The sequence below is a fragment of the Amycolatopsis pigmentata genome, assembly GCF_042684065.1.
GTDB classification, from domain to species: Bacteria; Actinomycetota; Actinomycetes; order Mycobacteriales; family Pseudonocardiaceae; genus Amycolatopsis_E; species Amycolatopsis_E pigmentata.
Window position 1 is genome coordinate 341,298 of record NZ_JBHUKR010000007.1, and the last position, 112,732, is coordinate 454,029.

A 112,732-nucleotide genomic window follows, 5' to 3' on the forward strand; every position below is an offset into this window, starting at 1 on the left:
CGCGCGCCGAGACCGCGTCCACATTGGTGGAAGTGCCGAAGTCGACCACCACACACGCGGTGCGGTGCAGATGGTGCGCGGCGAGCGTGTTCACCAGCCGGTCGCCGCCGACCTCCTTGGGGTTGTCCACCAGCAGGGGGACGCCGGTGCGCAGGCCAGGCTCCACCACGACCTTCGGCACGCGCGGGTAGTACCGGTTCAGCATCACGCGCAATTCCCGCAGCAACGCGGGCACGGTGGACAGCGCGCTGATCCCGGTCACCGCACCGGCCAGCTCCCCGAGGAGGCCACGCATGGTCAGCGCGAGTTCGTCGGCGGTCATCTGCGCGTCGGTGCGCATCCGCCAGTCCCCGGCCAGTTCGCTGCCGGAGTACATGCCGAGCACGATGTTCGTGTTCCCGACGTCGATGGTGAGCAGCAAGGGCGTTCGTTCCTCCGGCTCAGTTCTCCGTGTGGAGAAGCGCGTCGAGCCGGGCCGCGTCGACGGTTTCCGCGACCGGGTAAGCGTTTTCCGGATTGTCCGCCGCGGCCGTGGCCACCGCGCCCGGACCGCTGAAACCGCTGACCAGGCCCGAGCCTTCCGGCGCTGTCGCCGGATCGGTGCCGGTGTGCGCGATCCGGTTGTCGCCGTCCACGAACACGATCCGGGGCTCGTAGGTGGCGGCCTCGGCGGAGTCCATCTGCCCGTAGGCGATCAGGATCACCAGGTCGCCGGGGTGCACCAGGTGCGCGGCGGCGCCGTTGATGCCGAGCACCCCGCTGTCCCGCTCGCCCCTGATGACGTAGGTCTCCAGCCGGGCCCCGTTCGTGACGTCCACAATGGACACCATTTCGCCGGGCAGCAGATCGGCCGCTTCCATCAGCGTCTCGTCCACCGTGACCGAGCCGACATAGTGCAGGTTCGCCTGGGTCACGGTCGCGCGATGGATCTTCGACTTCAGCATCGTGCGTAACATGTTCTCCCTCTCAGCGCCGGTTCTGTGCGCTCTGGTGCCCGCTGCCCGCGAGCACCACGGCGGCGTTGTCGATCAACCGGGTACGGCCCACCCTGGCGGCGACCAGCAGCCGCGCCTGGCCGTCGGCGGGTGCCGGACCGAGATCCGGTCCGCGTAGTTCGAGATAGTCGACGGCGACCCGTTCCCGGGTGGACAGGGTTTCCCGGGCGGCGGCGAGCACCGCTTGGGCGCCTCGCGGTCCGGCGTGCGCGCCTGCCGTCAGTGCCGCGGAAAGCACGACGGCGTCGGCCCTGTCGGTTTCCGACAGATAGGCATTGCGCGACGACAAGGCCAGGCCGTCCGGCTCACGAACCGTCGGCACCCCGATCACGCGGGTCGGGATATTCAGATCCCGCGCCATCCGCCGGAGCAGGACGAGCTGCTGGTAATCCTTTTCTCCGAAGAAAGCGTGATCCGGGCGCACGATATTGAACAGCTTCGACACGACCGTGAGGACTCCGGTGAAATGGCCGGGCCTGCTCGCGCCCTCCAGTTCGTCTCCCAGCGGTCCGGGATTCACCGTGACGGTGTGGCCTTCGGCATAAAGGTCGTCGGTCTTGGGCACGAACGCGAGTTCCACGCCGGCTTCGGCGAGCGCGGCCAGATCCCGTTCGAGAGGCCGGGGATAGGCCTCGAAATCCTCGCCTTGGCCGAATTGCAGCGGATTGACGAAGATCGAGACGGCGACGACGGTGTTCGGCAGCCGCTTGGCGCGCCGGATGAGTTCGCGATGCCCGGCGTGCAACGCGCCCATGGTGGGCACCAGCGCGAGCTTGCGCCCGGCGAGCCGGAGCGCGCTGGTGACCCGGCTGACGTCGTCCGGGGTCTGGAAGGTGTTCAGCTGCCCACGGCTGAATTTCGGTGTCGTCACTGGTCTTCCTCGAGGAGTTCGGTTATTTCGGCCGCCGCGTCGCCGGCGAGCAGACCCGCGGCCACGGCACGGGCAACGGTGCGCTCCGCCAGTGCCGAATAGCACTTCGCGACCTCCGGAGCCCCTTCGCGCAACACGCTCAGATGAGCGCGGACCGTTCCGGCGTCACCACGCGCGACCGGCCCGGTGAGCGCCCGGTCGCCGTGCCGGAGTGCATTGTCCAGCGCGGCCGACAGCAGGGGTCCGAGCATTCGCTCCGGGTTCGCGACTCCGGAGTCGCGAAGGAGATCCGCGCAGTCGTTGACCAACGTGACGAGGTGGTTCGCGCCATGCGCCAGCGCGGCGTGATAGCGCGGCCGGGCCTGCTCCGGTACGCGCACCGGTTCGGCACCCATCTCCATGGTAAGTGCCTCGCCCACGTTCCAGGCGACCTCGTCGCCGGCCTCGGCGGTGACCCCGACGCTGCTGGAGACCATCCGTTGCAGGTCCTCCTCGCGGCCGGTGAAGGTCATCACCGGATGCAGCGCCAACGGCAACGCGCCGACCTCGGCGGCATGCCGAAGGACGCCGATACCGTGCGCGCCGGAGGTGTGGATCACGATCTGGCCGGTGCGCCAGGAACCGGTGGCGGCGAGCCCGCGGACCAGTCCCGGCAGCGTGTCATCGGGTACCGCGAGCAGGACGAGGTCGGCGGCGGCGACCACCTGGTCGGGTGGGAGCAACGGAACGCCGGGGAGCAGCCGCTCCGCGCGATCGTGCGAATCCCGGGAGATGCCGGAGGCCGCGACCACGGTGTGGCCGGCGCGGGCCAGCGCCGCGCCCAGCACACTGCCCGCCCGGCCCGCGGAGATCACCCCGACGGCAAGCCTCGCGGGGCGGGTCATCTCGCGTCCCTCCGGCCGGTCGAGCCTGCCGGTCCCGGGGGACGTGTCGCGCACCTGTGCACCACTGCGTAACTCCTCGGTTCGTTCCAGTCCCGCTCTTCGGCCGCGGGTACCGGACGACGGCGCGAGAGTAGCCCGGAGCGCGGCGGAGCGCGGCGCCGAGGTGACCAGCTTCACCGCCCCGGGTCATGTGTCTGGCTGTCTTCGTCCGCCAGTTTGACCGCTTCCGCCCGCGCGGCACGCAGCGTCGCGAGCAGTTCCCGCTCGCGCGCGGCATTCCCCGCGCTTCCGTTGCGGCGCTTGAGGAAGGCGAGTTCGGTCACGCTGGCCTGGTAGGCGGCCACCGCCTTGGCGGCCTGGGGACCGGACTCCTTCCGTGCCTGCCGCCGCCACTTACGGCGCCCCTGAAGGCTGGTCAGCAGGTCCACCTCGGAGGCGGCGATCCAGCGTGCCCGCACCATCGCCGGCAGCGCCGCCGCGATGATGCGCTGCTCCCGGCGGCGCTGCAGACCCACCAGCAACGCCACCGCGAGGAACATCGGGACCATGATCAGGAAGTAGACGTCGAGAAAGGCTTGCGCGCCGCCGAGTGTCGCCGCACCGTTCCACAGCGCGTGCAACGCGACGGCGGCGAGATAGCCGCCGAGCGGCGCGAGGATCCGCTGCGCGCGGTTCGTCGCTCGCGCGGCGATCCCGACGCCGACGCCGGTGAGCGCGGCGAACAGCGGATGGGTGAACGGGGAAAGCACGCCACGCAACACGAACGCGGCCACCACGCCGTTGCTCGTGGCGTCGCCGAAACCATGCTCGGCGAAGGCGCGGCCGAAGTAGTAGATGTTCTCGGTGAAGGCGAAGCCCGCGGCGGTGATCCCGGCGTAGACGATTCCGTCGACGACGCCGTCGAACTCGTCCCGGCGCCGCAAAAGAACACCGAGGACGAATGCGCCCTTCGCGGCCTCTTCGACCAGTGGCGCGGACAACAGGGCGCTGATCTTGCCGCCGTTGCCCCGCCCGAGCAGCAGGTCACCGACCGTCGCCGCGGTGTTGTTGAGGAGCAGCGCGATGATCGCCGCGATGCACGCGCCCCAGACGAAGGCCGACAGCAACAACTTCGCCGGTTCGGGTTCCCAGCGGTCGATCCACAGGAACACCGCCACGACCACGACGACCGGGATCAGCGCGCCTGCCGTGCCGATGGCCGCCGCGAGCGGGCCGACCCGCACGGTCACGAGCGCGAGCAGCGTCAGCCCGGAGACCGCGACCACGATGAGGCCGAGTACGGGCAGCAGTACGGTGATCCTGCGAGGTGCCGTCACGCTTCGGAACTCTACGGTGACCATTCACCGAGGGATGTGTCGTATGGCGCACTCGGACAGACGCCCCTGTTGACGAAGGTCAAAACTGCTAGTCCTCGGCGCGGCGGCGCCGGCGCGGCGGGCCCGAGGGCGACCCGCCATTCGCCGCGAGGAGTTCGCTCACCGAACGTCCCGCGGAGTGCGAACCGGTGTCCTCCGGCTCGGCGCGCCGCGCGGGTTCCATCTCCGGCCGTGAACGTCCCGCGCGCGTGCGGCCGCTTTCGCCGGCGGGCTGCATCCACGACGACGTCTGGCCTTCCGCGCGCCGCCTGCGTCCACCCGCGGGCTCGGCCGGTGGCGGAGTGTCCTCCTCCGGGCGGCGACGACGCCCGCCCGGCCGTCCCTGCGCGGCGAGACGTCGTGCCTCTTCCGGCAGCGTGGGGTTGTTCACCGCCGAGGTCTTGCGGGGCGGTTTGGTCAGTTTCTCCAGTTCACGCCCGGCCGCGGGGGACCGTTCGGCGGAGGATCTGAAGGACCGCACCTCGGCCGGGGGGCTGGACCGCTCCACCGGAGCCAGGCCGCCCCGGGTGTCCACACGCCTTTCCCGCTCCACCGGAGCCAAGCCGCCCCGGGTGTCCACACGCCTTTCCCGCTCCACCGGAGCCAAGCCGCCCCGGGTGTCCACACGCCTTTCCCGCTGAAGCGGGCGCCTTTCCGGCGGCGGCGCGGGTTTCTGACGATCTTCGCGGAGCCCCCGGGCTGGAGCCGGTTCGGCGGCACCGCGCCGGAGGCCGCCCGCCGCGGGAGCCTGGCGGACGGGGGGAAGGCCGGTCGCCGTCTTGTTCTCCCACGGCGGAGTCGCGTCCTCGTCGAGCGCCGGGGACTCCTGCGTCGGCTGCTCGACGGCCGGGATCGAGGGGCGGCTGCGTTCCGCCCGGCCGAAGGCCGGGCGGGTCATTTCCGTCGGTGGCTGCTTCCTCGAAGGCGGGGGTGGGGTGGCCCGCGTCTGGAAGCGCGTCCTCTCCCCACGGTCCTCGGCTCTGGCCGCGCCACCCGGGTTCTGCCGCGGCGGCGGTGCGGGTTCGCTTTTGGCCACCCGGCGGGGTGGCAGATCCATCGACCGTTCCGGCCGCCGCGGTTCCGGCGCGGCGGGACGAGCCATGGCGGGCCTGCCCACCGGTTTGTCCCTGACCCGGTCCATCATCTCGGTCGGGCGGTCGACTCCTTCGGGCTTCTTCACCGGGGGAAGCGCGGGCCTGCTGGCGGGCCCCTGCCGGGAGGAGTCGACCAGTTTCTGTTCCTCCCGCAGCGCCCGCATCCGGGTCGCCTGGGCCGTCAGGGAAAGCCGCTCGAGCAGCACTTCGCCGCCGAAGAGGGATTGGAGGCTGTCGCGGAGCGCGCCGATTTCGGCTCGCAGGTCTTCCAGTTCCTTCCGGGCATCTTCGTCGCGCCGCTCGCGCACCTCGGACTCGAGTTCCAACTCGAACTCACGGCGGGCGGCGATCTCGCGCTCCAGCTCCAGCTCGTAGATCTCCTGGGCCTGCGCGACCGCGTCTTCGGTGCTCGTCGCCTGCTTGCGGTAGCGGACGGCCAGAAATCCGCCGACCAGCGCCGCCCACAGCGCCGCGACGATGCCGAGCCTGAGGTAACGAGTGTCGTCGGCCATTACGAGCGCGATCGTCGCCCCGCCGGCGAGGGTCACGCCGACTACGAACCACGGCCCGCCCACGGCGCGGCCGCGCGAGTCGTCACCCACGCCAGTCATGCCCAATACCGTACCCGCTAGTTATCCCGTTGAGACCAATTTGGTACTTCGAGCGGTCACTTCATAGCGTTAACCGGTACGGTCGTTTTGGCGATCCTGATCACCTTGATCCGGCGTCCGGCAGCAGTGCTCCAGCCACAGGGCGGCCGCGACGAGGGCCGCCGCGCTGATGATCCCTACGATCGCGCTGCGCACGTCGCCCGTCGCCGCGGTGATCTGTCCGAGCTTCGGCACCAGCGCCACGAGCACACCGAGCCACGCGCCGGCCATGAGCGCGCCGAGCAAGGACGACGCCTTCGCCAGCGCCACCGCCCTGGCGACACCGATCGCCCCGGCGAGCCGGCCCTCACGGATGCGCGCGCGAAGAGAAAAAGCGAGCACACCTTCGATCACGGCCAACACGAGCAGGGTCACTCCGGCGGGGGTCGGCAACCGCGGCATCGAGCCGTACGCGAATTCGAAGGCGAGGTAGGCGAGTACCAAGCCGATCAGTCCGGGCACCACGAGCTCGCGAGGCCTGGTGAAGTGCATACGGCCACGGTAACCAATCCGGCCGGACGTTCGTGCGACGCTTGACTCTCCAGTGACTGGAGGGTCGAGCATGGCTTTCGTGGGCAGGACGTTCAGCATCGGGGAACTGGCGCGCCGCACCGGACTGCCGGTGAAGACCATCCGGTTCTACTCCGACGAGGGACTGCTTCCGCCCACCGACCGCACGCCTTCGGGCTACCGGCGCTACGACGTCCGGTGCCTGGCCCGGCTCGAGCTGATCAAGACGCTGCGCGAGCTCGGCCTGGGACTGACCGAAGTGTCCCGGATCCTGGCCAGGGAGGCGACCGTGCCGCAACTCGCGGCACGGCACGTCGAGGCTCTCGACGAGCAGATCCGCCGGTTGCGGTTACGCCGGGCGGTCCTGCGAGCGGTCGTGAAACGGGAATCCGAACCGGAGGAAGTGAAACTGATGAACAAGCTGGCTTCGATGTCGGACGAGGAACGCGCCCGGCTGCTGGACGAGTTCTGGGCGGAGATGACCGCGGGCCTGACCGTGGATTCGGAGTTCTACGGGCGGATGACCTCGGCGAAACCGGTACTACCCGATGATCCGACGCCCGAGCAACTGGAGGCGTGGGTCGAGTTCGCCGAACTGATCTCCGATCCCGGTTTCCGGCAGGTCGTCCGCGGCATGAGCGAACGGCACGCGGCCTCCCTCGAAGCGGGAGAGAACCCTTCGCCCGTTCCGCCGGAACAGTGGCCGGACTGGATGGCCCGGGCACGCGAATGCCTCGACGCCGGTCTCGCCCCCGACACCGCGGAGGCACGGGCACTGGCCGGCGAGCTGGCCCGGGCCTGCGCTCCAGCCGGACGCGACGGCGACGATCCGGCCTTCCGTCTCGAACTCGCGGACCGCATCGACTCCGGTGGCGACGCCAGGGCGGAACGGTACTGGCAACTGCTGGCGATCATGAACGGATGGCCGCCCATCCCCACTCAACAGCCCACCGTCTCCTGGCTCGTCTCCGCCCTCCGCGCCTGAAGTCTGAGGGCGTTCGCGCGGATCAGAGCGACAGGTCGGGGCGGCGGCGGACGGCGGCCCGGTCGGCGGCGGGCAGGGCCGCGAGAAGGTCGCGGACGAGCCCGTGACCGGGTAGTTCGGCCTCGGGGTCGATCTCCAGCCACGGGATCAGGACGGTCGCACGGGTGGGCGTGCCGGGGTGCGGAAGCAGCAATTCGGGATCGTCGGAGCGGACACCGTCGACCGTGACGACGTCGACGTCCAGGGTGCGCGGGCCCCATCGGCGCTCGCGCACCCGGCCCGCCGCCCGTTCCAGTTCCTGGCCGGCGTGCAGCCAGGCCCAGTGATCCCGTGCCGGATCGTCCACTGTGCACACCGCGTTGAGGAAGTCCGGTTGGTCCTCGACTCCCCACGGTTCGGTTTCGTAGACGCTGGAGACGGCGACGACCGCGGGACCGAGCCCGTCGAGCACCGATTTCAGGAAACCCAGCCGGTCGCCGAGATTGGATCCCAGCGAAAGGACCGCCCGGCTCATCGTTCCCGCCGGACGGTGACCGCCACGTCGTCGAAGGTGAGCGGAATCGGTGCCGACGGCTTGTGCACGGTCACTTCGACCGCGCGCACTCTTTTGTCGAGCAACACGTCTCCGGCGATCTTCCCGGCCACCGCTTCGATCAGGTCGTACGGCTCGCCGGCCACGACAGCCGCGGCGCGCTCGGCGAGTCCGCCGTAATCCAGGGTGTGCGCCAGGTCGTCGGTGGCGGCGGCTTCGGCCAGGTCCAGCCACACCGTGAGATCGACGCGGAACTCCTGTCCATCCCGCTTTTCGTGTTCGAAAACACCGTGCCGCCCGAACACCCGCAGGCCGGTGAGCGTGATCCGGTCGCGGTCAGACATGCCCACGGCGCCAAGCCGCGACCACGGCGACGGCATCGAGCGAAGCCTCGACCGAGTGCACCCGCACGCCCCAGGCACCGGCCGCCGCGGCCAAGGTGGTGATCGCCGCGGTCGCGTCCTCGCGGCCCGACGGCGGCCGGGGCTCACCGTCCACATCGGCCAGCAGGCGACCGAGAAAACGTTTTCTGGAAGCGCCCACCAGCACCGGGAATCCCAGCGACAGCAACGAATCCAGCCGATGCAACAAGGCCCAGTCGTGTTCGGCCCGCTTGGCGAACCCCAGGCCCGGGTCGAGCACGATGTTTTCCGGGGCCACGCCCGCGGCGAGTGCCGCTTCCGTCCTCGCGGTCAGTTCGTCGCGCACTTCACCGACCACGTCCCGGTAGGTCGCCAGCGCGTTCATGTCCTTGCTGTGGCCACGCCAGTGCATCAGGATCCAGGGCACTTCGGCGCCCGCCGCGACCTTCGCCATGGCGGGATCGGCCAGCCCACCCGACACGTCGTTGATGATCCGCGCTCCCGCGTCGAGCGCCGCCTCCGCGACCGCCGCGCGGGTGGTGTCCACGGACAGCCGGAGTCCGTCCGCGGCCAGCGTCCGGATCACCGGCAACACCCGCGCTATCTCGGTTTCGGGGTCCACTCTGGACGCGCCCGGCCGCGTCGATTCACCGCCGACATCGATGATGTCCGCGCCACGCGCCCACATTTCCCGCGCGTGCGCGAGCGCGGCGTCCACATCCAGATAGCGGCCGCCGTCGGAGAACGAATCGGGCGTGACGTTGAGGACGCCCATCACCACACATCGCCCCGGCGACGGCAGCGGGATCATCGTCGGCCCTTGATCAGGTCCAGTGCTTCCGCCCGGGAGGACGCCGAAGTCTTCAGCAACCCCCGCACCGCCGAGGTGGTGGTGCGGGCACCGGGTTTGCGGATTCCCCGCATCGCCATGCAGAGGTGTTCCGCCTCCACGACCACGATCACGCCACGCGGCTCCAGCCTGCGGTTCATGGCATCCGCGATCTGGGAGGTCAGCCGTTCCTGTACCTGCGGACGCTTGGCGTAAAGATCGACGAGCCGCGCCAGCTTGGACAGCCCGGTGACCCTGCCCTGCGCGTTCGGGATGTAGCCGACGTGCGCCACACCGTGGAAGGGGACCAGGTGATGCTCGCAGGTCGAGTACATCGGAATGTCGGTGACCAGCACCAGTTCCTCGTGCGCCTCTTCGAAGGTGCGGTCGAGGACCGAGTCCGGATCGCTGTAAAGGCCGGCGAACATTTCCTGGTAGGCGCGGGCCACCCGGGCCGGGGTCTCCTGGAGACCTTCCCGGTCCGGGTCCTCGCCACAGGCCAGCAACAGTTCACGAACGGCCTTCTCCGCCCGTGCCTGGTCGAAAACCGGCCCGTGGGGCGGAAAAAGCTCACTCGGGTCGATCTTGACCATCCTGCTCGTCGGAGTCCCGCTTGCGGCTGCCGCCTTCACCGGGTGCCTGCCGCCACTCGTCGGACGGCCGCCAGCCCTGCTGGCCACCGGGCTGAGTCGCGGGCTTCCACCCCGGAGGCGCTCCGTAGTTCGGCGGTCCGGACTGCTGGCCGCCGTGGTACGGCTGCGAATACTGCCCCGTTCCGTTCGGGCCGTAGGGGCGCCCGCCGTTGGGCGGAGCGTACGGATTCGATGACGGTTCGGACGGGCCGTGGCCGTAGGCGGGCCGTTCGGACCCACCCGACGTGCTGCCCACCGGAGCCGGTTCCGGCTGAGGAGCCTTCTCCTCTTCCGGCGGGGGCCACGGTTCGCCGCGTTCCATCGCCAGTTCGCCCGGCGTCTTGATCGGCGGCTTGTCCGACGGCGTGCGCTCACCGAACTCGTTGAACACGGTGATGTGCGGCCGCTTCTCCACCGTGGCGAAGATCCGCTCGAGATCCTTGCGCTGCAGGGTTTCCTTCTCCAGCAGTTCGAAGACCAGATCGTCGAGCACGTCGCGGTAGGTGTTGAGCACCTCCCACGCCTCGGTGTGCGCGGTCTCGATCAGCTTGCGGACCTCTTCGTCGATCTCGTGCGCGACTTCCAGCGAGTAGTCCGGCTGGCGGCCCGCCGAGCGGCCCAGGAACGGGTCACCCTGGTCCTGGCCGTACTTCACCGCACCGAGCCGGGCGCTCATGCCGTACTCGGTGACCATCGCCTTGGCGATCTTGGTGGCCTGTTCGATGTCGGACGACGCCCCCGTGGTGGGCTCGTGGAAGACGAGTTCCTCCGCGGTCCGTCCGCCCAGCGCGAACACCAGGCGCGCGATCATCTCCGAACGGGTCATCAGCTGCTTGTCGTCCTCGGGGACGACCAGGGCGTGCCCGCCGGTGCGCCCACGCGGGAGGATGGTCAGCTTGTAGACCGGCTCGAGATCGGGCATCGCCCAGGCGGCCAGCGCGTGCCCGCCCTCGTGGTAGGCGGTGATCTTCTTCTCCTTCTCGGAGATGATCCGGCTCTTGCGTGCCGGACCGCCGATCACCCGGTCCACCGACTCTTCGAGCGCCGCGTCGGCGATCACGTGGCCGCCCTGGCGAGCGGTCAGCAGCGCCGCCTCGTTGATCACGTTGGCCAGGTCGGCACCGGACATGCCCACGGTGCGCTTGGCCAGCGCCTCCAGGTCGACGTTCTGCGCCAGGGGCTTGCCCTTGGAGTGCACCTGCAGAATCGCGCGGCGACCACGCAGATCCGGCGCGGAAACCGGGATCTGCCGGTCGAACCGGCCGGGACGCAGCAACGCCGGGTCGAGGATGTCGGGCCGGTTGGTCGCGGCGATCAGGATGATCCCGCCCCGCGAGTCGAAACCGTCCATCTCGACCAGCAACTGGTTCAGCGTCTGCTCGCGCTCGTCGTGCCCACCACCGAGGCCGGCGCCACGCTGGCGGCCGACCGCGTCGATCTCGTCGACGAAGATGATGCACGGCGCGTTCTGCTTGGCCTGCTCGAACAGATCACGCACCCGCGAGGCACCGACACCGACGAACATCTCCACGAAGTCGGAACCGGAAATCGTGTAGAAGGGGACTCCGGCCTCGCCGGCCACGGCACGGGCCAGCAGCGTCTTACCGGTACCGGGCGGTCCGTAGAGCAGCACGCCCTTCGGGATCTTCGCGCCGAGCGCCTGATAGCGCGCCGGGTTCTGCAGGAAGTCCTTGATCTCGTACAGCTCTTCGACGGCCTCGTCCGCCCCCGCGACATCGCCGAAGGTGGTCTTGGGCATGTCCTTGTTCAGCTGTTTCGCCTTGGACTTGCCGAAGTTGAGCACCCGGTTCCCGCCGCCCTGGGCGTTGTTCATCATCCACATCAACAGCAGGAGCAACAGGCCCAGCGGGATCATGTAGATCAACAGCGACTGGAACCACGACTGCTGCGTGACCGTGGTACTGAACTTGATGTTCTTGCTGATCAGATCGTCGTAGATCGGCCGAGTGGCATCCGATGGATAGGACGAGATGACCTGGTCGACCTGCTGGCCGTCCATATCGATCTTGTTGTTGAGCGACAGCTTGAGCTGCTGCTCCTTGTCCTGGATGCTCGCCTCCTTCACATTGCCCGCGTTGATCTGCGCGATGGCCTGTGAAGTGGGGATCTGGGTGTAGCCGCGGTTGCTGTCGAAGATGGTGCTGAACGCGAAATAGAGCAGCAGAACCGCGACGATCCACAGCAGTGGGTTCTTGAGCAGGCGCTTCCGGTCCATATCCTCGGCCGTGCTGGCCTTGACCCTCCCTGGTTAGGCGGTAGATGTGACCATCCGCCGTCACGGTGTAGACAACAACTAACGGGGGTGCGAGGGACACCCGTCTAACCAGGGTACAGTCCGCATGCGCTGGACACCTGCACGAGTCTCCTGCTGGTCAACGGCCGATCATGCCGAGTGGTTCCCCGGCGCTCTCCACCGCCGGAAGAGCCATGCCGGACCAGCACGGACGAGCGCGTTCGCCGTCCGCGGTCAGTGCCTGTCGGTGAGCGCGACGACCATATCGGTGAGCCTGCCTCGCAGCGTCTTGGCGTCGGCGGGCGCCACGGTCATCCATTCCCGGCCGTCCGCTCCGGGCCTGGCCAGGCTCAGGTAGCGGCCGGTCGCGGTATCGAACCAGGCCAGCACCGGGGAACGCTGCCGACCACCCAGCTCGCCACGGACGTTCACGGCGAGCTGGCCGCCGCGCAAACGCGGCTGTCCGGTCAACCGCGCGTAGGTCTCGCGGGGATCGGTGACCTGCTCCGCCAGCGAACCCCGGCGCCGCCGGGACCGGCTCTCGGTGGAGTCCCCCGTCGGCACGGCCGTCCGGTTCGGCGGGATGCGCAGCGCCTCCTCGACGGGAAGTGTGACCGATGCCTCAGTACCGCGAGTCCCGTGCGGGAGCAGACCGACCACCTCGGAGACGAGGCCTTCGGCGAACGTGGGCCGGAGCCAGAAGCCGTCGGTGTCCTGGATCGCGATCACACCCTGTTCACCGTCCGAGGCCGCGAGGATGCCGACCGGAGGCTTCTGGAAATCGGGAATGTGCAGCGCGTCGATGCTGAGTGACCCTCTGGCCAGAGTCGCGCACCAGTCTTCGAGCCGCGGGTCGAGCCGTCCGGACTGATCACGCAGGCCGCGCGCCTGGAGTTCGACGTTCGCGCGGCGGCGCAACATGGCACGCTCGTCCTCGGTGGCCCCGTGCGACCGCGCTCGGAGCGGGTAGGGCATCTCGCCGAGATCGGCCGCCTCCCAGAGGAAGTCGAAGGCCAGTGGCGTGAAGAACTCCTGACCGTTCACCAAGCTCCCCCTGGAGCCAGGTTCGGGCTCGCGGCGCCGGAGAGCATCTCGCCCAGACGATGCCGCAGGGTGGCCGCGTCCGCCGGTGCGATGGTGATCCAGTCGCGCCCGTCGTGGCCGCGGGTCGCCTGGGTGAAGTACCGTCCGGCATCGGTGTCGAACCAGCTCAGCACCGGCGCACGGGACTTGCTCCCCAGGTGACCACGGATGTTGGCGCCGATCTGACCGCCCCGCAGCCTGGGCTGGGCCTGCAGCCGGGCCAATGCCTTGCGGTCGTCGCCGCCGCTCGTCCGTCCGGTCCCGGCACCGTCAGGACCGGGCACGTCCGCCCGGCCGCCACGGCGCTGCAGGAAGTCGGCTCCGGTCTCGGTGACCAGTTGGTCGAGCGGAACGGTGATCGACTTCTCCGACCCGCGCGGGACGGCGGGCAGGAGCGACACGATCGCGCTCGCCAGGGCGTCCGGCGGCAACGGCTGGAAGTGGAAACCACGGTCGTCCTGCACCGTGAGCAGGCCCTGCCCGCCCAGTGCCGCCGCGACGGCGAGCAACGGCCGCGCGCCGGGCGCGAGGATGTGCACCGAGTCCAGACTGACCTCGGATCCGGCCAGCACCTCGAAGAGGTCCAGGACCTCCGGCACGGGCCTGCCCCGGCCGTCGGCGATTCCTCGCTGGGCAAGGCCGGCGAGGATCTGTCCACGGAGATGGGCTCGCTCGTCGAGGGTCGCCCCGTGGGAACGCATCTCCAGCGGGTAGGGCAGCTCCCCCTCGCCGAAAGACTCCCAGAGAAAGTCCAGTTCCGGCGGGGTGAGCAGCACCGCTCGGGTCATCTGGTCGCTCCTTCGCTCGCGGCTCGCGCACCCGGAAAGCACGCACAGCTACCGCGCTGTTCGTTACCAGTCCGACGTCGGTCACCGGGAAACCGGGTGACTACAAGTAGATCGGTTGCGGACCGTCCCCGCCTACTTTTGGTCGGATTGGTAACAGGCTGCGCGAGGCGAGTCACCGCTGTGTTGTTCTCCCGCCGTGCTCGCCGTGGCGCGCGGACACACCGTGCCGCGCGCCACGGTCAGTCTTACCAGCCCTAGTCGTCCTCGTCCTCGTCCCACGCACCGATCACCGGCTGAGCGGTCGCGACGTTCGCGCCGAACGCCTCGTCGGGGTCGGCCTCGACGAGGAACGAGGCACGGTTGTGCTCCTGGTCCTCCTCGGGCTGCGCGCCGCCACCACCCATGGTGGGCGGCGGTGCGGCCTGTGACCCACCGATGGTGCCACCACTGTTGATCAGCCCCTGGTTCTGCGGGCCGACGTGCCCCTGCTGCTGTTCGGCGTTGTCGGTGCTCGCGGTCGCGGTCGCGTCGGACTGCTTCGCGCCGGACTTGTTGCCCTTGCCGAGCACCGCTCTGCCTGCCGCGGCGCCGAGACCGGTGGCGGCGAGGCCGATGCCGGCCCCCAGGGCCGCCGCTCCTCCGCTGGAGGAGGTCGGGACGCCGGAAGAAGCGCCGGGACCCGCACCCGAGGTCTCCCCACCGGGGAGCCCACCGCCGAGACCGCCCACGGGACCTCCCGGCCCGCCGGCGGCTCCCTGCCCGCCCCGCACGCCGAACCCGGACCCGCCACGGCCTCCTTCGGAGAAGCCCGCGGCGACCGCGCCGACCGACCCGACCGACACACCGCCGGCGATCCCGGACGCGCCGCCCACGGACGAAGCGTGCGTCGCGCCGATGTTGCCGTCGGGCGGAAGCCCGAGCGACGCGGGGCCGAAACTCGGCGTCCGATGGTCCACTTCGGACAACGACTGGGTGTAGGCGTTGAAGTACCGGACCTGCTGCGCGTGGACCGCCTTCGCCTCGTCGGACTGCTTCTTCATGTCCGCGCACATCGCGGCGGGCCCGCCCGCCAGCATGGCCGCGGTGTGCTGGGCGGGATCGAAGGTCTTGGGTGCCGGCATCTTCTTGACCTCGGCCGCGGCCGCCGCCTGCTGTGCCAGCCGCGCGGCCATGGTGTGCGCGGCGTCACCCGCCTGCTGGCTGGAGTTCGCGATGCCGACCAGCGCGCCCTGCGCGGACGACGCGCCCTTGCCGATCCAGACGTTGCCCAGCTCGCTGATCGCGTTGTAGAGGTCGTTGGCGGCCTGGTGCAGCTCTTCGCCGTGGTTGCGCCAGGCCTGACCGGTCGCCTCGGCGGTGGCCGGGTCGTTGTTCTGGGTCGCCCCCCGGTAGAGCTGCTCGCTCTCCTGCGAGGCCCAGTTCGGCGGACTGCCGATCGCGCGGTCGGAACCGTAGTCGAAGCCACCGGCGGAGTTGCGCGCCTGCTGGACCATGGCCGCGCTCTCGTCGTTGTCGCCCAGCTGGACCGGGGCCCCTTCGCTCGGATAAGTCATCGTGGATCAGACCTCCTGGCTTCCGGAGAGGGTGTCGGAGGCCTCCTGCTCGATCCGGTGGTACTGCTGCATCGCCGCGAGGACGCCCTTCTCCGCCTGGTCGTACTGGTTGTAGAGGTTCTGCAGGGCGTCGGCGTAGGAGTCGCCGCCACCGTCCGCGCGCTTCGAGAACTTCTCCGCGATCGCCCGGCCGACCGGGTTCGCGCCGAGCTTCGGGGGCTCGGCCAGCGAACTGGCTTCGCGCAGCAGGTTCTCCACGGAATCCTTCCCGGTGCGGATCTTCTTCAGCACAGCCTGCGCCGCATCCGGGTCCACCCCCAGCTGACCGTTCACCGCGGCGGCCCGGAAGGCCGCGCAGTCCGCGTTGCTGTTCCCCATCAGTTCACTCCTACCCCAAGTCGGCGCCGGTACACGGCCCGTGCAGCTAGGTTAGCCCAACCGAACTCGGGATATGACGGATTCCGGAAGCTTCGGGTTCCGATTTTTATCCGTTATAGACAGCCGGATCGAGCGTCGCGATGTAGGGAAGATCGCGATAGCGCTCGGCGTAGTCCAGGCCGTACCCCACGACGAATTCGTTGGGGATGTCGAAGCCCACGTACTTGACCGGCACGTCGACCTTGACCGCTTCGGGCTTGCGCAGCAGCGAACAGACATCGAGCGACGCCGGATTGCGGCTGGCCAGGTTCTTGAGCAGCCAGGACAGCGTGAGGCCGGAGTCGACGATGTCCTCGACGATCAGGACGTGCCGCCCGGCGATGTCACGGTCGAGATCCTTGAGGATGCGGACCACACCGGAGGAGGAGGTGGACGAACCGTAGGAGGAGACGGCCATGAACTCCAGTTGAGCGGGCATCGGGAGGGCACGGGCGAAGTCGGTCATGAACATGACCGCTCCCTTCAGCACGCCGACGAGCAGGAGGTCGCCGGTCACACCGTCGTGGAGGTAATCATTCGCGATCTGCTTGGCGAGTTCGGTGATCTTGTCCTGGATCTGCTGCTCGGTGACGAGCACGGAGGCGATCTCGCCTTCGTACACGGGTCATTCCCCTTTTGTTTCGCGACTATTCAGTGCAAGCCTGCCATGGGCCCGCCCGGCCACCAAGCCGCCGGGCAGCCAGACCCCGCCCTGACCCCGCCAATCGCCGGCAAGCGCGTCCACCGAGCGCAAATGCCCCTCTGTGAGATCGCGCACGCCGGCTTCGAGCAGCCACGTGCGCAGCGCTCGGCGGCGCAGAGCAGGCGGCGCCGCGGCCAGGACGGCGGCGTCGAGCCCGGCGCCATCACGGGCCTCGGCGAGCAGTTCGTCCGCGAGCGCGTCGAGGGCTTCGAGGTCCTCGCGCACCTGAGCGGCGGTGCGGGCGAGCGCCGCGGACACACCGCCGTTGAGAACGTCTTCCAGCAGCGGCAGGACCTCGTTCCGCAGCCGCACCCGGGTGAATCGCGGGTCGGCGTTGTGCGGGTCCTCCCACGGCTTCGCACCGAGTTCCGCGCACGCCTGCCGGGTCAGCGAACGCGGTACGTCCAGCAGCGGTCTGCCCCATGGCCGATCCAGCCGCCGCATCCCGGCGACCGACCGGGGACCGGACCCGCGGCCGAGCCCGAGCAGCACCGTCTCGGCCTGGTCGTCGCGAGTGTGGCCCAGCAGGACGAGCGCGTCGTCACGGGACAGCGCTCCACGCAGCGCGGCGTAGCGGGCCCGGCGCGCGGCGGCCTCGGGGCCCCCGCTGCCGGTGACCGCCACCGTCAGCACTTCGGCGCTGTCCGCCCCCAGCTTCCGTGCGAGCGCGGCGGCGTCCGAGGCGACCTGGGCGGACCCTTCCTGAAGTCCGTGGTCCACGACGAGGGCACGCACCGCCAGGCCCAGACGGTGACCGGCGTGCGCGGTGGCTTCGGTGAGCGCCAGCGAATCGGCACCGCCGGAAACCGCCACGGCCAGTTCGCCGCACTCCAGCGGAGTCAGGAACTCCCGGACGACCCGCCGCAGTGCGACGACCGCCCGGTCAGCCATGAACGCGCCGGACCCAGGCGGCCGGATCGGCGATCTCCGCGCGGGTGGGCAGGGTGTTCGGCGAGGTCCACACCGCGTTGAAGCCCTCCATTCCCACCCGGTCGACGACCTGACGGGTGAACGCGGCACCCTGCGCGTACTGACGGATCTTCGCGTCGACGCCGAGCAGGCTGCGCAGGACGCGGTCCAGGATCCCGCCGCCGCGGCGACGGACGGTGAAGCGCGCCCGGATGGTTTCCACCGAGGGGACCACCCCCGGTCCCACCGCGTCCATCACGTAGTCGGCGTGCCCTTCGAGCAGCGTCGACAGCGCGAGCAGCCGGTCGAACACGGCCCGCTGTTCCGGCGACCGCAGGAGCTGCCCGAGCGCGAGCACCCCGTCCGCCTTGGTGCGCCGCGCTTCCCGCACGGCGTCCGGGATCCGCCCCAGAAGATCGGGAAGGCTTTCCCCGTTGTTGCCGGTCAACCCGCCGACCAGCCGCTCCACCTCGTCCGCGAAGTAGTCCTTGAGCCAGCCGACCGCGGTGAACTGCAACCGGTGCGTGCTCTCGTGCAGGCACACCCACATCCGGAAGTCGCGGCCCGGCACGTCCAGCGCCTGCTGCGCGGTCACCACGTTCGGTGCGACCAGCAGCAACCGGCCGGAGGAGTCCGAGCCGCCGAACGGGTCGTACTGCCCCAGCACGCGGGAGGCGAGAAAGGCCAGCACGACGCCGGTCTGCACGCCGGCGCTGCCGGCCAGGATCGGGCCGAGGGGATTGGCGGGCAGGGATTTCAGTGCCCGGCTCGTCAACGCGTCGAGCCCCGCGGCGGCCGACCGCACCCAGCCCGGCCTGTCCACCACCTCGCCGGGACGCAGCGGCAGCCCGCTCCCCAGTCCGGTCAAGCCGCGGACGTGGTTTTCCGCCGGCTGAGTGAGCTCACGCAACTCGCTCACGGCGAGCCGCGCCTCTTCCGGCGACACCGAAGGGCCGCCACGTACCAGGAAGGCGCCCGTAGACGCGGCGAGCGACCAGTCCACCACCGGCCGCGCCCTGTCCTCGCTCACCGTGCTCACCTGTCCGACGCTACCTGGCCTTTTCGGTCGTGTCTTCCCGCTCGCGCCGCGTCACCGGCAGCCGCAGCCGCGCAGCGCGGCCGCCACGACGTCGAGCGCGGCGCGGCCCGCGTTCTGGTCAGAGCCGTTCGACATCAGCGTGAAGGAGAGCACCCTGCCGTCCGCGTCCAGCACATAGCCCGCGAGCGTGTTGACGTTGGAGAGGGTGCCCGTCTTGGCACGCACCCACCCCTTGCCCGGCGACGACGCGGGGTCGCCGTAACGACCGGCCAGCGTGCCGCTGCCGCCGGCCACCGGCAGACCGTCGAGCAGCGCGCGCAGCTTCGGGGTACGCGGGTCCTTGCCGTCCGGTGCCGCCGCCACCGCCAGCAACTGGGCCAGCAGCTTCGCGGGAGCCCTGTTCTGCGTGGACAGGCCACTGGCGTCGCTGAGCTGCACGCCCGAAAGATCGAAACCGTTCTGGGACAGCACACGCTTGGTGGTGTCGGCTACTCCGGCGAACGTGGCCGGCGCGCCGGTGGCGATGGCGGTCTGCCGCCCGATCATCTCGGCCAGGGTGTTGTCGGAGAGCTGGAGCAATCTGCTGATGGTCTCGGTGATCGGCGCGGAGTGAACCTCACCGAGCACCTTCCCGCTCTTCGGTGCCGTCGTCGTCCCGCCGGCCGAGGCGCCGAGCCTGCGCGCGAACTCCTGGAGCAGCGCGGCGGAGGGGTCGTTGACGTGATGGGATCCCTCGTTGGTGGCATCGACCAGCCCGCCGTCGAGCATGCCCGAAACGATGGGGGCCGCGTACGTCGGCACGTCTCCCGCTTCCCAGCCAGGGGCGCTGGTGTCCCCGCTGAAGAGGGAGGTGTCGATTTCCACCCGCCTGACCGAACCGCCCACGGACCGCTTGACCTGGGCCACGAGATCGTCGAGGTGCGCGGCGCCCGGGTAGACCGATTTCTGGCCAGGAGCGAGGCCGGACAGCGTCGGATCGCCGCCCGGGACAAGGATCACCGTGTCCGGGGTCGGGCCGGCCACCACCTTCGTGCTCAGTTGCATACCGTGGTCGAGCGTCAACAATGCGGCCGACATGGTGAGCAGCTTGGTCGCCGACGCCGGGGTGAGCGGCGAGGTCGAACTGTGGTCCCACAGGGTCGAACCGGTGGCCGGGTCGATCACGATGCCGGTCAACTGGGCCAGCGCCGGGTTCCCGGCGGGGCCGGACAGCTGGCCGGCAACCCCGGAGTTCGTCGGCGCGGAGGCCGACGGGTTCGGTGCCTTGAGCGCCAGGTTCACCGTGGCGGGTGACGGTTCGTCACCCTTGGGCAGGTTCGGCGCCCACGGCAGGCCCAGCCGGTTCGACACGTAGGGCACCGCGCTCGCTCCGCCCAGTGCGAGCACCAGGAGCAGGACGACGCCGCCCACGAGGAGACCGCGCCGCCGCTTGCGACGGGGAGGTTCTTCGGGCGGTGGAGGCTGTTCCTGGGAACCCGGCGCGGCCACATGAATCTCACCGGTCGGTTCGATGCGCATCGGTCGCGCGTTGGCCATCGACGCCGGAGGCACGGGTCTTTCCGGCGGCGGCTGCCGGGGCGGTCCCAAGGGCGGCGAAGGTGCCTGCTGGCGATGCGGAACCTGCCGCAACTGCTGGACCTGCGGAGGCGGTGGCCCCGGCCGCTGCTGGAACCACGGCTGAGTCGGCTGACCGGACTGCGCCTGCGAACTCTGTTGCGGCTGCGAACCCGGCTGCGGCTGGCGGCTCTGCTGAGCTTGCGAGGGGCTCTGCTGCGGCTGGCGGCTCTGCTGAGGCTGCTGCGAGCTCCACGGTGGCTGCGGAGGGCTCTGCTGCGGCGGCGAACCCTGTTTGGGCTGCGAAGCGCCCTGCTGAGGCTGACGCCCCCGCTCGGACTGCGGCGAACTCCGCTGCGGCGGCGAACCCGGCTGCGGCTGGCGGCCCTGCTCGGACTGCGGTGAGCTCCGCTGGGGCTGCGAACCCTGCTTCGGCTGCGGAGAATCCTGCTGAGATTGCGAAGCGCTCTGCTGCGACTGGCGACCCTGCTCCGACTGCGAACTCCGCTGCGGCGGCGAACCCTGCTTCGGCTGCGAAGAACCCTGCTGAGATTGCGAAGCACTCTGCTGCGGCTGCGAGTCCTGCTTCGGTTGCGAAGAGCCCTGCTGCGGCTGGCGGGCACGCTCCGGCTGCTGGTCGGACTGCGGCTGCGAACTCTTCTGGGACTGCGAAGACTGGCGCCCCTGCTGAGACGGCGAGGGAGTCCGCGGAGACTGCGGTGAGCTCTGCTGAGACTGGCCACCTTGCTCGGACTGCGGCGAGTTCCGCTGCGCCTGCTCGCCCGCCTTCGGCCGCGAATCCGCCTGGGACTGCGAATCCGCTTGACCCTGCCGGAACGCCTCTGGTTGCGCCCGCGACGGACGCGAGGGCTGCTGTGGCTGGGCCTTCGCCCAGACGGTCGGGGCCTCGGGCGTGGCCGGGCTCGCCGGCAACTCGGAGGTCTCCTGTCCTTCCTGCGCCGGGCGACTTTGCTCCTTTTCCTCTTCCCCCTTGCCACCGGACACGTCCGAGTCGTCCGAAGGCCACTGTGGATCTTGCTCGTCCGGCGGCACGCACCCTCCTACCTGGTGTCAAGCGCATTGGCCGGGATCACAGGTTGTCAAGCCGACATCCGTGCGACCTCGCGGCTGCGCGTGGTCCACACTAGTGAAGTCAAGTCAGTGAAACCGTAGCCGCGTGTGCGGCGAGAAAAAGACGAGGTCAGCGAGGCCGTGGAGTTCGACGCCACCATCGAAATCCCCAAAGGGGAGCGCAACAAGTACGAATTGGATCACAAGACCGGACGGATCAAGCTGGACCGGACCCTGTTCACCGCCACGCAGTATCCCGCCGACTACGGCTTCATCGACGACACGCTGGGCCAGGACGGCGACCCCCTCGACGTGCTGGTCCTGGTCCAGGAGCCGACCTTCCCGGGTTGCCTCGTGCGCTGCCGCGCCATCGGCATGTTCCGCATGACCGACGAAAAGGGCCCGGACGACAAGGTGATCGCGGTGCCCTCGGCGGACCCGCGTTTGGAGCACCTGCGTGACATCCACCACCTCAACGAATTCCACAAGCTGGAAATCCAGCATTTCTTCGAGGTGTACAAGGATCTGGAACCCGGCAAGAGCGTCGAGGGCTCGACCTGGGCGGGGCGGATGGAGGCCGAAGCCGAAATCAAACGCTCCTACGAGCGTCAGGCGAGCCAGTCGGCCGACTCCCACTGACGGGTCCGGCGGCCGAGGTCACCGATAACGAGGAAGGTGGCTTTACTACGGATAGTCCGTAGTAAAGCCACCTTCCTTCGTTTCGCGGGCCCACACCGTGGGTCCGCGGTCGTCTTTACGCGCGGTAGCCGGGAATGGGGTAGGCACCCAGCAGGTCCCGCACCTCGCCCGCGATCTTGTCCAGGGCGGGCTCGTCCTCGGCGATGGCCGCGGCGATGGTCCGGTCGATCCATTCGGCGATCCGAGGCTGGTGCTCCGGCGTCAGGCCACGGGTGGTGATGGCTCCGGTGCCGAGCCGGATGCCGGACGGGTCGAACGGCTTGCGCGGATCGAAGGGCACCGTGTTGTAGTTCAGTTCGATCCCCGCGCGGTCCAGCGCCTGCGCCGCCGGTTTCCCACCGATGTGCTTGTTCGTGAGGTCGACCAGCAGCAGGTGGTTGTCGGTGCCGCCGGAAACCAGGTCGAAGCCGCGCTCGAGCAGCGCCTCGGCGAGCGCCTTCGCGTTCGCGACGATGGCATGCGCGTAGTCGCGGAACTCCGGCTGCGCGGCCTCACCGAGCGCGACGGCGATGGCGGCCGTGGTGTGGTTGTGCGGCCCGCCCTGCAACCCGGGGAACACCGCCTTGTCCACCGCCTTGGCGTGTTCGGCGTCGCTGAGGATCATCGCGCCACGCGGCCCGCGCAGCGTCTTGTGGGTGGTGGTGGTGATCACCGGCGCGTGCCCGACGGGCGAAGGATGCGCGCCGCCCGCGACCAGGCCCGCGATGTGGGCGATGTCCGCGACCAGGACCGCGCCGACCTCGCGGGCGATCTCGGCGAAGGCCGGGAAGTCGATCGTGCGCGGGATCGCCGTGCCGCCCGCGAAGATCAGCTTCGGGCGGTGCTCCAGCGCCAGTTCCCGGACCTGGTCGAGGTCGACCCGGCCGGTCTCCTTCCGCACGCCGTAGCGCACCGCGTTGAACCACTTGCCGGTCGCCGACACGGTCCAGCCGTGGGTGAGATGGCCGCCGTCCGGCAACGCCATGCCGAGGATCGTGTCGCCGGGTTCGGCGAAGGCGAGATAGGTGGCGAGGTTGGCCGGGGAACCGGAATAGGGCTGCACGTTGGCGTGGTCGACGCCGAACACGGACTTCGCCCGCTCGATGGCGATCCGTTCGATCTGGTCGACGTACTGCTGGCCCTCGTAGTACCGCTTGCCGGCGTAGCCCTCCGAATACTTGTTCGTCAGCACGGTGCCGGTGGCTTCCAGCACCGCCTGCGAGACGTAGTTCTCGGAGGCGATCAGGCGGATCTTCTCCGCCTGGCGGCGGGCCTCGTCCTCGACCAGCCCGGCGATCTGGGGGTCGGCGTCGGCGAGTGTCGGAATGGGTGGCTGATGCGTCATCTTCCTACTCCTGACACGGCCGCACCCAGGCGCGCGGTGCCGGCCTCGTCGGTCGCTTCCCGGTGGTGCTCCACCTCAAGGCGCCAGTCGCTGCTGCAACCTCGATGTTATCCCACCCGTCGCCCACCACCGCCCTCAACGGAGCTCCGCGCGTGCCACACCCAGCGTCGCCCACCACCGCCCTCAACGGAGCTCCGCGCGTGCCACACCCAGTGCGCCAGAGCGCCCGCCGGCCGCGGCGCGACCGGCGGGAACGTGGTCAGGACTGCTCGACGGGCGCGATGCCGTCCCGATGACGCTGGGCGAGTTCCTGGTAGATCCCGGCGTTGTGGTCGACCCAGGCGCGCGCGGAGTCGGACAACGGCACGAACTTCTTCGCCGGACTACCGAGCGCGATCGTCTCGGGCGGCACGACGGTGCCGGGGGTGACCGTGGCACCGGCCGCGACCAGCGCGCGCTCGCCGATCTCGGCCTTGTCCAGCACGGTCGAGCCGTTGCCGATCAGTGCCTGCTCACCCACGGTGCAGTCGTGCACGAGGCACATGTGCCCGACGGTGACGTTCCGGCCCACCTCGCACAGACCGACGTTGACGTGGATCACGGAGTTGTCCTGGATGTTGGCGCCTTCACGGATGATGATCCGGCCGAGGTCGGCACGGATCACGACGCCGTACCAGACGGAGACACCCTTTTCGATCACCACGTCGCCGATGAGGGTGGCGGTGGGGGCGATCCAGGCGTCGGGGTGGACGGTGGGGCTGACGCCCTCGAACGAGAACAGAGGCATGCCCGACACCCTAAGCGAGGAGTGGGCGAAGTCTTTCGTTTTCAAGCACTGTGTGACGACCAGAACGCGCAGTGGTGGTCGTCGGTGAAGTTCACCTCGCCGATTTGGTCCAGACCAATCGAGAGCACGGTCCCCGCGTTGTAGCGTGGCCAGCCCGGGTCTCCGGTGCGCGCGAACCGCGTCCAGTAACTGACCATCTTCTCCGACAGCGGGTTCGCGGGATTCGCCGGACCGAACAGGTAGGGCAGATCGCCGGAATGCGCGGCGCCGAGGTCGAAGTGCGCGATGCGGCTGCCGTCGTTGTGCGCGAACTCGTAGGCGTAGACGACGGTCGTCTTGTTGAGCACGTCATCGGCGTAGAGCGCCGGGCACGAACCGACCTTCCGGCCCCAGTCGGTGAGCAGGGTGGCCAGCGCGATACCGGGCGTCGGATACCGCGTGACCGGATATTCGGCGAGCACGGCGGGCGCGTCCGGCCCGAAGACCTGGGCGATCGCGGCGGGGTACTGCTCGGCTGTCAGCGGGGTGCCGCGGCGGTCGTACTCGTTGGCGACGAACGACCGCATCTCGTCGCGGGTCGTGCCCTGGACGACCGGGATTCCCTTCGCCGTGCCCTGGGCCAGCGCGTCCAGGGGCTGCGCCGGGAGAATCGCCGTACCGGCGACCGGTTCCCACGGCATGTCCCGCATCCGGCCGAACGGCGTGGACACGGCCTCGTCGTCGATCTCGGCCACGTCGCGCGCCGGCTTTCCGCGGAGACACGCCACATCCGCACACCCCAGGCCCCCGGCCCACCGCGTGGCCCGCTCGCGGGCGACGTCCGCGGTGACGAAGGAATCCGCGCACGGTCCACTTTGGATGATCGCCTTCTGGAACAGTCCGCGTGCCTGGGGTGAGGCGAGTTGGGCACACACGCTGAACGCGCCGGCGGACTGACCGAACAGGGTCACGTTCCCCGGATCCCCGCCGAAGGCGCCGATGTTGTCACGCACCCAACGCAAAGCCGCCTGCTGATCGGCGAGCCCGTAGTTCCCGGCGGCGGGATCGTCACCTCCGGCGAGAAACCCCAGCGCTCCCAACCGGTAGTTCAACGTCACCACGACCACGCCCTGCTGGACGAGCCGCGTCGCGTCGTAGTCACCTCCGGAACCGGAAACGAAACCACCGCCATGCGCCCACACCATGACCGGTCTGCGCCCGGTGGCGTCGGTCGGAGCGTGCACGTTGAGGTAAAGGCAATCCTCGCTGCCCAGGAACCTGCTGTTCCCGTCGAACTGCGCGCAGGCCGGGCCGGGCCGGGTCGCGTCCCGGATACCGTCCCACGACGCCGGCGGCCGCGGCGACCGCCAGCGCAGGTCGCCCACGGGTGGCGCGGCGAACGGGATTCCGGAAAACGACCGGTGATCACCGTCGACCACCCCGCGAAGCTGTCCCTGCCCGATACGCACGACATCGCTTCCGGATTCGGCCGCCGCTCCGGCGTCGCAGGCACCCAGCAGGACGAGCAACATGACCATGACGACGGATCGCACCGTCGTCGCCCCGGACCGATTTCGCATGGTGCAGCCATGATGACATCACCACCGGGTCGGCCCGCCGCCAGGACACCGCCGAATTTCCTCAGCGATGCCCTACGGGCACTGCCAGTGACACCGCACCTGATGAGCCGGGTCACGACCGTCGAAGGCCGGCGCCGTAGCGCAATCCGTCGACCAGGAGCGCGACCATGCGCTGGCTGTAGGCGAGTCCGTCGTCCGCCCCGGGCCGGCACAGCTGGGCGACGGCATGAAGCAACTCCTCGGCCCTGATGTCGCCGCGGATCTCGCCGGCCGCGGTCGCGGCTTCGATCAGTGCCCCGAGCGTGGGCGCGAGTCGCTGCTGGAAGTAGCCGGGCAGGGCGTCGAAGGCCGGATCACCGGAGTGCAGGGCACTGGCGAGCCCTCGCTTGGTCGCGAGGAATTCGGTGTAGCGATGAAGCCACTTCGCGAGAGCCACCCCTGGTTCGTGAGCGGCGCTCAATGCCGGGCCCGCGTCGGCGCAGGCGTCGATCCCGCTCCGCACCACCGCCTGGACCAGGTCCGACCGCTTCGGGAAGTGCCGGTACAGCGTTCCGACCCCGACTCCGGCCAGGTCCGCGATCTCTTTCGCGGGGGCGTCCACGCCGGACGTGCCGAAGACGGTCTTCGCCGCGTCGAGCAGGGAGCCGATGTTGCGCGCCGCGTCGGCACGCAGCCGGCGCGGCGCGCGTTCACCCGGGTCCGACCCCACGGAACCGGTCGAGTCGCCCCTGGTCGGCACCGCCTTCTCCGTCACGGCACTCCTTCACTTGCTATCCGGAACAACATTCCGTATAGTTCCGGACAGGCTTTCCACTTCGATCCAGAGTACGGCACCGACGGAGGGCCCACCACACTTCGACCCAACCTCGGGAGATACCCGCATGCGTTACCGCACCCTTGGCCGGACCGGCATCAAGGTCAGCCCCTACGCGCTCGGCGCGATGATGTTCGGCGCGTCGATCGGCAACCCCGACCACGACGACTCGGTCCGCATCATCCACAAAGCGCTCGACGCCGGGATCAACTTCGTCGACACCGCCGACCGGTACTCGCAAGGCGAGTCGGAGGAGGTTGTCGGCAAGGCACTCAAGGGACGCCGCGACAACGTCGTTCTGGCCACGAAGTTCTTCGGTCCCATGGGCGACGACCCCAATCAGCGGGGCGGCTCACGACGCTGGATCATGACCGCGGTCGAGAACTCCCTGCGCCGGCTGGGGACCGACTACATCGACCTCTACCAAATCCACCGGCCCGACCCCGAAACCGATATCGAGGAAACGCTTTCGGCGCTCTCGGACCTGATCCACAGCGGCAAGGTCCGGGTGATCGGATCGTCCAGCATGCCCGCTTCCGACATCGTCGAAGCCCAATGGGTGGCGGAGCGACGCGGCTTCGAGCGATTCCGCACCGAGCAACCGACCTACTCGATCCTCAGTCGTGGTATCGAAGCCGAGGTCCTGCCGGTCGCCCAGCGCTACGGGATGGGCACCCTGGTCTGGAGTCCGCTTGCGAAGGGGATGCTCACCGGACGCGTCCGCAAAGGCCAGTCGACCGACCTTCACCGCGTTGACATGTTCACGAGTCTCAGCGATGAGCGACGGCTCGATGTGGTCGAACAACTCATCCCGTTGGCCGAAGAGGCGGGATTGCCGATGACGCACCTCGCGATCGGGTTCGTGCTCGCCCATCCCGGCGTGACCAGCGCGATCATCGGGCCGCGCACGATGGAGCACCTCGACGACCTGCTCGCCGGCGTCGACGTCAGGCTCAGCGACGAGATCCTCGACCGGATCGACGAGATCGTCCCGCCCGGCACCGACATCGGCGCGCCCGACCAGTCCGCGTACCTGCCGCCCGCTCTCCAGCGCCCGGCCCTGCGCCGCCGGCCCGCCGACGAGCGAAGCGCCGCCTGAGCACGAACAAGACCAGGGCCTCTCCGGAGTTCCGGAAAGGCCCTGGTCAAGGGTGGAGCCGCGTAGGGGAATCGAACCCCTGACCTGCTCATTACGAGTGAGCCGCTCTGGCCGACTGAGCTAACGCGGCGAACGGTTCATAGTGTAGCGGCCCCGTCGACGTCACTCCGGCCCCCCACCGTCGTTAGGAATGATGACCTGGATCACGTTCAGCACGGGGAGGACGTCCGCATGCCGAGCCGCCTGTCCCGTGCGCTGGTACCGCCGGTGGCCGCCGCGTTGCTGGTGCTCATGGCGAGCCCCGCCATGGCGGACAGCACGATTCCCACGACCCCGATCCCCGTGCCCGCTTCACCAGGCCAGCCGCCGTTTTCCGCTCCCGAGGGGCCCCAGCCGCTCGGCCACGCGGTCGCCGACGCGGCCGCGTCGCTCGGGGTGCTGCGACTCCTGCCGAACGCGGTGCCGACCAGCGCGATCCTGCCGGGGTACGGCGAGCAACTGCCCAAGCAGGCGGCCTTCGAGGCCGGGATGGGGCTGTCGAGCGCCCAGGCGAACTCCGAGGCCTTCTTCAGCTGGGAACGCGCCGTCGCCCAGTCCTCGCCCGCCGGCGTGGCGGTGGGCGGAAACGCGCCACAGCCGCCCGGCGGACTGGTTCAGACCGCGCTCCCGGACAACCCGAAGGCGATCACCGGCGGGCTGAGCGCACCGCCGAACCCTCTCGGCACGGCCGGGCTGATCACCGGCAGCGTGCATGCCCGCTGGAGCCCGACGCTCGGACCGTGTGTGGACACCATCGCGGACGCGAGTACCTCGGTGGCCGGCCTGTCTCTGCTCGGTTCGGTACCGACCCTGCCCGACCTCCCCTTCGGGCAGTTGCCCAACCTGCCCAAGCTCGCCAGTGGTTTCGACCCGTCGAAGGGACTGCAGACCTTCGGCGGCTTGCTCGCCGGAGGCGGACAGCCCAGCGCCGACGGCACTGGTGCCCTGCTCAGCCTGCCGGGCACGCTGTCCACGCATTCGGTGACCAAGCTGGTCGACCTCCCGAATTCGCCGCACAAGGCGATCCAGTCGGTGTCCACGATGAACGTCGCCGAGATCGACCTTCTCAAGGGCACGCCACTGGCGCTGACCCTGAAGGTGACCAGTGAGCCGACCCTCCGGATCACCTCGACCGGCGACAAGGCGACCTCGAAGGTCGAATACAGCGCCCCGGTCGTCACCATCGAACGCCAGGGTCAGGTGCTCTACACCCTCGACGCCGCGCACCCCACCGAGGACATCCCGATCGGGCTGCCGTTGAAAGCGCTTTCCGACCAGCTCGGAACGGGCGTGCAGAGCCTGCCCGTGGTCGGTGGCCTGGTGGCCACGGCCACCAAGGGTCCGCGGCAGCTGTCGGTCACGAACGGTTTGGTGCTCGACATCGGGGTGCTGCGGCTGAGCATCGCGGGGCTGAACCAGAAGGAGCAGCAGCTGACGACGCCGTTCGACGGCTACCAACTCGGCGCGTCGGCGAGGCTTCTCGATCTCCAGGTACTGCCTACGGCCGCGCTGAAGGCGGCACTCCCGAACGGCGCCGCGGACTCGCTTCCGTCCTCACTCGCGCAGGTGTCGCTCGGGGAGCAGATCGGCCGCGCCTACGCGCCCCCGGGCGGTGTGGTGTGCGGGAGCACCTCGCCTGCCGCTACGTCGCCGGCCGAGTCCGAGGGCGCGCCCAGGCAACTCGCCTACACCGCCGGCGCGTACTCGGCGGTGCCGATGTTCTGGACCGGAAGTGCCATGCTCCTGCTCGGCGTGGTTCTCGTCGCCGCGTTCCCGTCCCGCCGCAGGACCCGCGCGACGGCCGAACCCTCGCCGCGCCGACGCTCACGCCCGTGAGCGTTCAGCCGTGGCGCAGCGCCGTGACCATCGCTTCCACCGCGATGCGCGGCTTGACGTTCCACAGGATCGCTTCCCGGCACGCGAGCACGGCCTCGAGCCGGCGGAGCGTCGATTCCGGGCTCCACTGCCGGGCCGCGGTCATGATCTGGGACGAGTGGTCGGGATGGGTCAGCGTGGCGCCGGCTCCGCTTCCGGTGACCAGCACATCGCGGTAGAAGCCCGCCAAGTCGACCAGGGCGAGATCGAGCGTGTCCCGCTGAGTTCGCGTGGCGCGGGACTTCTGCTTCTTCTCCAGCGCCTTGACCGCCGCTTCGGCCGCCCGTTTGGCTCCGGCCACACCCTTACCGGTCCCGTCACCGCCGAGGGCCGTCCGCAGCTCCGACTTCTCGGCCTCGTCACGCGCCTTGCTTTCCTCGGTGGCGTCGCCCTCCGCCGCGCTGATCAGTTCGTCCGCGCACGCGAACACGTCCGCCGGGCGGCTCAGTCCGAGCGGGATCCGCAGCACCGCCTCGCGCCGCTTGCGCGTGCTGTCGTCCGTGGCCAGCCGGCGTGCCCGGCCTACATGGCCGCCGCACACCGACGCCGCCCAGTGCGCCACCTCGGGCGCCACGCCGTCCCTTTCGATGAGCACACGCGCGATCGCGTCGGCGGGCGGGGTGCGCAGGTTCACCAGACGGCACCGGGACCGGATGGTCACCGAAACGTCCTCGGGGTGGTCCGACGGAGCACAGAGCAGGAACACGGTCCGGTCGGGCGGCTCCTCGACCGCCTTGAGGAGGGCGTTCGAAGCGCCCTCGGTCAACCGGTCGGCGTCTTCGATGATGACGACCCGCCAATACCCCGTGGTCGGCCTGCGGGCCGCGGCCTGCACGAGCGCGCGCATCTCCGCGACCGCGATGGACAGCCCCTCCGGGACCACGAGCCGCACGTCGGCGTGCGTCCCATGCAGCGCTGTCCGGCATCCTTGGCACTCACCGCAGCCCGTGCCGGCCTGGCACTGCAGGGCGGCGGCGAACGTCCGCGCCGCCACCGAACGCCCCGAACCCGGCGGTCCGGTCAGCAGCCAGGCATGCGTCATCGTCCCCGCGGGCACGGGTTCCCCCGCCACCAGGCGGGCGGCCGCCTCCGCGGCGGCCGACAGCGTTTCGACCGCCGGTTCCTGCCCGACCAACTGGGACCACACCGAACCCATCAGGCGACCACCTCGATCGGCGCCAACCCGGACCGCCGCCCGATCAGGACCGCCTTCACCGCCGTCTGAACCCGCTCGGCGACCTCGTCCTCGGTGCCTTCGGCGTCCACCACCACATAATGATCCGGATCGGCCGCGGCCATTTCGCTGAGCAGGTTCTGGACCCGCCACTGGTCCTCGACCGAGATCGGGCCCTCGGCCAGGCCGCTGGGCTCGGCATCCAGCAGCACCGTCAGGTCGGGACGCAGCCTGCCGGTCGCCCAGTCAGCGAGCCCTTCGAGCTCTTTCGCGTCCAGCCCGGCCACCGCGGACAGGTGGGCCAACGGCGAGTCGACGAACCGCTCCATGACCACGATCGAACCCCCGTCCAGTGCGGGCTGCACGTCGCGCTCGACGATATCCGCCCGCACCGCGGCCGCCGCAAGCGCTTGCGCACGGGCTCCCGAGAGCGCGGCCCCACTCACCAGTTTGGTCAGCCGCTCGTCGTCCAGGGCGGGATCGGCGGCGAGAATCACCGGGCGCGGGCCCACCGACCGCAGCCATTGGGAGAGCCGCAAGGCCTGGGCCGCGGTGTCCGCCGCTGTCGTGCCCTCCAAGGCGATGAGCAGACCGTTCACCCGGCGCGGACGCATCCGGATGGCATTGCGCAGGTCCGCCATGATCGTCTCGGACCGGCGCGAATCCATCTGGTGATAGGCGACCACGCCGACCAGCGCGGCGAGAATGCCCCCGCCGAGCATGACCGGCCGGGTGCCGTCGATGATGATCGGATTGCCCCAGATGGTGATCGTGCGAGGCCTGGTCAGGCCGATCAGCAGCGGGACGGCGGCCGTCGACCCGAACACGATGATCTTCATCATCGACTGGTAGATCGCGTTGATCCGGCCCCGGATCGAGTCGTCGACCTGCGAACCGATGATCGTCACACCGGTCAGGAAGGCCGCCCCGGCACAGGCACCGACGATGGCCACCGCGACCAGGGAAACCGCCAGGTGCGGCGAGAGCGCGACCAGGATCAGCGCCAGCCCGGCGAGCACGATGGAGATCCCGAAAAGCCGGTCGTGCGGCAACCTGCGGGCCAGTTTCGGCGCACCGCCCATCCCGGTGGCCAGGCCCAGGAAGACCGCGACCAGCAGCAGGCCCCAGGCGGAATCGCCCGCCAGCAGACTCGCCGCGTACGGCTGGGCCGACCCGACCACCGCGCCCCCCGCCGCGAACGCCCCGGCGGCACCGATCAGCAGGCCGCGCACCAGCGGAGTGCTGCGGATGAACTTCGCGCCGTCCCTGAGCAACTCGCTCAAGCCGACGGACGGCTCCTTCGGCTTCGGCGCGGCCACCGCCGGAGCGTGCACGTTCCGCAGGGACAGCTCGGGGATCCGCGTGATGATGAGCAACGCGCTGGTCAGGTAGAGCAACCCGATCAGCACCACGATCACCTTCGCGAAGCCGAGCTGGCCGAACACGGAGGCGGGCAGGTGCAACGCGGGGCCGATCCCGGTCACGATCGCGTAGATGCCGCCGGCGCTGATCACCGCGAGGCCGTAGGTCATCACCATGCCGAGCTGGTTGGCGACCTCCACCTGCTCCGGCCGGCGCAGCAGGTTCGGCACCGCGGCGTCCTTGGACGGGATCCACATCATCGCGCTGGCGCTGGCCAGGAAGTTGGCGATGTAGAGCCACCAGCCGGTGCCCACCAGGGCGATCGACATGATGAACCCGCACCGCAGCAGGTCGGCGGTGAACATGATCTTCCGCCGGTCGAACCGGTCGGCGAGCAGGCCACCGGCCGGTGCGAACAGCAGGCCCGGCAACAGCGCGGACAGCAGCACACCGGTGAACGCGAAGTTCTGCGCCGTGTAGTTGTGGGTCAGCTTGGTCGCCATGCTGGTGACGCCGAGGATGGTCAGCCAGTCGGCGACGCTGCACAGATACGTGACGCCCCACAACCTGCGGAACGGCCGGATCGCCAGGACTCGCCGTGCACGGTAGATCGTCGAGGCCTCACGGCCCACCGACGCCTTCGCGTCAGGTTGCGTCTCCAGGACTTCGCCGCCGATCCGACCCACCCCATTAGCTCCCGTGGCGCCGGTGAGCCCGGTAGTTACGCCAATCGGGTCACCGAATCGTGCAGTCAGGGTAGCTCCGTCAACCTGAGAACGGTGAACCACTCACCATTCCGCGCGTCACCGGAACCATTTGCGCCGGTCACGGCCGCCCGACCGCCCTTTCCCACCGATAGCGGCGGGGCACTCCAACGCTGCGAGTTTCAGCTGAAGGCACCCATGATGCTGCCGACCAAACTGGTGACGAATTCGATGGCGAGGACCACGAAAATGATCAACAAGATCACGGCCACGATCACTCCGGTCGATCCGCTCGAGGGCCTTACCCGACGCACCGAATCCGGAGAGGGGAGGGAGACCCGGGGCATCCGCAGGGACGGACGGCGGCGCCCCAAGCCAGGCCGCGAGCGCTGTCTCGGGAGCATGCCGAGCGGGGCGGCGGGCGGGATCGGCTCCGCGTCGCCCGCCGGAGGCTGGGTTTCCGCGTCGGCCGGGGCGAAGGCGGCAGTGCCGCCTCTCTCCCTGGCCATCTCGGCGTCCACCAGATCGCGCACCGCTTCCGGATCCGGCTTCACCGGTGACGCGACACGCGTGAGCTGGAACTCTTCGCCCGAGTCGCTCACCGGGCCCGACAGCGCGTCGCCGAACGCCGCCGGCTGCGTGCCATCGCCCAGCCCGGCGTCGTCGTCCTTGGCCATCTGTCCCACTCCTTGTTGTTGCTCGGCAGGCACTGACCTTCTGGAAGCTTCCATACCAGGGTAATGGTCATTTCCGGTAGGCAACGCGGCCAACCGGGCTAGCGACGTGGCACGAGCGGTGCACCCTGCGTCACTGTGTTTTTCGCGTCCCTGGCGCGCTCACGCGATCGTGCCGACAGGGTGGCACCAGGGATGTCACAGGTTGGGCTCACTGGTGCCGCCGACGCCGCTGGTCATGACCTCCGCCACGCATTCGCGCATCCACCAGGACAGCCACCCCTGGCCGACCGGCCGCAGCACCATGCCCGTACCCCAGCAGCCGAGGACATGCCTGCCGAGCGCGTTGTCGATCACGACGAGCGCGAGATCCGGGTAGTCGGCGAAGATGTTGTGGAACGCCAGCATGTCGACCACCGCCGTGCCACGGCGCCGGCGGCGAAGGAACCGCCGCAACTGGGCCGCCTCCCGCCGGTGGCTGTCCGGGATCACGCCGTCGGGATCGGCGGGCAAGAAGATCGTCTCCGCGCGGCCGCGGGGCTCGGCCGGCAGAAAGCCGGTCGCCACGTCGAAGATCTCGGGGAAACGGCCGCCACGCACGGCGATGGCCTCCTGCCCGAACTTCCACACCACACCGACCTTCTCGTCGGCGTAGCAGCGGACATCGAGCGGCTCGGCGGCACCGGCGTACACGCCGGACACCATCACGCGGACGGGGCCGCGCAGCATCACATCGAATGCCCGCATGGCCTCGTCACTGAGGTCCCCGTTCTCGACGAACGGGGTGCCCCGCAACCTGGCCATGTAGGCGTTGTGCTCCTCGATCTCGGCGACCAGGTCGCCGGGGTCGGGCGAGCGGGACATGGGGTACCGCAGGCGCTCGACGTCGGCATCGGTCGCGTCGGGGGCATAGATGTCGGAGCACGAAGGCCGCACCGGCACCGCGTCGAGCACGGGCCGGGTCGCCTCTTCCAGCAGATCGAAGATGGTGGTCATGGGAGGGAGTCTGCACCCACCCACCGACAATTTCGTAGAACGCCTGTTCGAGCTGGGCGACTACTTCTTGGCGGGTGCCTTCTTCCTCACCGGCGCCTTCCGTTTCGGCGCCGGGCCCTTCGCCCGCTTCTCGGCCAGCAGTTCGGCGGCGCGCTCCGCGGTCAGGTCTTCGATGCTGTCCGCTTTACGCAGGGTCGCGTTGATCTCACCATCGGTCACATACGGTCCGAAACGACCGTCCTTGACCACCATGGGCTTGCCCGACACCGGGTCGGCGCCGAACTCCTTGAGCGGCGGCTTCGCCGCGCCCTGACGGCCCCGGCGCTTGGGCTCCGAGTAGATCTTGAGCGCCTCTTCCACGGTGATCGTGAAGAGCTGGTCCTCGCTGTCCAGCGACCGCGAATCGGTCCCCTTCTTCAGGTAGGGCCCATACCGGCCGTTCTGGGCCGTGATCTCGTCGCCGGATTCCGGGTCCTTTCCGACCACCCGAGGCAGCGAAAGCAGCTTGAGTGCGTCTTCCAGCGTCACCGTCTCGATCGACATGGACCTGAACAGCGACCCCGTCCGCGGCTTCGGCTTCTTGGCCTTGGTCGTTTTCTTCGCGCCGGTGTCCGCCGCGGCCTCCTCGGGCTCAGGCAGGATCTCGGTGACGTAAGGCCCGAACCTGCCCTCCTTGGCCACGATCTCGTGCCCGGTGACCGGGTCCGTGCCGAGCAGCCTGCCCTCCTGGGGCGTGGCGAAGAGCTTCTCGGCGATCTCGGTGGACAGTTCGTCCGGCGGCAGGTCCTCCGGCAGGTTCGCGCGCTGCGACTTCCCGTCCACCTCGCGCTCGAGGTAGGGCCCGTAACGACCCACCCGGACGTAGACGGTGCGCTTTTCGTCGTCCTCGAAGAGCGGGATCGAGTTGATCTCGCGGGCGTCGATGTCCTCGACGCCGGTACCGACGAGCTTCTTGAGGCCACCAAGCCTGCTCACCGAACCGTCGACCCCGGTGTCTCCGCCGAAGTAGAACTTCGACAGCCAGCGAGTGCGCTGCTCGTCCCCGGCCGCGATGCGGTCCAGCTCCTCCTCCATCGCGGCGGTGAAGTCGTAGTCCACCAGCCGCTCGAAGTGCCGCTCCAGCAGTCCGACCACGGCGAAGGCGACCCAGGAGGGCACCAGCGCGGAACCCTTCTTCCACACGTAACCGCGATCCTGGATGGTCTTGATGATCGACACGTACGTCGACGGCCTGCCGATCCCGAGCTCTTCGAGCTTGCCGACCAGGCTCGGTTCGCTGTAGCGGGCGGGCGGTGTCGTGGTGTGGCCGTCGGGGGCCAGCTCCGTGGCGGTGACCGCCTCGTCCTTCGCCAGCCGGGGCAGACGGCTCTGCTTGTCGTCCGCCTCGCCACCGGCCTCGGTGTCCACGGCCTCGACGTAGGCCTTGAGGAAGCCGAGGAAGGTGATCGTGCGGCCGGAGGCGGAGAACGTGCACTCCTCGCCGCTGGTCGCCGTGCCGACGATGCGCACCGACATCGTGGTGCCCCTCGCGTCGGCCATCTGCGAAGCGATCGTGCGCTGCCAGATCATCTCGTAGAGGCGGAACTCGTCGGACTCCAGTTCGCCCGCGACCTGACCGGGGGTGCGGAAGACCTCACCCGCCGGGCGGATCGCCTCATGCGCCTCCTGGGAGTTCTTCACCTTGCGGGTGTACTGGCGTGGGCTCGGCGAGACGAACTCGGAGCTGTACAGCTCCGTCGCCTGGTTCCGAGCGGCCGTGATCGCCGTCTCCGACAGGGTGGTGGAGTCGGTACGCATGTACGTGATGTAGCCGTTCTCGTACAGGCGCTGAGCGATGCGCATGGTGCGTTCGGAGGAGAACCGCAACTTGCGGCCGGCCTCCTGCTGCAGCGTGGAGGTCATGAACGGCGCGTACGGGCGGCGCGTGTACGGCTTCTCCTCGACGCTCGCGACACGGAAATCCTGGCCACGCAGGGCTCCCGCGAGGCGCTCGGCGTCGGCCTCGGCAAGGACGCGAACATCCTTGAGCGAGGACTTGAGCCGACCGTCCGATCCGAAGTCCTTACCGGTCGCCAGCCGCGCACCGTCCACCGCGACCAGCCGCGCCGGGAACGAGCGCGGTTCGTCGGAGGACGCCGGGGGTTTCTCCATGGTGGCGGCGATGTCCCAGTAGGACGCCGACGTGAAGCGCATCCGCTCGCGCTCACGCTCGACGATGATCCTGGTCGCCACGGACTGCACCCGGCCCGCCGAAAGCTTCGGCATGACCTTCTTCCACAGCACCGGCGAGACCTCGTAGCCGTAGAGCCGGTCGAGGATGCGGCGGGTTTCCTGGGCGTCGACCAGGTCGGAGTCCAGGTCACGGGTGTCGGCCGCGGCGGCGCGGATCGCCTGCTCGGTGACCTCGTGGAAGACCATCCGCCGGACCGGGACCTTCGGCTTGAGCGTCTCCAGCAGGTGCCAGGCGATCGCCTCGCCCTCGCGGTCGGGGTCAGTGGCGAGATAGAGCTCGTCGACGTCCTTGAGCAGGTTCTTCAGCTCGGTCACCTTGGACTTCTTGTCCGGGGTCACCACGTACAGCGGCTCGAAGTCATGGTCGACATCGACGCCGAGCCGGGCCCACGCCTCACCCTTGTACTTGGCAGGCACGTCGGCCGCCCCACGCGGGAGATCGCGGATATGCCCGACCGACGCTTCGACGACATAGTTGCCACCGAGGTAGGGAGCGATCTTCTTGGCCTTGGTGGACGACTCGACGATCACGAGCCGCCGACGCCCGGCACCATTCTCCCCGGCGTCGTTCTTCTTGGTCCGTGCTCCAGCCACGCTGTCCCGCTCTCCTGCCCGTTCCCGTCGCTTGCACCGCGACGCCTGTTCAACCCGTCAGTGTGCACTCTGATGACCGGTTGTGTCCGCCCGCATCCCGCAACACGCCGTCCACGATGTGTGAAGCGCATCGGCGCCGAACAGGGCGGCGTTTCCTTTCCACACCTAGCACGTGACAGTCACCACATGCTTCCCGGGTCTGCCGGGGTAGCCCTCCCGCTACCCTCCGCCGTGACTTCGTCACCCGGATTCACCGGCGGCGACGCTGCCCCAGCACCGGGGCCGGGTCGCCGTTTCAGGCATGGCCCTCGTGAGGCCATCTGGAGATGGTGCCGGAGGATGCCACCGATAGACAATCCCGGACATCCGGGGACAAACACGGCCGATCCGACCGGAAAGGACCGGAATCCGGCGGCCCGCGGCGTGCGGGCCTACCAGATGGTCGCATGCATGGGGCCGGGAACCGCTCTCGCTCCGGCCCGCCGCTTCCGCTCCCGTACGGCCGGAACCGGCCGGCGCGCGGTGATCCCCGCGGGCCATACCGGTTCGGCCGCGGGCGGCGGCGTGCCGAGCAGTTCCCCCAGGGTGGCCACGGCACGGCGGCCGGTGACCCGGACGACCGGGTCACCTTCCGGCGACCTCCCCACCCGGACCGGCAACCCCAGACGCTGGAACGCCACCACGAGCGCGGCGTGGATCTCCGCTTGATCATCGACGGCGAACTGGTAACCCCGTTCGGCCGGAGATCCTGCCGCCAGCGCCCACAACCGGAGCGCGCCACCGGTCAGCCGGAACCCCGGCGGGAGCATCTTGACGCCGTCCGGGCACCAGGTGTTGGCCAGTCCGATCAGGTCGGCCCGGAACGCCGTGCGAACCAATTGCCGCCCCTCTTCGGTCACGGCGTCCGCTCTTACGCCACGCCGGGCGAATTCGGTGGCCAGAACGCGCACCCGCCATGATTCGGCCACTGGAACGGAAAGCCGGGCCGCGGTGCGCCCGAAACTGACGATCCTGGCCGGACCGCACAGCACTCCGGCCAGATCCGCGAGTTCCGGTCCACTGGCCTCGGCCGAGAAGAACGAGATCTGGTCCACACCACCAGGGTAGAACAAAAGTTCGATTTCGCGAAGAGTGCTCGGCTCACGCTGCGCGAGGGCCGGCTCGAAGCCACGGCCTGGCTACCCGAATCCGATCGCGCGCACGGTGGAACACAGCCTAGTTTCCGGACGCCCGGGTGGTGAGCTCCTCGCAGACCGGGGCATGGGCGCTCGCGTCGAGCAGTTCGGGGACGCTGTCGAAACCGGCCAGCACATTGAGTTTCGCCACCTCGTCCAGCGGGCCGTTGGCGGCTCCGATGGTCTGCTGGTCGATGGTGGTGGCATCCCGCACCACGTCGAGTCGTTGCTTCGCGACCGACGCGCGATCACGGATACCGGTGAACTCCGCGACCGTGTCCGTACGCATCCTGTCCCCGCCCTGGACCGGTGAAGGCGGCAGCTTGTCGAGTTTGCGGACCGCCCCGTCGAAGCTGCCGATCATGGAACCGAGCAGGTCGCTGGAGGTCTGTACGGCCCGCCGGGGAGAACTCGGGTCGACGCTCGGCATCGTCGCCAGCCCGTCCACCAGCGAACCGACCGCGACGCAGTAGTCGTTGGCCCATCGGGTCGCCGCGTCCTGTCTCGCCGCTCCGTCCCGCGAAAGACCCGGACCGGCCGGGTCCGTGCCGGAACTGACCGGGGCTCGCCCGCAAGCCACGAGGGCCGCGCACAAACCGGTCAGGACCACCAGGAAAAGCGCCTTCCCGGCTCGCAAGCCAACACCTCCTGCCGTTAGGGCCTCTCCCGAAGGTACCGATCCTTCGAGGCCACGCAACCGCCGGGCACGTCGAGTGCAACAAGGGCCCGCCACGTGGTATGCGCGACGGGCCCTTGGCCGTTGCCTCTCAGCCGGCCTTGGCCGGCTCCGGGTTCTCGCTGGGCGTGTCCGCGAGCGCCGTGGAGCGGCGCTTCGAGATCACGACCGAAACCACGATGATCGCCACCGCGACCACCGCGATACCGATCCGCAAGCCGAGCGAGGCGTCCGGACCGATGGAGAACTGCACGACCGCCGGGGCGATCAGCACCGACACCAGGTTCATCACCTTGATCAGCGGGTTGATCGCCGGGCCCGCGGTGTCCTTGAACGGGTCGCCGACGGTGTCACCGATGACGGTGGCGGCGTGGGCCTCGGACCCCTTGCCGCCGTGGTTGCCGTCCTCGACCAGCTTCTTCGCGTTGTCCCAGGCACCGCCCGAGTTCGCGAGGAAGATGGCCATCAGCGTGCCGCAGGCGATCGCGCCCGCCAGGTACCCGGCGAGCGCACCGGTGCCGAGACCGAAGCCGACCGCGATCGGGGCGAACACCGCCAGCAGGCCGGGCGTGGCCAGCTCCCGCAGCGAGTCACGGGTGACGATGTCGACGACCCTGCCGTACTCCGGCCGCGTGGTGCCCTCCATGATCCCGGCGATCTCCCGGAACTGGCGGCGCACCTCGTAGACCACCGCGCCCGCGGCCCGCGAGACCGCGTTGACGGCGAGACCGGAGAACATGAACACCACGGCCGCGCCGATGATCACGCCGACGAGCGTGTTGGCGTTGACGATGTTGTTCAGGAACGTGCTCGGCAGGGTCCCGATGCCTTCGCCCGCCGAACCGAGCGCCTTCGCGATCGAGTCGGAGTACGACCCGAACAACGCCGTCGCCGCGAGCACGGCGGTGGCGATCGCGATGCCCTTGGTGATGGCCTTGGTGGTGTTGCCCACCGCGTCCAGCTCGGTCAGGATCTGCGCCGCCTGCTCGTCCACGTCGCCCGACATCTCCGCGATGCCCTGCGCGTTGTCCGAGACCGGGCCGAAGGTGTCCATCGCCACGATCACGCCGACCGTGGTGAGCAGGCCGGTACCGGCCAGCGCGACCGCGAACAGCGCGACCGTGCCGCCGATCAGGAAGGCCCCGAAGACGGCCGCGGCGATCACGATCGCGGTGTAGACGGCGGACTCGAACCCGACCGAGATGCCCGACAGGATGACCGTCGCGGCACCGGTTTCCGAGGTCTTGCCGACGTTCTTCACCGGTCCGTGCTCGGTGCCGGTGAAGTACCCGGTGAGCCGCAGGATGATCGCGGCCAGCACGATGCCGATGATCACCGAGACGGTCGCGATGACCGCCGGGTTGCCGGACACGCCGGCGTGCTCGGGACCGAAGTCCGCGAACGAGCCGGGCAGGAACACGAACGCGGCGACCGCGCACAGCACCGCCGAGATCACCGCCGAGATGTAGAACGAGCGGTTGATCGTGACCAGGCCGTTCTCGTTCGTCTTGGCCTTGGTGATGTACACGCCGATCACCGCGGTGATCACGCCGATGGCGGGCACGATCAGCGGGAACAGCAGTCCGTCCGTGCCGAACGCCGTGCTGCCGAGGATGAGCGCGGCCACCAGCATCACGGCGTAGGACTCGAACAGGTCGGCGGCCATCCCGGCGCAGTCGCCGACGTTGTCACCGACGTTGTCGGCGATCGTCGCGGCGTTGCGCGGGTCGTCCTCGGGGATGTTCTGCTCGACCTTGCCGACCAGGTCGGCGCCCACGTCGGCGGCCTTGGTGAAGATACCGCCGCCGACACGCATGAACATCGCGATCAGCGCGGCGCCGAACCCGAAGCCTTCCAGCACCTTCGGTGCCTGGCCCGCGTAGGCCAGCACGACGACCGCGGCGCCGAAGAGCCCGAGGCCGACCGTGATCATGCCGACCACACCGCCGGTCCGGAACGCGACCCGCATCGCGGTCTCGCGTCCGCCCTTTTCCCGCGACGCGGCCGCGACCCGCAGGTTCGCCTGCGTGGCCAGCCACATCCCGAGATAGCCGATGCTGAACGAGAACACCGCGCCGACGAGGAAGAACACCGAACGGCCGATGCGTTCGCCCCAACTGTCCGCGGGGAGCGCGAACAGCAGAAGGAACACCACCACGCCGAAGATGGAAAGAGTGTTTCGCTGCCGCTTGAGATAGGCGGCCGCCCCTTCCTGCACTGCCTTGGCGATCTCCTGCATCTTGGCGGTTCCCTGGCCGGCGGCCAGCACCTCCTTGAGCAGGACATATCCGATGGCGAGTGCGGCAAGGGCGACCACGGCGACCACGGCGACGATGCCGTAGTCACCTCCGGAAAGCTCAAGGCCTTCCGCGAGGTTGGTCCTCATCCGTCCTCCTGGAAACGTCGCCTGCGCCAACGACGGCCTCACTGCGGACAGCCTTGCCAGCGCTGGCAGGGGATCTGCACACCACCGAGTGGTGCGGTTTGCCGGAGTGTATTGGTAGCGATCCCGGCACGGTCAGGCCGTCCCATGTCGAACACGCTCTGTGGCTGTGAGCTTTCTCACGGTTCATGATCGATTTGACCGTGGCGCTGGGTTGTCGTACCCCTGTGCGACCCTGGGTGACGTGGCGGAAGGGCGTTCGCGAGAACGGAAGGCGGGTCCGAGGTGACGACCAGCCGGGCGTGGCGCCTGCTGAGCCGGGTCACCGCCGGGATCCCGGAACAGGCCGACCCGGTGACCCACGTCTCCGAACAGCCCGCCCGGGAGGCCCGCCACGCCGAGTGGCCCTCTTGGGCCGGCGAAGACGTGGTGGCCGCGCTGCGATCGTCCGGGCTGGAACGACCGTGGACGCACCAGATCGAAGCCGCCTCGCTCGCGGCCTCCGGGCGTCACGTGGTGATCTCGACGGGAACGGCTTCCGGCAAGTCCCTGGGCTATCAGCTGCCCGTGCTTTCCACGCTTGCCGCCGACCATCGGGCCTGCGCGCTCTACCTTTCACCGACCAAGGCGCTCGGAGCCGACCAACTCCGCACGGTCACCGCGCTGGACCTGCCGGATATCCGGGCGGCCTCCTACGACGGCGATACGCCGATGGCGGAACGGGACTGGGTGCGGGCCCACGCCCGCTGGGTGTTCACCAACCCGGACATGCTGCATCGGGGCATCCTCGCCGCGCATGCCCGGTGGGCCCGGTTCTTCCGCAAACTCGACTACGTGGTGGTCGACGAATGCCACAGCTACCGCGGCGTGTTCGGCTCACATGTGGCTCTGCTGCTGCGGAGACTGCAGCGGGTCGCGCGGCACTATGGGGCGTCCCCCACCTTCGTGCTGGCGTCGGCGACCACGGCCGAGCCTGCCGAGTTCGCCGCCCGGCTCACCGGCGAGGAATGCGTGGCCGTGACCGAGGACGCCTCGCCCCGTGGCGCTCGGGTCGTGGCGTTGTGGGAACCACCGCTGCTGGACGATCTCTCCGGCGAGAACGGGGCACCGGTGCGGCGGTCGGCCGGGGCCGAAGCCGGACGGATCCTGGCCGAACTCGTCATCGAGGGCGCCCGGTCGCTGGTCTTCGTGCGTTCACGCCGCGGAGCGGAGCTCACCGCGTTGAGTGCCCGCCGCATCCTGTCGGAAGTGGACTCGGCGCTGGGGACTCAGGTCGCGGCCTACCGAGCCGGGTACCTGCCCGAGGAGCGGCGGGAGCTGGAACGTGCCCTGCTCAAGGGCGAACTCCTCGGCGTCGCCTCGACGAACGCGCTCGAACTCGGCGTGGACATCGCCGGGCTCGACGCGGTGGTGCTGGCCGGTTATCCGGGCACGCTCGCCTCGTTCTGGCAGCAGGCCGGGCGTGCGGGCCGTGCGGCGGAAAACGCGCTGGTCGTCTTCGTGGCCAGGGACGATCCGCTGGACACGTACCTGGTGCATCACCCGGAGGCGATTCTCGACCGTCCCGTCGAGACGGCAGTCCTGGATCCGGCGAATCCCTATGTCCTCGCGCCGCAACTGGCCTGCGCGGCGGCTGAGCTGCCGCTCACCGCGTCCGAACTCCTCGCCTTCGGCGGACCGGCGGCGCGGGAGGTGCTCGATGCGCTCGTCGCCGACAAGATGCTGCGCAGGCGGCCCAGTGGGTGGTACTGGACCTCGCGCGACCGGCCGCAGTACGACGTGGACATCCGGGGTTCCGGGGGCGAGCAGATCGCCGTCGTCGAGGCGGACACCTCTCGTCTGCTGGGCACGGTCGACCCCGGTTCGGCGTGCTCGACCGTGCACCCCGGGGCCGTCTACCTGCATCAGGGCTCGTCGTACGTCGTCGACGAGCTGGACCTGGAGTCCGGGATAGCACTCGTGCACGCCGAGGACCCGGACTGGACGACCTCGCCTCGCGAGGTGGCCGACATCGCCGTCCTCCATACCCATGAGCGGGTCGAATACGGTGGAGTGACCGTGTGTCTCGGCGATGTGGCCGTCAGTTCCCAGGTCGTCGGATACCTGCGGCGGCGGCCATCGGGGGAAATCCTGGACCAGGCGGCGCTGGACCTCCCGGAGCAGAAGCTGGAAACCCGGGCCGTGTGGTACACGGTTTCCGCCGAGCTTCTGGAATCAAGCAGGACACCGGGGGGCGCCGGACTGGATCCGGCGCGCCACCCCGGCGCCCTGCATGCCGCCGAGCACGCGGCGATCGGCTTGCTCCCGCTGTTCGCTACGTGCGACCGCTGGGACATCGGCGGGGTTTCGACCGCGCTGCACTCGGACACCGGGGAGGCGACGGTGTTCGTGCATGATGGCCATCCCGGGGGTGCGGGATTCGCCGATCGCGGTTTTGCCGCATTGGTCCCTTGGCTGGCCGCTACGCGGGAGGCGATCATCTCCTGCGAGTGCCCGGCAGGGTGCCCGTCCTGTGTGCAGTCACCGAAATGCGGGAACGGTAACGATCCACTGGACAAGGCGGGGGCGGTGGCCGTACTGGACACCGTGCTCGGGGCGGTGCGTCTCCACGGCACCCGGCACGACCACGTGGTTCACGCCGCGGCGGATGCCGCGACGAACTGCTGACCGGCCACCTCCCTGTTCTCGGCCTGTTCGAGAGCACGGATGAGCACCATGTGCACGGCGTCCGCGGCCGGCAGGCGCCAGCCCCAGACATCCGGCTTGACGCGCCAGTGCACGACGCCGTGCTGGTAGGGGGTCGGCGGCAGCGGAACCCAGCTGCCCTCGCCATGCCAGCGCACTTCACTGCTGGCGGCCAGCCGCTCGGGAAGGCTGTCGGTCACGGTGGTCAAAAACAGCCAGCGACCGTCCGGGGTCGCCACGATCGGCGCGGGGTGCCCGGTCGCCCTGAGCAGACGCGCGGCGCGCTTGCCGAGTTCGTCGCCGACCTCGATGGCGTCAAGCGTCTTGCCGGTCGCGACGAGCAGGCTGTAGGGCTGGGTCCACCATTCGGCGACCTCGTTCGGGTGCGCGCCGAGCCGGTCGGCCCAGTCGCTGTGCACCGGAACGGGTCCCGTCCAGTTCCCGTGGCCGTTCTCCGGCCCGGTCGGAAACGTGCCAGGCAGCACCGGCCAGCCGTGGCAGGCGAGCCCGATCGCCTCCGCACGGAGCTCGATGCGGAACGCGCCCCGCCAGCTGTCCGACCAATCCGTGTCCAACATCAGTTAACAACTCCTCGTTCACTCCACCGCTCGCGGTGGCTCCTGATCTCACTAAACGGCACGGCACGAAACGCCGATAGTGTCCGCTCGACAACCGGCCGCTACGGAACGACGAGCAACAACGGCGCACCGTCCGGCTGAATCCCGCTCGGCGACGGACGGACGACGAGGGGTGTATCGAGGTCCGCTCGCGCGCACGTGACGAGAACCACAACTTTTCCTTGCGCCGTAAAGGTTTTGTTCCCTGTCGAAGGCCATCGGCGCGAGGCGGCACCGACCGTTCGGCGCGCGTGAACGACCGTCCGTCCGTGCCGGTGTCAGGTTCGGGATCGCGGCGGTCTTGACCTGCTCGTCGTGCCTCATCGCGTCCTCCCCTGGCTTGCCGGGGTCCCGCGAGAAACCGGCCCGGCCCGGGCGTGCGCCGAGGCGACACCCAGACCGGCCGGCGCGGCGGCTTCCACCTCGATGAGGGCGTCCCATCCATCAAGCCGGCAGGTCACCAGGCGTACCGCCGCCTTCGTGGCAATCGAATTCGCACGCTCACATGCGACTTCTCCGCCACGAGCGGCGCCACCGGCCGCGGCGAGCGCGGCAAGATCCGCCGTGTCCGCCGCGCGCTGCCGGGTCACCATCACGGAGCCGAGGGAGAACAACACCGTGGCAACGGCAAGCAGAGCCGCCATCGCGATCGCGGCCCACACCGTCGCCGCCCCGGAATCATCCGTTCGCATCGGCCACCCCGGGCTCCAGCATCGCGTGAGCCTCCGCCCGCAGCCGAACTCCGGGCAGCAGGCCGCCCACCGGTTCGGCACGGACCTCGACCCGGACGTCCTCGCCTTCGGTCTCGACAACGAGTCGTGCGCCGTTCGGCGCCATCTGCTCGACCGCTCGCTCGGCCAGCGCGCGCTGGCCTCTGGCGATCAGCCGCGCGGCTTCTCTGGCCGCGTCGGCGCATCGGAACTGCCCGGCGAAGACCAGGACACCACCGAGAAGCAGCCCGAACACCACGGTCAGGGCGCAGAGGACGATCGCCGCCTCAACCGTGACCGCCCCACGTTCCGACGCTCTCGCCCACCGGCCGGGAGGTCGTCCTCCGGGACATGCCCGAACGGAGACCGCACTGACCCTCTCGACTTGCTCGGACATCGCACGACTCGAGTACGGAGTCAGAACGAGACCGTGAGCGCGCGCTGCACGAGCGACGTCAATCCGGAGACGATCGAATCGCTGGTGAGGATGGCGTAGAGGAGCGCCGCGAAAGCCGCGGCGGCGACCGTGCCGACGGCGTATTCCGCGGTACTCATTCCCGCGTCCTCCCAGCCTCGGAAGCGGTCCGGGCTTCTCGTGCTCATACCTAGCCGTCGTCGGGACGTCGTGGCCGCGGAGCCCGGCGTCACCTGTCGTCTCGGCCGGCGGCGGGCGGCCAACGGCCCCGCTGTGGTCTGCCGAAGCATCATCGAGATTCCTTTCGCTGATCCACTGTGGACTGTTCATGACATGGGCAGGTGTCCGGCGAGCCCGATGACGACGGGTGCCACACCCAGACAGAGGAAGGCCGGGAGAAAGCACAGTCCGAGCGGCCCGGCGATCAGCACGGAGGCGCGCTGGGCCTTCGCCTCGGCACGGTCGGCCGAGGCCGACCTGAGTTCACTGGCCAACTCGTCCGCGACCTCGGCAAGAACACTTCCCGATCGGGCGGTGTGCCGCGCGGCCCGGGCGAGCTTCGTGGTACCCGGGCACGCACCAGCTGCCGCCCACGCCCGACCCGGCTCGGCACCGAGCGTGAGAAGTCCGGCTGCCGCTCTGAGCGCGTCCGCTTCCGGTCCGCCCACGTCCTCGACGACCGCGAGAATCGCGGACGGCACCGGCAGCCCGGCGCGCAGGCAGGCGGCCAGAAGGTCCCAGGTGGCCGCGAGCCGGGGGAAGCCGGCTCGCGACCTTCGCCGGGCTCGAGCGGGGAATCTCCACCGCGGGCGCCGGCGGCCCTGGGCAAACAGGCGCTCCAATCGATTGCCGGCGACTGAAGGTCCCGGAAAGACCAGCAAGGCCAGCGCGGCGAGTGCGACGGCTCCGCTCGCGCCGCTCATAGCGACGGTCCTGGGTTGGTGAGGCGCGCGCTCCACACGACACCGCCGAGAACGAGCCCGCTTCCGACAACCATGAGCGACCGGCCGATCGGGGTGCCGGTGAGGACGTGAATGCCGCCGGCGCCCATCGCCTCCCCCAGCAGAAGTCCCAGCGCGGGAAGGACCGCGAGCACGGCCGCGCTCGCACGCGCTCCCGCCATACCGGCATTGATCCTGTTCGCGGAACGCGCCGCCGCCACGATGTCCCGCCGGACCGCGTCGAGTAGATCGGCCAGAGGCAGGCCATGCCTGCGGCTCAACGACCATGCCTTCGCGATGGCGTGGTGGTCCGGCGATGACGCGTCGGCTTGATGGACCGGGAGATCCCCGCCGAGACGAGCCGTGACGGCAAGCGTTTTCATCGTGGCCGCCGCACGACCGGAAGCCTCCGCCGCCGCGCACTCCGCGGCCGCGACGGTTGTCGCTCCGGCTCGGAGGCCGGCCACCATTGTCCGGATCGCTTCCGCCATCGCGTGCGCGTCGGCCGCCCGTTCCTTGATGCGGCGGGAACCACGCCGATGGCACAAGACCGCCGCGACCAACAAGCCGACCGCGAGCGAAACAACAGGTCCAAACAAGACGACGGTGATCAACGAGCCGGCCGCGAAAAGCGCTTCACGACGGAGGCGCGGGCGGCCGACGACTCGCTTACGCGGGCTTCTCGGAGGGTTTAGCGCCGATGCCCTCGCGGCGGCCCGACGAGGAGCCGGCCAAGCGAGCAGTGCCGCGGTTGCGCACAGGAGGCCGCCAGGATGGACGACATTCACCATGGCGCGGTCACCCCGCGTTGTTCAAGCAGGGCCGAGAGAACGACGCGCCGTTTCGTCCAGACGCCGTCCTCCCATACCGGCATCACCCGCGCCTCGCCATGGTCGTCACGGCTGAGTACGCCAACCTCCGCCAGCTTCCGCCTCTGTCCGGAACGGCGCATGTGCAACACGACCTGTACCGCCGCGGCAAGCTGGCTGTGCAACGCCGCACGGGACAGTCCGCCCAAAGCCGCGAGAGCCTCCAGGCGCGCCGGCACTTCACGGGGTGAGTTGGCGTGCAGCGTGCAGGCGCCACCGTCGTGACCGGTGTTGAGTGCGTTCAGCAATTCGCAGACCTCTCGGCCACGGGCCTCGCCCACCACCAACCGGTCAGGGCGCATCCGGAGCGCCTGCCGCACGAGATCCCGGAGAGTGACTTCCCCCGCGCCCTCGACATTCGGCGGCCGGGTGACGAGGCGGACGAACTGTGGATGGGAAGGCTGCAACTCTCCGACGTCCTCGACGGCGACGATCCGCTCGGTCGCCGAGACAGTGCCGAGCATGGCGGAGAGCAACGTGCTCTTGCCCGCTCCCGTGCCACCCGTGACCAGGAAGGCGAGCCGGGCGGCCACAACGGCCTCGACGAGTTCCGCGCCGTTGTCGTCGAAGGTGTCCAGCCTGCGCAGGGCCCGCAGGTCGTGCACGGCCGGTCGCAGCACGCGCAACGAGATACAGGTGCCGTCGGCGGCGAGCGGCGGGAGCACGGCGTGCAGCCGCACCCGCCCCTGCGGCCCGGCATCGGAAAGCCATCCGTCGACGTAGGGTTGCGCGTCGTCGAGCCGGCGCCCCGCGGCCGATGCGAGCCGTTGCGCCAGCCGCCGGACGGCCTCCTCGTCACTGAACCGCAAGCCGCTGCGGCGCAACCCGTCCCTGCCGTCCACCCACACCTGGTCCGGCGCGGTGACAAGGACATCGGTGACGCCCGGCTCCGCCAGCAACGGTTCCAATGGCCCGGCACCGGTGAACTCCTGCCGCAACACGCGCAGCGCCTGCAGTACTTCGGCATGTCCCACCGGGCCTCCTGCCTCAGCGCGCACCGCCTCGGCCACGGTCGCCGGATCCGTTCGGGAACCGTTTCCCGCCAAGCGAAGGCGGACTCGCTCGACCAGGTCCGTACTCATGCCCCCGATGCCGTTCATGCCACGGCCTCGGCCTTGTCGAGCGCGGCTCGCGCCTCGGCCACGACCAGCTGCGCCGCGGTGATCAACGGCCCCCTCGATCGCGGTTCGAACCGGCCGTTCTCCACTGCCTTGTCGAGCAGGCGTTCGGGCGCCATCGACGTCATCAGCGGGATCCCGACGACCCGTGCGGCCTGCTCGGGGTCGAGGCCGCCGGGAGCGGGCCCCCGCACGATGAGCCGGATCCGCCGGCATCGATCGGAAAGCCTGCCCGCCACTCGTTTGGCCGCCGCGCATGCTCGAACCTCCGCGGGCACCACCAGCACCACCAGGTCGGCTCGGTCCAGCACGACCCCGGCTTCCGGGCCGAGATGACGGGGCAGATCGCAGACCACGACGGCACCGCCTCGCCGCCCGGCTTCGACCACGGAAGCGATCGCCTCGGGACTGGGCCCGTTCCCCTCGCGGTCGCAGGAGACGAAGGGCAGGCGTACACCCCCGCATCGGTGTTCCGGCAGCGCGCCGGCGAGCGCCGGAAGCGAAATCCGGCCACCACCGACGAGAACTCCGGGCCAGCGCAGGCCTTGGTCGAGCTCGGCGCCCAGCAACAGATCGAGGCCACCGCCGAGCTGGTCGCAGTCGACGAGCAAGGCGTCCCCCTGTTTGGCCGCCACCACGCCGATGGTGGCGGCGAGCAGCGACGCACCGGCGCCACCACGCCCGCCGACGACCCCGATGACGCACCCGCCCGGCGTTCCTGGGCCCTCGGCTATGTCGGCCAGGGCGCCGACCAGAGCCGGCTCGCCGTCGGGCAGCGTGATCACCTTCTCGACGCCTGATTCGAAGGCACGCCGCCAGGTCGCTGGAGCGGGAGCCCCCTTGGTGACCAAGAAGATCCCCGCCCGAAAAGGCAGCTCACCGTCGAGGGCCGTTTCGTCGAGAAGTACGAGCGGGGCACGCGCCCAGTGATCGGCGGCCTCGACGAGGTCGGAGGCACGCTGGATTTCACAGCCGACGGCCGCGGCGAGGCGCAGGATCTCGTCGAAGAGTGTCTCGTCGTCGGCGACGACGAGCGGACGGTCGTGAGTCATCTCGAACCCCCGGAAACGGTTGGTGCGGTGGAATTCGGCTTGGCTTCACCGTCGCGTGTACCGCCGGGGACGAACAAGAATGGGTTGGGAGGGCTGTGGACAAGTGGGGTGGTGTGGACAACTCCGGCCTTTTCGGTCCAGGACAACCCGAAGTGTCGGAGGGGGATGACACAATCCGCGCCCGCGCGCTGTCGCTCACGGCCGGGCGGGAGACGTGCGGAAATGGAGCGACCCCCGTCAGGGGGGAGGGACGGGGGTCGCGAGGGTTCAGTCCCGGGGGGTCGGACTGAACCGGGCCGGTGGTGCACCGGGTCCGCTTACTGTAGCCCGCATTTACACGTTTCCGGGCACGCCGTGAAGCCCACAATTCGGTAACGAATAGGCAATCGATTTCCGGTCACCGATTTTCGTTCTCCCGCATCCGTTTGTGTCCGGCTCACCGTCGTGTCCGGCCGGAGCTTCTATCCTGTACGGGTGGCAGAACCCAGTGACTCGCCGGCGGGACCCGGCCCCGGCGTCGCGGCCTTCTTCGACCTCGACAAGACCATCATCGCGTCGTCGAGCGCGCTCGCCTTCAGCAAGCCGATGCTGCGGCACGGCCTGATCAGCAGGCGTGCCGCGCTGAAAAGCGCCTACGCGCAACTCGTGTTCTCGCTTTCCGGGGCGGACGAGGACCGCACCGAGCGAATGCGGGCCGAGATCTCGGCACTGTGCACCGGATGGGATGTGGAACAGGTCCGCGCCATCGTCAATGAAACGTTGCACGACATCGTCGACCCCCTCGTCTACGCGGAGGCCGCCGAACTCATCGCCTCCCACAAGGCGCGCGGGCACGACGTCATCGTGCTTTCGGCCGCGGGCGAAGAGGTGGTGACGCCGATAGCCGGACTGCTGGGCGTCACGCACAGCGTCGCCACCCGGATGGAAATCGTCGACGGGCGGTACTCGGGCCAGGTCGACTTCTACTGCTACGGAGCGCAGAAGTCGGTCGCGGCCAAGCAACTGGCCGTCGACAACGGCTATGATCTTTCCTCCTGCTTCGCCTATACCGACTCCAGTACGGACATCCCTTTGCTCGAGACGGTCGGCCACCCACACGCGGTCAACCCGGACCGGGCACTGCGGCGGCTTTCCCTGGAACGCGGCTGGCCCGTGCTGACCTTCACGAACCCGGTTTCGTTACGCAGCCGCATTCCCGCACCGTCGGCGACCGCGCTCGCGGTCGGGGTCGGCCTCGGTGCGATGGCGGCGGGAATGACCTGGTACAGCCTGTCGCGCCGCAGGCGTGACCCACAAGCCTAGTCCCTTCGCGCCCCCGGAACCGCTGGTCAAGGTCTCTGTACCGGTGCACCCGGCAGGTCCTCTTGAAGAGACGCGGATCACTGAGTAGAAAAAATATGCGGACATCCTGTCGGCCAGGGATGGGGCGAAGATAAGCCCCGATCCACCCCGGAAGGATCTCCGTGCGCGGACTCCGGGCACCCACGCGCAGCACGCCGCGGGAGGCTTGTCGTCTAGGGACTGCGTACCGGGACGCCGGACGCCGAGTCCAGGTAGGTACGACACGAGTTGCACGCTTGGTCACCTGAGCGGTCCGCGCGGGCGGGCGCGGCCGGCATCGCCGGCGGCGCCCGCGCACGTCTGGTGGGTCTTCGCTCCTTATCGGTCAAAAGGCATAGCCCGAACGGCATACGAGCGTTGACCTCGCGAATCACGAGTGAGTAGCTTCCCCGTTGCGGGCCGGTCCAGGTGGAAATTTCCAGCCTGGCCGGCCGCGAGGGGAGGCACGCGTGCATTCGAGGAAACCATCGCGGAAGGGACGGCCCAGCCATGTTCTCGCCGCGACCGTCAGCGGACTGATTGTCATGACCGGCTTCAACGCCGCGAACGCGGCCCAGGCCGTGTCCCGGGCCCAGGCCGACGACATGCCCACTGCGTGGGCGATGCGGACGCTTCGCGGCATGAGCCTCGAGCAGAAGGTCGGACAGCTCTTCGTCGCCGACGTCTGGGGGAAATCCGCGGACGAGGCCAACCCCGGCAACCGGACGAAGTACGGGGTCGACACGCCCGCGCAGGTGGTCGCGAAGTACCAGCCGGGCGGTGTCATCTACTTCAACAACTCAACCACCGACAACATCGACGATCCCGCTCAGGTCGCGCATCTGTCGAACGGGCTGCAACGAGCGTCCCTGAGCAGCGGGCCGCGCCTGCCCCTGATCATCTCGACCGACCAGGAGGGTGGGCGGGTCACCCGCATCGGCGCACCGGCCACCGAGTATCCGGCGAGCATGGCCCTCGGCGCGGGCCGCAGCGCCGACGACGCCCGGCGGCTCGCCGCGGTCAACGGGCACGAGCTGCGCGCGATGGGCATCACCCAGGACTTCGCGCCGGACGCCGACGTCAATTCCAACCCCCTGAACCCGATCATCGGGTCACGATCGTTCTCGGCGGACCCCGCACTGGCCGGGCGGCTCGTCGCCGCCGAAATCGACGGCTACCAGAACTCCGGGCCCGCGACCAGGACGGTTTCCTCGGCAGCCAAGCATTTTCCCGGTCACGGTGACGCGGCGACCGACAGCCACACGGGCCTCCCGGTGATCAACCGGACGGAACAGCAGTGGCGCCAGGTCGACCTGCCACCGTTCCAGGCCGCCATCCGGGCGGGCATCGACGTGATCATGACCGCGCACATCACCGTGCCGAGCCTGGACCCCTCCGGGGAGCCGGCGACCCTGTCGAAGCCGATCATCACCGGCATCCTGCGGGACGAACTGCGCTACGACGGCGTGGTCGTCACCGACTCGCTGCAAATGGCGGGGGTACGGCAGATGCATCCCGATTCGGAGATCCCCGTGCTCGCGCTGGAAGCGGGCGTGGACCAGATGCTCATGCCGCCGGACCTCGGTGTCGCCGTGAACGGCGTGCTCGAGGCGGTGAAGAACGGCCGGATCAGCGAGCAGCGCATCGACACCAGCGTCGCGCGCATCCTCAAACTCAAGTTCAGGCGAGGTCTCCTGGACCGGCCGCTGGTCGACGAGGCCGCGGTCGGCCACGAGGTCGGGACGCCCGATCATCTCGGGTGGATCCAGGCCATCACCGACCGGACCACGACAGTGCTGCGTAACGACGCCCGGCTTCTGCCGCTACGCGACACCGGCGGCATCCTGGTCACCGGTTGGAACAACCCGGACTACCCCGGTTATCCGGCCGAGCCGGTCGCCATCCTCGCGGCAAGGCTCGGCGGCACCGCGATGCCCACCGGCGCGAACCCTGACACAGCTTTGATCGGCAAAGTGAGCGCGGCCGCGGCGAAGGCGAGCACGGTGATCGTCCTGACCAACGGACTGCGGACCGCCGAGACCCAGCGCGACCTGGTGAACGCGCTGCTCCGCACCGGTAAGCCGGTCGTCGCGGTTGCGGTCCAGGAACCCTACGACCCTGGCTACGCGGACGTGCCCACCTGGGTGGCCACCTATGACTGGCGGAACGTGACCATGAACGCGCTCGCCAAGGTGCTGACCGGAAAGGTCTCCCCGCGGGGGAAGCTGCCGGTCGCCATCCCCGCCGGGGACGGCGGATCCGGCGTTCTGTATCCGTTCGGCACGGGGCTGACATGGTGACCCGTCGCGTCTTCCTGACCACCGCGGCCCTCGCACCTCCCCTTCTCACCGGCGGGTCCGCGCTCGCCTCGGAACCTGTGGCGAAGGTCGTCGCCGGTGCGGACGTGCTGGCCGCGCGGGGCTGGCGTGAGCTGTCGGGGCGCAAGGTCGGTGTGCTCTCCAACCCGACCGGGGTGCTCGCGAACCTCGACCACATCGTGGATTCGATGGTCACGGCCGGCGTACGCCCGGTCGCGGCCTTCGGACCCGAACACGGCTTCCGGGGCAGCGCGCAGGCCGGCGGCTCCGAAGGCGACTATGCCGATCCACGCACCGGCATCGCGGTCTACGACGCCTACGGCGCCAGTGCCGACAAACTGGCGTCGATGTTCACGAAGGCCGGCGTCGAGACGGTCGTGTTCGACATCGCCGACGTGGGCGCTCGCTTCTACACCTACATCTGGACGATGTACACGGCGATGAGCGCGGCGGCCCGGGCCGGGACGGAATTTCTCGTGCTGGATCGGCCCAATCCCGTCGGCGGCGCGGCAGCCGGCCCTCTGCTCGATCCCGCCTTCGCTTCCGGGGTGGGGCTGGTGCCCATCGTCCAGCAGCACGGCATGACCGCCGGCGAACTCGCGCGCTTCTTCGCGGGCGAGTTCATCGGCCCGGTGCAGGTGAACGTGGTACCGGTACTGGGCTGGCGACGGGAAACGTTCTTCGCGGACACCGGCCTCACCTGGACTCCGCCCAGTCCGAACATGCCCACGCCCGGCACCGCCTTGGTGTATCCGGGCCTGTGCATGTTCGAGGGCACGGTGTTTTCGGAGGGCCGCGGTACCACCCGGCCCTTCGAAACCGTCGGCGCGCCGGGTGTGGACTGGCGATGGCGGGACGCGCTGTCCTCGCTCAGGCTGCCGGGAGTCGAGTTCCGGGAGACCTACTTCGTGCCCACCTTCGGCAAGTTCGTCAACCAGACCTGTGGTGGGGTCCAGGTGGTCGTCACCGACGCACGGACCTTCGATGCCATCGGCACCGCGGTGGCGATGTTCGTGACCGCGAAACGCCTCTACCCGGCCCTGTTCGGCTGGCGGCCGGACAACTGGATCGACAAACTCACCGGTTCGGCCCGGCTCCGAACCATGATCGACGAAGGGGCCGGCGTCCACGAGATCACCGCCTCGTGGCAGCCCGAGGCGGAGGCGTTCACCGCCAAACGCAGGCCGTACCTGCTCTACCGGTGAAACGGGAAGATCGTGCGAATCGTCGGCGCGGTGGTCATGATTCTCCTCGTGGTCTTCAGCAGCACGGGGGCGAGCGCCATCGCCGGGCAACAGCAGTCGTGGGCCGGCCGGTTCGACCGGCCGCAACCCGGCTTCGCGCCCACGTCCACAACGCTCCGTGAAGCTCAGCCGGACAAGGTCGGCCTCGATCCAGCGCCGATCCTGGACGCGGAGCGCTTCCTCTCGAACTGGACCCGCGACGACCCGGTAACCGGCCATCCGCACTTCTCCGGAGCGGTCGGCCTGCTCGTGCACGACGGCGCGATCGTCGACCGCTACGCGGTGGGCGGCGCGGTGCGTTACGCCGACGCGGCCGGCACGGAGCTGCCGCCCGACCGCCAGGTGCCCATGCGCGACGACACCATTTTCGATCTGGCCTCGATCACCAAGCTGTTCACCTCGATCGCGGTCATGCAACTGGTGGAGGAAGGCAGCGCTGACCTCGACGCCCCGGTCGCGCGCTACCTGCCCGAGTTCGCCGCCGAAGGCAAGCAGGACGTCACGCTGCGCCAACTGCTCACCCACACCTCCGGCCTCGACGCGGACCCGGTCCCACCGCTGTGGCAGGGCTACCCCGATATCCCCGCGCGCCGGCAGGCGGTTCTGCACAGCGCGTTGAAGAATTCTCCAGGCAGCACGTATTTGTACTCCGATATCAATTTGATGACGCTTGGGTTTCTGATCGAACACCTCACTGGCAAAACTTTGGATCAGGTGGTTCGCGAAAAGATCACAACTCCACTCGGTATGGCCGACACCGGCTTCAATCCGCCTGCCACGAAACTCGACCGGATCGCGGCCACCGAGGACGAGGCGAGCCCACCACGCGGAATGCTGCGCGGACAGGTCCACGACGAGAACGCCTGGGCGCTGGGCGGAGTGGCCGGGCACGCGGGGATCTTCTCGACTGCGGGCGATCTGGCGCTGCTGAGCCAGGCCATCCTCAACGGAGGGGCATACCGGGGGGCACGAATCCTTTGCCCGGAGACGGTCCAGCAGATGATCAGCGACAACAACACCGCCCACCCTGGTCAGGCACACGGGCTGGGGTTCGAGCTGGACCAGATGTTCTACATGGGCGGCCTGTCGTCGCCGGCGACCGCGGGCCACACCGGTTTCACCGGCACCAGCCTGGTGATCGACTTCAGGTCCCGGTCGATCGCCGTCCTGCTGACCAACCGGGTCCATCCCACCCGCGCCTGGGGTTCGATCAATCTCGCTCGCGAGAAGTGGTCGACCGCGCTGGCGCGAGCTTTGGCCGTGCGTCCCGTCCGAGGGGCGGACGCCTGGTTCAGCACCATCGGCGACGACTCCACAGCAACCTTGACCACTCGGTCACTGAACCCACACGGTCCGCTCACGGTGCGATTCGCCGCGTTCGTCGAAACCGAAGCAAGCGACCCGCTTGTGGTGGAGATGAACACCGGTGGCGACTGGCGACCGCTGCCCGTACGGGCACTGGGACCGGGCGCGCCGGAGGGCGCGGTGACCGAGTTGAGCGGACATGGGCACCGCGCCTGGTGGAATGTGACGGTCGAAGTACCCGCGGCCACTCAGGTGATTCTCCGATGGCGCTACCGCACCGACAGCCGGTATACCGGACGAGGCCTTTGCGTCGACGGTGTCCGAGTAACCAGCTACAACGCGCTTCTGGTGGACTCTGAACGCGACCCTTCGTCACTCAGTGCAATCGCATGGACCCTGAGAAGTCGCTAACGCGAAGATATTTTTTGGCCACACGCGTCATATCATCCAGTGCTGTGCACTCATTAGCACTGGAGCACGACTCGGGCTACCGACAAACGTCGGCTGTTTCGGGAACCCCAGCAAGTTGCCAAGTCGTTAACTAGTAGACGTTAACAATACTGACTGGTTGGCGACTTTCTGGGCAACTGAGTCAGCGCAGCTCGGACGTGCAGGGGCGTACGAGTTGTGATCATCCCGGAGGATGTGGATAGCCTTGTCTCAAATGCCAGCGGTTAGAAACTTTCCGACGGCCGCAGAGCCCGGATCCGTCACCGCTTCAACACAGTCCGAAACCGTTTCCCCAGGTCGCGAGTCCGAAGCGAGTCCGCTCGTGCGCATTCGGTCACTTCTGCCCGGGCTTGCCCGCGCCGAGCAGCGAGTGGCCAAGGTCGTGCTCGACGACCCGTCATCCGTCGCCCGTCGCAGCATCACCGAGGTCGCGCTCGCCGCGAACACCAGCGAGACCACGGTGACCCGGTTCTGCAAGGCCGTCGGCGTCGGCGGCTACCCACAGTTACGGATCGCGCTCGCAGCGGACACCGCACGGTCCGAAGCGAGATCGACGCGCAACATCGGTGGCGAAATCAGCGTCAGCGACGATCTGGCCGCCGTGGTCGGCAAGGTGAGTTTCGCCGACGCCCGTGCCGTCGAGGAGACCGCCGACCAGATCGACATCCCGACCCTGCAACGGGTCATCGACCTGCTTTCCGAAGCCGGCCGGGTCGACGTGTACGGCGTGGGCGCGAGCGCGTTCGTCGCGGCCGATCTCCAGCAGAAGCTGCACCGCATCGGTCGGGTGTGCTTCGCCTGGTCGGACACGCACATCATGCTGACCTCGGCGGCCGTGCTCCGCGAAGGTGACGTGGCGATCGGCGTGTCCCACACCGGCGCGACCACCGACACCGTCGAGGCGTTGCGCGTGGCCCGTGAGCACGGCGCGACCACGGTGGCGTTGACCAACTTCCCGCGTTCGCCGGTCACGGAGGTGGCCGACTACGTCCTCACCACGGCGGCGCGCGAGACCACTTTCCGCTCCGGAGCGACGGCGAGCCGGATCGCCCAGCTGACCGTGATCGACTGCCTCTTCATCGGAGTCGCGCAGCGTCATATGGAAGCCTCTTCCCAAGCTCTCGACGCCACCCGCGAAGCGGTGGGTGGTCACCGGATGGGTGTCCGCCCGGACGGACGGCGGCGCCCCAGGGAGACCGGAAAGTGAGTTCGCCGAGTTGAAATGAGGCGTTGATGACGGTGCCGCACCAGGTAGTGCACGTCGATTCCCCGACCGAGCAGCGCAATCCCCGGACCATCGAGATCGACCGTATGTCGACGCTCGGCATTCTCGGCCTGATCAACGCCGAGGACCACCGGGTGCCGGAGGCGGTGGGCGAGGTGCTGCCGAGACTGGCCGAAGCGGTCGACTTCGCGGTGGAAGCGCTGCGTGGCGGGCATCGCGTGCACTACGTCGGTGCGGGCACCTCCGGACGGCTCGCCGTTCTCGACGCCGCCGAACTGATACCGACGTTCAACGTGCCGCCTGATTGGTTCGTGGCTCACCACGCGGGCGGCGACCGCGCACTGCGCGAGCCGGTCGAGAACGTCGAGGACGACGCGAAGACCGGCGCGGCGGAGCTGGCCGGGGCGGTGAGGCCGGGCGACTTCGTCCTCGGCCTGACCGCGTCCGGCCGGACGCCGTTCGTACTGGGCGCGTTGCACGCGGCCAGCCTGGGCGGCGCCCGGACCGGCCTGGTTTCGGGCAACCCGCACGCGACCCGGCCGCCCGGCGTCGACGTGCTCATTCCGGTGGACACCGGCGCCGAGGCGATCGCCGGGTCCACCCGGATGAAGGCGGGCACGGCCCAGAAGATCGTCCTCACCGCGTTCTCGACGGCGACGATGATCAAACTCGGGCGCACGTATTCCAACCTCATGGTCAGCGTCCGCGCGACGAACGCGAAGTTGCGCGGCCGGACGCTGCGCATCCTGCACGAGGCGACCGGGGCGAGCGAAGACGCGTGCGCCACCGCGCTGGCCGAGTGCGACGGCGACCTCAAGGTCGCACTCGTGCACATGTTGTGTGGCGTGGAACCGGCCACGGCGACGACACTGCTGACAGCCAGTGGCGGCCATGTGCGGGAAGCCCTCAGCGCCAGCGCCTGCACGCCCTGACCCGACGGCCCTCAGGCGGTCGCTTCGGCGATCCCCCGTGCTTCCCGCGCGCCCTTCTGCAGGGCAGCGCAACAGAACAGCAGCCAGTCGCGCACACCGGAAGCTTGGCCGGAAGCGAACGCGGCGGCCGTTTCACGATAACGGCTCACCTCGCGGAGGTAGGCGACTTCGGGCACGGTCAGCGATTTCGGGTCCGCACCCGTGGCGACCAGGGTCAACCGAGCCGCCGCACGGGCGAGCACGCCGTCGGCTGAGCCGAACGGCGCGAGCGCAAGCAGTTCCCCGTGCACGACGGAAGCGAGCATCACTCCCGAGACCGAGGTCGCACCGGTGACCAGTTGAGCGAGCATCTCCAGCCGTGGTGCCGTCCCCGGCCGGGGGCGGCCGAGCATGTCCCGGTCGTCGGTGAGATCAGCCGCGGCGAGCACATGCATCCGCGCGAGCGCCTGCCGCGGCGCCCGCCGCCAGGTCGGCAGTAGGGACTCCGACGCCTGGGCCACCCGCAGCGCCCCGGCGAGAACCGGGTCGGTGACGGACGCGTCGGCGGGAATCCCCGGGTCGGCACCGTCGATCGCGGCGGACGCACGGGCGGCCCGTACGGACGCCTCGGCGGCCGTCGCCGAGGCACCGCGCAGGTTCGCCGGATGCCGGTGCACCGCGAACACCGCCTCCTGTGCCGCTTGGACGGCCGAAGAGACGTCCTCGAGTTCAAGGAGTGGAGCGAGCACATCGGTCATGGCCGTACCACCGGACCCTGGCTCGACCACGGGAAGTCGATCCACTTGTCGGTTCGCCGCCACACATATTCACAGCGGACCTCGCTACGCGGCTTTTCATAGAGCACCGCGCACCGTACCTCGGCGACGTGATCGGCGCAGAAATCACGGACCAACAGGAGTGTCGCCCCGGTGTCGGCGACGTCGTCGGCGATCAGCACCCTGGCACCGGTGAGGTCGACCGCGTTGGGGACCGGCGGCAGCATCACGGGTAGGTCCAGTCGCTGGTCCACACCGGTATAGAACTCGACGTTCACCACGTGCAGGTTTTTGACGTCCAGTGCGTAACCGAGGGCACCAGCAACGAACAGGCCGCCTCGGGCGATAGAAAAGATCAGATCCGGCTGGTAGCCGTCCGCGGTCACCGCCGCGGCCAGTTCCCGGCCGGCCGAACCGAACGCATCCCAGGTCAGCTCTTCCCGTTCGCCCACGCCACCTCCAACGACGACGACATGGGGGCGAGCATATGGGGGGAGAAATCGGGTCGTTCACACGCCCACAACCGCTGTGACCTGGCGTTACCGTTACACCATATGAGCGGACTTGATGCACACTTTCGCAGCAAGCACTAACGTCGATACGGTGCATGCGGCGTCAGCCAGGAGTGACATGACATCAGGAGGCCGTGCACTATGACAGAGCAGTCCCCAGCACTGCAAAACCTGCTCACGGAAAACCGGACATTTCCGCCGGACGCGGATTTTTCGGCTCAGGCCAACGCCAAAGCCGATATGTACGACAAGGCTGATTCCGACCGCGAGGCGTTTTGGGCGGAGCAGGCCGAGCGCCTCCACTGGGACACCAAGTGGACCCAGGTGGTCGACTGGTCGAACGCTCCCTTCGCGAAGTGGTTCGTCGGCGGCAAGCTCAACGTCGCCTACAACTGTGTCGATCGGCATGTCGAGGCCGGTTTCGGGGACCAGGTCGCCATCCACTGGGTCGGCGAGCCCGGTGACACCCGTGACATCACGTACGCGGAACTGAAAGACGAGGTCTGCCGCGCCGCGAACGCGTTGCTCTCCCTCGGGGTGCGCCCGCACGACCGCGTCGCGATCCAGTTGCAGATGATTCCCGAGGCGATCTTCGCGATGCTCGCCTGCGCCCGGATCGGCGCGATGCACAGCGTGGTCTTCGGCGGGTTCTCGCCGACCGCGCTGCGGTCACGGGTGGACGACGCCGAAGCCAAGATCGTGATCACCTCCGACGGCCAGTACCGGCGCGGCAAGGCCGCTCCGATGAAGGCCAACGTCGACGAGGCCCTGGAGGGGGCCGAGTCGGTGGAGAAGGTGATCGTGGTGCGCCGGACCGGCGACGACGTGCCCTGGAAGGAAGACCGGGACCTGTGGTGGCACGAACTGACCGGAGCGCAGTCCACCGAGCACAAGCCGGAAGCGTTCGACTCCGAGCACCCGCTCTACATCCTCTACACCTCCGGCACGACCGGTAAGCCCAAGGGCATCCTGCACACCTCCGGCGGCTACCTGACCCAGGTCGCCTACACCCACCAGAATGTCTTCGACCACAAACCGGGCGAGGACGTCTACTGGTGCACCGCCGACATCGGCTGGGTCACCGGGCACTCCTACATCGTCTACGGCCCGCTGGCCAACCGCGCCACCCAGGTCGTCTACGAAGGCACGCCGAACACTCCTCACGAGGGCCGGCACTGGGAGATCATCCAGCAGCACAAGGTTTCGATCTACTACACCGCCCCCACGCTCATCCGCACGTTCATGAAGTGGGGCGACGAGATCCCGGCCAAGTACGACCTGTCCAGCCTGCGCGTGCTGGGCAGCGTCGGCGAGCCGATCAACCCGGAGGCCTGGGTCTGGTACCGGGAGCACATCGGCGGCGGCCGGACTCCCGTGGTGGACACCTGGTGGCAGACCGAAACCGGCGGCATCATGATCTCGCCGCTGCCCGGGGTCACCGCCACGAAGCCCGGTTCGGCTCAGCGGCCGTTGCCCGGCATTTCCGCCAAGGTGGTCGATGACAGCGGGAACGAGGTGCCCCACGGCGGTGGCGGGTACCTGGTGCTGGACAAGCCGTGGCCGTCGATGCTGCGGGGGGTCTGGGGCGACGACGAGCGGTTCAAGGAAACCTACTGGTCTCGATTCTCCAGCCAGGGCTACTACTTCGCCGGCGACGGAGCCAAGTACGACAACGACGGCGACATCTGGCTCCTGGGACGGGTCGACGACGTCATGAACGTCTCCGGCCACCGGATCTCCACCACCGAGGTCGAATCGGCCCTCGTCTCCCACCCGACGGTCGCGGAGGCCGCGGTGGTCGGCGCGAGCGACCCGACCACCGGCCAGGGGATCGTCGCGTTCGTCATCCTCCGCGGCAGCGCGGCCGACGGCGGCGAGCAGGCCGTGCAGGAGCTGCGGAACCACGTGGCCAAGGAGATCGGACCGATCGCCAAGCCGCGCCAGATCATGATGGTGCCCGAACTGCCCAAGACGCGGTCCGGGAAGATCATGCGGCGCCTGCTGCGTGACGTGGCCGAAAACCGCCAGGTCGGCGACGTGACCACGCTCGCCGACTCGAGTGTGATGGAGCTGATCTCGGCGGGTCTGAAGTCCGGCAAGGCCGAGGACTGACCGGCCGGAAACCACAAGGCCCTCGGAAGCGTCCGGACGCTTCCGAGGGCCTTGTTACCAATCCGACTGAAAGTAGGCGGATACTCATCCGCGGCCGATCTGCTTACGGCATCCGTTTCCGCCGTGGCTGCCGTCGGATTGGTAACGAACGGCACAGCAGTTCTCTTCCGGCCTGATCAGCCGGTGACGTCGAGGTGCGCCTTCACCGGGGTCGGTGCGGGGGCCTTGCCGTTCACGACCGGTACGACCGAGGTGGGCTGGCTGCTGGAGGTGCCGGTGGTGGGGGAGGAAGCTTCCTCGTTGCAGGTGCAGGAGGCGAGGTCGAGCTTCTGGATGCCGTCGACGTCGATCGAGATCGCGGTGACCGTGACCGATCCGTCCTTGTTGGTGACCTGCTTGTTCAGCGTGACCGACGCCAGGCCGGGCACTGCCACCTTGGTGTTCGGCGCCGTCCCGACGCCCAGCTTGTGGTCGCCGAGGGCCGCCCTCGCCAGCGTCGAGGAATGGTTGCCGTGCCCGCACCGCGCTTCGATCGCCGAGGCGGTCAGCACGGGCTTGCCCGCACCCAGGCCGATCTTGAGGTCGCCGATGCTCGCCCGCGACTGACCGGAACCGGCGCGCGCGTTCAGCGCCTTCAGTTCGGCCAGTGCCTGCGGCAGTTTGAGGTCCGCGAGGGACTCCTCGGAAAAGCCTTGAGCGTCGGTCACGGAAGGCCGCGGGTCGACCTTCAGCAGCCCGGTGCCGGAAATCGCGTAAGCCGAGAAGCCACCGGAGTGCTTCATATCGGTGGCATCGGCCACGGGCGCCAGGACGATACCAGCCACGAGCGCCGCCGACAGCACGCTCACACCGCCGGCGAGCGCCTTCTTTCTGTTCAAGGATCTTACCTTTCCATTGGTTGTGCCGAAATTGCGCGAGAAAAGCTCGACTCAGGTGATGTTCACGATGGTGCCGAGCGGGACCTTGACGAGCTGATCGAGCGCGTCCTTGGGCACCCGGATACATCCATCGCTGTTGGCCTTGCCGACAGAGCTGTCGTTGGGCCAGGTGTGCAGACCGACCGTTCCGGGTCCACCGCCGAAGGTCTCCAGCGAATTCGAGTGGTAGCTCAGCGGGAGAACGATCGGGCTGTAGGTGTTCTTCGTCTCCTCGATCGAGGCGATGATATACGCCCTTCCCGAAGGAGTCGGATGTTCGGCCTTCCCGGTGCCGATCGTCCATTTTCCGATGGACTTCCCGCCGGAGAGGATCTCCAGTTTGAAGGACGCCCGGTCGACGTTGATGGCGTAGTCGTTCTGCGCCGTCTCGAAGTCGTCGGAGGTGAGGTGCACCCACCCTGCCGACGCGTTGGGCCTTGTTGGCAGCAGAATCTCGGCCCATCCGTCCTTTTCGGACACGACCGGAACCCAGGCCGGCGATCCCATCTGGATCGCCGGAAGTTTCGCGATCGCGTTGCCGCCAGGACTGGCGTAGACGACCGCTTCGTTCTTCGGGTGAATTACCTTACCTGCCATCGCTCCCGCATTCGGCTGCGGGTCCGACGGCGCGCCGTCGATGGTGCCGAAGGTATCGGCTTCCGGCAGTTTTGTCAGATCTTCCTGATTTACCGCTACTGGCGCTATGCCAGTATTCGAATCGCTCCCGGAGGAGCACGCCCCGGCGGCCAGGACTAGAACCGCCATTCCGGCCGCTGAAAACAGCCGCGTCGACTTTATCCGCATCTACCACAATCCTCAGGACAACTCAGGACAAGATTTCCCAGGTTCGTGTCCCCCGAGACACGCGGTGCCCAGGCGTAGTGCTAACGCTTGGTCATCATGGGCCGACCCGGGTAAATGAGGCATTTACCGAGATCGACGCCGATTGCCCGATGCCCTCGCAGGAGGGATGGCGTGCAACAGAACGCAATTGCCAACACCCCTTCGAGCCACCCGGCACGCTCACCCTCGGGCGAGGAGTGTGAGCATAGCGACACGGTCAACCGTCTACCCCGGGGTAGGCGGCATTGTCCCCGAACGGCACAATCGAGCGGTCAAGATCTGCCAGACCCGGTATTCCCATTGTCGAACGTCTGTTCTAGAATTCCGCCGTCGTAGCCGGACGACCCCATGAAGACGGAGACTGTATCCCGATGAGCCTGGACACCACCACATCCGAGAAAGCCGCCGACGCGGACGCTCCCGCCACGGACAACGGCGCCGAGGCCGCTCAGCCGAAGCGTGGCCGCGCGAAGGGCGCCGGCCGCAAGACCCGCACGATCGAGCTCACGCTGACCGTGACCGGTACGGCCGACGGCGACTGGCAGGCCGAACTCAAGCAGGGCAGCACCTGGGTGGCCCGCGGCCTGGCCGTTTCATCCTCGGCCGTGTCCCGTGCGGCCAAGGAGCTGCACACCGACCTGTCCACCCCGATCGACGAGGTGATCAACGAGGCGCGCGAGCAACAGAAGGCCAAGGTCGCCCAGCTCGAGGCCGAACTGGAGCAGGCGAAGCAGGCGCTCGCCGATCTCGACTCCTGATTCTCTGCCCAGGGGGTTGCCCCAGCGGATATCGTGAGTTCCGCGCGGCAGCCCCGTGGCACGGACACCGCGTCGCCAAGCTCGCCGGGGCGGATGCTTACTCGATCAGGCATCCGCCCCGGCGTCTGTTTTTCCGCCGGATGCCGCCGTCGGAGCGGGCGCCGAGAAACTGAGGTAAGGCAAGGCTCAACAGGGCGACGACTACTCGCGCCCCGGCGGTCCGCGGCCGAATGAAAAACGCCGGTACGTGCTTGAATGGCCTCATGGCCGACCCCACCGATGCCGTGCCCAAGCACTCCTCCGAGCCTCACCGCGAAGGCCTCGGGGGCCGGCTGAACTGGCTGCGAGCTGGGGTGCTCGGCGCCAACGACGGCATCGTCTCGGTCGCGGGCCTGGTCGTCGGCGTCGCCGGAGCGACCATCGAACGCACCGCCATTCTGCTCGCCGGAATAGCCGGACTGGTCGCGGGCGCGCTTTCCATGGCGGGTGGCGAATACGTCTCCGTCAGTACCCAACGCGATACCGAGCGTGCCATGCTCAAACTGGAAAAGCATGAGCTGAAAACCATGCCGGAGGCCGAGGAGCGCGAGCTCGCCGGGATCTACGAGGCGAAGGGGCTCTCGGCGAACCTGGCGGCGCAGGTCGCCCGTGAACTCACCGAAAGGGACGCCTTCCAGGCGCATGCCGAGGCCGAACTCGGTATCGATCCGGACGAGCTGACCAGCCCGTACCAGGCGGCGGGGGCTTCGTTCATCGCGTTCGCCGTGGGCGCACTGCTCCCCGTGCTGGCCATCACGCTGCCGCCGACCACTTGGCGAGTGTGGACCTGCGGTCTGGCGGTGGCGGCGGGGCTCGCGATCACCGGCTACGTCAGCGCACGGCTCGGCAACGCCGGCCCGGGTCGCGCCGTGCTGCGCAACGTCGCGGTCGGAGCCCTGACGATGCTGATCACCTACTACGCGGGGCATCTCTTCGGTGCCACGCTCGGTTGACCGGAGGCCCGGCCTCGGTCCCGAATTGGTCTAGACAATATGGCGGTTCGCGGGCCAGGTGCCAGGGGCACGTCGCGTTCCCTTTCCCCGCACGAGCATCAATGGTGAAGACCGCGCCCGAACGCCTTTGAAACGCAGGCTAAGCGAGCCGGGAAAACCGGCGCATGGCACGATGAGGCCGTGAGCAGCGAGGAGCACGAACGCAGCGGCCCGGACGGCCTCGGGGCCGTGCCCTACATCCCGTTGTCGCCCGAAGGCGCCTCGGGCGGTTCCGACGGGCAGTCGATCGGGACTCTGGTCGGCCAGGCGACCCAGCACATGTCGACGCTGGTCAGGGCCGAGGTCGAGCTGGCCAAGTCGGAGGTCGTCGGAGAGGTCAAAAAGGGCCTCACCGGCAGTGTCTACTTCATCATCGCCGGTGTGATCGGGCTCTACAGCTCCTTCTTCTTCTTTTTCTTCCTGGGCGAGTTGCTCTCCGACCTGTGGGGACTGCGCTGGCCGGCGTTTCTCACCGTCTTCGGCCTGATGCTCGTGGTCACCGCACTGTTCGCCCTGCTCGGCTGGCGCAAGCTGAAGAAGCTCCGCGCACCCGAACGCACCATCAGCAGCGTCAAGGAAACCGCCGCGGCGCTCAAACCGCGGCGCGAACCCGTCGCCTGACCTCCTGCTCCTCACCGTGTCGCCGCCCGATCCATCCTCCGTCCGGATCGACGGGCCATGGACGCATCGCGACGTCTCCGCCAACGGCATCCGCCTGCACATCGCGGAGGCGGGCCAAGGCCCGACCGTGCTCCTGCTGCACGGATTCCCCGAGTTCTGGTGGGCCTGGCGATACCAGTTGCTCGCACTCGCCGACGCCGGGTTCCACGCGGTCGCGGCGGATCTCCGCGGCTACGGCGACTCCGACAAACCCCCGCGTGGCTATGACGGGTGGACTCTCGCCGGCGACATCGCCGGGCTCGTCCGCGCACTCGGCGAGCGTAGGGCGCATCTGGTCGGGCACGCCTGGGGCGGGATGCTCGCGTGGACCGTGGCCGCGCTGCACCCGCGCGTCGTCGAGTCGGTGAGCGTGCTCGGCGGGGCGCATCCGCTCGCGTTCCGGTCCGCGGTGGGGCGCCGGGCCGGCCAGGTCCGTGCGGCCGCTCATCTCTACCGCTTCCAGGTGCCGATGGCGCCGGAACGCCGCCTGCTCGCCGACGACGCCGCCATGGTCGAGGACCTGATGCGCGCGTGGTCAGGTCCGCGGTGGCCCACGACGGACGATTTCACCGAAACGGCAAGAAGTTTCCGGCAGGCGATGCTCGTTCCCGGTGTCGCGCACAGCGCGCTGGAGTACTACCGGTGGGCGTTTCGCGCGCAGTTCCGCGGAGACGGGCGACGGTTCAAGGCCGCCGTCGCCGGACGGCCCGCCGTGCCGGTGCTGCAACTCCACGGCGACGCCGACACCTGTGTGCTGCCGGAGACCGCCCGCGCCTCGGCTCCCTGGCAGGGGCCCGGCTCGCGGTTCGAGTCCTTGCCCGGCATCGGGCACTTCCCGCATCTGGAGGACCCGGAACGCACGACGAAAGCCGTGCTGGCCTTCCTCGGCCACGTGGCACCGGCGCGCGATCGAATTCCCTAGTGACTCACTTGGCGCAGGAACCGGTGCTCACCCGGGTGCTCATGGTCGGCGCGGCATCGATGACCGAGCGGACCTGCTTGTTGGTGAGGGTGAAGCCGGTTTCGGAGTCCTGGGTGGAGGCGCCGAAGACGACACCGACCACGTCACCGGAGGGATTGACCAGCGGACCACCGGAGTTCCCGCTCCGCACCTGTGCCCGGACGGTGAAGACGTTGCGCCGGACGGTGCTCGTTTCGTAGATGTCCGGTCCCTGCAGGGTGATCTCGTTGCGGACCCGCGCGGCGCTGGCGGTGTACGGGCCGTCGAGGGGATACCCGAGCACGATCGCGTTGTCGCCGGATTCGGCGTTATGAGGCGCCAGCGTGAGAGCCGGGGCATCCAGCCGGGGCACCGCAAGGACGGCGATGTCCACCTCGGGATCGAAGTAGACCACGCGAGCGCTGAGCCGGCCCTTGGCGGTCTCGACCGAGGTCTCGTCGGTACCCGCCACCACGTGGGCGTTGGTCACCACCCGCTGCGGAGCCACCACGAAACCGCTGCCCTCCAACGCGCGCGAGCACGACGAAGCGGTCCCGCGGATCTTCAGCACGCTGCTGCGCAACTGCTGCACGATGGCGCTGTCCTGGAGGGCGGTGTCGGGCGGCCCCGTGTCGTTGATCTCGGTCTTCTGGAAGGGATCGACGATGGTCGGGAACCCGGACACATCGAGCAGCCTGCGCAGATCCGACGGGAGGCTCTCGGCGGCGGGAGGCATCGCCTTGTCGACCGCCCCGAGGACGGTCGAATCGTTGATCGCCTTGGCCAGTCCGGGCAGCGCGGCGACACCGGTCAGGGGTACCGCGATCAGCCAGGCGACCACCAGCACCACCAGGCCCTGGACGATCGCGCCGAGGGTCTGATCGATTCCGGAGAGCTTTTCGGTGTTGAACCGTCGCTTGATCGCGTACTTGACCCGGCGTCCCGCCCACACCCCCAGCGTCTCGCCCAGAGCCACCAGGAAGACCACCGTGGCGACCGCGAACGCCACCTTCGCCGCGGGGTTGGCGAAGAAGCCGACGACGAACGGTGCCAGCCGGATGCCCCCGATCGCGCCGGCGACCACGCCGACGAGGGCGGGCAGCGCGATCACGACCCCTTGGCGCGCGCCCGAGATGGCGGCGAGCAGCGCCAGCACGATGACCAGCGCGTCGACCCAGTTCACCTGTTCTCCCACCCCGCTAGGTCACGGACATCGCCGGTGTCCCATTCGCGTTCCCAGCCGGCCACCGACAACAGCACCGAAAGCAGACCGGCGGTGAAGCCCCAGATGAACAACCCATCCACGGAGAAAGCCGGCCCCTTCCAGTTCGCCCCCGCCCGCCGCACCAGGAACCGGTTCGCCGGGTCGGCGAGATCGGCTATGGCGATCCTGGCCACCGCAGCCGTCTCGGCGGGATCAACGGCGTGAACGGGCGACGGGTTCACCCAGTGCGCGATCACGGGGGTGACCGAGAATCCGGATACCGGAACGAACAACTCCGGCAACACCGCGACCGGCCGGACCCCGACCGGATCGACGCCGGTTTCCTCCTCGGCCTCGCGCAGCGCCGTGGCCACCGGGTCCTCGTCATGGTCCTCCGCGCCGCCACCGGGGAAGGCCACCTGTCCGGCGTGCGAACCAAGGGTGTCAGCCCGCCGCAACAGCAACACGTCCGGGCCGCGGTGCCCCTCTCCGAACAGGATCAGCACCGACGCGGCCCGGGTGGAACCGTTGCGCGGCGGACTGAACCGGGTGAACGTCGAGGCGTCTAATTCATGGCTCACCTCGACCAGCGGACGCAGCCAGCCGGGCACCGAGGTGGCGTCGACGAGGGGACCGTTCAACGCGCCTCCACCGCGGCGCTCACCTGGTCGGCGTTGACGAAGATCCGGGGATTGGAGATGAAGCGGACCTGCCCGTCAGCCGTCACGAGGAACGAGGCCGGCAGCGCGGGAGGCACCTTGAGGGCCGCGCTGACCGGGCCGGTGGTTCCGGTGCCGTCGTACACGACCGGCAGGTGTACACCCAAGTGGGTGAGTAGCGCCAGTCCCTCCCCGGGCACACCGGCCACTTGTACGGTGAGCACCCGGGCCGCGCCCGGCCGCGCGGCGTAACCGTCAAGCACGGGAAGTTCGGTCTTGCAGGGCTCGCACCACGTGGCCCAGACGTTGACGAGGGTGGTGTGACCGGCAAGCGCGTGGCCCAGATCGACGGTCGAGCCGTCGCCCAGACACGGCGCGGTGACTCCCGTCAAGGTGGGGACTTCGCCGCTTCCCGACGGACAGGGTGCCAGCGCGGCGGCCGCCCTGGCACCGGAGAGATCCGGCGCCGGGGCGCTCGGGGACCGATCGGACAGGCGCGGAAGGAACGCCACGATCAGGCCGAGTACCAGCACTCCGGCCACCAGCGCCCATCTCGTCGCCCGGGTCACGGCGTTCGCACCATCGCCAGTAGATGATCTCGCTCCGGCCCCTTGACCAGCTTCGCCGCCTCGTCGAAGCCGGTCGGCCCGGTGCCGAAGGACGGGCAGTCACGGGCCAGCGGGCAGGCGCCGCAAGCCGGCTTGCGCGAATGGCAGACACGGCGCCCGTGGAAGATGACGCGATGCGACAGCATCGTCCAATCCTTGCGGGGGATCAGCTCGCCGACCGCCCGCTCGACCTTGACCGGATCCTCTTCGGCGGTCCAGCGCCAGCGGCGCACCAACCGCCCGAAGTGCGTGTCCACCGTGATCCCGGGCACGTCGAAGGCATTGCCGAGCACCACGTTGGCCGTCTTACGGCCGACTCCGGGCAGGGTGACCAGGTCGTCGAGCTTGCCGGGCACCTCGCCGTCGAACCGCTCCACGAGGGCCGCGCCCAGACCGAGCACCGAGTTGGCCTTCGCGCGGAAGAACCCGGTCGGGCGAAGGTACTCCTCGAGTTCGGTACGGTCCGCTCCCGCGTAGTCCTGTGCGGTGGGGTAACGGGCGAACAGGGCCGGGGTGACCTCGTTGACCCGCTTGTCCGTGGTCTGTGCCGACAGCACGACGGCGACCAGCAGCTCGAGCGGAGTGGTGAAGTCCAGCTCGCAATGCGCGTCCGGGTAGGCCTCGGCCAGGCAACGCAGCATGCGGCGTGCGCGTCTCACCAGAGCTAGCCGAGTCTCATCTTCACCCTTACGGGGTGGCTTGTAACGGACGACATCGGGCACCCCGATAGCCTACGGAAGGTCCCCGGGATACTTGTACGAGGCCGACCCGCCGCTAGCACCTGACCACCTGGATCGAAGCGCTGTAAGCGAGGATCTGACGTTGACCACTGTTTGGTTCGTAGTCGCGGTGCCTGTTGTGATGATGTTCTTCGCGCTCGCCATGGAGCGGGTGGAAAGCCGCCTCAAGCACGTGGCCGTCCAGGAGGAGGAGGTCGAGGAGTTCCTTGAGCAGGCCCGCCCGAACGAGGTCAGGGCGCTCTACGGGCACGGCATCGGTCGCGCTCTGGAGTTGTTCCGGCTACGCCGTTTGGGTGGTCGAGCCGCCAAGCTTCGTCCTCGTCGCACGCGGAGTTGACTTCGCGCACTCCGCATTGTCTCGCTGACGATCACTACGCGCACGGAGCGTGCCCTGTCGGGCATCTCTGACCACCCACAACGGGCACGTTCGACGTGGGAGTTAAGGTGACTGGTCGGACGAGGCGTTCGCTCCGGCTGCGGCACTACCATGCTGATCGGAGCAGCGTGCGGCGTTCTCGCCCGAACGGCTTACACTGCACGCACGAAAGTGATCGGCGCCACTTCCCGCAGTAGGAAACGCGGCGTCATCGAGGAGGAGGCACGAGGTGGACGAAACCCTGGCCCGGGCGGGCATCTTCCAGGGGGTGGAACCAGCCGCGGCCGAGGCGCTCGCGCAGACCTTGGAGACCGTGGAGTTCCCGCGCGGCCACGTGATCTTCACCGAAGGCGAACCCGGCGACAAGTTGTACATCATCCTGTCCGGCAAGGTGAAGATCGGGCGGAAGTCCCCGGACGGCCGCGAGAACCTGCTGTGGATCGCCGGTCAGTCGGACATGTTCGGTGAGCTGTCCATCTTCGATCCGGGTCCGCGCACGTCCAGCGCGACCACGGTGACCGAGGTGCGCGCCGTGAGCATGGACCGGCCCTCGCTGCGCAAGTGGATCTCCACGCGTCCCGAGATCGCCGAGCAGTTACTGCGTGTGATCGCCCGGCGCCTGCGACGGACGAACAACATGGTGGCCGAGCTGATCTTCACCGACGTGCCGGGCCGCGTGGCCCGGGCGCTGCTGCACTTCGCGCAGCGTTTCGGCAGCCAAGAGGCCGGCATTCTGCGCGTCACTCACGATCTGACGCAGGAGGAGATCGCCCAGTACGTGGGCGCGTCCCGCGAGACGGTGAACAAGGCCCTCGCCGATTTCGCCCACCGCGGCTGGCTGCGGCTGGAAGGCAAGAGCGTCCTGATCCTCGATCCGGAGCGCCTCGCCCGCCGAGCCCGCTGACCTCCAAGGCAGCGACGCTCCCGCCGTTATCGAGGAAGGTGGCTTTACTACGGATCATCCGTAGTAAAGCCACCTTCCTCGTGTTCGCCTGAGATCGCCGTACCCCTGCGAAGCCGACACCGGGCTCCCAACCCGCACAGAGCGGGGGCCTGGGGGTTCGATCCCCAGTGTGACTCTGGACTGCTCCGGCGAAGCGCCCCCGGCGCGGGCAGGGGCAGACCGAAACGAAGGACCGGGCGCCACCCCCGACGTGGCGCACCGGTCCTTCGCTCATGCGCGGGCCATCCCCCGACAGACCGCGCTCCCCGCCCTCCGGTTGTTAGGCCCCGACCCGATCCGGAGGGAGTTCTTCTGTTATGTCAACCATGCCACGGCACCTACCCCGAAGTTCAAGGCCGTTCACCCCCAAAGACGCCACCGTGGCCGGTTCGTTGCGTGAGCCCGCGAAAAAGTTTGGGCTCGTTATCGAACCGAGACTTACCTACCCCAACCGCCGGGGAACCGACACCAACTGGTACCGGCGTACCAATGTGCGGCATACTGGTACGCATGTCCCAGACTCGGCTCTCGCTCGCCGACTACCGAACCGCCCTGACCACGCCTGGCATGGCGTGGCCGGTCGTGGCGTCCGTGTTCGCGCGCCTGCCCATCGCGATGGTCGGCCTGTCCGCGCTGCTGTACGTCCAGCGGGAGACCGGCTCCTTCGCGACCGCCGGCCTGGTCTCGGCCGGAAGCCTGGTCGGGGTCGCGCTCGGCGCGGTCGTTCAGGGCAGACTGATCGACCGGTTCGGCCCGACGCGGCCGCTGCTGGCCATCTCCGTGCTCTTCGCCATCGCGATCGCGGCGCTCGCCGTAGCCATCGAGGCGCACGCCTCGACGCCCCTGCTGGTGCTTCTCGGTGTCGGGATCGGTGTCACCGAGCCGATGATCGGCTCCGCGTCCCGCGCGCTGTGGGGGCGGGTGGCCAGCGCCGGCTCCGTGCGGCACGCCGCCTGGTCGTACGAGGCCATCAGCATGGAGACGTTCTTCATCCTCGGCCCCGCGCTGGCCGGGCTGCTGGTCGCCGCGCCGTGGCCGGGCACGGGGATGGCCGCGGGTGGCGCCTGCATGGTCGCCGGCGCCGTGGCGTTCGCCCTCAGCCCGGTGGTGCGCGCGTGGGGCCCGGCGGAGACGGGTCCCCGACGCTGGCTCGGCGCCCTGGTCAGCCCGGGGATGCGCACGCTCGCGTTGGCGGTCCTGGGGTTCGGCGCGGTGATCGGCTTCGTCGAGGTCGCGGTGCCCGCCGCGACCACCCTGGCCGGGCGGCCCGCGCTCGGTGGGGTGCTGCTTTCGGTGTGGTCGGTGAGTTCGGTGGCCTTCGGTGTCGCCTACAGCCTGCGCCCCTGGCCGCGGCGGATCCCGGCGCGCCTGCCTGTGCTGCTGGCCGCGTTCGGCGCGCTCGTGGCACTTTCCGCGGCCCCGTCGACGCTGTGGGGGCTGACCTTGGCCTTGCTGGCGGCCGGTGCCCTGATCACCCCGCAGTCGGCCATGCACTCCACCGCGATCGAGATCGTGGCCCCGGCGGGGACCGAGGCCGAAGCCTTCGGATGGGTACTCACCGCGGTGACGCTGGGGCTGGCCTTCGGTCAGTCGACCAGCGGCTACCTGGTCGAACACTATGGCCCGCCGGCGGCCTTCCTCGCCGCGGCCGGTGTGGGCCTCGCGATCGCGCTCGGCGTCTGGCTACTCCGGGGCACCGTGCGCCCGGTCTCCGAAGAATCCCTGCGGACGCCTGCGGCCTCCCCGACGGCACTGTGAAACCAGCCACGGTCTCACGAACCTCGAAGGTACTCCAACTGAGCGCGCACGCTGTGTTCAGCAGGTCCCCACAGCGCCGGATCGACGTCGGCGTACACGTGCTCGACGACCTGTCGGGCGGTCGCACCCTCGCCGAGGGCCGCCAGAGCCGCCCTCACCTGGTCGAGGCGCTGTTCGCGGTGCTCGAGGTAGCCCTGGACGGTCGAGGCCAGATCGTGGAGTTCAGGGCCGTGCCCGGGCAGGCCGGTCAGCCCCGGCGGCAGGTCGAGCAAGGTGCGCAGTGAACCCAGGTACGCGCCGAGGTCGGCCAGGACCGTCGTCCCCCGGCCCAGGATCGTGTCGCCGGTGAGCACGTGTTCACCCAGCCGCAGGCAGACCGAGTCGGCCGTGTGCCCCGGCGTGTGCAGCACTTCGATGTCGAGCCCGGCGACCGAAATCGTCTCGCCGTCGGCGAAGGACGCCGCGTCCCGGCACAGGGCCGTGTCGAACGCACGGATCGGGGCGTCGACGCGCCCGGCCAGCCACGACGCGCCTTCCGCGTGGTCGGGATGGTGGTGCGTCAACAGGATCATCGCGACCGGACCGAGCTCGGTGAGCTTCGGCAGGTGGTCGAGGTCCTCGTACCCCGGGTCGACCACCACGCACTCCGGCGCGCCCGGAGCCCGCAGCACCCAGGTGTTCGTGCCTTCCAGGGTCATGGAGGAAGGGTTGTTCTCCAGCAGCACTGAGGCCACCGCGGACACCGGACGAAGCCGGCCGTAGGCAGGATGGCTCACTTGATCACCACCCGGATCCGGTCCCCTTCACGGACAAGCGTCGGAATGATCGCTTCGACGGCACGTTCGGTGGCGAAGACTTCGGCGGCCGACGTGAACTCCGCGAGCTCACGCAGGGTCTGCCAAGTCGGGGGCATCAGCCTGCTGCGGCCCGCCTCGGCATCGGCCAGCGCTTCCTCGGGACGTTGCCACGCCGACGATTCCGCCTCCGTGGTCGCGCCGTCGGCGTTTTGGCCCTCCGGCAGCACCGCCACGAAGAAGCGGGTGTCGTAACGGCGCTTCTCCTGAACCGGTGTGATCCAGTGCGCCCAGGGCCGAAGGAGATCGGCCCGGAGGGTCAACCCGGCCTGTTCCAGAAACGCGGCCAAGGACAGCTCGCGGGAAACCAGCGCGGGCCTGGCGTCGGCATAGCGAGCGGCGTCCGCCACCACGCCGTCCGCGGCACCCGCCAGCAGCACACCGGATTCTTCGAAGGTCTCCCGGACCGCCGCGCACACCAGAGCTCGCGCGACAGCCTCCGTCCCGCTGAACCACTGCGCCCATCGCGCGGGCTCGGGACCCGCCCAGCGAACCGAGGCGTCGGCGTCACGCCGGTCCACGCCGCCGCCGGGGAAGACGGTCATCCCGGCGGCGAAGGCCATCGCGGCGACCCGGCGCTGCAAGAACACTTCCAGCCCCCGCTCACCGTCGCGCAGCAGGACGACTGTCGCCGCGTCACGAGGGACGACGGGGGTTTCCGGGACGGCGTCGGAGAACTCCATGCCGCCAGGGAGGTCGAAGCTCAGTTCAGGCACCCTGCCAACTTAGGTATCAGCCCGAGAAGCCGTCCGCCCAGGGTGCTTCGTCGTCACCGCGGGAAGAACCGTTCATCCGGACCTTCTCCGCCTCGGCGCGCTCCCGCTCGGCGAGTTCGGCGTGCAACTCGCGCAGGAGCTGACGGTCACGCTCGGACAGTTGCGGGTCGTCGAGGTCGAGTTCCGGGATCTCGATGACCTCGCCGGGGCCGATGGTCGCCGCGGCGATCGCCTTGCCCCGCTCCGGGTCCTCCGCGAGGGCCGCGCGCAACTGCGCCACCTCGGCCGAGGTGAGGTCCATGGTCCGTTCGGCACGGTCGTGCTCCGGCTCCTCGCTACGAGGGCCGAACATGTGTCCGGGACCGCTCGACCGCGGCGGCTCCTCCGAGGCCTTGGCCACGTGCCGTCCGGACTGATCGTCCGCGGACTCGGGCGGTCTCGGTGCCGAAGAAGTCACCGGAGTGCCGGCCAGCCACACCGCGGTGGCCGAGTCCAGCGCCTGGTCGTGGTAACGAGCGCGCTCCGCACCCGGTCCGGTCACCTCGACGACCGCACGGATCCCGGCGCGGCGCAACGCCGCGTCGATCCGGTAGGCGGCCGCGGGCGGGTTCCCGTCCGGCCCGATCTCGACCAGCACGACCCGCTGCGGCAGCGGGCCCGGCACGCTCCCCGCCGGAGTGTTGCGCCACACGGCGTGCACCGAGCGGAGATCAGGCAGCACCTGCAGGGTGCGGTCCAGCGCGTCGGCGATGCCCTCTTCGGGGTGGTTTTCGCCGCTGAACCGGTGCAGCACGCCGTTGTCCGCTTCCGCGTCGTTGACCGTCAGGTGGTCGGCGAGCGTCGCGTCCGAGCGGCTCAGTTCGAGGACGAGCCCGAACTCGTGCTGCTCGGATTCGCGAACCGGAAGCCGTCCCGCGATCAGCGCGCCGGTGGCCAGTTCGGCTGCCTCGTCGAGCCGCGCCCGCGCGATGAGCTCCCGCCCTTCGGACAGCGCACTGTCGTCCAGCCTGCCGGCCAACGCCAGCAGCAGGTTGTGCAACCTCAACGGCACCGCGAACCCGTCGGTCGCGGTCCCGTCATGGACCTCGGCCATGTGCCCTTCTCCCTCCAGCGGCTGGTGCATTGGCGAACCGTTACGCAGCGGCGAGCCGGTGTCCCGCGTCGACCGCACCGGTGCAGACCAGTTCCGAACTCGCCAGTGCGGCCCGGTGGTAGGCCGGAAGGTCGAACCGCGGCGGCATCACCTCGACGCTGGGCTCCTCGTCGCCCAGCACCCGCAGTACCCGCTGCAACTCGCCGGTCAACCTCGGCAGCCCGGCCACCGCGGTGATCAACAGCACCCGCTTCGGCTCCCCATTACCGCGACGCCAGCTTTCTCGTACTTCGCCCACGTCCGGCCGGCCACGCAACGTCGCGTGCACCAACGCGGACACCGGGTCCACAGAGTTCACCTGATCGGGTGCGCTCCCGGTGAATGTGTACCGGTTCTCTTCCACCTCGTCTACCCCGAGAGTGGAACTGACTTGGTGCCAGTCGGCGCCGTGCGGGACCAGTCCGGCGACCAGCAGGCGATACTCCGGTTGGTCCAGATCAATATTGTGCTTTAGCAAAGTGCGCGGGAGGGTCCTGGCGAGCGTCGGCATCGCCCCCTCACCGAGCCAGTCCCGGTACCGCCAGAGCAACTGGTCCGGCATGCGGCCGGCCAGGCGCAGCAGCAGTTCATGACATGCCGCTTCGATGTCCGGATCCATCATCGCACCTCCACGATCAGTTCGACCTCGACCGGCGCCCCCAGGGGAAGTTCGGCCACGCCGACCGCGGACCGCGCGTGCGCGCCCGCGTCCCCGAAAATCTCGCCCAGCAGCTCGGAAGCGCCGTTGATCACCGCGGGCTGGCCGGTGAACCCCTCCGCGGAGGCCACGAACCCGACCAGCTTCACCACCCGCACGATCGAGTCGACGCCGACGGCGGCATCGACCGCCGCGAGCGCGTTGAGCACACAGGTACGGGCGTGCCGCTTCGCCTCTTCCGGGCTCACCTCGGCGCCGACCTTGCCGGTCGCCGGCAGCTCGCCTCCGACGAAGGGCAACTGCCCCGAGGTGTAGACCAGCGACCCGGTACGCACCGCCGGCACGTAGGCGGCCACTGGCGCCGCGACCGGCGGCAAGGTGATCCCGAGCTCGGACAGGCGTCCGGCCCAGCTCACCCCTTCACCCGCTTGAGGTACGCGACGTGCTGTTCACCACTGGGATTGGGTAACACGGTGACCAACTCCCAGCCGTCCTCACCCCACTGGTCCAGGATCTGCTTCGTCGCGTGAATCAGCAGGGGAACGGTCGCGTACTCCCACTTGGTGGCGCTCATGCTGACAATGTATCTGCCGCGCGAAGCGCGTCCGTTGAGGGTGGCGGTGGGCGCCGATGACCGTCCGCGCATCCGCGGATTCCCGCCGTGGCCTGCGTCCCCACACCCCGCGCGCGGCTCCGGCGCTGGTTACGCTTCGGTAGTGACCACACCGCTGGTCGGCTGGACCGACGAACTCGCCCGCGCCCGTCTGCATTTCGTGACGGGCAAGGGCGGGACCGGCAAGACCACGCTCGCCGCCGCGTTAGGGCTCGCGCTGGCAAACGGCGGGCGGCGCGTGCTGCTCATCGAGGTCGAGGGCCGTCAGGGCTTCGCGCAGCTCTTCGACACCGAACCTCTGCCCTACGCCGAGCTGCGGGTCGCCTCCGCGCCGGGCGGGGGAGAACTGCGCGCCCTGCACATCGACGTCGAAGCCGCCCTGCTCGAGTACTTCGAGATGTTCTACAACCTCGGCTTCGCCGGCCGGACCCTGCGCCGGATGGGTGCGATCGAGTTCGCCACCACGCTGGCGCCCGGACTGCGGGACGTGCTTCTCACCGGAAAGATCAAGGAATGCGTCGGGCGCACCGAGTCCGACGGGCGGCACACCTACGACGCGGTGGTCGTCGACTCCCCGCCGACCGGCCGGGTGGTCAAGTTCCTCGACGTCACCAAGGCCCTGACCGACCTGGCCAAGACCGGCCCGATCCGGGCACAGGCCGAGGGGGTCGTGCGGCTACTGCACTCCGGCGAGACCGCGGTGCACCTGGTCACCCTGCTCGAGGAGATGCCCGTCCGCGAGACCGTGGAAGCGGTCGCCGAACTCGACGGCGCGGACCTGCGGCCCGGTGCCGTGCTGGTCAACCGGGTGCGGCCGCCGCGGCTGCCCGCCCGTTCGGTCAGTCCCGCCGCGGACGGCCGTGTCGACGCCTCCCGGGTACGGGCCGGGCTTTCCTCGGCCGGGATCGAGCTGCCGGAAGCGACCCTGGAAGCCCTCGTGGAAGAGACGGTCGAGCATGCCATCGGCGTCGCCGCCGAACAACGCGCCCGGGAACAGCTCGCCGAAGCCGACCTCCCGACCCTGGAACTGCCCGACCTCACCGACGGGGTGGACGTCGCCGCGCTGTACGACCTCGCCGAGGCCCTGATCGACCAAGGGGTGCGCTGAAAATGCCCGCCATCGACATCGACGCGCTCATCGACGATCCGAAGACCCGGGTGGTGGTCTGCTGCGGGTCCGGTGGCGTGGGCAAGACCACCACCGCGGCCGCGCTCGCCCTCCGCGCGGCCGAACGCGGCAGACAGACCGTGGTACTCACCATCGATCCGGCGCGCCGCCTCGCCCAGGCGCTCGGCCTGCGGGAACTGGGCAACCATCCGCGGCAGGTGCAGGTGGCCGGCTTCGAGCCCAAGGGTGAGCTGTGGGCGATGATGCTGGACATGCGGCGCACCTTCGACGACATGGTGCGCACGCACGCCGGGCCCGAACGGGCCGAGCAGCTGCTCGCGAATCCCTTCTACCAGACCATCTCCACGTCGTTCTCCGGCACGCAGGAGTACATGGCGATGGAGAAACTGGGGCAGCTCGCGGCCACCGACGAGTGGGACCTGATCGTCGTCGACACCCCGCCGAGCCGGTCCGCGCTGGACTTCCTGGACGCGCCGAGCCGGTTGTCGAGCGCGCTCGACGGCCGCATGATCCGGTTGCTCACCGGCCCGGCGAAGGCCGGCGGCCGCGGACTGCGCAAGGTGGTCACCGCCGGGTTCTCGATCTTCGCGAAGGCCGTGTCCACCATCATCGGCGGCCAGTTGCTGACCGACGCCTCCGCGTTCATGCAGGCCTTCGACAGCATGTTCGGCGGGTTCCGCGAACGGGCCCGGAAGACCGCGGAACTGCTCAGTTCCGACGGCACCGCGTTCCTGGTCGTGGCCACCCCGGAACCCGACGCGCTGCGCGAAGCCGGTTTCTTCGTGGACCGGCTGTCGGGGGAGGCCATGCCGCTGTCCGGCCTGGTGGTGAACCGGACGCATCCGGTCCTGGCGGACCTGTCCGCCACGGCCGCGTTGTCGGCCGCCGAAAAGGTCGAGTCCACCGCGCCGCTGGCCACCGCGGTGCTGCGCCTGCACGCGGACCGGGTGGCGCTGGCCGACCGGGAACGACGGCTGCTGGCCCGGTTCACCAGAGCGCATCCGGAAGTGCCGGTCGTCGGTGTGCCGGCACTTCCCGGCGACGTGCACGACCTCGCCGGTCTCCGGGAGATCGGCGAACGGTTATCCACGGATCTCTCCGGCGTGACCGGCCCCCCGCGCCCGCGACCACCCGGTCAGGAAATCTCCGCGTAGTCCCGTTTGGCGGATTCGAGCAGTTCGGCCCAGGATGTCACGTCGGGACGGCGGCGCAGCAGCGCACGACGCTCGCGCTCGGTCATTCCACCCCAGATGCCGAAGTCGATCCGGTTGTCCAGCGCTTCGGCCAGGCACTCGGTCCGCACCGGGCAACCCATGCAGACGACTTTGGCCCGGTTCTGCTCGGCTCCCCGCACGAACAGCTCGTCCGGATCGGCGTCACGGCACAGTGCCGCGCCCCGCCAGCTCTGTTGTTGATTGGAGTCCATGCCCCCAGCTCCCTCACATCGGCTCACGTGCCCCTCGTACGTGAGACGTTGACGGACCTTAGGGCCAATCGGTTCCCCTCGCCAAGATCTCGCGGACATTTTGTTACCGGAAAACGTCGCGCCGTGACCGTCGACGTGGTAAATACCCCGCACGTCGTGGGCCGGATATGTGATCCGGTTACCCTGACCGGGTGCGGAAGACGGATGCTTTCTTCAAGTTGATCGGCCTGTGCCTGCTCGCCGGGATCCTGGTAGCCGGAGTGCTCTTTCCGGTCGCCGGGGCGGCGGGGATGGCATCGAACACCGCGAGCGAGACCGTCGACTCGATGTCCGTCGAGCTGGCGAACGTACCGCCCCCGCTGGTGACCACGATCACCGATTCGGCGGGCAGCCCGATCGCCACGCTGTATGACCAGTACCGCATCCCGACCGCGACCAACCAGATCAACGACGCCATGCGCTGGGCCCTGATCTCGGTGGAGGACAAGCGCTTCCTCGATCACCACGGCGTCGACTGGCAGGGCACCCTGCGCGCCGCGCTGAGCAACGGCGCCGGCGGCGAGACCCAGGGTGCGTCCACGCTGGACCAGCAGTACGTCAAGAACTATCTGATCAACGTCATCTACCGCAACGACGAAGTCGGCCAGCGGAAGGCGCAGGAGCAGTCGCTCGCCCGCAAGATCAAGGAAGCGCGGATCGCGATCCAGCTCGAGACCAAGATGGACAAGGACCAGGTCCTGACCAGCTACCTCAACGTCGTCGAGTTCTCACGCAAGATCTACGGCATCGGCGCGGCCGCGCAGTCCTACTTCAACACCACGCCGGAAAAGCTGACCGTCACGCAGGCGGCGCTGCTCGCCGGGATGGTCAACAACCCGCCCTACTACGACCCGTGGAACCACCCGCAGCGCGCCACCGAGCGGCGGAACCTGGTGCTCGACCGCATGGTGGAGAACCAGAAACTCGCCGCGAAGGACGCGGAACGGCTCAAGGCCGAGCCGCTGGGCGTGGTCCCGGACGGGCCGAGCAAGCCCCCGTCGAACTGCACGGGTGCGGGCCCGGAGAACGGCTTCTTCTGCCAGTACGTGCAGGACTACCTGCTCACCAACGGAATGACCAAGGAAGACCTCTACACCGGCGGCTACACGATCCGGACCACAATGGACCAGAACGCCAACCACCTGGCCAAGGTCTCGGCCGAAACGCAGGTGAAGAAGAACCAGAAGAACGTGGCGAACACGCTTTCCCTGGTACGGCCGGGGAAGGACCGGCACGAAGTGGTCGCGCTGGCGGCCAACCGCGACTACGGCACCGACTCGACCAAGGGCCAGACCACCTACGCGCTGCCGTCCGATGTGTCCAATGTGACCGGTGCGGGATCCAGCTACAAGATCTTCACCACCGCGTCCGCGCTGGAACAGCACAAGGTCGGCATCTACAGCACCATCCAGACACCACAAAGCTATGTGTCCAAGGTCTTCATCGGTGGATTCAAACCGGGATGCCCCGCGGTCGCGCAAGGCACCTGGGCCTATTGCCTGCAGAACTACGGTGAAGGCAACTACGGACCGCAAATGAGCCTCCAGCAGGCCTTGGCCACCTCTCCCAACACCGGTTTCGTGATCTTGGAAGAGCAGGCGGGACTGGGCCCGATCCTGGACATGAGCCGACGGCTCGGGATGCGGAACACCATGGCCTCCAACTCGGCCAACGGCGGCAATGTCGATCCGAAGAATCCCAGGCCGGAATACAACATGCCGCAGCAGAAGTTCTACGGCCCCGGCGGCATATCGAGGAACGGCCTCGGTGCCTTCACCCTCGGGGTGAGCCCGACCAGCGGTCTCGAACTCGCCAACGTCGCGGCCACGATCGTCAGCGGCGGCGTGTGGTGCCCGCCCACGCCCCTCAAGCAGATCACCGACCGGGACGGCAAGCCGGTCTCGCCGATCCACGAAGCACCGTGCGAGCAGGCCGTCCCCGCGGGCTTGGCGAACAGCCTGGCCGTCGGGATGAGCAAGGACATCGAGGCCGGGGGCACGGCGCACGGAGCCGTTCCCCCGGGCTGGAACCGCCCCACCATGGGCAAGACCGGGACCACCGACGTCAGCGGTTCCGGTGCCTTCGTCGCCGCGGTGCCCCAGATGGCGGGCGCGGCGATGGTGTTCCGCCCCGACTACCCGATCGGCGGCCTGATCGACGGGGGCCCCGGCAACGTCACCGCGGTCCCGGGCACGGGCGATGGCAACATGTTCGGTGGCAAGACACCGGCGCGAACCTGGTTCGGGGCGATGGCTCCGCTGTTGGCCAACCAGCCGGTGGTACCGCTGCCGCCGTCGGACCCGGCCTACGAACGTTGACCGCCACGTATCCTCGACCGCGTGGGGACAGACAGTGAGCAAGACTGAAGAGACCACCAGTACGGCCGTGACCACGGCGCTGAAGTTCGCGGCGGCCACCGCCGCGGTCGGCGCCGCCACCGTCGGCTACGCCGTCGGGATCGAGAGACGGCACTGGACGCTGCGGACCGCCGAACTGCCCGTGCTCGCGGCGGGCGCCCGGCCGATCCGGGTGCTGCACGTGTCCGATCTGCACATGCTCCCGGGCCAGAAGTCCAAGCAACGCTGGGTCGGCAGGCTGCACGAACTCCAGCCCGATCTGGTCGTCAACACCGGCGACAACCTGGCCCATCCGCAGGCGGTGCCCGCGGTGCTGCGGGCGCTCGGGCCGCTCCTCCATCTGCCCGGTGTGTTCGTCTTCGGCAGCAACGACTACTACGCGCCCAAGCCGAAGAATCCGGCGCGGTACCTGATGCCGCGCGGCAAGAAGAAGCGCGTGCACGGACGGCACCTGCCCTGGCGCGACCTCCGTGCCGCGTTCGTGGAGCACGGGTGGACGGATCTCACCCACGTGCGGAGGACCGTGGAGGTCGCCGGCCAGACCGTCTTCGCCGCCGGACTGGACGACCCCCACCTGCGTCGCGACCGCTACCGCGAGATCGCCGGGCAAGCCGACCCCGACGCCGTGCTCCGGCTCGGCGTTACCCATTCGCCCGAGCCGCGGGTCCTCGACCCGTTCGCCTCCGACGGCTACGACCTCGTGCTCGCCGGGCACACCCATGGCGGCCAGCTCCGCGTCCCCGGCTTCGGCGCGATCGTCACCAACTGTGAGCTCGATCGCTCTCGCGCCCGTGGCGTCTCGCGATGGGGCGCGCGGATGTGGTTGCACGTCTCCGCAGGCCTGGGCACTTCTCCCTACGCCCCGGCGCGGTTCGCCTGCCCGCCCGAGGCGAGCCTGCTCACCCTGGTGCCACGCGAAACCCCGGTCGCCGGAGCCGGAAAGGAAACCCGGAGGCAAGCGCGCAGCGACGTCCGCTAGACTCTGTTCCGGCCCGTTAAGCGGTACTTCGGGGTGTGGCGCAGCTTGGTAGCGTGCCTCGTTCGGGTCGAGGAGGTCGTGGGTTCAAATCCCGCCACCCCGACGCGTAAGACTGGGAGACCCCTGTTCGCGGAGTGCGCGAACAGGGGTCTTTCGCGTTGTGACACTGGGGGCCGAGCCCCCAGACCCCCGCCAGGGGGCAAGCCCCCTGGACCCCCCGCGGCGCTCGCTTCGCATCGGGTGGGTGCCGCGAGGTCCGTGAGGTGGGGTGTGGGTTGGGGTATGAGGGGGTCCGGGCCCTGGGTTGGATGCGGGGCGTCGGATGGGGACGCGAGTTTCGTGAGATGGTGGCGAGTTCCGATCCGAGGGGGATCACGGGCGCGAGTTTCGAAGGACTGGCGTGGGGGCTCGCAGCCGTTCGGGTTAGCGGGTGGCTCGGAGTTCTACCCAGCATTGGGTGAATTCGCCGTCGCCGGCGTTGGACCAGGACCAGGCGGAGCGGGCGGCGCTGGCCAGTTGGTCACGGTCGGTGGTGGAGGTCTTGAGGGCCTCGTCGAGACGCGACTCGATGTACTTCGCCAGGGAGCGGTAGGTCATGTCGGGACGGAAGCGGGAATGCACCTGGACATTCCCGAAACCAACGCTTGTCACGTCGTCGGCGATGCGTTTGCCGGCGAAGGGATCTCCGCCCGCACGGCGGCGAAGCAGGTAGTGGCCCCGCAGGGCCGCATCCACATTGGCCGTTCTCGGCCGCAGGCGCGCCCGGCTCCAGTCCGAAGTGGACAGTGCGAGCGTGCCCCCGGGTCTGAGCACCCGGCGTAGTTCGGCAAGCGCGTCACGCGGGCGGATCAGGTGCTCGAACAAGCCGTGCGCGAACACCACGTCGAACGTTTCGTCCGGAACCGGCAACGCGTACACCGAGCCGGCCACGAAGTCCACAGTGGACTCCCGAGGGAACTGACCTGGTTCCGGATCGATGCCGACGACCCGGCCCGCCTCGCCCACCACCGGGACCAGACCTCGGGTGATGGTGCCCGGTCCGCAGCCGACATCGGCCACCAGCATGCCCGGCCGCAGCAGCCGCACCACGAACCCGGCGCGGTCGGAGGCCGTACGCGCGGACATCATCGACAGCACGTCCTCGGCGTAGCCCGGGGCGTATCCCTCCAGCACGCATTCACCGTACGGGTTACGCCTGGCAGGATCGAGGGGTGACTACCCAGCATCCGCCCGCCGTGATCCCGGACCGGCTCTTCGACGACGCCGCGGCCGAAGCCCGCTGGCGCGCCCGGTTCCACGCTCCGCGTATGTCGACGCCGGACTGGGCCCTCGACGCCCCGGACGCCAACATCTACGTCTCCAACGCCAGCGGCGTCTGGGAGGTCTACGCGTGGAACCGGGCGACCGGGGAGCACCGGCGGGTCACCGACCGGCCCAACGGCACGCTGAGCGCGACCACCTCGCCCGACGGCGAATGGATCTGGTGGTTCGACGACACCGACGGCGACGAGTTCGGCTCGTGGGTGCGCGAGCCCTTCGCGGGCGGTGGGAAGGCCGAGCGCGCCATCCCCGATGTCCACGACGGCTACCCCGCCGGTCTCGAAATCGGCCACCGGCTGGTCGCGGTCGGGGTGTCCACGGACGACGGCAGCGAACTGTTCGTGCACGGCGACGGCAAGACGTCACGGTTCTACGCCGGCAAGGACGACGCCGGGGTGGCCGCGCTCTCCCGTGACGAGCGGCTGCTGGCGATCTCGCACTCCGAGCACGGCGACTCACGTCACCCCGCGGTGCGCGTGCTGGCCACCGACGGCTTCGCCACGATCGCCGACAAGTGGGACGGGGAAGGCAAGGGGCTGACCGTCCTCGAGTTCTCGCCGGTCGCCGGTGATCCGCGCCTGCTCCTGCTGCACGAACGACGCGGGCGCGAAGAGTTGCTCATCTGGGACGCCGAGCGGGACGTCGAGATCGAACCGCGCCTGGACCTTCCTGGCGAGGTTTCCGCGGGCTGGTACCCGAAAGCGGACGCGTTGCTCGTCGTGCACTTCCACCAGGGACGGAGTTCGCTGCACCGCTACGACCTGGCGACCGGCGAACTGTCCGCGCTGGGCACTCCGCCGGGCAGGATCGGTGGCGCGGGAGTGCGCGACGACGGCACCATCGAGTACTCCTGGTCCAGCGCGGCCGAGCCGTCGGTGATCCGTGCCCGCACGGCCGAGGGCACCGACCGGGTCCTGCTCTCCCCGCCGGGCGAGCCCGCTCCGGGTTCGGAGCCGGTCATCGACGTCTTCGTGGAAGGCACCGGCGGCCGGATCCACGCGCTCGTCGCGCGTCCGCACGACGCGCCGGAGGGACCGCTGCCGACCGTGTTCACCCTTCACGGCGGACCGCACGCGGCGGACGAAGACCGCTTCTCGGCCTACCGCGCGGTGTGGCTGGACGCCGGCTTCGCTGTGGTGGAGGTCAACTACCGGGGTTCGACCGGCTACGGGTCGGCCTGGCGTGACGCCATCGAGGGCAGGCCGGGGCTGACCGAGCTGGCGGATGTGGCCGCGGTGTACGACTGGCTGGTCGAAAACGACCGGGCCGACCCGGACCGCTGCGTGGTGAACGGGGCGTCCTGGGGCGGCTACCTAACCCTCCTGGCGCTCGGCACCCAGCCCGAACGCTGGGCGGCGGGCATCGCGAGCGTGCCGGTCGCCGACTACGTCGCCGCCTACGAAGACGAAATGGAGCAGCTCAGGGCCTTCGACAGGGCCCTGTTCGGGGGCTCACCGGAGGACAAGCTCGCGGTGTATCAGGAGTGCTCGCCGATCACCTACGTGGCCGCGGTGAAGGCTCCGATGCTGGTCCTGGCCGGGGACAACGACCCCCGATGCCCGATCCGGCAGATCGAGAACTACCTCGAACGGCTCGCCGCGCGGGACGGCCGGTACGAGTTCTACCGCTACGACGCCGGGCACGGCTCCCTGGTGATCGAGGAGACGGTCAGGCAGACCGCCGCGGAGGTCCACTTCGCCCTCCGCGCCGTGGAGTCGCGCCGTTAAGTCTTGCCGTTAAGCGAGGAAGGGCTGTTTACTACGGATCGTCCGTGCCTAATCGGCAGCCGGACGAAAAGCGTGTCCGGCCGCGTGCAGCGGCCTCCGGCGGACAGCTTGTGCTGTGGCCGACGACCGCTGCCGCCTCCGGCCGGTAAACAGCCCTTCCTCCAGTTCAGGCACGCGATCAGGCTTGCTGCGCCTGCCACATCCAGTGCGCCTTCTCCAGTTCCTGCGTGATCTCGATCAGCAGGTCCTGGGTGACCAGGTCGCTCTTGTCGGTTTCGTCGATCCGCTTGCGGAGGCGCTGGATCAGGGTGGCGAGGATGTCGACGATCGCCGCGATGGTCGACTCGTCGCTCTGCCAGTTGTCCGGGTACTCCGGCAGCCCGGAACTCTCGACCACCGTCTTCGCCTTGCCGTTCGGCGAGACCCCGATCGCGTTGGCACGCTCGGCCACCTCGTCGACGTAGTTGCGCGCGGTACTCACCAGTTCGTCGAGTTGCAGGTGGACGCTGCGGAAGTGGGAACCAACGACGTTCCAGTGCGCCTGCTTGGCGATCAGTGACAGGTCCACCAGGTCGACGAGCGTCGCCTGCAGGACGTTGCCGGTGATCGCCTTGTCACTCGCGGTGAGCGGGCTCTTGATGGGCGCATTACCCATTGGGACCTCCTTGTGGTTCTTCGACGGGGGCCGTTGTGCAGGTCGTGATGACTCACGCCGACGCCGCCCGTCGCGCGCTCGCGCCCCCGGCGAGCGGGACAGCCGAAGTCTCGGTCGTCGAGTACCCCGCCGCGAGCAGCGGCAACCCTCACCGATCGAGGGTGAACTCCACCACTTGGCGGCCGATGGCGCGGAGCGTGGTGACGACCTTGTCGTCCGACGCGCCCCCGGCCTCGTCGAACTTGACTTCGGCCGTGTTCACCGAACCGCCCAACGGCGTCGGCCAGCCGCGCAGCGCATGGGTGATGGTGCGCAGCTGTTCCAAAGTGGTCACCGCCGCCTGCCATCCGTAGGCGACCGCGACCAGTCCCACCGCACGTCCGTGCAGATAGGGCCGCGGATCCGGGCGCAGATCCTCCACATAGTCCAGGGCGTTCTTGATCAACCCGGACAACGCCCCGTGGTAACCCGGCGACACGATCAGGACACCGTCCGCCTGCCGGAGCGCCTCGATCAGCCGGAGCGCTTCCGGCGTCCGGTCCGGGATCGCCGTGTCGTAGAAGGGCAGCACCAGGTCGCTGCCGGTGATGGCGCGCGTCCGGGCACCGGCCTCTTCGGCGCCCTCCAGGGCGATGCGCAGGGCGCGTTCGGACTGCGAACCCGCGCGCAGGGAACCCCCGATGCCGACGATGTTGAGGACCGGTTTCGACGCCACGGGTTCGAGGCTAGGCCGTCGATCCACCTGACGCGACGGGCCACGAGGACAAGCGACGTGATGCTCACTTCGTTCTCACCGTCACCCGCTCCGTGGGCCCACCACCGGGTCATCCTGGTGGCAATGCGGTGTACTGGCGAGTAACCTCCGTGCATGCCGAAGTCATTCCGGAGCCGCGTCGAGGCGTCCGGCCTGCGATTCATCTTCTCCCTCCCCAGGTTCGCGCGCAGGCTCATCGCCGGGAGGACGATCCGGATCGACTGTCAGGAACTCGCGCTCGACGCCCAGCTGCTGCTCCGACTGCACAACCTCTCCAGGGTCAAGCTCAGCGGCGGTGAGCCCGCCGCGGCGCGGCTCAGGCTGGCCGCATCCCAGGAGTCCGCGGCCGGGAAACGGATCGAACCGGTCAGCATCCGCGAAGTCACCATCGCCGACGGACTTCCGGCGACCCTCTACACACCCGGCGGCCTCCCCAAGGGGTCCGGGTTGCTGGTGTTCTTCCACGGGGGCGGCTGGGTCATCGGCACCAGGGCCAGCCACGACAACACCGCCCGCTACCTGGCACAACGGGCCGGGGTACGGGTGCTGTCGGTCGAATACCGGCTGGCACCGGAGAATCCCTTCCCCGCGGCCGCCGAAGACGCGGTGACCGCTTTCGACTACGCCTACGCCAAGGCGCAGGACCTGGGCGCGGACCCGGACCGGATCGCGGTCGGCGGCGACAGCGCGGGCGGGAACCTGGCGGCCGTGGCGGCCCAGGTGACCACGCGCCGGGGTGGTCCGGCTCCCGCGTTCCAGTTGCTGATCTACCCGGCGGTGGACGCCACCCAGAGGCGTCGCTCGCGGGAATTGTTCGGCAAGGACTTCTTCCTCACCGACGAAGACATGACCTGGTTCCTCGACCATTACGCGCAGCCCGGCGTGGACCGGGCCGATCCGAGGCTGTCACCGTTGCTGGCGACGGACTTTTCCGGACTGCCGCCCGCCTACATCTCGACCGCGGGTTTCGATCCCCTGCGCGACGAAGGCGAGGCGTACGCGGAGAAACTGCGGGAGGCGGGCGTGGCGGTCGCACTGAGCCGGCAGTCCGATCTCTTCCACGGCTATGTCAACCTGATCGGTCTCGGCGGCCGCTTCACCGAGGCGCTGGCCGAGGCCGCCGGAGCCCTGCGCGTGGGGCTGTCTCCTCGACCCTGATCGAGTAGTTCCTCCAGCGGGAAAAGAAGTTGCACGACCGTGCCAGACTCGCAGAGTGCGCGCGTACCGGAAAGTGCTGGGCCTGCCGGGGGTGCCGTCCACGGTCGCACTGATGTTCCTGGCACGCCTCCCGGGAACGGCGGTGGGCATCACGCTCACCCTGCATGTGGTCACCGGGCTGGGCCGCGGCTACGGCGCGGCCGGCCTGGTCGGCACGGCCACGACGCTGGGCAGCGCGATCGGCGCGCCGGTGGCGGGCAGGCTGATCGACCGGCACGGCCTGCGCCCGGTGGTCGCCACCTGCGGCCTGGCATCGACGGGGTACTACCTGGCGACTCCCCACCTGCCCTACGAGTTCCTGGTCCTGATCGCGTTGCCGGCCGGAATGTTCGCCGTGCCGCTGGGTTCGATCTCCCGGCAGGTGCTCACCGCGCTGGTACCGCCCCCGCACCGGCGTCCTGCCTACACGCTGGATTCGATTTCGATCGAGTCGTCGTTCATGATCGGGCCGACGGTGGGGATCGCGGTGTCCACCCAGATCTCGTCGACGGCCGCGCTCACCGGCCTCGGCTTGACGCTGGCGATCGTGACCGTCGTCCTGTGCCTGCGCAATCCACCGATCCGGCACCCGGAAGACGGGCCTGCCGGCCGCCCACCGCTACGGACCTGGCTCACCCCGGCGCTCGCGGCCACCTTGATCGTCATCTTCGGTGCGCTGTTCTGCCTGATCGGCACCGAGGTCGCCGTGCTCGCGGCGCTCCGCGCGACCGGTGAGGTGGCCTGGACCGGCGTGGTGATCACGTTGATGTGCGTGGCCTCGATCGCGGGCGGGATGGTGCACGGCGCCGTCCGGCGGTCGTTGTCACAACCGACGCTGATGGTGCTACTGAGCGTCCTCGTCATTCCCGCGGGCCTGTTCCCGCACCCGTGGTGGCTTCTCGCGCTGGCGCTCGTCCCCACCAATCTTCTGTGCGCGCCGACGCTTTCGGCCACGGCGGAACAGATCGGCGAGTTGGCACCACCGGGTGTCCGCGGTCAGGCGATGGGGCTGCTCGACTCGGCGACCCGGCTGGGAGTCGCGTTGGGCAATCCGGTGGTGGGCTTCGCGATCGACCATTCCACGCCGGCGTTCGGCTTCGCCGCGGCGGGATCCGGTGGCGTGGTGATCGCCTTCGCGGGCCTCGCCGTGCGCCGCTTCGCTCCCGCGCGCACGCGCCAGGAAGTCCCACAATTCGACTAGGGGGAAGCGCTTTCTCCGTCAGCGCTTTCTCCGTCAGAAGCAGGCGGACCGGAGCTTGGCGATATTGCCGGCGTTGCGCTGGATCCAGTCGTTGAGGTTGCCCAGGTCCTCGGCCCTGCGCTTTTCCAGTGCCACATAGGAGTCGGCGATGGTGATCAGGTTCTGCTTCAGGTCCGCGTCCGAGGCCTGGTTCGCCAGTTGCCGGAGCCGGTCGGCCTTCTTGGCCGCCTCGTCCGCCAGTTCGGCCGGATCGACCTGCGGGTCGAAGTTCGCCAGCCCCAGTGCCTCGGCGCACACACTCGCCTTGTCGCCGGCCGAACCGACCTGTTCACATGCGGTCAACGTGGTCGCCAGCACGATGACCAGACCGATTCCCCATCCCGCCCTCATCCTTCCAACGTACCGGTGAAGTAGTGGCCATTGCCCCCGAAAACCTTGGCGGAGAACCCTTCGAGTGGTTTCCCGTAACGCTGGGAGAGCGCGTTGGCCGATTCCCCGTGTCCCTGCCAGCCCTGCGAACCCAGATACTTCCCCGGGTCCAGCTGCGTGCCACCCTGGTCCAGCATGGCCTGGAAGTCGATGGAGAACCGCTTGGACAGTTCCGCGACCTCAGGGTCGTCCCGCAGCGGCCGCGTGTCGTCGAAGTGCTCGGCGGCGAGCACGCTGCCTTTCGCGGAGAGCCCATGGACGACGTCCAGCAGGGTCGTGGCGAGGTCATCCGGCAGGTAGGGCAGCAGTCCCTCGACCAGCCAGATCGTCGGTGTCTCCCGGTCGAACCCCGCACCACCCAACGACGAGGCCCAGTCTTCACGCAGATCCGCTGGGACCACCCGCCGGTCACACCGTGGGGTGGCTCCGCGGGCTTCGAGGACCTGGTCCTTGAACTCCAGCACGCGCGGCTGATCGATCTCGAAGACGGTGGTTCCCTGAGGCTGGTCCAGCCGGAACGCCCGGGAGTCGAGGCCGGCGGCAAGGATGACCACCTGGCCCGGTCCCGAAGCCAGGGCACCGGTCAGGAACTCGTCGAAGAACCTCGATCGCACGCCCACGAACCGAGACATGTGGTCCCACACCACATGGTCGGGAGCGTCGGGCTCGGACCGGGTCGGCATCGGAATCGGCGGGGACGCCGCCTCGACGAACACGCCCGCGAACGGATCCCGGACGAGACCGTCGTCGCGACTGGTTTCCACCGCGCGTGCCGCCGCCACCGCCAGCGCGGTGATCCCGATACCCGAAACTATGTCCCAGCCACGGGTTTTGCCGGTCATCCAGTCCCAACCCCTCGCCGAGTGATCACCCGGACAAAGGTGTACCGCATGTGGTTGCAGCAGGCAAACTTCAGGTTCCTTGGGACGAGCCTCCACGAGCACCCGGTCGCGCTCTAAGGTTCGCCAAGGGCGTCCAGCAGATCCCTCATCGGGGATGCGGCGTTTCTCGCGCAGCGCAAGTCCTGCCTCAGCGCCGCGATGTCAACCGGCGGGAGCGCCTCGGCGATCGCGCGCCCCAGCGCGGTCACGTCCCGTGTGGACGCCGGGCTCACCGGCAGGGCGGCGAGAGCCCTTCCCAATGCCGCCAACGCGTTTTCCCGGTGCGCGCGACTTCGCACCACTGCCGCCCACAAACGGCCCACGAGCGCGGTATGGGCAGGTTGCTCGCGCAGCAACGCCAACGCCGCCAACGAACACCGGCGTCCGGGCACGGACAGCACGGACAGCGTCGCCTTGAGGGCGAGCGTGCGACTCCACATGTCGTTCGCCGCGGCAAGGGCCCGGTCGAGTTCGGACAGCACGGCGTCGCCGCCCTCGGTGTCCACCAGTGTGACGAACAGCCGGCCGAGCGCCTCCATGGCAAAGGACTCGTCGTCCACCCCCGCGACGACGAGCCGCCACAGCCGTCCCGCGGCTTCGACGGGGAACCGCACGCCCAGTTCTCCACTGAGCGCGATCGCCGCGGTGTGCCGCTGATCCTCGCTCCCGGAACCGGTCCAGCGGTCCGCGATCCGCAACGCCTCAGGAGCGAGGCTCACGCCGAAGCACATCATCCACAGCACATACGCGGCGACCTTGCGGCCCCGTGGGCCCAACTGCCCGTCGGCCCACGGATCGAGATAGGAATCTTCCACCTCGTCGAGCGAAACCTCCGCGAGCAGGGCCAGCCCCGCCGCGACGGGAAGGTCGTCGCCGGTGGCGACCAAACCGTCGAGCCAGGCCTTGACCGCGTCCCAGAAGTCGGTGGGGTAGCGAGTCCACAGTTCCGCGATGACCCGCCGGCGATATCCCGGTGCCTTGAACAACACCGCGCAGCGGCTTCCCCGGCCCGTGCTGACCCGCCCCACGGTGATCAGGCCATGCGCCGAGCGGCATCGGGTACGCCCCTGGGGAAGCTTGTCGGCGCCGTTGTCACGCGACGCTTCCCCGGTCGGCAGGGTGCCTTCGAGCGCGGCCGCGAGCTTGGAGAGCCTCGACTCGAACGACCGCTCCGTGGCGCCGGGAAAGAAGGCCAGCGCCGTGACGTCGAGGACGTCCCGCCGCGACGGGTTTCCGTCGAACCAGGCGCGTACCCGGTCGTCGGGCGCGAGATCACACTCCTGGATCGCCGTGGCGGGGTCGGCACCGTCCGCGATCCGCCGCGCGACTTCCGCGACGTTCGTCATCACGTAGTCGGCGGAACCCGATTCCGTGGCCTCGCGCACCATGTCGTCGTCGATGGCGCCGCCCAGGCAGGCCCTGAGGACCTCCGGAAGCGGCGGCCGTCGCCATGCCACCCGCCGGACGGACTCGATGCTCGCGACACCAGGTGTCACGGTCACGACGAGGAAGGCGCCCGCCTCCCGCACTGTCTCCCGCACGCTTCGCCAGAGGGAACCGGATTCGACCTCGGTCGCCGGGCTGGCGTGACCGGCGACCAGATAGCCCCACCCCGGCCGGTAGTCGCCCTCGGCGAGGTCGTGCGGCGAGACCATCGGCGACAACGCGATGACCGGCCCGTCCGCGACCTCGCGAAGCAACGCGATCGCACCTGCCCGCTTCCCGGTCCCGGCAGTCCCCTCCAGCACGACGACGTGTTCGTCACACAACCAGCGCCGCGCGGCGTCGAACCCGGGTGGCCGCACGTAATGGCCGGTCACCGCGCTCAGTTCACCGCGGCCCAGTTGCCCGGTCTCGCGCCGGGCCGTGACGCGCAGCGCGGTCGTGACGCCGAAGAGCGAGCCTTCGGTTTCCATCCGGTTGAGGAAGGCGTCGACGCTTTCGGCGACGACCGACTCCGGGTGTGACCTCTCCTGATCACGGAAGGCCGGTCCCGCGGCCGGGGAAGATCCCCTTTCACCGGACATCGGACCACGCATTCCGCGACCGGCAGGCGCTTCGTTCGGAATTGAGATAATCCTCGTCGACGGACGGTGCGATTCCCGATGAATCCGCGTCGGCATCAATGGCGACTGTCTGTGAAATCACGGTGAAATTCCCGAATCTGGATACTCCATTTGTGGTAACCGCTAGGCCATTACGGTGAAAACGCTCGGGTCAAGCGACAATCGGTTGATCCGGCGCAGCCCATGATGGCATTCGACGATTTCCCACCCTCGGCCACCGCCATCGCCGAATGCAGGAAACAGGACAGACAGGGCACGACGACCTTGCCGTACCGGGTGGTCACCAGCCGCCGTTCCCGGAGCAGGCGCAACTTCCGCTGCACCGACACCTTCGCCACGAACGCCAGTTGCGCCAGCTCGTCGTGACTGAGCGGGATCTCCACCTCCCGCGCGTCGGGCCCCGACGCGAAGATCGCCGCCATTTCCGCGAGCACCCTGACCAGCCGGGTACCCACGTCGCGGGAGACGAGCTGGGTCTGTCTGCGTTCGACCGCACGCAGCCGGATCATCGCCTGTCTGCCCACCTCCAGCGCGGTTCGCGGATGGCGCACGACGAAGTCGAGGAAGGCACCTTTGGCGATCTTGACACCGGTCACCTGACCGTGCGCCAGCACGGTCGCGGAACGGGCGCGGTCCTCGATGCACGCCATCTCGCCGAGCAGCTCGCCCGGTCCGCGCACGCCGAGCAAATGGTCGTTTCCCCGCCCGTCGCGGGCGAGGACCTTCACCTGGCCACTACGAATGATGACCACGTAATCACCGGGTTCGCCCTCTCCCATCAGCGGCTGCCCCGCGCGATACCGCGCGGAATGCCCACATCTGAACAATTGGGTCAGTTCCGGCTGCGACACCCGATCGCAGAACCTCGCGTACAAGTTGGCCGACATGTCCATCCCGTGAATGTGCTCTCGATTCCCGTACCACTCGGGAACCGACATTAAACCGCACACCGGAGACGAACTGTGCCGACCGGCACAGTTCACCTAGTCAAATGTTCGATAATCAAAGCTATTACAACCGCGACGACTCTGTTTATCAGGGATGTTCCGCGATCAGTTCGGCGATCTGGACCGCGTTGAGGGCCGCGCCCTTCCGCAGGTTGTCGTTGGCCACGAACAGGGCGAGACCCCGCCCGCCCTCGACGCCGGGGTCCACCCTGATCCGGCCGACGTAGCTCGGGTCCTTGCCCGCGGCCGCCAACGGGGTGGGCACGTCGGACAACTCGACACCGGGCGCGCCGGCCAGCAGCTCGGTGGCGCGCTCGACCGACAGCGGGCGTGAGAACTCCGCGTTGATCGACAGCGAGTGGCCGGAGAACACCGGAACCCGGACACAGGTTCCCGACACCAGCAGTCCCGGGATGTCCAGGATCTTGCGGCTTTCGTTGCGCAGCTTCTGTTCCTCGTCCGTCTCGAACGAGCCGTCGTCCACAATGGACCCCGCCATCGGCAGCACGTTGAACGCGATCGGCCGCACGTACTTGACCGGCTCCGGGAACGACACCGCTTCGCCGTCGTGGGTCAGCTCGGCGGCGCGCTGGTGCACCGCGCTCACCTGGTTCGCGAGTTCGTCCACACCGGCCAGCCCGCTGCCCGAGACCGCCTGGTATGTGCTGGTGATCAGCCGCACCAACCCCGCTTCGTCGTGCAGCGGCTTGAGCACCGGCATCGCCGCCATGGTGGTGCAGTTGGGGTTGGCGATGATCCCCTTCCGCGCTTCCTTGACCGCCTGCGGGTTGACCTCGCTGACCACCAGGGGCACTTCGGGGTCCAGGCGCCACGCCGACGAGTTGTCGATCACTGTCACCCCGGCCGCGGCGAACCGCGGAGCCTGCGCCTTGGAAGTGGCCCCGCCCGCGGAGAACAGCGCGATGTCCAGACCGGACGGATCCGCCGTGGCCGCGTCCTCGACCACGATCTCCTTGCCTTGCCAGGGAAGTGTCGTTCCGGCGGACCGGGAGGAAGCGAAGAAGCGGATCTCCTCGACCGGAAACCCGCGCTCGGCGAGCAGCCTGCGCATCACGCCGCCGACCTGACCCGTCGCGCCGACCACTCCCACTCGCAACGGCCTGCGCGAACCCCGCGCCGTCGTCTGCCCCGCGTCCGTCATCAGCGACCACTCCCCGCGTAAACGACTGCCTCTTCGTCACCGCCGAGCTCGAAGGCGTCGTGGATCGCGCGCACCGCGTCGTCGAGCTGCGCGTCCCTGATCAGCACCGAGATCCGGATCTCGGAGGTGTTGATGATTTCGATGTTCACCCCGACCTTGGCCAAGGCCTCGCAGAAGGTCGCGGTCACCCCCGGGTGCGAGCGCATGCCCGCGCCCACCAGCGACACCTTGCCGACCTGGTCGTCGTAGAGCACCGTGAGGAAGTCGAGTTCTTCCTTCAGTTTCTCCAGCTGCGCGACCGCCTTCGGCCCGTTCGCCTTGGACAGCGTGAACGTGATGTCGGTACGGCCCGCGGTGTTGGACACGTTCTGCAACACCATGTCGATGTCGATCTCGGCGTCGGCGATCACGCGGAAGATGCGGGCCGCGGCTCCGGCGTGGTCCGGCACGCCCGTGATCGTGATCTTGGCTTCGGAGCGGTCGTGTGCCACTCCGGTGATCAACGCTTGCTCCACGGGAATCTCCTCAATCGAACCGGTCACTGTGGTGCCCGGCTTGTCACTGTAGGAAGAACGGACTCGGATCGGCACTCCGTACCGGCGCGCGTACTCGACCGAACGCAGGTGCAGGATCTTCGAACCGCTCGCGGCGAGTTCGAGCATTTCCTCGTAGGGCACCGCGTCCAGCTTGCGGGCGTTGGGGACGATCCGTGGGTCGGCGGTGTAGATGCCGTCCACATCGGACAGGATTTCGCACACGTCGGCGCCGAGCGCGGCGGCCAGCGCGACCGCCGTGGTGTCCGAACCGCCACGGCCCAGCGTGGTGATGTCCTTGGTGTCCTGTGACACGCCCTGGAAACCGGCGACGAGGGCGATGTAGCCCTGCGCCAGCGCCTCGGTGACGCGGCTGGGCGTGACGTCGATGATGCGCGCGTTCCCGTGCACCGCCGTGGTCACCACTCCGGCCTGGGAACCGGTGAACGACCAGGCCTCCGCCCCGTGCGCCGAGATCGCCATCGCCACCAGCGCGTTCGAGATCCGTTCGCCCGCGGTGAGCAGCATGTCCATCTCGCGCTCCGGCGGCACCGGGTTCACCTGCTCGGCGAGGTCGAGCAGTTCGTCGGTGGTGTCCCCCATCGCGGAGCAGACGACCACCACGTCGTTGCCGGCCTTCTTGGTGGCGACGATCCGCTCGGCCACCCGTTTGATACGGTCGGCGTTCTCCAGGGACGAGCCACCGTATTTCTGGACCACGAGCGCCACGTGAATTCCGCCTCCGTAGGTGCAGCTTTCGGTGAAGCCTACCGGGGCGGTGCCATCCCGCCACCGCACGATGTGGCGGCGGCCACTCCGGCGTGGCAGGCTCGTCGCGCGACTGTGCCCATGGTTGCCAATCCGGCCACAGCCACGGCGGAGACGGGTCGAGAGTGGCTGCGGAGCCGTATCCGCCTACTTTTGGTCGGATCGGTAACCGGGGTCCTGAGGAGTCAGGGAGCAGGCAATGCGGAAACCGGCCGAAACCAGCGCACCGCTGGCGGAGGAGATCGCCCAGCGGTGGAGTCCCCGCGCGCTCGACGAAACCGGGGAAGTGAGCTGGGCCCAGCTCCGGTCGATGCTGGAAGCCGCCCGCTGGGCCCCGTCCTTCGGCAACACCCAGCCCGCGCGGTACCTGGTGGGCCGCCGCGGCGACGCCACCTTCGGCCGCATCCTCGGCGCGCTGACCGAGCGGAACCGGTCGTGGGCGCACCGGGCAGGCGCCCTGCTGGTCGCGGTGATGGTGACGCGCAACGAAAAGGGCGAGATCCCCTACGCCGAATACGGGCTCGGCCTGGCCGGGCAGAACCTCGTTCTCCAGGCGGTGCACGAAGGACTGGCCGCGCACCAGATGGCCGGGTTCGATCCCGACGCGATCCGCGCCGGGTTCGGGGTGCCGCCGGAGGCCGTGCCCCGGGTGGCGATCGCCGTCGGCGTGCCGGCCGAACCGGAGATTCTCGGCGAAGATCGTGACGTGGCCAGGGAACGGGCTCCCCGCCGCCGCATCGCGCTCGGCGACTTCGCCTTCGCGGACACCTGGGGCTCGGCCGTCCCGGAGCTGTGAAAGCTAGCCGGTCGAGCCGGTGACGCGGCGGACGAGCCGGGACAGGATCGACGAAACGATCAGCCAGAAGAGCGCGGCGGTGCCGTAGTTCACCAGCACGCGCAGCTTCGCGTCCGACGGCTCGAAAAGGTCGCGGAAACCGATCGCCAGCGTGTCGGCCCACCCGCGGATCCACGACACGATGCCGTTGTCCGGATTCGCCGACGCGACCACGAAGATCACGTCGATCACCAGGATGGCGGCGAAGACCAGGCCTACCCAACGGACGAGTCCGGCGATCAGCCCGGCCGCCTGGTCCCTGCCCCGGCGCCAGTCCACGGCGGGCCGCCGCGTGGTTCGCGTCGTTTCGGCGGCTTGGTCGTTGGTGGTTTCCTCGGCGTGCTCGGCCATGTGTGCGAGTCTGACACGTTGCGCGAACCGTTGCTACCCGCGGGTAAGCACGGGGATAACGGTTGGATCTCACACCCGCTTTCCACCATCCACTCCGCCCGGAGCCGAGTCGTTCGTTCCCGATCCGACGGCAGCCGGGGCGGAAACAGGCCCGCTCCGGACCGCCTCCGGCTGCTTTCGGTCGGATTGGTAAGGTGACTCTCGTGGCGCGTGCTCTCCTGCTTCGCTGCCGCGACGGGGCCTGATCGGACCGGCCCCCCGTCGCGGAGCTCAGTGATGCCGCCGGTCGCCCAGCGACAATCCGGCAGGAGAAGACCTTTCCCATGAGTACCCCCCGCAAGCCTTCCCGTCCCGCGCCCGCCGATCAGCCGGCCTGGAATCCGCAGCGGAACACCTCGATGCCCGTCCACCGCTACCGGCCCTGGTACCGCCTGGTGGAGGACATCACGCTCCCGGACCGCACCTGGCCGGACCGCCGCATCGAACGCGCGCCGCTGTGGTGCGCCGTGGACCTGCGCGACGGCAACCAGGCCCTGATCGACCCGATGTCGCCCGCCCGCAAGCGCAAGTTCTTCGACCTGCTGGTCGAGATGGGCTACAAGGAGATCGAGGTCGGCTTCCCGGCCGCGAGCCAGACCGACTTCGACTTCGTACGCGAGATCATCGAAGAGGACGCGATTCCCGAGGACGTACGGATCCAGGTCCTGACCCAGTGCCGGCCGGAGTTGATCGAGCGGACGTTCCGGTCGCTCGAAGGCGCGCCACGGGCGATCGTGCACATCTACAACTCGACCTCGATCCTCCAGCGCAGGGTGGTCTTCCGCGAAGAACGCGAGGGCATCAAGAAGATCGCGCTGCAGGCGGCCGAACTCGTTCAGGAGTACGCGGCCAAGTACTCCGACACCGACTTCCGCTTCCAGTACTCGCCCGAGTCCTACACCGGGACGGAACTGTCGTACGCCGCCGAGGTCTGCAACGCGGTGATCGACATCTGGCGGCCGACGCCGTCCCGGCCGGTGATCATGAACCTGCCCTCCACGGTGGAGATGGCCACTCCCAACGTCTACGCCGACTCGATCGAATGGATGGGCCGCAATCTGGACCAGCGGGACGCGGTGATCCTGTCGCTGCACCCGCACAACGACCGCGGCACCGCGATCGCCGCGGCGGAACTGGGCTACCAGGCCGGTGCGGACCGCATCGAGGGCTGCCTGTTCGGCAACGGTGAGCGCACCGGCAACGTGGACCTGGTCGCGCTGGGCATGAACCTGTTCAGCCAGGGCGTCGACCCGCAGATCGACTTCTCCGACATCGACGCCGTCAAGCGGACCGTCGAATACTGCAACCAGCTTCCGGTGCACGAACGGTCTCCGTGGGGCGGCGACCTGGTGTTCACCGCGTTCTCCGGCAGTCACCAGGACGCCATCAACAAGGGCTTCGACGCGTTGCGCAAGGCGGCCGACAAGGCCGGCGTGCCGGTCGACGAATTTCCCTGGGAGGTCCCGTACCTGCCGATCGACCCGAAGGACGTCGGCCGCACCTACGAGGCCGTCATCCGGGTCAACTCGCAGTCCGGCAAGGGCGGTGTCGCCTACATCATGAAGACCGAGCACGGGCTGGACCTGCCGCGCCGGTTGCAGATCGAGTTCTCGCAGGTCGTCCAGCGCCACACGGACACCAAGGGTGGCGAGGTCGACCCCGCCACCATGTGGAACGCCTTCTCGGCCGAGTACCTGGAGCCGCGCACTCCGCTGGAACTGGTCAGCCAGCACGTCACCGCCAACGGGGACTACCGGCTCGACGCCGTGGTCCGGCTGGAGGGTGAGGAGCAGGAGATCACCGGCACCGGCAACGGACCGATCGCCGCGTTCTTCGACGCCCTCTCGACCGTCGGGTTCGACCTGCGGCTGATGGACTACAGCGAGCACACGCTCACGCCGGGCGACGACGCGCAGGCCGCGTCGTACATCGAGTGCGGTATCGGCGACAAGGTGTACTGGGGCGTGGGTATCAACCCGTCCATCGTCACCGCGTCCCTGCGCGCGGTCGTCTCGGCCGTCAACCGCTCCCACCGCTGAACCACCGGCCCGGGCGAGTTCGGAAAGTCAAGAATCTGCTTCGGGGGTTCCGGACGCGCCCGGAACCCCCGAAGACGGTCACTGGAAGGAACAGCCCGGGTTCGGCATGTCGACGGCGAGCGGGGTGCCCACCGAGTTCTGGTACAAGACCTCCAGCACCACCGGTGTGGTGCCCAGGTTGCGTCCGAGGTGGACATAGCCTGGGCCGCTGGCCTCGGAGATCGCCTGACCCCGCCGGTAAACGCCGTCGATCGAACAGTCGGAGTCGTTGTGGGTCAGGGTGCCCTGCTTGACGAACCCGCGCACCTGGCCCGGGTGGTAGTGCCAGCCGGTGCTGCCGCCCGGAGCCAGGGTGATCTCCTTGAGGACGTACTCGGTATTGCCGACGGTCTTGTCGAAGATCGTGACGGCCGAGACGCCGACGCCGGGGGTGGCTTCGGCCGTGACCGGGACGAGAGCGGCCGTGAGGCCGACGAGAGCGGCTGTCGTGGAAGCGACACCGAAAACTTTGCGCGCGAAACGGTGCATGTGTTGTACCATAACGGTTTCTGTCGGGCTGTTCCCGCGGCAGGCGCCCGAACCGTCCTCTAAGGACGGTAATCGAAGTAGTTCGGGCACTTCCCGGCCACTCGTCAGTGATCGGCGTTTGTCTCCACCAGTTCGTTCTCCTCGCGGCGGTGAGTCATGCGCTTCTTCACCACCAGGCTGATGACCACGCCACCGACCACGGCGATGCCCAGCGCGACGTAGGAAAAGCGCGAGAGCCACTGTTCCGCGACGACGCCGAGGTAGTAGACGGCGTACGTGGTGCCGGCTGCCCACACGATGCCGCCGAGGGCGTTGGCGGCGAGGAACTTCGGGTACCGCATGTGCAGCGAGCCCGCGAGCGGACCACACAGGATCCGCAGGACGGCGACGAACCGGCCGAAGAAGACCGCCCAGACACCGCGCCGGGCGAAGATGCGCTCGGCGTTCGCGATGTGCTCGGGGCCGAAGTGCTTGGGGAACTTCCGCCCGGCCCAGTCGAACAGCCGTTTGCCGCCCTTCCGGCCGATGGCGTAACCGATGCTGTCGCCCACGATGGCCCCGGCGCTGCCGCAGATCGCCACCCACATCGGGTCGATCCCGAGGTGCCGCGAGGACAGCAGTGCGGCGCTGACCAGCACGATTTCACCCGGTAGAGGGATGCCGAGACTTTCCAGCCCGATCACTCCGGCCACCGTCAGGTAGACGAGCAGCGGCGGAACCGTCTGAAGCCAGTGGTCGATGTGCAAGTCTCCCCCCTCGCCGGAGTCCCTTCACCGTGCAGGGTACGCGGTTACGCATAACGGACACGGTGTGTTGCCGAACAAGGGACGCGCGAGGGGGCGGGTCGGTTCAGGGTTCGAGCATCTCGGTAACCGAGGCGGCGTGAGGCATCACGTCGGGGGACACCTCGGACTGGATCGTGACCATTTCCGGACGCACCTCATGCGGAGTGATCCGGCCGGCCTGGATGTCCTCGGCGTAGTGGCAGGCCACGCGGTGCCCGGTGCCGATCTCCCGCAGTGCGGGTCGTTCGGTGTCACACCGGGTCTCCTGCCGCCAAGGACAGCGGGTGTGGAAGCGGCACCCGGCCGGGGGCGCGGCGGGCGAAGGCAGGTCGCCGGCGAGCAGAATCTGCTCCCGGGTGTCCTCCACCTCCGGGTCGGGCACCGGGATCGCCGACAGCAGCGCGCGCGTGTACGGATGCAGCGGCTCGGCGTAGAGGGACTCCGAGTCGGTCTCCTCGACCAGCGAGCCCAGGTACATCACGCCGATCCGGTCGGAGATGTGCCGCACCACGGCCAGGTCGTGTGCGATGACCAGGTAGGTGAGACCGAGCGAGTCCTGGAGCTCTTCCAGCAGGTTGAGGACCTGGGCCTGGACGGAGACGTCCAGCGCCGACACCGGTTCGTCGGCCACGATCAGGTCCGGCTCCACGGCCAGCGCCCGCGCGATGCCGATCCGCTGGCGCTGCCCGCCGGAGAACTCGTGCGGGTACTTGCGCAGCGAGTTCGACGGCAGCCCGACCGCGGAGAGGAGCTCGCGCAAACGTTTGGCGGTGCTCTCCTTCGACTTGTCGAGCCCGTGCGCGCGCATGCCCTCGACCAGGATGGACTCGACCGACTGCCGGGGGTCGAGGCTGGACAGCGGGTCCTGGAAGACCATCTGCATCCGCCGCCGCATCTTGCGCAGCGCCTCGCCCTTCAGCGTCGACAAATCGACATCGTCGAAGACCACGCGTCCGCCGGTCGGCTCGATCAGCCGGAGGAGGCCTCGGCCCAGGGTGGTCTTCCCGCACCCGGACTCGCCGACCAGCCCGTAGGTCTCCCCGTGCTCGATGCGCAGATCGACTCCGTCGACCGCGTAGACATAGCCGACCGTGCGGTCGAGCACGATGCCCCGCTTGATCGGGAAGTGGACCTGCAGCCCTTCCACGCTCACCAGCGCGGTCATTGGTTCGCCCCCTGATTCGTGGCCATCAGCGGCCCGACCGGATTGTGGCAGCGCAACATCCCGCCGTTGTCCGGTTCCAGTTCCGGCGTGACCTCACGGCAGCGGTCGAGCGCGTTGGGACAGCGCGGCGCGAACGCGCACGCGTGCTCCCACGGGATGTTGTCCGCGACCGAGCCCTTGATCGGGACCAGTTTGTCTCCGCGCGGCGCGTCCAGCCGCGGGATCGAGGCGAGCAGGCCGTGCGTGTACGGGTGCCGCGAGGCGTTGAACAGTGCGTGCCGCTCGGCCCGCTCGACCACCCTGCCGCCGTACATCACGTTCACCTCGTCGCACAGCCCGGCGACCACGCCGAGGTCGTGCGTGATCATGATCAACGCCGTGCCCGAGCTCTTCACCAGGTCGGACAGGAGCGCGAGGATCTGCGCCTGGATCGTGACGTCCAACGCGGTGGTCGGCTCGTCGGCGATCAGCAGCCGCGGCCGGCAGGCGAGCGCGATCGCGATCAGCGCGCGCTGACGCATCCCGCCCGAAAGCTGGTGCGGATACTCGGAAAGCCTGCGCGAGGGGTCCGGGATGCCGACCCGGTCCAGCAGTTCGGCCGCCTCCCCTCTCGCCTCCTTCCGCGCCATCCCGCGATGCCGTTCCAGCACCTCGGTGATCTGCAGGCCGATCGGGATGACCGGGTTGAGCGACGACAACGGGTCCTGGAACACCATGCCCAGGTCCCGGCCGCGCCGGTCTCGCAGTTGCCGGTCGGACAGCGTGAGCAGGTCGGTGTCCTCGAAGCGCACCGAACCTCGGACCTCGGCGCCGCGCTTGGGCAACAGGCCCATGATCGCGAGCGCGGTGACCGACTTCCCGCTGCCGGACTCGCCGACGAGTCCGACCGTCTGGCCGGGCTCGACGTCGAAGCTGACCCCGTCCACGGCCGCGAACGGTCTCGTTCCCTTCCGGCGGAACACCACCGACAGGTCGCGCACTTGCAGTAGTGCCTGATGGGACACGGCGCTACCTCCGGTTTTTCGGGTCGAGAGCCTCACGCAGGGACTCGCCGAGCAGCGTGAAACCCAGCGCCACGATGATGATCGCGATCGCGGGATAGAACGCCAGCTCCGGCTTGACGTCCAGGTAGCTCTGCGACTTGCCGAGCATCAGGCCCCATTCCGCGCGCCTGGGGTCGGAATCGCCCAGGCCCAGGAACGACAGCGCGGCCGCGTCGATGATCGACGTCGCCAGGGTCAGGGTCGCCTGCACGATCACCGGCCCCATCGAGTTCGGCAGCATGTGCCGGAACACGATGGTGCTCCGCCGTACGCCGAGCGCGGTCGCGGCCAGCACATGGTCACTGGAACGCTGGGCCAGCATCGCGCCGCGCAGGAGCCGGGCGAAGATCGGCACGTTGACCACCGCCACCGCGATGATGACCGTCCACTGTGTACCGTGCACGAACAGCGCCGCGATCGAGATCGCCAGCAGCAGCGAGGGAATCGCGAGCAGGATGTCGGTGAACCGCATCAGCAGCGTGTCCATCCAGCCGCCCGAGGCGCCGGCCAGCCCGCCGATGACCATGCCCAGCACCACCCCGATCAACGTGGCGCACACGCCCACGATCAGGGTCTGCTGCGAACCGACCAGCAACCTCGAGAAGAAGTCGTAGCCGTTCTGGTCGCTGCCGAGCACGAAGCCGGGCATCGGGCCGGGGATGGAGTCGGGCCGGAGAGTGGCCTTCAGCTCGTCGTAGGGAATATAGGGATCCTTCGGCGCCAGGAACGGCGACAGCGCCGCGAGCAGCACGAACAGGAGCGTGATGACCGCGCCGGTGATCGCCACCGGGCTGCGCAGCATACGCCTGGACGCCTCCGCGGCGAGGCTCGTGCCGCCCGACTCGGCGAGCTCGTCGATCCGGTCGGCCTTGCGCTTGAGCAGTTTCTGCGTCGTCATCGCACCCGCACCCTCGGATCGATGATCGCGTAGGAGACGTCGACCAGCAGGTTCACGATCACGTACACACCCGCCGCGAGCAGCAGCAGCGCCTGGAGCCGGGGATAGTCACGCCGGGCGATGCCTTCGGAGAGCAGGGATCCGACGCCCTGCCAGTTGAACACGGTCTCGGTCAGCACCGCACCGGCCAGCAGCAACCCGGTCTGCAGACCGATCGTGGTGGCTACCGGCAGCAGCGCGTTGCGCAGGATGTGCCGCCGCCGGATCACCGGAGTGGTCAGGCCCTTCGACTCGGCCGTGCGCACGAAGTCCTCCCCCTGGATGTCGAGCACCGACGCCCGGGTGATCCGCACGATCACGGCGAAGGGGATGCTGGCCAGCGCGATCGACGGCAGGATCAGGTGTTTGATCGCGTCCCACGTCGCGTCCAGCTCTCCGGTGAGCAGTCCGTCGAGGGTGAAGAACCCGGTGATGTGGGTGGCGTCGAGGGTCACGTCCTGGCGCCCCGAAGGCGGCAGGATGCCGAGCTTCTGCGCGAAGATGTACTTGAGCAGCACACCGAGGAAGAACACCGGGACGGCGACGCCGACGAGCGTGGTCATCACGGTGGCGTTGTCCAGGAACCGGCCACGGTAGCGGGCGGCCAGATATCCCATCGGGATCCCGAACACGACCGCGATCAGCAGCGCGCACACCGCCAGCTCGATCGTCGCCGGGAACCGGCGGCCGATCTCGGCGAGGACCGGATCCCCGCTGGCGAGCGAACTGCCGAAGTCACCGGTGAACAGTCGGCCGAGGAACTTGAAGTACTGCACGAAGACCGGCTGGTCCAGACCGAGGATCCGGTTCATGTCGGCGACCTTCTGCGGGGTCGCCTTGTCGCCGAGCAACGCGGTCGCCGGGCCGCCCGGCAGCACCCGCAGCCAGGTGAAGACCAGCATGGACAGTACGAGCAGAGTCGGGATCGCCTGCAGTAAACGGCGAACGATGAATCGCAACATAGTGATGGGCCCTTAGCGTGGGGCACTCCGGAGGGAAGGCACCCTCTTACTTACCAGAGGGTGCCTTCCCGCGGCGACTGCGGGATCTCTCAGCCCTTCGAAACGGTGTTGAAGCGCTCGTCGGTCAGCGGAGACGGGACAAGACCGTGGACGTTCTTGCCGACCACGATCGCCGGAGGCGGCGAGGCCAGCGGGACCGCCGGAACGTACTGGGAGATCAGCACGCTCGCCGCTTCGTAGGCCGACTTCTTGGCGTCCGCGGTGGTCTGCGCGTCCGCGGTGGACAGCGCGGTGAAGATCTGCGGGTCGTTGAAGCCGAACTCCCCCTTCGGCCGGCCGAAGAAGGTGCCGATGAAGTTGCCGGCGTCGGCGTAGTCACCGGTCCAGCCCAGGAGGTGCAGATCCTGCTTGCCGGTCTTCTGCACGTCGTCCTTGTACCCGCCGTTCCACGGCTCCTGCACCACGTTGACCTTGATGCCGACCGCCTTCAGGTCGTCGGTGATCGCGGCGGCGAGATCGACCGGGTTCGGCATGTAGGGCCGGGTGACTTCGGTGGGCACGTAGAAGTTCAGCGACAGGTCACTGGCACCGGCGTCGGCGAGCAACTGCTTGGCCTTGTTCGGGTCGTAGTCGAACTTCGCGACCGCGTCGGTGTGGCCGGGCACGTTCTTCGGCAGGAACTGGTCCTGCGGGTAGGCGCCCTCGGGCAGCTTGTTCTTGACCAGCTGCGACTTGTTGATCGCGTACTCGATCGCCTGCCGGACCCGCACGTCGGTCAGCTTGGGGTTGTTCTTCTGGTTGATGCCCAGGTACAGGATGTTGAACGCGGGCCGGATCAGGACCTGGTCACCCGCCGACTTGAGCGAGTTGTAGTCGGCCGGGCTCGGGAAGTCGTAGCCGTCGATGGTGCCGGCCGCGAGTTCCTGCTTCCGGGCGTTCTCGTCCCCGATGATCTTGAAGATCAGCTTCGCCGTCTTGGCCTTGGTGCCCCAGTAGTCCTCGTTGCGCACCAGGGTGATGGTGTTGTTGGACTTGTCGTAGCCGCCGAACTTGTAGGGCCCGGTGCCGGTCGGGTGGTCCGTGGCGTAGGCGGAGTAGCTGAACGAGTCACCGCTCTGCGTGACGGTGTCGGCGTTGTACTGCTTGAGCGCGGCCGGGCTGGAGATCGACAGCGAGGTCAGGCCGAAGGCATCGGGCAACGCGCCCTTGGCCTTGTTCAGGTTGAGCACCGCGGTGTGGTCGTCCTTGGCCTCGCACGACTTGTAGAGCGGCGAGCCGTTGGTGTCGCCTTCGTTCTTGGCGAAGCCCTCGAAGACGTCGCCGTAGTAGATCATCTGACTCTGGGCCGCGGCGCCCTTCATGTTGTACCAGCGGTCGAAGTTGAAACAGACCGCGGCGGCGTCCAGCGGCGTGCCGTCGTGGAACTTGACCCCTTGGCGGATGGTGAAGGTCCAGGTCTTCGCGTCGGCACTCGGCGTCCAGGAGGTGGCCAGGGCCGGTTCGAGTTCCGCGGTGCCCGGCTTGTACTGGATGAGCGTCTCGTACATCTGGCGGATGGGCCGGAAACTTTCCCCGTCGTCGTTGAAGATCGGGTCGAAGTTCTTGGGGGCGCCCGCGGCGCCGAACACCAAGGTGTCACCGCCACCCTGGCCCGAGCCCCGCTGCGACGCACACGCCGACATGGAGACGGCGAGCGCGCCGGCGAGCCCGATCAGGGCGATGCGGCGCAAACTGGCCACCCGCTTATGGAGCATCGTGAAACTCCTTGAGGAGGTTGCTGTTGGTGAGCAACGACCCTAACCCGAAGTTTGCCGAGGCTTAAGGGTGGTTGGTTACGATCGCGATACGTAAAACGTGAAGCAGGCACACGCAGGGAGCAACCGGTCACTCGCTGTCGATCTCTTAAGCGGTTTGGCCGCCCAGGACTAGGCCATTCAGGTGTACGTACTCGCGGGTACGGTCAAGTGCGAACCAGCCACGCTCGAAGTCCTGCCACCGCTTGAGATGACAGCGCGTGCCCTCTCCGTCGCGGGCCACAACCCGCTCCAGACGCGTGTGCTCGTCCGGACCGTCGAGCCAGTAAACCCAGGACAGCCGCGGCCGGATCGACACCCTGGCCGCCGAAACGCCCTCCAGGATCAGGACTTCCGGCGGCTCGACGGTGACGAGATCGCCCGGCTCCGGCGAACCGGTTGTCCAGTCCAGCTTGCGGTAGCGCGCGGGCTCCCCCACGGCGAGTGGGCCGAACACACTGGAGACGAGCCGTGGCCACCAGGCCACCGGGTCGTCCCAGGTCGCGAAGTCGTCGGTGCCGATGACTTCGCACCGCAGCCCGCGCGAGACGAAATCCTTCCGCAGCCGGGCGGCGAAGGTCGACTTCCCCGCGCCGGAAGGCCCGTCCACCGCCACCAACCGCACGCGGCCCAGGCGTGACACCAACTCGTCCCGTGGCGGGAACACGGCTACAGCGCGCGGCGACCGGACAGCGCTCGGCCCAGGGTGAGTTCGTCGGCGAATTCGAGGTCCCCGCCCATGGGCAGCCCCGACGCGAGCCGGGTGACCGCCAGGCCGGGGAAGTCCCGCAACATGCGCACGAGGTAGGTGGCGGTGGCTTCGCCCTCGGTGTTCGGGTCGGTCGCGATGATCACCTCGGTGACCTCCTCGCCACCGATTCTGGCCAGGAGCTCGCGGATCCTGAGCTGGTCGGGCCCGATCCCGGAGAGCGGATCGAGCGCGCCGCCGAGCACGTGGTAGCGCCCCTTGAACTCGCGTGTGCGCTCGACCGCGAGCACGTCCTTGGGTTCCTCGACGACACAGATGACCGAGAGGTCACGGCGGGTGTCGCGGCAGATCCGGCACTGCTGTTGTTCCGACACGTTGCCGCAGATCTCGCAGAACTGCACGCCCTCGCGCACCTTGCCGAGCACGTCCTGAAGCCGCGCGATGTCGGCGGGATCGGTGGCCAGCAGGTGAAAGGCGATGCGCTGCGCGCTCTTCGGCCCGATACCCGGCAGATGCCCCAACTCGTCGATGAGGTCTTGGACTACGCCTTCGTACACCCTGGTGTCCCCGTGAAATTTCCGGCGGTGCCGCTCAGCCGAGGCCGGGCAGGCCGAGACCGCCGAGGTCGGGCATACCGCCGCCGAACGAACCCGCGACCGGGCCGAGCTTCTCCTCGGTGAGCTTCTGGGCGTTCTTCGCGGCGTCACGCACCGCGGCGACGACGAGGTCGGCGAGGGTTTCGGTGTCCTCCGGGTCGACCACCTTGGGGTCGATCTTCAGGCTCTTGAGCTCCATGCCGCCGGTGATGGTGGCGGTGACCAGGCCACCACCGGAGGAGCCGCTGACCTCTGTCCGCGCCAGTTCGTCCTGTGCCGCGACGAGCTGCTGCTGGACCTGCTGCGCCTGCTGCAGGATCGCCTGCATATCGGGCATTCCACCACCGGGTTGCACCATGATTCACATTTCCGATCCGTGCGGGATGTTCTCTTGAGAACCAGCGTAGCTCCCGGGAGTGTGGCACCGTGTTCGCCGTGCGGAGCCGACGGCGACTTGTGATGGCCTTCGCGGACCGTGCCCGCGTGCTTTCGGTCGGATCGGTGACGCTGCTCGCGGCTTGCCAGGGCGCGCCCGCCGCGGCGCCGCCGAGCCCGTCGGCGCCGGCCAGTACAGGCGCCACCACGGCGTCACCCGCAGCGTCTTCGGCGTCTGGCCCCACGTTCTCATTCGCGGCGGGGAAGGTCGTCGTACTCGATCCCGGCCACAACGGCGGCAACGGCCGGGACCCCCAGGCGATCAACAGGCTCGTGCCCGCCGGGCGCGGTCAGACCAAGCCCTGCAACACCACCGGCACCGCGACGAACGCCGGGTACGCGGAGCACGCCTTCAACTGGGACGTCGCACGGCTGGTCGGCAGGACGCTGGCGGACAAGGGCATCCACGTGGTCTATACCAGGGCGGACGACGCAGGCAACGGCCCGTGTGTCGACGAACGCGCCATGATCGGGAACCGGGCCGGGGCCGCCGCGGTCGTCTCGATCCACGCCGACGGCGCCGAGTCGGCGGGAGCGCACGGGTTCCACGTCTCCTATTCGAGTCCGCCGCTCAATGCCGAGCAGGGTGCCCCGTCGATTTCCCTGGCCACAACGCTGCGCGACCGGTTGCGCGCGGCCGGGTTCGGCGTCTCGAGCTACTTCGGCAAGGACGGGCTCGCGCCACGATCCGACCTGGGTGGCCTGAACCTTTCCGAACGGCCCACCGCACTCGTCGAGTGCGGCAACATGCGCGACGCCGGCGAAGCCGCGCTCATGTCCACATCGGACGGTCGACAGCGGTACGCGGACGCGATCGCCGACGGCGTTTTCGCCTACCTGTCGCGGACTTGACGGAACCTGGCGTCACGCGGATTCCACCGCTTCGGCCAGCCGGGAGCGCAGCTCCCGCGCACCCGCGAGATCGGCGTGGTTGCCCAAAGCCTTGGACACCTCCGCCAGGTCGTCGTGCGCACGTCGGGACTTCAGCGGCGCCTCCGCCTGCAGAGCCTGCTCACCGTAACGAATGCCCTGATGCGCGTCCCCCACCTTGAGTTCGAGAATGGCCAGCTTGCCCAGGGCAAAAGCTCGTCCACGAGCGTCATTCGCCGAATAGGACGCCACGGACCGGCGTAGCCGGCTGCGCGCGTCCTCGATGTGCTTACCGGTCAACGCGACATCGAGGAGAGCATGCCCGGCGTCGCCCGCCAGTTCCGCGGTGTCGAAGTAGGTGATCCAGGGCGGATCATCGTCGGGGTTCTGGTTGCCGAGGTGGTCTTCGGCGGCCAGGACCGCGCCGTAGCAGTCCTCACCGCGCCCGACCTTCGCCAACGTCCGGGCGCGCACGGTCGAGAGCATCGCTCGCACGGTCGGGGTCTGCCGGTCCTGCCGGACCTGCGCGAGTTCGATCAGGCTCAAGCCGTCGTCCGGGCGGCCTATGTACACGGCCTGGCGTGCCATGTCGGACAACACGTTCGCACGCAGACCCCAGTCGTTCGCTTGTTCCGCGCAGAGCAGCGCCAGGTTGAAATACTGGCGGGCCGCGTCGTGGTGCCCCGCGTCGAAAGCGCCCCAGCCCGCCACATCGACCAGGAAACCGACAGAACGACAGAGCGCGTTCCTGACTTCCTCGGTGGCACTGGCGTTCAACAGTCCGGTAGCCCACCTCACCTGCCCCGCGATCGAGTCCTGGCAAACGCCACCGCCGTAGAGACTCTGCAATTCTCCGAAAAACCTGATCGCGTGATCGACCTGTTCGATCTCGGTGGCACCGACACGTGCCGGGGAGTCGCCGCCGACCGCACGACCGACCGCCTCCGCTGTCGGGCTGCCAACCGCCATTCCCGCCACGGAAGCGGCCATCACCCGAAGAAACGCCTGTCGATTCACGTCGTCACTCCCTGGGTCCATCTCGGGGGTTCCACTGACAACGGTGTTCTGCTTACAGCGGGTCGAGTGGAAGCCGAGATCCGAATCGGTAGACCCGCCGAGCACCGCCCGGAGAGCACGCCGGTAGTGCTTACCCGGCCACCGGTAGACACCGCGCTCGAGCTTGCTCACGTAATCCGCGTCCATCGCGCCCGGCTTACCTGTATCACGCTCGACCTGCGCGTTCGCCAGCTCGGCCACGGTGCCTTGCGTCAATCCGGCGGCCACGCGAGCGGCCATGAGCCGACGGTTCGGCATCAGAGTCATGACCACCTCTCCGCGCACGGTCCTACTCAGAGGGTAACGCCGAAAACACGCAACGGTGTGGCCGCCGAGCAATTCACCGCCCAAATCTCCGAGTGGCCTCCGGGCCTGGTCGCCGCCATAGCCACCCACCGAACCGACGCGCATACCACCGTTCCGGACAAGGACGTGAGGCAGCAGGCTTCATCACGCGGGACCGGGAACGTGCCCCCCCGGTCCCGCGTTCCCTTCGCAGCCAGGAAAGAAGGTGGGAACGCCATGTACTTGACCCCGTGGCTGGCGGCCGGTCTCGTCGTGGTTGGCATAGTGTCCGGCATTTTCGGCTACATCGCATGGTCTTCGCGCGACACCCATTCCGAACACTCACGCCCCGAAGCGGCGAAATCGGTCCGGGTGGTGCGATCGCGAGTCCTCGGCTACCGATTGGCCGAGCGCTACGACTACAGTCCGCTCGCGCCGAACGAGCCACCCGAAAAGGAAGATCCCCCTCGGGGGAATCTTTGTCACTTATGACGGATAAGCGATCGAGCCGTTGGGTCGCACTAGTCCAGAGGGCGGGCACCGAGGTGTTCGGCGAGAAGCTTGTGCGCGACGGCTTCCGGGTCGGGGACGTCCGCCGTGGGCACTCCGCCCGGAAAGACGCCTTCGGCGCTCGCGCTTTCCTCGTCCTCCGGCTCCGGAGGCAACGGAATGTCGGGTTCGGCGGGCGCCGTCTCGCGGGCCGGGACCGGCGCGGGCTGAGCGGCTTGGCGCTGATAGGAGCGCTCAGCGGGCGCGGGCCGCTGGGGCGGATTCGGTTGCGGGCGCGGGTTCGGGCTTCCCGGCCGGGCCGAACCACCGCCGCCGCCTCCGGCGTGCACGCACCGAACCTGCCAGGTGCCACCGAGCACCTCGTGCAGGGCGGCGGCGATGAAATCGGCGTTGCGGGGCTCGGAAAGCCTGCGCGCCAAGGGTTCCGCGGTGTGGGCCAGCACCACGGTCGAGCCGTCCACGCTCTGCACGGTGGCGTTGGTGAGCATCGCCTCGGTGCTGCGGCTGGTCTTCCGGATCGCCGCCAGCAGGTCCGGCCAGACCCGGCGGACCGCGGTCGCGTCGATGGCACCGGGGGCCGCGGGCGCGGGTTCGGGCGTGGCCGGTTCCGCCGCGGCGCGCTGGGCTTGAGGCGCGGGGTGCGACGGTGCCGGGCGCTGCGGCCGCGATTGCGCGGGTCGTGCGGGGGCGGGTCGCGCTTCGGCGGGCTCCGCGGTTCGCTGGGAGGGGCGCTGGAACGTGCGGTCCGTGGAAGGCGCGGCGGAAGCCTGCTCCGCGGGGGCCGAAGTCTGGGAAGCGTCCGTGCCCACCGTGATCCGGCGCTCCAGCCGTTCGAGACGGTGGAGCATGGCGGCCTCGTCCTCGGAGACCGAGGGCAGCAACATCCGCGCGCAGAGCAGTTCCATCAGCAGCCGTGGCGCGGTCGCCCCCCGCATCTCGAGTAGTCCACTGTGGACGATCTTGGCGTAGCGGGTGAGCGTCCCGGCACCGAGCCGCTC

General features: G+C 68.9%; 108 protein-coding genes, 2 tRNA genes and 1 riboswitch (2 of these 111 only partly in view). Of the genes, 32 read left to right on the top strand and 78 right to left on the bottom strand.

Annotated features, from left to right (window positions below; translation table 11 throughout):
- From ACFSXZ_RS14530 to ACFSXZ_RS14560, 7 genes are all read right to left on the bottom strand, one after another.
- Positions 1–421, bottom strand: the 5' portion of a protein-coding gene (locus ACFSXZ_RS14530) for a type III pantothenate kinase (RefSeq protein ID WP_378265386.1). It extends 359 nt beyond the left edge of the window; only the first 421 of its 780 coding nucleotides appear in the window; it begins with the start codon at positions 419–421; its stop codon lies off the left edge, out of view.
- Positions 422–440: 19 nt separating this feature from the next.
- Positions 441–956 (bottom strand): aspartate 1-decarboxylase, encoded by a 516-nt coding sequence (gene panD / locus ACFSXZ_RS14535; RefSeq protein ID WP_378265388.1) that lies wholly within the window; start codon positions 954–956, stop codon positions 441–443.
- A gap of 10 nt (positions 957–966) precedes the next feature.
- Positions 967–1,866: a pantoate--beta-alanine ligase gene (gene panC / locus ACFSXZ_RS14540; RefSeq protein ID WP_378265390.1), complete on the bottom strand. Its 900-nt coding sequence runs from the start codon at positions 1,864–1,866 to the stop codon at positions 967–969.
- Positions 1,863–2,804 carry a Rossmann-like and DUF2520 domain-containing protein gene (locus ACFSXZ_RS14545; RefSeq protein WP_378265392.1) on the bottom strand — a complete coding sequence of 314 codons (942 nt, stop codon included), beginning with the start codon at positions 2,802–2,804 and terminating at the stop codon, positions 1,863–1,865. The genes panC and ACFSXZ_RS14545 overlap by 4 nt, the downstream gene beginning before the upstream one ends.
- 119 nt (positions 2,805–2,923) lie before the next feature.
- Entirely contained in the window at positions 2,924–4,066 is a 1,143-nt protein-coding gene (locus ACFSXZ_RS14550; protein WP_378265394.1) for a PrsW family intramembrane metalloprotease, read from the bottom strand.
- Positions 4,067–4,154: 88 nt separating this feature from the next.
- On the bottom strand, positions 4,155–5,810 hold the full coding sequence (locus tag ACFSXZ_RS14555; RefSeq protein ID WP_378265396.1) for a DUF6779 domain-containing protein: 1,656 nt from the start codon (positions 5,808–5,810) through the stop codon (positions 4,155–4,157).
- 69 nt (positions 5,811–5,879) lie between these two features.
- Positions 5,880–6,341, bottom strand: coding sequence for a DUF3180 domain-containing protein (locus ACFSXZ_RS14560; RefSeq protein ID WP_378265398.1), 462 nt, complete (start codon positions 6,339–6,341; stop codon positions 5,880–5,882).
- A gap of 70 nt (positions 6,342–6,411) precedes the next feature.
- On the opposite strand from ACFSXZ_RS14560, the gene ACFSXZ_RS14565 reads away from it, so the two are divergent.
- Entirely contained in the window at positions 6,412–7,344 is a 933-nt protein-coding gene (locus ACFSXZ_RS14565) for a helix-turn-helix domain-containing protein (protein ID WP_378265400.1), read from the top strand.
- Positions 7,345–7,366: 22 nt separating this feature from the next.
- Here ACFSXZ_RS14565 and folK read toward each other — a convergent pair whose 3' ends face one another.
- The 13 genes from folK to dacB form a co-directional block, all read right to left on the bottom strand.
- A complete protein-coding gene (gene folK / locus ACFSXZ_RS14570; protein WP_378265402.1) occupies positions 7,367–7,858 on the bottom strand; it encodes a 2-amino-4-hydroxy-6-hydroxymethyldihydropteridine diphosphokinase in 492 nt (163 codons plus the stop codon).
- Entirely contained in the window at positions 7,855–8,220 is a 366-nt protein-coding gene (gene folB / locus ACFSXZ_RS14575) for a dihydroneopterin aldolase (RefSeq protein ID WP_378265404.1), read from the bottom strand. The genes folK and folB overlap by 4 nt, the downstream gene beginning before the upstream one ends.
- Positions 8,213–9,049, bottom strand: a complete 837-nt coding sequence (folP, locus tag ACFSXZ_RS14580) for a dihydropteroate synthase (RefSeq protein ID WP_378265406.1) — start codon at positions 9,047–9,049, stop codon at positions 8,213–8,215. The genes folB and folP overlap by 8 nt, the downstream gene beginning before the upstream one ends.
- Positions 9,046–9,660 carry a GTP cyclohydrolase I FolE gene (folE, locus tag ACFSXZ_RS14585; protein ID WP_378265408.1) on the bottom strand — a complete coding sequence of 205 codons (615 nt, stop codon included), beginning with the start codon at positions 9,658–9,660 and terminating at the stop codon, positions 9,046–9,048. Before folE ends, folP begins: the two co-directional genes overlap by 4 nt.
- Positions 9,638–11,935, bottom strand: coding sequence for an ATP-dependent zinc metalloprotease FtsH (ftsH, locus tag ACFSXZ_RS14590; protein WP_378265410.1), 2,298 nt, complete (start codon positions 11,933–11,935; stop codon positions 9,638–9,640). The genes folE and ftsH overlap by 23 nt, the downstream gene beginning before the upstream one ends.
- Before the next feature lie 252 nt (positions 11,936–12,187).
- On the bottom strand, positions 12,188–12,997 hold the full coding sequence (locus tag ACFSXZ_RS14595; protein ID WP_378265412.1) for an ESX secretion-associated protein EspG: 810 nt from the start codon (positions 12,995–12,997) through the stop codon (positions 12,188–12,190).
- Positions 12,994–13,824: an ESX secretion-associated protein EspG gene (locus ACFSXZ_RS14600; RefSeq protein WP_378265414.1), complete on the bottom strand. Its 831-nt coding sequence runs from the start codon at positions 13,822–13,824 to the stop codon at positions 12,994–12,996. The genes ACFSXZ_RS14595 and ACFSXZ_RS14600 overlap by 4 nt, the downstream gene beginning before the upstream one ends.
- A 254-nt stretch (positions 13,825–14,078) precedes the next feature.
- Entirely contained in the window at positions 14,079–15,377 is a 1,299-nt protein-coding gene (locus ACFSXZ_RS14605) for a hypothetical protein (RefSeq protein ID WP_378265416.1), read from the bottom strand.
- A gap of 6 nt (positions 15,378–15,383) precedes the next feature.
- Complete coding sequence (locus ACFSXZ_RS14610) at positions 15,384–15,755, bottom strand: hypothetical protein (RefSeq protein WP_378265418.1); 372 nt, start codon at positions 15,753–15,755, stop codon at positions 15,384–15,386.
- Between the two features lie 106 nt (positions 15,756–15,861).
- Complete coding sequence (hpt, locus tag ACFSXZ_RS14615; RefSeq protein WP_378265420.1) at positions 15,862–16,416, bottom strand: hypoxanthine phosphoribosyltransferase; 555 nt, start codon at positions 16,414–16,416, stop codon at positions 15,862–15,864.
- A gap of 3 nt (positions 16,417–16,419) precedes the next feature.
- Complete coding sequence (tilS, locus tag ACFSXZ_RS14620) at positions 16,420–17,388, bottom strand: tRNA lysidine(34) synthetase TilS (RefSeq protein ID WP_378265422.1); 969 nt, start codon at positions 17,386–17,388, stop codon at positions 16,420–16,422.
- Positions 17,381–18,436, bottom strand: a complete 1,056-nt coding sequence (locus ACFSXZ_RS14625; RefSeq protein ID WP_378266456.1) for a zinc-dependent metalloprotease — start codon at positions 18,434–18,436, stop codon at positions 17,381–17,383. Before ACFSXZ_RS14625 ends, tilS begins: the two co-directional genes overlap by 8 nt.
- 60 nt (positions 18,437–18,496) lie before the next feature.
- Positions 18,497–19,963: a D-alanyl-D-alanine carboxypeptidase/D-alanyl-D-alanine endopeptidase gene (gene dacB / locus ACFSXZ_RS14630; RefSeq protein WP_378265424.1), complete on the bottom strand. Its 1,467-nt coding sequence runs from the start codon at positions 19,961–19,963 to the stop codon at positions 18,497–18,499.
- 93 nt (positions 19,964–20,056) lie between these two features.
- Between dacB and ACFSXZ_RS14635 the strand changes: the two genes are divergently transcribed.
- The 3 genes from ACFSXZ_RS14635 (at position 20,057) to ACFSXZ_RS14645 (ending at position 21,709) form a co-directional block, all read left to right on the top strand.
- On the top strand, positions 20,057–20,404 hold the full coding sequence (locus tag ACFSXZ_RS14635) for a hypothetical protein (protein ID WP_378265426.1): 348 nt from the start codon (positions 20,057–20,059) through the stop codon (positions 20,402–20,404).
- 51 nt (positions 20,405–20,455) lie between these two features.
- Positions 20,456–20,722 carry a hypothetical protein gene (locus ACFSXZ_RS14640; protein ID WP_378265428.1) on the top strand — a complete coding sequence of 89 codons (267 nt, stop codon included), beginning with the start codon at positions 20,456–20,458 and terminating at the stop codon, positions 20,720–20,722.
- A gap of 489 nt (positions 20,723–21,211) precedes the next feature.
- On the top strand, positions 21,212–21,709 hold the full coding sequence (locus ACFSXZ_RS14645) for an inorganic diphosphatase (RefSeq protein WP_378266457.1): 498 nt from the start codon (positions 21,212–21,214) through the stop codon (positions 21,707–21,709).
- Positions 21,710–21,824: 115 nt separating this feature from the next.
- Here the strand turns inward: ACFSXZ_RS14645 and ACFSXZ_RS14650 are convergent, their stop codons facing one another.
- The 4 genes from ACFSXZ_RS14650 to ACFSXZ_RS14665 all read right to left on the bottom strand — a co-directional run bounded on the left by ACFSXZ_RS14650 (position 21,825) and on the right by ACFSXZ_RS14665 (position 26,193).
- Positions 21,825–23,093: a serine hydroxymethyltransferase gene (locus tag ACFSXZ_RS14650; protein WP_378265430.1), complete on the bottom strand. Its 1,269-nt coding sequence runs from the start codon at positions 23,091–23,093 to the stop codon at positions 21,825–21,827.
- A 16-nt stretch (positions 23,094–23,109) separates the two neighbouring features.
- Positions 23,110–23,194, bottom strand: a riboswitch (ZMP/ZTP riboswitch).
- 158 nt (positions 23,195–23,352) lie between these two features.
- On the bottom strand, positions 23,353–23,880 hold the full coding sequence (locus ACFSXZ_RS14655) for a gamma carbonic anhydrase family protein (protein WP_378265432.1): 528 nt from the start codon (positions 23,878–23,880) through the stop codon (positions 23,353–23,355).
- A 41-nt stretch (positions 23,881–23,921) separates the two neighbouring features.
- Positions 23,922–25,439 (bottom strand): carboxylesterase/lipase family protein, encoded by a 1,518-nt coding sequence (locus ACFSXZ_RS14660; RefSeq protein ID WP_378265434.1) that lies wholly within the window; start codon positions 25,437–25,439, stop codon positions 23,922–23,924.
- 112 nt (positions 25,440–25,551) lie between these two features.
- Positions 25,552–26,193 (bottom strand): TetR/AcrR family transcriptional regulator, encoded by a 642-nt coding sequence (locus ACFSXZ_RS14665; RefSeq protein WP_378265436.1) that lies wholly within the window; start codon positions 26,191–26,193, stop codon positions 25,552–25,554.
- Between the two features lie 127 nt (positions 26,194–26,320).
- Here ACFSXZ_RS14665 and ACFSXZ_RS14670 point away from each other — a divergent pair, with 127 nt between their 5' ends.
- On the top strand, positions 26,321–27,352 hold the full coding sequence (locus tag ACFSXZ_RS14670) for an aldo/keto reductase (RefSeq protein ID WP_378265438.1): 1,032 nt from the start codon (positions 26,321–26,323) through the stop codon (positions 27,350–27,352).
- Between the two features lie 53 nt (positions 27,353–27,405).
- Here ACFSXZ_RS14670 and ACFSXZ_RS14675 read toward each other — a convergent pair.
- Positions 27,406–27,482, bottom strand: a tRNA-Thr gene (locus ACFSXZ_RS14675).
- 101 nt (positions 27,483–27,583) lie between these two features.
- On the opposite strand from ACFSXZ_RS14675, the gene ACFSXZ_RS14680 reads away from it, so the two are divergent.
- Positions 27,584–29,227, top strand: a complete 1,644-nt coding sequence (locus ACFSXZ_RS14680) for a hypothetical protein (RefSeq protein WP_378265440.1) — start codon at positions 27,584–27,586, stop codon at positions 29,225–29,227.
- Between the two features lie 4 nt (positions 29,228–29,231).
- Here ACFSXZ_RS14680 and ACFSXZ_RS14685 read toward each other — a convergent pair whose 3' ends face one another.
- The 8 genes from ACFSXZ_RS14685 to ACFSXZ_RS14720 all read right to left on the bottom strand — a co-directional run bounded on the left by ACFSXZ_RS14685 (position 29,232) and on the right by ACFSXZ_RS14720 (position 41,239).
- Positions 29,232–30,422 carry a DNA polymerase III subunit delta' gene (locus tag ACFSXZ_RS14685; protein WP_378265442.1) on the bottom strand — a complete coding sequence of 397 codons (1,191 nt, stop codon included), beginning with the start codon at positions 30,420–30,422 and terminating at the stop codon, positions 29,232–29,234.
- Complete coding sequence (locus tag ACFSXZ_RS14690) at positions 30,422–32,488, bottom strand: bifunctional MFS transporter/dTMP kinase (RefSeq protein WP_378265443.1); 2,067 nt, start codon at positions 32,486–32,488, stop codon at positions 30,422–30,424. Before ACFSXZ_RS14690 ends, ACFSXZ_RS14685 begins: the two co-directional genes overlap by 1 nt.
- A 200-nt stretch (positions 32,489–32,688) precedes the next feature.
- The gene (locus ACFSXZ_RS14695) at positions 32,689–33,183 is read right to left on the bottom strand and encodes a hypothetical protein (RefSeq protein WP_378265445.1); all 495 of its coding nucleotides are present in this window, start codon (positions 33,181–33,183) and stop codon (positions 32,689–32,691) included.
- Positions 33,184–33,378: 195 nt separating this feature from the next.
- Positions 33,379–34,176, bottom strand: coding sequence for a hypothetical protein (locus ACFSXZ_RS14700; protein WP_378265447.1), 798 nt, complete (start codon positions 34,174–34,176; stop codon positions 33,379–33,381).
- 60 nt (positions 34,177–34,236) lie between these two features.
- Complete coding sequence (gene topA, locus ACFSXZ_RS14705) at positions 34,237–37,002, bottom strand: type I DNA topoisomerase (RefSeq protein WP_378265449.1); 2,766 nt, start codon at positions 37,000–37,002, stop codon at positions 34,237–34,239.
- A gap of 431 nt (positions 37,003–37,433) precedes the next feature.
- Complete coding sequence (locus ACFSXZ_RS14710; RefSeq protein ID WP_378265451.1) at positions 37,434–38,096, bottom strand: hypothetical protein; 663 nt, start codon at positions 38,094–38,096, stop codon at positions 37,434–37,436.
- Between the two features lie 121 nt (positions 38,097–38,217).
- Positions 38,218–38,814: a hypothetical protein gene (locus ACFSXZ_RS14715; protein ID WP_378265453.1), complete on the bottom strand. Its 597-nt coding sequence runs from the start codon at positions 38,812–38,814 to the stop codon at positions 38,218–38,220.
- Between the two features lie 130 nt (positions 38,815–38,944).
- Complete coding sequence (locus tag ACFSXZ_RS14720; protein WP_378265455.1) at positions 38,945–41,239, bottom strand: sodium-translocating pyrophosphatase; 2,295 nt, start codon at positions 41,237–41,239, stop codon at positions 38,945–38,947.
- A gap of 282 nt (positions 41,240–41,521) precedes the next feature.
- Between ACFSXZ_RS14720 and ACFSXZ_RS14725 the strand changes: the two genes are divergently transcribed.
- On the top strand, positions 41,522–43,903 hold the full coding sequence (locus ACFSXZ_RS14725) for a DEAD/DEAH box helicase (RefSeq protein WP_378265457.1): 2,382 nt from the start codon (positions 41,522–41,524) through the stop codon (positions 43,901–43,903).
- Here the strand turns inward: ACFSXZ_RS14725 and ACFSXZ_RS14730 are convergent.
- From ACFSXZ_RS14730 to ssd, 8 genes are all read right to left on the bottom strand, one after another.
- Positions 43,870–44,499 (bottom strand): bifunctional DNA primase/polymerase, encoded by a 630-nt coding sequence (locus tag ACFSXZ_RS14730; protein WP_378265459.1) that lies wholly within the window; start codon positions 44,497–44,499, stop codon positions 43,870–43,872. The two genes, ACFSXZ_RS14725 and ACFSXZ_RS14730, sit on opposite strands and share 34 nt — an antisense overlap.
- Positions 44,500–44,858: 359 nt before the next feature.
- Positions 44,859–45,230: an Rv3654c family TadE-like protein gene (locus ACFSXZ_RS14735; protein ID WP_378265461.1), complete on the bottom strand. Its 372-nt coding sequence runs from the start codon at positions 45,228–45,230 to the stop codon at positions 44,859–44,861.
- Positions 45,217–45,645 (bottom strand): TadE family type IV pilus minor pilin, encoded by a 429-nt coding sequence (locus ACFSXZ_RS14740; RefSeq protein ID WP_378265463.1) that lies wholly within the window; start codon positions 45,643–45,645, stop codon positions 45,217–45,219. The genes ACFSXZ_RS14735 and ACFSXZ_RS14740 overlap by 14 nt, the downstream gene beginning before the upstream one ends.
- A 20-nt stretch (positions 45,646–45,665) precedes the next feature.
- Positions 45,666–45,803 (bottom strand): DUF4244 domain-containing protein, encoded by a 138-nt coding sequence (locus tag ACFSXZ_RS14745; RefSeq protein WP_378265465.1) that lies wholly within the window; start codon positions 45,801–45,803, stop codon positions 45,666–45,668.
- 186 nt (positions 45,804–45,989) lie between these two features.
- Positions 45,990–46,586, bottom strand: coding sequence for a type II secretion system F family protein (locus tag ACFSXZ_RS14750; RefSeq protein ID WP_378265467.1), 597 nt, complete (start codon positions 46,584–46,586; stop codon positions 45,990–45,992).
- Positions 46,583–47,203, bottom strand: a complete 621-nt coding sequence (locus ACFSXZ_RS14755) for a type II secretion system F family protein (RefSeq protein WP_378265469.1) — start codon at positions 47,201–47,203, stop codon at positions 46,583–46,585. Before ACFSXZ_RS14755 ends, ACFSXZ_RS14750 begins: the two co-directional genes overlap by 4 nt.
- Positions 47,204–47,388: 185 nt before the next feature.
- Entirely contained in the window at positions 47,389–48,555 is a 1,167-nt protein-coding gene (locus tag ACFSXZ_RS14760; protein ID WP_378265471.1) for a TadA family conjugal transfer-associated ATPase, read from the bottom strand.
- Positions 48,556–48,569: 14 nt separating this feature from the next.
- Positions 48,570–49,643, bottom strand: coding sequence for a septum site-determining protein Ssd (gene ssd / locus ACFSXZ_RS14765; RefSeq protein WP_378265473.1), 1,074 nt, complete (start codon positions 49,641–49,643; stop codon positions 48,570–48,572).
- A 474-nt stretch (positions 49,644–50,117) separates the two neighbouring features.
- On the opposite strand from ssd, the gene ACFSXZ_RS14770 reads away from it, so the two are divergent.
- From ACFSXZ_RS14770 to ACFSXZ_RS14795, 6 genes are all read left to right on the top strand, one after another.
- Positions 50,118–50,945 carry an HAD family hydrolase gene (locus ACFSXZ_RS14770; protein ID WP_378265475.1) on the top strand — a complete coding sequence of 276 codons (828 nt, stop codon included), beginning with the start codon at positions 50,118–50,120 and terminating at the stop codon, positions 50,943–50,945.
- Positions 50,946–51,508: 563 nt separating this feature from the next.
- The gene (locus tag ACFSXZ_RS14775) at positions 51,509–53,263 is read left to right on the top strand and encodes a glycoside hydrolase family 3 protein (RefSeq protein ID WP_378265477.1); all 1,755 of its coding nucleotides are present in this window, start codon (positions 51,509–51,511) and stop codon (positions 53,261–53,263) included.
- Positions 53,257–54,486: an exo-beta-N-acetylmuramidase NamZ family protein gene (locus ACFSXZ_RS14780; RefSeq protein ID WP_378265479.1), complete on the top strand. Its 1,230-nt coding sequence runs from the start codon at positions 53,257–53,259 to the stop codon at positions 54,484–54,486. The genes ACFSXZ_RS14775 and ACFSXZ_RS14780 overlap by 7 nt, the downstream gene beginning before the upstream one ends.
- A 36-nt stretch (positions 54,487–54,522) precedes the next feature.
- Positions 54,523–56,241, top strand: coding sequence for a serine hydrolase (locus ACFSXZ_RS14785; protein ID WP_378266458.1), 1,719 nt, complete (start codon positions 54,523–54,525; stop codon positions 56,239–56,241).
- Positions 56,242–56,494: 253 nt separating this feature from the next.
- Positions 56,495–57,487 carry a MurR/RpiR family transcriptional regulator gene (locus ACFSXZ_RS14790; RefSeq protein WP_378265481.1) on the top strand — a complete coding sequence of 331 codons (993 nt, stop codon included), beginning with the start codon at positions 56,495–56,497 and terminating at the stop codon, positions 57,485–57,487.
- 23 nt (positions 57,488–57,510) lie between these two features.
- Positions 57,511–58,437, top strand: coding sequence for an N-acetylmuramic acid 6-phosphate etherase (locus ACFSXZ_RS14795; protein ID WP_378265483.1), 927 nt, complete (start codon positions 57,511–57,513; stop codon positions 58,435–58,437).
- 11 nt (positions 58,438–58,448) lie between these two features.
- Here ACFSXZ_RS14795 and ACFSXZ_RS14800 read toward each other — a convergent pair whose 3' ends face one another.
- Entirely contained in the window at positions 58,449–59,174 is a 726-nt protein-coding gene (locus ACFSXZ_RS14800; RefSeq protein WP_378265484.1) for an oxidoreductase, read from the bottom strand.
- Positions 59,171–59,644, bottom strand: a complete 474-nt coding sequence (locus ACFSXZ_RS14805; protein WP_378265486.1) for a phosphoribosyltransferase — start codon at positions 59,642–59,644, stop codon at positions 59,171–59,173. The genes ACFSXZ_RS14800 and ACFSXZ_RS14805 overlap by 4 nt, the downstream gene beginning before the upstream one ends.
- Positions 59,645–59,845: 201 nt before the next feature.
- On the opposite strand from ACFSXZ_RS14805, the gene acs reads away from it, so the two are divergent.
- Positions 59,846–61,816 (top strand): acetate--CoA ligase, encoded by a 1,971-nt coding sequence (gene acs / locus ACFSXZ_RS14810; RefSeq protein WP_378265488.1) that lies wholly within the window; start codon positions 59,846–59,848, stop codon positions 61,814–61,816.
- A 176-nt stretch (positions 61,817–61,992) separates the two neighbouring features.
- Here the strand turns inward: acs and ACFSXZ_RS14815 are convergent, their stop codons facing one another.
- Entirely contained in the window at positions 61,993–62,694 is a 702-nt protein-coding gene (locus ACFSXZ_RS14815; RefSeq protein ID WP_378265490.1) for a choice-of-anchor P family protein, read from the bottom strand.
- Between the two features lie 51 nt (positions 62,695–62,745).
- A complete protein-coding gene (locus tag ACFSXZ_RS14820; RefSeq protein ID WP_378265492.1) occupies positions 62,746–63,537 on the bottom strand; it encodes a L,D-transpeptidase in 792 nt (263 codons plus the stop codon).
- A 410-nt stretch (positions 63,538–63,947) separates the two neighbouring features.
- On the opposite strand from ACFSXZ_RS14820, the gene ACFSXZ_RS14825 reads away from it, so the two are divergent.
- The 4 genes from ACFSXZ_RS14825 (at position 63,948) to ACFSXZ_RS14840 (ending at position 66,947) form a co-directional block, all read left to right on the top strand.
- Complete coding sequence (locus ACFSXZ_RS14825; protein WP_378265494.1) at positions 63,948–64,334, top strand: DUF6319 family protein; 387 nt, start codon at positions 63,948–63,950, stop codon at positions 64,332–64,334.
- Between the two features lie 263 nt (positions 64,335–64,597).
- A complete protein-coding gene (locus ACFSXZ_RS14830) occupies positions 64,598–65,326 on the top strand; it encodes a VIT1/CCC1 transporter family protein (RefSeq protein WP_378265496.1) in 729 nt (242 codons plus the stop codon).
- Between the two features lie 180 nt (positions 65,327–65,506).
- Positions 65,507–65,986 (top strand): phage holin family protein, encoded by a 480-nt coding sequence (locus ACFSXZ_RS14835; protein WP_378265498.1) that lies wholly within the window; start codon positions 65,507–65,509, stop codon positions 65,984–65,986.
- 16 nt (positions 65,987–66,002) lie between these two features.
- Positions 66,003–66,947, top strand: a complete 945-nt coding sequence (locus tag ACFSXZ_RS14840; protein ID WP_378265500.1) for an alpha/beta fold hydrolase — start codon at positions 66,003–66,005, stop codon at positions 66,945–66,947.
- 4 nt (positions 66,948–66,951) lie between these two features.
- Here the strand turns inward: ACFSXZ_RS14840 and ACFSXZ_RS14845 are convergent, their stop codons facing one another.
- Genes ACFSXZ_RS14845 through nth form a run of 4 tightly spaced genes read right to left on the bottom strand, consistent with a single transcriptional unit; the run spans position 66,952 to position 70,077 of the window.
- Entirely contained in the window at positions 66,952–68,148 is a 1,197-nt protein-coding gene (locus ACFSXZ_RS14845; RefSeq protein ID WP_378265502.1) for a MarP family serine protease, read from the bottom strand.
- The gene (locus tag ACFSXZ_RS14850) at positions 68,145–68,810 is read right to left on the bottom strand and encodes an NUDIX hydrolase (RefSeq protein WP_378265504.1); all 666 of its coding nucleotides are present in this window, start codon (positions 68,808–68,810) and stop codon (positions 68,145–68,147) included. The genes ACFSXZ_RS14845 and ACFSXZ_RS14850 overlap by 4 nt, the downstream gene beginning before the upstream one ends.
- Complete coding sequence (locus tag ACFSXZ_RS14855) at positions 68,807–69,397, bottom strand: TlpA family protein disulfide reductase (protein ID WP_378265506.1); 591 nt, start codon at positions 69,395–69,397, stop codon at positions 68,807–68,809. The genes ACFSXZ_RS14850 and ACFSXZ_RS14855 overlap by 4 nt, the downstream gene beginning before the upstream one ends.
- On the bottom strand, positions 69,394–70,077 hold the full coding sequence (gene nth, locus ACFSXZ_RS14860; RefSeq protein WP_378266459.1) for an endonuclease III: 684 nt from the start codon (positions 70,075–70,077) through the stop codon (positions 69,394–69,396). The genes ACFSXZ_RS14855 and nth overlap by 4 nt, the downstream gene beginning before the upstream one ends.
- Before the next feature lie 220 nt (positions 70,078–70,297).
- Between nth and ACFSXZ_RS14865 the strand changes: the two genes are divergently transcribed.
- From ACFSXZ_RS14865 to ACFSXZ_RS14875, 3 genes are all read left to right on the top strand, one after another.
- The gene (locus ACFSXZ_RS14865; protein WP_378266460.1) at positions 70,298–70,513 is read left to right on the top strand and encodes a hypothetical protein; all 216 of its coding nucleotides are present in this window, start codon (positions 70,298–70,300) and stop codon (positions 70,511–70,513) included.
- A gap of 268 nt (positions 70,514–70,781) precedes the next feature.
- The gene (locus ACFSXZ_RS14870; RefSeq protein ID WP_378265508.1) at positions 70,782–71,456 is read left to right on the top strand and encodes a Crp/Fnr family transcriptional regulator; all 675 of its coding nucleotides are present in this window, start codon (positions 70,782–70,784) and stop codon (positions 71,454–71,456) included.
- A 549-nt stretch (positions 71,457–72,005) separates the two neighbouring features.
- The gene (locus ACFSXZ_RS14875) at positions 72,006–73,253 is read left to right on the top strand and encodes an MFS transporter (RefSeq protein WP_378265510.1); all 1,248 of its coding nucleotides are present in this window, start codon (positions 72,006–72,008) and stop codon (positions 73,251–73,253) included.
- A gap of 14 nt (positions 73,254–73,267) precedes the next feature.
- On the opposite strand, the gene ACFSXZ_RS14880 is transcribed toward ACFSXZ_RS14875, so the two are convergent.
- Genes ACFSXZ_RS14880 through ACFSXZ_RS14905 form a run of 6 tightly spaced genes read right to left on the bottom strand, consistent with a single transcriptional unit; the run spans position 73,268 to position 77,187 of the window.
- Complete coding sequence (locus ACFSXZ_RS14880) at positions 73,268–74,029, bottom strand: MBL fold metallo-hydrolase (RefSeq protein ID WP_378265512.1); 762 nt, start codon at positions 74,027–74,029, stop codon at positions 73,268–73,270.
- A complete protein-coding gene (locus ACFSXZ_RS14885) occupies positions 74,026–74,790 on the bottom strand; it encodes an NUDIX hydrolase (RefSeq protein ID WP_378266461.1) in 765 nt (254 codons plus the stop codon). Before ACFSXZ_RS14885 ends, ACFSXZ_RS14880 begins: the two co-directional genes overlap by 4 nt.
- A gap of 49 nt (positions 74,791–74,839) precedes the next feature.
- Entirely contained in the window at positions 74,840–75,916 is a 1,077-nt protein-coding gene (locus tag ACFSXZ_RS14890) for a hypothetical protein (protein ID WP_378265514.1), read from the bottom strand.
- Positions 75,917–75,956: 40 nt separating this feature from the next.
- The gene (locus ACFSXZ_RS14895) at positions 75,957–76,574 is read right to left on the bottom strand and encodes a hypothetical protein (protein ID WP_378266462.1); all 618 of its coding nucleotides are present in this window, start codon (positions 76,572–76,574) and stop codon (positions 75,957–75,959) included.
- Positions 76,574–77,029, bottom strand: a complete 456-nt coding sequence (locus tag ACFSXZ_RS14900; RefSeq protein ID WP_378265516.1) for a RidA family protein — start codon at positions 77,027–77,029, stop codon at positions 76,574–76,576. The genes ACFSXZ_RS14895 and ACFSXZ_RS14900 overlap by 1 nt, the downstream gene beginning before the upstream one ends.
- Positions 77,026–77,187, bottom strand: a complete 162-nt coding sequence (locus ACFSXZ_RS14905) for a hypothetical protein (RefSeq protein ID WP_324164400.1) — start codon at positions 77,185–77,187, stop codon at positions 77,026–77,028. The genes ACFSXZ_RS14900 and ACFSXZ_RS14905 overlap by 4 nt, the downstream gene beginning before the upstream one ends.
- Positions 77,188–77,329: 142 nt before the next feature.
- Here ACFSXZ_RS14905 and ACFSXZ_RS14910 point away from each other — a divergent pair, with 142 nt between their 5' ends.
- Together ACFSXZ_RS14910 and ACFSXZ_RS14915 are read left to right on the top strand one after the other, a co-directional pair.
- A complete protein-coding gene (locus ACFSXZ_RS14910; protein ID WP_378265518.1) occupies positions 77,330–78,334 on the top strand; it encodes an ArsA-related P-loop ATPase in 1,005 nt (334 codons plus the stop codon).
- 2 nt (positions 78,335–78,336) lie between these two features.
- Positions 78,337–79,509, top strand: coding sequence for an ArsA family ATPase (locus tag ACFSXZ_RS14915; RefSeq protein ID WP_378265520.1), 1,173 nt, complete (start codon positions 78,337–78,339; stop codon positions 79,507–79,509).
- Here ACFSXZ_RS14915 and ACFSXZ_RS14920 read toward each other — a convergent pair.
- Positions 79,491–79,781, bottom strand: coding sequence for a WhiB family transcriptional regulator (locus tag ACFSXZ_RS14920; protein ID WP_378265522.1), 291 nt, complete (start codon positions 79,779–79,781; stop codon positions 79,491–79,493). The two genes, ACFSXZ_RS14915 and ACFSXZ_RS14920, sit on opposite strands and share 19 nt — an antisense overlap.
- A 191-nt stretch (positions 79,782–79,972) precedes the next feature.
- Between ACFSXZ_RS14920 and ACFSXZ_RS14925 the strand changes: the two genes are divergently transcribed.
- The 3 genes from ACFSXZ_RS14925 to ACFSXZ_RS14935 all read left to right on the top strand — a co-directional run bounded on the left by ACFSXZ_RS14925 (position 79,973) and on the right by ACFSXZ_RS14935 (position 83,259).
- Positions 79,973–82,138, top strand: a complete 2,166-nt coding sequence (locus ACFSXZ_RS14925) for a transglycosylase domain-containing protein (protein ID WP_378265524.1) — start codon at positions 79,973–79,975, stop codon at positions 82,136–82,138.
- A gap of 79 nt (positions 82,139–82,217) precedes the next feature.
- Positions 82,218–83,156, top strand: a complete 939-nt coding sequence (locus tag ACFSXZ_RS14930; protein ID WP_378266463.1) for a metallophosphoesterase — start codon at positions 82,218–82,220, stop codon at positions 83,154–83,156.
- Positions 83,157–83,185: 29 nt separating this feature from the next.
- A tRNA-Pro gene (locus ACFSXZ_RS14935) sits at positions 83,186–83,259 on the top strand.
- A 320-nt stretch (positions 83,260–83,579) separates the two neighbouring features.
- On the opposite strand, the gene ACFSXZ_RS14940 is transcribed toward ACFSXZ_RS14935, so the two are convergent.
- Positions 83,580–84,329: a methyltransferase domain-containing protein gene (locus ACFSXZ_RS14940; protein ID WP_378265526.1), complete on the bottom strand. Its 750-nt coding sequence runs from the start codon at positions 84,327–84,329 to the stop codon at positions 83,580–83,582.
- Positions 84,330–84,367: 38 nt separating this feature from the next.
- On the opposite strand from ACFSXZ_RS14940, the gene ACFSXZ_RS14945 reads away from it, so the two are divergent.
- A complete protein-coding gene (locus ACFSXZ_RS14945; RefSeq protein WP_378265528.1) occupies positions 84,368–86,203 on the top strand; it encodes a prolyl oligopeptidase family serine peptidase in 1,836 nt (611 codons plus the stop codon).
- A gap of 178 nt (positions 86,204–86,381) precedes the next feature.
- Here the strand turns inward: ACFSXZ_RS14945 and ACFSXZ_RS14950 are convergent, their stop codons facing one another.
- Together ACFSXZ_RS14950 and ACFSXZ_RS14955 are read right to left on the bottom strand one after the other, a co-directional pair.
- Positions 86,382–86,858: a Dps family protein gene (locus ACFSXZ_RS14950; protein WP_378265530.1), complete on the bottom strand. Its 477-nt coding sequence runs from the start codon at positions 86,856–86,858 to the stop codon at positions 86,382–86,384.
- A 148-nt stretch (positions 86,859–87,006) separates the two neighbouring features.
- The gene (locus ACFSXZ_RS14955; RefSeq protein ID WP_378266464.1) at positions 87,007–87,549 is read right to left on the bottom strand and encodes an NADPH-dependent FMN reductase; all 543 of its coding nucleotides are present in this window, start codon (positions 87,547–87,549) and stop codon (positions 87,007–87,009) included.
- Between the two features lie 177 nt (positions 87,550–87,726).
- Here ACFSXZ_RS14955 and ACFSXZ_RS14960 point away from each other — a divergent pair, with 177 nt between their 5' ends.
- Together ACFSXZ_RS14960 and ACFSXZ_RS14965 are read left to right on the top strand one after the other, a co-directional pair.
- The gene (locus ACFSXZ_RS14960; protein ID WP_378265532.1) at positions 87,727–88,770 is read left to right on the top strand and encodes an alpha/beta hydrolase; all 1,044 of its coding nucleotides are present in this window, start codon (positions 87,727–87,729) and stop codon (positions 88,768–88,770) included.
- 112 nt (positions 88,771–88,882) lie between these two features.
- Positions 88,883–90,010, top strand: coding sequence for an MFS transporter (locus ACFSXZ_RS14965; RefSeq protein WP_378266465.1), 1,128 nt, complete (start codon positions 88,883–88,885; stop codon positions 90,008–90,010).
- Between the two features lie 33 nt (positions 90,011–90,043).
- On the opposite strand, the gene ACFSXZ_RS14970 is transcribed toward ACFSXZ_RS14965, so the two are convergent.
- The 6 genes from ACFSXZ_RS14970 to ACFSXZ_RS14995 form a co-directional block, all read right to left on the bottom strand.
- Positions 90,044–90,400, bottom strand: coding sequence for a hypothetical protein (locus tag ACFSXZ_RS14970; RefSeq protein ID WP_378265534.1), 357 nt, complete (start codon positions 90,398–90,400; stop codon positions 90,044–90,046).
- The gene (locus ACFSXZ_RS14975; RefSeq protein ID WP_378265536.1) at positions 90,397–91,281 is read right to left on the bottom strand and encodes an SAM-dependent methyltransferase; all 885 of its coding nucleotides are present in this window, start codon (positions 91,279–91,281) and stop codon (positions 90,397–90,399) included. The genes ACFSXZ_RS14970 and ACFSXZ_RS14975 overlap by 4 nt, the downstream gene beginning before the upstream one ends.
- 113 nt (positions 91,282–91,394) lie before the next feature.
- Entirely contained in the window at positions 91,395–93,347 is a 1,953-nt protein-coding gene (locus ACFSXZ_RS14980) for a hypothetical protein (RefSeq protein WP_378265538.1), read from the bottom strand.
- A gap of 170 nt (positions 93,348–93,517) precedes the next feature.
- Positions 93,518–94,273, bottom strand: coding sequence for a Crp/Fnr family transcriptional regulator (locus ACFSXZ_RS14985; protein ID WP_378265540.1), 756 nt, complete (start codon positions 94,271–94,273; stop codon positions 93,518–93,520).
- Between the two features lie 148 nt (positions 94,274–94,421).
- Positions 94,422–95,495: an aspartate-semialdehyde dehydrogenase gene (locus tag ACFSXZ_RS14990; protein ID WP_378265542.1), complete on the bottom strand. Its 1,074-nt coding sequence runs from the start codon at positions 95,493–95,495 to the stop codon at positions 94,422–94,424.
- A complete protein-coding gene (locus tag ACFSXZ_RS14995) occupies positions 95,495–96,757 on the bottom strand; it encodes an aspartate kinase (protein WP_378265544.1) in 1,263 nt (420 codons plus the stop codon). The genes ACFSXZ_RS14990 and ACFSXZ_RS14995 overlap by 1 nt, the downstream gene beginning before the upstream one ends.
- Positions 96,758–96,995: 238 nt before the next feature.
- Here ACFSXZ_RS14995 and ACFSXZ_RS15000 point away from each other — a divergent pair, with 238 nt between their 5' ends.
- A complete protein-coding gene (locus tag ACFSXZ_RS15000) occupies positions 96,996–97,592 on the top strand; it encodes a nitroreductase family protein (protein ID WP_378265546.1) in 597 nt (198 codons plus the stop codon).
- A 3-nt stretch (positions 97,593–97,595) separates the two neighbouring features.
- On the opposite strand, the gene ACFSXZ_RS15005 is transcribed toward ACFSXZ_RS15000, so the two are convergent.
- Positions 97,596–97,982: a hypothetical protein gene (locus ACFSXZ_RS15005; protein WP_378265548.1), complete on the bottom strand. Its 387-nt coding sequence runs from the start codon at positions 97,980–97,982 to the stop codon at positions 97,596–97,598.
- Positions 97,983–98,305: 323 nt separating this feature from the next.
- Here ACFSXZ_RS15005 and leuA point away from each other — a divergent pair, with 323 nt between their 5' ends.
- On the top strand, positions 98,306–100,060 hold the full coding sequence (leuA, locus tag ACFSXZ_RS15010) for a 2-isopropylmalate synthase (RefSeq protein ID WP_378265550.1): 1,755 nt from the start codon (positions 98,306–98,308) through the stop codon (positions 100,058–100,060).
- Between the two features lie 78 nt (positions 100,061–100,138).
- Here leuA and ACFSXZ_RS15015 read toward each other — a convergent pair whose 3' ends face one another.
- The 10 genes from ACFSXZ_RS15015 to ACFSXZ_RS15060 form a co-directional block, all read right to left on the bottom strand.
- Positions 100,139–100,588 (bottom strand): cupin domain-containing protein, encoded by a 450-nt coding sequence (locus tag ACFSXZ_RS15015; RefSeq protein ID WP_378265552.1) that lies wholly within the window; start codon positions 100,586–100,588, stop codon positions 100,139–100,141.
- A 104-nt stretch (positions 100,589–100,692) separates the two neighbouring features.
- On the bottom strand, positions 100,693–101,334 hold the full coding sequence (locus ACFSXZ_RS15020; protein WP_378265553.1) for a DedA family protein: 642 nt from the start codon (positions 101,332–101,334) through the stop codon (positions 100,693–100,695).
- A gap of 103 nt (positions 101,335–101,437) precedes the next feature.
- Positions 101,438–102,538, bottom strand: coding sequence for an ABC transporter ATP-binding protein (locus ACFSXZ_RS15025; RefSeq protein ID WP_378265555.1), 1,101 nt, complete (start codon positions 102,536–102,538; stop codon positions 101,438–101,440).
- Positions 102,535–103,542 (bottom strand): ABC transporter ATP-binding protein, encoded by a 1,008-nt coding sequence (locus ACFSXZ_RS15030; protein WP_378265557.1) that lies wholly within the window; start codon positions 103,540–103,542, stop codon positions 102,535–102,537. Before ACFSXZ_RS15030 ends, ACFSXZ_RS15025 begins: the two co-directional genes overlap by 4 nt.
- 4 nt (positions 103,543–103,546) lie before the next feature.
- Positions 103,547–104,479 carry an ABC transporter permease gene (locus ACFSXZ_RS15035; RefSeq protein ID WP_378265559.1) on the bottom strand — a complete coding sequence of 311 codons (933 nt, stop codon included), beginning with the start codon at positions 104,477–104,479 and terminating at the stop codon, positions 103,547–103,549.
- Positions 104,476–105,480 carry an ABC transporter permease gene (locus ACFSXZ_RS15040; protein WP_378265561.1) on the bottom strand — a complete coding sequence of 335 codons (1,005 nt, stop codon included), beginning with the start codon at positions 105,478–105,480 and terminating at the stop codon, positions 104,476–104,478. The genes ACFSXZ_RS15035 and ACFSXZ_RS15040 overlap by 4 nt, the downstream gene beginning before the upstream one ends.
- A gap of 89 nt (positions 105,481–105,569) precedes the next feature.
- Positions 105,570–107,234 (bottom strand): ABC transporter substrate-binding protein, encoded by a 1,665-nt coding sequence (locus tag ACFSXZ_RS15045; RefSeq protein WP_378265563.1) that lies wholly within the window; start codon positions 107,232–107,234, stop codon positions 105,570–105,572.
- 148 nt (positions 107,235–107,382) lie between these two features.
- Positions 107,383–107,940 (bottom strand): uridine kinase family protein, encoded by a 558-nt coding sequence (locus ACFSXZ_RS15050; protein ID WP_378265565.1) that lies wholly within the window; start codon positions 107,938–107,940, stop codon positions 107,383–107,385.
- Between the two features lie 2 nt (positions 107,941–107,942).
- On the bottom strand, positions 107,943–108,539 hold the full coding sequence (gene recR / locus ACFSXZ_RS15055) for a recombination mediator RecR (RefSeq protein WP_378265567.1): 597 nt from the start codon (positions 108,537–108,539) through the stop codon (positions 107,943–107,945).
- Between the two features lie 34 nt (positions 108,540–108,573).
- Positions 108,574–108,936, bottom strand: a complete 363-nt coding sequence (locus ACFSXZ_RS15060) for a YbaB/EbfC family nucleoid-associated protein (protein WP_378265569.1) — start codon at positions 108,934–108,936, stop codon at positions 108,574–108,576.
- A 101-nt stretch (positions 108,937–109,037) separates the two neighbouring features.
- On the opposite strand from ACFSXZ_RS15060, the gene ACFSXZ_RS15065 reads away from it, so the two are divergent.
- The gene (locus ACFSXZ_RS15065; protein ID WP_378265571.1) at positions 109,038–109,865 is read left to right on the top strand and encodes an N-acetylmuramoyl-L-alanine amidase; all 828 of its coding nucleotides are present in this window, start codon (positions 109,038–109,040) and stop codon (positions 109,863–109,865) included.
- Between the two features lie 12 nt (positions 109,866–109,877).
- Here ACFSXZ_RS15065 and ACFSXZ_RS15070 read toward each other — a convergent pair whose 3' ends face one another.
- Entirely contained in the window at positions 109,878–111,206 is a 1,329-nt protein-coding gene (locus ACFSXZ_RS15070; RefSeq protein WP_378265573.1) for a helix-turn-helix domain-containing protein, read from the bottom strand.
- Positions 111,207–111,745: 539 nt separating this feature from the next.
- On the bottom strand, positions 111,746–112,732 hold the 3' portion of the coding sequence (locus tag ACFSXZ_RS15075; RefSeq protein ID WP_378265575.1) for a DNA polymerase III subunit gamma and tau. 969 nt of this gene lie beyond the right edge of the window; the window shows 987 of its 1,956 coding nt (coding positions 970–1,956); its start codon lies beyond the right edge, outside the window — the gene reads right to left on this strand; its stop codon occupies positions 111,746–111,748.

Excerpts from the sequence above, each read along its gene's own strand:
- ACFSXZ_RS14670 (WP_378265438.1), top strand. The coding sequence starts at position 26,321 with ATGCGTTACCGCACCCTTGGCCGGACCGGCATCAAGGTCAGCCCCTAC.
- ACFSXZ_RS14760 (WP_378265471.1), bottom strand. The coding sequence starts at position 48,555 with ATGAGTACGGACCTGGTCGAGCGAGTCCGCCTTCGCTTGGCGGGAAAC.
- ACFSXZ_RS14920 (WP_378265522.1), bottom strand. The coding sequence starts at position 79,781 with ATGGACTCCAATCAACAACAGAGCTGGCGGGGCGCGGCACTGTGCCGT.
- folK (WP_378265402.1), bottom strand. The coding sequence starts at position 7,858 with ATGAGCCGGGCGGTCCTTTCGCTGGGATCCAATCTCGGCGACCGGCTG.
- ACFSXZ_RS14730 (WP_378265459.1), bottom strand. The coding sequence starts at position 44,499 with ATGTTGGACACGGATTGGTCGGACAGCTGGCGGGGCGCGTTCCGCATC.
- ACFSXZ_RS14555 (WP_378265396.1), bottom strand. The coding sequence starts at position 5,810 with ATGACTGGCGTGGGTGACGACTCGCGCGGCCGCGCCGTGGGCGGGCCG.
- folP (WP_378265406.1), bottom strand. The coding sequence starts at position 9,049 with ATGATCCCGCTGCCGTCGCCGGGGCGATGTGTGGTGATGGGCGTCCTC.
- ACFSXZ_RS14985 (WP_378265540.1), bottom strand. The coding sequence starts at position 94,273 with ATGTCGGCCAACTTGTACGCGAGGTTCTGCGATCGGGTGTCGCAGCCG.
- ACFSXZ_RS15000 (WP_378265546.1), top strand. The coding sequence starts at position 96,996 with ATGCGGAAACCGGCCGAAACCAGCGCACCGCTGGCGGAGGAGATCGCC.
- ACFSXZ_RS14885 (WP_378266461.1), bottom strand. The coding sequence starts at position 74,790 with ATGGAGTTCTCCGACGCCGTCCCGGAAACCCCCGTCGTCCCTCGTGAC.
- ACFSXZ_RS15005 (WP_378265548.1), bottom strand. The coding sequence starts at position 97,982 with ATGGCCGAGCACGCCGAGGAAACCACCAACGACCAAGCCGCCGAAACG.
- leuA (WP_378265550.1), top strand. The coding sequence starts at position 98,306 with ATGAGTACCCCCCGCAAGCCTTCCCGTCCCGCGCCCGCCGATCAGCCG.
- ACFSXZ_RS15045 (WP_378265563.1), bottom strand. The coding sequence starts at position 107,234 with ATGCTCCATAAGCGGGTGGCCAGTTTGCGCCGCATCGCCCTGATCGGG.
- ACFSXZ_RS14650 (WP_378265430.1), bottom strand. The coding sequence starts at position 23,093 with ATGACGCATCAGCCACCCATTCCGACACTCGCCGACGCCGACCCCCAG.
- ACFSXZ_RS15040 (WP_378265561.1), bottom strand. The coding sequence starts at position 105,480 with ATGTTGCGATTCATCGTTCGCCGTTTACTGCAGGCGATCCCGACTCTG.
- ACFSXZ_RS14600 (WP_378265414.1), bottom strand. The coding sequence starts at position 13,824 with ATGACCCGAGCGGTGCTGCTCACCCCGCCGGAACTGGACTTTCTCTGG.
- ACFSXZ_RS14865 (WP_378266460.1), top strand. The coding sequence starts at position 70,298 with ATGATGTTCTTCGCGCTCGCCATGGAGCGGGTGGAAAGCCGCCTCAAG.
- ACFSXZ_RS14660 (WP_378265434.1), bottom strand. The coding sequence starts at position 25,439 with ATGCGAAATCGGTCCGGGGCGACGACGGTGCGATCCGTCGTCATGGTC.
- ACFSXZ_RS14890 (WP_378265514.1), bottom strand. The coding sequence starts at position 75,916 with ATGGCCGAGGTCCATGACGGGACCGCGACCGACGGGTTCGCGGTGCCG.
- ACFSXZ_RS14950 (WP_378265530.1), bottom strand. The coding sequence starts at position 86,858 with ATGGGTAATGCGCCCATCAAGAGCCCGCTCACCGCGAGTGACAAGGCG.
- ACFSXZ_RS14980 (WP_378265538.1), bottom strand. The coding sequence starts at position 93,347 with ATGTCCGGTGAAAGGGGATCTTCCCCGGCCGCGGGACCGGCCTTCCGT.
- ssd (WP_378265473.1), bottom strand. The coding sequence starts at position 49,643 with ATGACTCACGACCGTCCGCTCGTCGTCGCCGACGACGAGACACTCTTC.
- ACFSXZ_RS14965 (WP_378266465.1), top strand. The coding sequence starts at position 88,883 with ATGTTCCTGGCACGCCTCCCGGGAACGGCGGTGGGCATCACGCTCACC.
- ACFSXZ_RS14750 (WP_378265467.1), bottom strand. The coding sequence starts at position 46,586 with ATGAGCGGCGCGAGCGGAGCCGTCGCACTCGCCGCGCTGGCCTTGCTG.
- ACFSXZ_RS14745 (WP_378265465.1), bottom strand. The coding sequence starts at position 45,803 with ATGAGTACCGCGGAATACGCCGTCGGCACGGTCGCCGCCGCGGCTTTC.
- ACFSXZ_RS14895 (WP_378266462.1), bottom strand. The coding sequence starts at position 76,574 with ATGGATCCGGACATCGAAGCGGCATGTCATGAACTGCTGCTGCGCCTG.
- acs (WP_378265488.1), top strand. The coding sequence starts at position 59,846 with ATGACAGAGCAGTCCCCAGCACTGCAAAACCTGCTCACGGAAAACCGG.
- panD (WP_378265388.1), bottom strand. The coding sequence starts at position 956 with ATGTTACGCACGATGCTGAAGTCGAAGATCCATCGCGCGACCGTGACC.
- ACFSXZ_RS14605 (WP_378265416.1), bottom strand. The coding sequence starts at position 15,377 with ATGACTTATCCGAGCGAAGGGGCCCCGGTCCAGCTGGGCGACAACGAC.
- ACFSXZ_RS14975 (WP_378265536.1), bottom strand. The coding sequence starts at position 91,281 with ATGACCGGCAAAACCCGTGGCTGGGACATAGTTTCGGGTATCGGGATC.
- ACFSXZ_RS14830 (WP_378265496.1), top strand. The coding sequence starts at position 64,598 with ATGGCCGACCCCACCGATGCCGTGCCCAAGCACTCCTCCGAGCCTCAC.
- ACFSXZ_RS14820 (WP_378265492.1), bottom strand. The coding sequence starts at position 63,537 with ATGCGGATAAAGTCGACGCGGCTGTTTTCAGCGGCCGGAATGGCGGTT.
- ACFSXZ_RS14825 (WP_378265494.1), top strand. The coding sequence starts at position 63,948 with ATGAGCCTGGACACCACCACATCCGAGAAAGCCGCCGACGCGGACGCT.
- tilS (WP_378265422.1), bottom strand. The coding sequence starts at position 17,388 with ATGGCTGACCGGGCGGTCGTCGCACTGCGGCGGGTCGTCCGGGAGTTC.
- ftsH (WP_378265410.1), bottom strand. The coding sequence starts at position 11,935 with ATGGACCGGAAGCGCCTGCTCAAGAACCCACTGCTGTGGATCGTCGCG.
- ACFSXZ_RS14685 (WP_378265442.1), bottom strand. The coding sequence starts at position 30,422 with ATGGGTTCGGTGTGGTCCCAGTTGGTCGGGCAGGAACCGGCGGTCGAA.
- ACFSXZ_RS14655 (WP_378265432.1), bottom strand. The coding sequence starts at position 23,880 with ATGCCTCTGTTCTCGTTCGAGGGCGTCAGCCCCACCGTCCACCCCGAC.
- folB (WP_378265404.1), bottom strand. The coding sequence starts at position 8,220 with ATGTCTGACCGCGACCGGATCACGCTCACCGGCCTGCGGGTGTTCGGG.
- ACFSXZ_RS14700 (WP_378265447.1), bottom strand. The coding sequence starts at position 34,176 with ATGACCACCATCTTCGATCTGCTGGAAGAGGCGACCCGGCCCGTGCTC.
- ACFSXZ_RS14785 (WP_378266458.1), top strand. The coding sequence starts at position 54,523 with ATGATTCTCCTCGTGGTCTTCAGCAGCACGGGGGCGAGCGCCATCGCC.
- ACFSXZ_RS15065 (WP_378265571.1), top strand. The coding sequence starts at position 109,038 with ATGGCCTTCGCGGACCGTGCCCGCGTGCTTTCGGTCGGATCGGTGACG.
- ACFSXZ_RS14635 (WP_378265426.1), top strand. The coding sequence starts at position 20,057 with ATGCGGAACCTGCCGCAACTGCTGGACCTGCGGAGGCGGTGGCCCCGG.
- ACFSXZ_RS14915 (WP_378265520.1), top strand. The coding sequence starts at position 78,337 with ATGCCCGCCATCGACATCGACGCGCTCATCGACGATCCGAAGACCCGG.
- ACFSXZ_RS15035 (WP_378265559.1), bottom strand. The coding sequence starts at position 104,479 with ATGACGACGCAGAAACTGCTCAAGCGCAAGGCCGACCGGATCGACGAG.
- ACFSXZ_RS14790 (WP_378265481.1), top strand. The coding sequence starts at position 56,495 with ATGCCAGCGGTTAGAAACTTTCCGACGGCCGCAGAGCCCGGATCCGTC.
- ACFSXZ_RS15060 (WP_378265569.1), bottom strand. The coding sequence starts at position 108,936 with ATGGTGCAACCCGGTGGTGGAATGCCCGATATGCAGGCGATCCTGCAG.
- ACFSXZ_RS14610 (WP_378265418.1), bottom strand. The coding sequence starts at position 15,755 with ATGGGGAACAGCAACGCGGACTGCGCGGCCTTCCGGGCCGCCGCGGTG.
- ACFSXZ_RS14875 (WP_378265510.1), top strand. The coding sequence starts at position 72,006 with ATGTCCCAGACTCGGCTCTCGCTCGCCGACTACCGAACCGCCCTGACC.
- nth (WP_378266459.1), bottom strand. The coding sequence starts at position 70,077 with ATGCTGCGTTGCCTGGCCGAGGCCTACCCGGACGCGCATTGCGAGCTG.
- ACFSXZ_RS14905 (WP_324164400.1), bottom strand. The coding sequence starts at position 77,187 with ATGAGCGCCACCAAGTGGGAGTACGCGACCGTTCCCCTGCTGATTCAC.
- ACFSXZ_RS14780 (WP_378265479.1), top strand. The coding sequence starts at position 53,257 with ATGGTGACCCGTCGCGTCTTCCTGACCACCGCGGCCCTCGCACCTCCC.
- ACFSXZ_RS15070 (WP_378265573.1), bottom strand. The coding sequence starts at position 111,206 with ATGACTCTGATGCCGAACCGTCGGCTCATGGCCGCTCGCGTGGCCGCC.
- folE (WP_378265408.1), bottom strand. The coding sequence starts at position 9,660 with ATGGTCAAGATCGACCCGAGTGAGCTTTTTCCGCCCCACGGGCCGGTT.
- ACFSXZ_RS14735 (WP_378265461.1), bottom strand. The coding sequence starts at position 45,230 with ATGCGAACGGATGATTCCGGGGCGGCGACGGTGTGGGCCGCGATCGCG.
- dacB (WP_378265424.1), bottom strand. The coding sequence starts at position 19,963 with ATGCGCATCGAACCGACCGGTGAGATTCATGTGGCCGCGCCGGGTTCC.
- ACFSXZ_RS14695 (WP_378265445.1), bottom strand. The coding sequence starts at position 33,183 with ATGGCCAAGGACGACGACGCCGGGCTGGGCGATGGCACGCAGCCGGCG.
- ACFSXZ_RS14970 (WP_378265534.1), bottom strand. The coding sequence starts at position 90,400 with ATGAGGGCGGGATGGGGAATCGGTCTGGTCATCGTGCTGGCGACCACG.
- ACFSXZ_RS14800 (WP_378265484.1), bottom strand. The coding sequence starts at position 59,174 with ATGACCGATGTGCTCGCTCCACTCCTTGAACTCGAGGACGTCTCTTCG.
- ACFSXZ_RS14560 (WP_378265398.1), bottom strand. The coding sequence starts at position 6,341 with ATGCACTTCACCAGGCCTCGCGAGCTCGTGGTGCCCGGACTGATCGGC.
- ACFSXZ_RS14740 (WP_378265463.1), bottom strand. The coding sequence starts at position 45,645 with ATGTCCGAGCAAGTCGAGAGGGTCAGTGCGGTCTCCGTTCGGGCATGT.
- ACFSXZ_RS15015 (WP_378265552.1), bottom strand. The coding sequence starts at position 100,588 with ATGCACCGTTTCGCGCGCAAAGTTTTCGGTGTCGCTTCCACGACAGCC.
- ACFSXZ_RS14775 (WP_378265477.1), top strand. The coding sequence starts at position 51,509 with ATGACCGGCTTCAACGCCGCGAACGCGGCCCAGGCCGTGTCCCGGGCC.
- ACFSXZ_RS14960 (WP_378265532.1), top strand. The coding sequence starts at position 87,727 with ATGCCGAAGTCATTCCGGAGCCGCGTCGAGGCGTCCGGCCTGCGATTC.
- ACFSXZ_RS14720 (WP_378265455.1), bottom strand. The coding sequence starts at position 41,239 with ATGAGGACCAACCTCGCGGAAGGCCTTGAGCTTTCCGGAGGTGACTAC.
- ACFSXZ_RS15025 (WP_378265555.1), bottom strand. The coding sequence starts at position 102,538 with ATGACCGCGCTGGTGAGCGTGGAAGGGCTGCAGGTCCACTTCCCGATC.
- ACFSXZ_RS14680 (WP_378265440.1), top strand. The coding sequence starts at position 27,584 with ATGCCGAGCCGCCTGTCCCGTGCGCTGGTACCGCCGGTGGCCGCCGCG.
- ACFSXZ_RS14565 (WP_378265400.1), top strand. The coding sequence starts at position 6,412 with ATGGCTTTCGTGGGCAGGACGTTCAGCATCGGGGAACTGGCGCGCCGC.
- ACFSXZ_RS14990 (WP_378265542.1), bottom strand. The coding sequence starts at position 95,495 with ATGACGGACGCGGGGCAGACGACGGCGCGGGGTTCGCGCAGGCCGTTG.